The 114080-nt window shown below is 54.3% G+C and carries 110 protein-coding genes, 4 tRNA genes, 2 rRNA genes and 1 other RNA gene (1 of these 117 running past the window's edge); 68 read left to right on the forward strand and 49 right to left on the reverse strand.

What is annotated here, in order from left to right:
- Positions 1-4: 4 nt before the first annotated feature.
- The 3 genes from rrf (IB226_RS14515) (at position 5) to rrf (IB226_RS14525) (ending at position 363) form a co-directional block, all read left to right on the forward strand.
- A 5S ribosomal RNA gene (rrf, locus tag IB226_RS14515) occupies positions 5-120 on the forward strand.
- Between the two features lie 15 nt (positions 121-135).
- Positions 136-211 (forward strand) — tRNA-Thr (locus tag IB226_RS14520).
- Between the two features lie 36 nt (positions 212-247).
- Positions 248-363: ribosomal RNA gene (gene rrf / locus IB226_RS14525) — 5S ribosomal RNA — on the forward strand.
- A gap of 156 nt (positions 364-519) precedes the next feature.
- Here the strand turns inward: rrf (IB226_RS14525) and IB226_RS14530 are convergent.
- The 15 genes from IB226_RS14530 to msrP all read right to left on the reverse strand — a co-directional run bounded on the left by IB226_RS14530 (position 520) and on the right by msrP (position 14589).
- Complete coding sequence (locus IB226_RS14530; protein WP_192236093.1) at positions 520-1281, reverse strand: amino acid ABC transporter ATP-binding protein; 762 nt, start codon at positions 1279-1281, stop codon at positions 520-522.
- Positions 1282-1289: 8 nt separating this feature from the next.
- Positions 1290-2390 (reverse strand): amino acid ABC transporter permease, encoded by a 1101-nt coding sequence (locus tag IB226_RS14535; RefSeq protein WP_061720212.1) that lies wholly within the window; start codon positions 2388-2390, stop codon positions 1290-1292.
- A 15-nt stretch (positions 2391-2405) separates the two neighbouring features.
- Positions 2406-3584 carry an amino acid ABC transporter permease gene (locus tag IB226_RS14540; RefSeq protein ID WP_110867453.1) on the reverse strand — a complete coding sequence of 393 codons (1179 nt, stop codon included), beginning with the start codon at positions 3582-3584 and terminating at the stop codon, positions 2406-2408.
- A gap of 66 nt (positions 3585-3650) precedes the next feature.
- Positions 3651-4676: an amino acid ABC transporter substrate-binding protein gene (locus IB226_RS14545; RefSeq protein ID WP_101762828.1), complete on the reverse strand. Its 1026-nt coding sequence runs from the start codon at positions 4674-4676 to the stop codon at positions 3651-3653.
- Positions 4677-5218: 542 nt separating this feature from the next.
- Positions 5219-5515 (reverse strand): DNA-binding transcriptional regulator Fis, encoded by a 297-nt coding sequence (fis, locus tag IB226_RS14550; RefSeq protein WP_007891954.1) that lies wholly within the window; start codon positions 5513-5515, stop codon positions 5219-5221.
- 24 nt (positions 5516-5539) lie between these two features.
- A complete protein-coding gene (gene dusB / locus IB226_RS14555) occupies positions 5540-6505 on the reverse strand; it encodes a tRNA dihydrouridine synthase DusB (protein WP_101762829.1) in 966 nt (321 codons plus the stop codon).
- A 364-nt stretch (positions 6506-6869) separates the two neighbouring features.
- On the reverse strand, positions 6870-7559 hold the full coding sequence (locus IB226_RS14560; protein WP_192236094.1) for a carbonic anhydrase: 690 nt from the start codon (positions 7557-7559) through the stop codon (positions 6870-6872).
- 241 nt (positions 7560-7800) lie between these two features.
- Complete coding sequence (gene prmA, locus IB226_RS14565; RefSeq protein ID WP_110867451.1) at positions 7801-8682, reverse strand: 50S ribosomal protein L11 methyltransferase; 882 nt, start codon at positions 8680-8682, stop codon at positions 7801-7803.
- 11 nt (positions 8683-8693) lie between these two features.
- Complete coding sequence (panF, locus tag IB226_RS14570) at positions 8694-10139, reverse strand: sodium/pantothenate symporter (RefSeq protein ID WP_192236096.1); 1446 nt, start codon at positions 10137-10139, stop codon at positions 8694-8696.
- Positions 10129-10371, reverse strand: coding sequence for a YhdT family protein (locus tag IB226_RS14575; RefSeq protein ID WP_192236098.1), 243 nt, complete (start codon positions 10369-10371; stop codon positions 10129-10131). Before IB226_RS14575 ends, panF begins: the two co-directional genes overlap by 11 nt.
- Before the next feature lie 72 nt (positions 10372-10443).
- Positions 10444-11793, reverse strand: a complete 1350-nt coding sequence (gene accC, locus IB226_RS14580; protein WP_008101999.1) for an acetyl-CoA carboxylase biotin carboxylase subunit — start codon at positions 11791-11793, stop codon at positions 10444-10446.
- An 11-nt stretch (positions 11794-11804) separates the two neighbouring features.
- Positions 11805-12275, reverse strand: a complete 471-nt coding sequence (gene accB / locus IB226_RS14585) for an acetyl-CoA carboxylase biotin carboxyl carrier protein (RefSeq protein WP_101762834.1) — start codon at positions 12273-12275, stop codon at positions 11805-11807.
- 21 nt (positions 12276-12296) lie between these two features.
- Positions 12297-12749, reverse strand: coding sequence for a type II 3-dehydroquinate dehydratase (gene aroQ / locus IB226_RS14590; RefSeq protein WP_101762835.1), 453 nt, complete (start codon positions 12747-12749; stop codon positions 12297-12299).
- 232 nt (positions 12750-12981) lie between these two features.
- Positions 12982-13584 (reverse strand): protein-methionine-sulfoxide reductase heme-binding subunit MsrQ, encoded by a 603-nt coding sequence (gene msrQ / locus IB226_RS14595; RefSeq protein ID WP_101762836.1) that lies wholly within the window; start codon positions 13582-13584, stop codon positions 12982-12984.
- Positions 13585-14589 carry a protein-methionine-sulfoxide reductase catalytic subunit MsrP gene (msrP, locus tag IB226_RS14600; RefSeq protein ID WP_101762837.1) on the reverse strand — a complete coding sequence of 335 codons (1005 nt, stop codon included), beginning with the start codon at positions 14587-14589 and terminating at the stop codon, positions 13585-13587.
- A 324-nt stretch (positions 14590-14913) separates the two neighbouring features.
- Between msrP and csrD the strand changes: the two genes are divergently transcribed.
- The 8 genes from csrD (at position 14914) to tldD (ending at position 27326) form a co-directional block, all read left to right on the forward strand.
- On the forward strand, positions 14914-16860 hold the full coding sequence (csrD, locus tag IB226_RS14605; RefSeq protein WP_137386621.1) for an RNase E specificity factor CsrD: 1947 nt from the start codon (positions 14914-14916) through the stop codon (positions 16858-16860).
- 310 nt (positions 16861-17170) lie between these two features.
- Positions 17171-18214, forward strand: coding sequence for a rod shape-determining protein MreB (mreB, locus tag IB226_RS14610; protein ID WP_007891976.1), 1044 nt, complete (start codon positions 17171-17173; stop codon positions 18212-18214).
- 156 nt (positions 18215-18370) lie between these two features.
- On the forward strand, positions 18371-19405 hold the full coding sequence (mreC, locus tag IB226_RS14615; protein ID WP_008101989.1) for a rod shape-determining protein MreC: 1035 nt from the start codon (positions 18371-18373) through the stop codon (positions 19403-19405).
- Positions 19402-19890, forward strand: coding sequence for a rod shape-determining protein MreD (mreD, locus tag IB226_RS14620; protein ID WP_101762839.1), 489 nt, complete (start codon positions 19402-19404; stop codon positions 19888-19890). Before mreC ends, mreD begins: the two co-directional genes overlap by 4 nt.
- An 8-nt stretch (positions 19891-19898) precedes the next feature.
- Positions 19899-20492 carry a nucleoside triphosphate pyrophosphatase gene (locus IB226_RS14625; RefSeq protein ID WP_101762840.1) on the forward strand — a complete coding sequence of 198 codons (594 nt, stop codon included), beginning with the start codon at positions 19899-19901 and terminating at the stop codon, positions 20490-20492.
- Positions 20482-21951, forward strand: coding sequence for a ribonuclease G (gene rng / locus IB226_RS14630; RefSeq protein ID WP_101762841.1), 1470 nt, complete (start codon positions 20482-20484; stop codon positions 21949-21951). The genes IB226_RS14625 and rng overlap by 11 nt, the downstream gene beginning before the upstream one ends.
- 46 nt (positions 21952-21997) lie before the next feature.
- Positions 21998-25816, forward strand: coding sequence for an AsmA2 domain-containing protein YhdP (gene yhdP, locus IB226_RS14635; RefSeq protein WP_192236100.1), 3819 nt, complete (start codon positions 21998-22000; stop codon positions 25814-25816).
- A 64-nt stretch (positions 25817-25880) separates the two neighbouring features.
- On the forward strand, positions 25881-27326 hold the full coding sequence (tldD, locus tag IB226_RS14640) for a metalloprotease TldD (protein WP_192236102.1): 1446 nt from the start codon (positions 25881-25883) through the stop codon (positions 27324-27326).
- 41 nt (positions 27327-27367) lie between these two features.
- Here tldD and aaeR read toward each other — a convergent pair whose 3' ends face one another.
- A complete protein-coding gene (aaeR, locus tag IB226_RS14645) occupies positions 27368-28285 on the reverse strand; it encodes an HTH-type transcriptional activator AaeR (protein ID WP_101762846.1) in 918 nt (305 codons plus the stop codon).
- A 258-nt stretch (positions 28286-28543) separates the two neighbouring features.
- On the opposite strand from aaeR, the gene aaeX reads away from it, so the two are divergent.
- The 5 genes from aaeX to IB226_RS14670 all read left to right on the forward strand — a co-directional run bounded on the left by aaeX (position 28544) and on the right by IB226_RS14670 (position 33512).
- Positions 28544-28747, forward strand: coding sequence for a p-hydroxybenzoic acid efflux pump operon protein AaeX (gene aaeX, locus IB226_RS14650; RefSeq protein WP_021508145.1), 204 nt, complete (start codon positions 28544-28546; stop codon positions 28745-28747).
- Positions 28748-28757: 10 nt separating this feature from the next.
- Positions 28758-29687: a p-hydroxybenzoic acid efflux pump subunit AaeA gene (gene aaeA, locus IB226_RS14655; protein WP_192236104.1), complete on the forward strand. Its 930-nt coding sequence runs from the start codon at positions 28758-28760 to the stop codon at positions 29685-29687.
- Between the two features lie 11 nt (positions 29688-29698).
- Positions 29699-31651 carry a p-hydroxybenzoic acid efflux pump subunit AaeB gene (aaeB, locus tag IB226_RS14660; protein WP_192236105.1) on the forward strand — a complete coding sequence of 651 codons (1953 nt, stop codon included), beginning with the start codon at positions 29699-29701 and terminating at the stop codon, positions 31649-31651.
- A 111-nt stretch (positions 31652-31762) separates the two neighbouring features.
- On the forward strand, positions 31763-33217 hold the full coding sequence (locus IB226_RS14665) for an NAD-dependent succinate-semialdehyde dehydrogenase (RefSeq protein WP_192236107.1): 1455 nt from the start codon (positions 31763-31765) through the stop codon (positions 33215-33217).
- A gap of 25 nt (positions 33218-33242) precedes the next feature.
- Positions 33243-33512, forward strand: a complete 270-nt coding sequence (locus IB226_RS14670; RefSeq protein ID WP_192236529.1) for a hypothetical protein — start codon at positions 33243-33245, stop codon at positions 33510-33512.
- A gap of 50 nt (positions 33513-33562) precedes the next feature.
- Here IB226_RS14670 and yhcN (IB226_RS14675) read toward each other — a convergent pair whose 3' ends face one another.
- From yhcN (IB226_RS14675) to argR, 4 genes are all read right to left on the reverse strand, one after another.
- On the reverse strand, positions 33563-33829 hold the full coding sequence (yhcN, locus tag IB226_RS14675) for a peroxide/acid stress response protein YhcN (protein ID WP_008101968.1): 267 nt from the start codon (positions 33827-33829) through the stop codon (positions 33563-33565).
- Between the two features lie 100 nt (positions 33830-33929).
- Positions 33930-34196, reverse strand: a complete 267-nt coding sequence (locus tag IB226_RS14680) for a YdgH/BhsA/McbA-like domain containing protein (RefSeq protein WP_007891990.1) — start codon at positions 34194-34196, stop codon at positions 33930-33932.
- A gap of 90 nt (positions 34197-34286) precedes the next feature.
- A complete protein-coding gene (gene yhcN / locus IB226_RS14685) occupies positions 34287-34550 on the reverse strand; it encodes a peroxide/acid stress response protein YhcN (RefSeq protein WP_101762851.1) in 264 nt (87 codons plus the stop codon).
- 489 nt (positions 34551-35039) lie between these two features.
- Positions 35040-35510 carry a transcriptional regulator ArgR gene (gene argR / locus IB226_RS14690; protein ID WP_008101964.1) on the reverse strand — a complete coding sequence of 157 codons (471 nt, stop codon included), beginning with the start codon at positions 35508-35510 and terminating at the stop codon, positions 35040-35042.
- 424 nt (positions 35511-35934) lie between these two features.
- Here argR and mdh point away from each other — a divergent pair, with 424 nt between their 5' ends.
- Complete coding sequence (gene mdh / locus IB226_RS14695; protein ID WP_097095873.1) at positions 35935-36870, forward strand: malate dehydrogenase; 936 nt, start codon at positions 35935-35937, stop codon at positions 36868-36870.
- A 52-nt stretch (positions 36871-36922) separates the two neighbouring features.
- On the opposite strand, the gene mscM is transcribed toward mdh, so the two are convergent.
- The 3 genes from mscM to rsgA form a co-directional block, all read right to left on the reverse strand.
- Positions 36923-40258, reverse strand: coding sequence for a miniconductance mechanosensitive channel MscM (gene mscM / locus IB226_RS14700; RefSeq protein WP_192236109.1), 3336 nt, complete (start codon positions 40256-40258; stop codon positions 36923-36925).
- A gap of 15 nt (positions 40259-40273) precedes the next feature.
- Positions 40274-41170 (reverse strand): archaetidylserine decarboxylase, encoded by an 897-nt coding sequence (gene asd, locus IB226_RS14705; protein WP_101762854.1) that lies wholly within the window; start codon positions 41168-41170, stop codon positions 40274-40276.
- 93 nt (positions 41171-41263) lie between these two features.
- Positions 41264-42307, reverse strand: coding sequence for a small ribosomal subunit biogenesis GTPase RsgA (gene rsgA, locus IB226_RS14710; RefSeq protein WP_101762855.1), 1044 nt, complete (start codon positions 42305-42307; stop codon positions 41264-41266).
- Between the two features lie 103 nt (positions 42308-42410).
- On the opposite strand from rsgA, the gene orn reads away from it, so the two are divergent.
- The 4 genes from orn to IB226_RS14730 all read left to right on the forward strand — a co-directional run bounded on the left by orn (position 42411) and on the right by IB226_RS14730 (position 43711).
- Complete coding sequence (gene orn / locus IB226_RS14715; RefSeq protein ID WP_192236111.1) at positions 42411-42959, forward strand: oligoribonuclease; 549 nt, start codon at positions 42411-42413, stop codon at positions 42957-42959.
- Between the two features lie 299 nt (positions 42960-43258).
- Positions 43259-43334: transfer RNA gene (locus IB226_RS14720), tRNA-Gly, on the forward strand.
- Positions 43335-43362: 28 nt separating this feature from the next.
- Positions 43363-43438: transfer RNA gene (locus IB226_RS14725), tRNA-Gly, on the forward strand.
- Positions 43439-43635: 197 nt separating this feature from the next.
- Positions 43636-43711 (forward strand) — tRNA-Gly (locus IB226_RS14730).
- 435 nt (positions 43712-44146) lie between these two features.
- Here IB226_RS14730 and queG read toward each other — a convergent pair.
- Complete coding sequence (gene queG, locus IB226_RS14735) at positions 44147-45286, reverse strand: tRNA epoxyqueuosine(34) reductase QueG (RefSeq protein WP_192236113.1); 1140 nt, start codon at positions 45284-45286, stop codon at positions 44147-44149.
- Between queG and nnr the strand changes: the two genes are divergently transcribed.
- The 15 genes from nnr to IB226_RS14810 all read left to right on the forward strand — a co-directional run bounded on the left by nnr (position 45285) and on the right by IB226_RS14810 (position 63419).
- Positions 45285-46802, forward strand: coding sequence for a bifunctional ADP-dependent NAD(P)H-hydrate dehydratase/NAD(P)H-hydrate epimerase (nnr, locus tag IB226_RS14740; protein WP_192236115.1), 1518 nt, complete (start codon positions 45285-45287; stop codon positions 46800-46802). The genes queG and nnr overlap by 2 nt on opposite strands.
- A gap of 3 nt (positions 46803-46805) precedes the next feature.
- Positions 46806-47282 (forward strand): tRNA (adenosine(37)-N6)-threonylcarbamoyltransferase complex ATPase subunit type 1 TsaE, encoded by a 477-nt coding sequence (tsaE, locus tag IB226_RS14745; protein WP_192236117.1) that lies wholly within the window; start codon positions 46806-46808, stop codon positions 47280-47282.
- The gene (amiB, locus tag IB226_RS14750) at positions 47279-48937 is read left to right on the forward strand and encodes an N-acetylmuramoyl-L-alanine amidase AmiB (protein WP_192236119.1); all 1659 of its coding nucleotides are present in this window, start codon (positions 47279-47281) and stop codon (positions 48935-48937) included. Before tsaE ends, amiB begins: the two co-directional genes overlap by 4 nt.
- Before the next feature lie 43 nt (positions 48938-48980).
- Complete coding sequence (gene mutL, locus IB226_RS14755) at positions 48981-50834, forward strand: DNA mismatch repair endonuclease MutL (RefSeq protein WP_192236121.1); 1854 nt, start codon at positions 48981-48983, stop codon at positions 50832-50834.
- The gene (gene miaA / locus IB226_RS14760) at positions 50827-51768 is read left to right on the forward strand and encodes a tRNA (adenosine(37)-N6)-dimethylallyltransferase MiaA (protein WP_110867436.1); all 942 of its coding nucleotides are present in this window, start codon (positions 50827-50829) and stop codon (positions 51766-51768) included. Before mutL ends, miaA begins: the two co-directional genes overlap by 8 nt.
- A gap of 110 nt (positions 51769-51878) precedes the next feature.
- Positions 51879-52196 (forward strand): RNA chaperone Hfq, encoded by a 318-nt coding sequence (gene hfq, locus IB226_RS14765; RefSeq protein ID WP_101762863.1) that lies wholly within the window; start codon positions 51879-51881, stop codon positions 52194-52196.
- 80 nt (positions 52197-52276) lie between these two features.
- Positions 52277-53557, forward strand: a complete 1281-nt coding sequence (gene hflX / locus IB226_RS14770; protein WP_007892011.1) for a ribosome rescue GTPase HflX — start codon at positions 52277-52279, stop codon at positions 53555-53557.
- Positions 53558-53784: 227 nt separating this feature from the next.
- Entirely contained in the window at positions 53785-55020 is a 1236-nt protein-coding gene (hflK, locus tag IB226_RS14775) for an FtsH protease activity modulator HflK (protein ID WP_101762864.1), read from the forward strand.
- A gap of 3 nt (positions 55021-55023) precedes the next feature.
- The gene (hflC, locus tag IB226_RS14780) at positions 55024-56028 is read left to right on the forward strand and encodes a protease modulator HflC (RefSeq protein WP_101762865.1); all 1005 of its coding nucleotides are present in this window, start codon (positions 55024-55026) and stop codon (positions 56026-56028) included.
- A 57-nt stretch (positions 56029-56085) separates the two neighbouring features.
- Positions 56086-56283: a DUF2065 family protein gene (locus IB226_RS14785; RefSeq protein WP_192236123.1), complete on the forward strand. Its 198-nt coding sequence runs from the start codon at positions 56086-56088 to the stop codon at positions 56281-56283.
- Between the two features lie 180 nt (positions 56284-56463).
- Complete coding sequence (locus IB226_RS14790; RefSeq protein WP_008103611.1) at positions 56464-57762, forward strand: adenylosuccinate synthase; 1299 nt, start codon at positions 56464-56466, stop codon at positions 57760-57762.
- Between the two features lie 191 nt (positions 57763-57953).
- Complete coding sequence (nsrR, locus tag IB226_RS14795; protein ID WP_008103609.1) at positions 57954-58397, forward strand: nitric oxide-sensing transcriptional repressor NsrR; 444 nt, start codon at positions 57954-57956, stop codon at positions 58395-58397.
- A 16-nt stretch (positions 58398-58413) separates the two neighbouring features.
- Complete coding sequence (gene rnr, locus IB226_RS14800; protein ID WP_192236125.1) at positions 58414-60864, forward strand: ribonuclease R; 2451 nt, start codon at positions 58414-58416, stop codon at positions 60862-60864.
- A 108-nt stretch (positions 60865-60972) separates the two neighbouring features.
- On the forward strand, positions 60973-61707 hold the full coding sequence (gene rlmB, locus IB226_RS14805) for a 23S rRNA (guanosine(2251)-2'-O)-methyltransferase RlmB (protein ID WP_192236127.1): 735 nt from the start codon (positions 60973-60975) through the stop codon (positions 61705-61707).
- Positions 61708-61790: 83 nt separating this feature from the next.
- Positions 61791-63419: an isovaleryl-CoA dehydrogenase gene (locus tag IB226_RS14810; protein WP_192236129.1), complete on the forward strand. Its 1629-nt coding sequence runs from the start codon at positions 61791-61793 to the stop codon at positions 63417-63419.
- On the opposite strand, the gene bsmA is transcribed toward IB226_RS14810, so the two are convergent.
- Complete coding sequence (bsmA, locus tag IB226_RS14815) at positions 63393-63719, reverse strand: biofilm peroxide resistance protein BsmA (protein ID WP_192236131.1); 327 nt, start codon at positions 63717-63719, stop codon at positions 63393-63395. The two genes, IB226_RS14810 and bsmA, sit on opposite strands and share 27 nt — an antisense overlap.
- Before the next feature lie 54 nt (positions 63720-63773).
- Positions 63774-65705, reverse strand: coding sequence for a methyl-accepting chemotaxis protein (locus tag IB226_RS14820; protein ID WP_192236133.1), 1932 nt, complete (start codon positions 65703-65705; stop codon positions 63774-63776).
- Between the two features lie 158 nt (positions 65706-65863).
- On the opposite strand from IB226_RS14820, the gene yjfP reads away from it, so the two are divergent.
- The gene (gene yjfP / locus IB226_RS14825) at positions 65864-66613 is read left to right on the forward strand and encodes an esterase (RefSeq protein ID WP_110867431.1); all 750 of its coding nucleotides are present in this window, start codon (positions 65864-65866) and stop codon (positions 66611-66613) included.
- 46 nt (positions 66614-66659) lie between these two features.
- Here the strand turns inward: yjfP and IB226_RS14830 are convergent, their stop codons facing one another.
- Entirely contained in the window at positions 66660-66869 is a 210-nt protein-coding gene (locus IB226_RS14830) for a hypothetical protein (RefSeq protein WP_101762873.1), read from the reverse strand.
- 386 nt (positions 66870-67255) lie between these two features.
- Here IB226_RS14830 and rpsF point away from each other — a divergent pair, with 386 nt between their 5' ends.
- Genes rpsF through rplI form a run of 4 tightly spaced genes read left to right on the forward strand, consistent with a single transcriptional unit; the run spans position 67256 to position 68696 of the window.
- Positions 67256-67651 carry a 30S ribosomal protein S6 gene (rpsF, locus tag IB226_RS14835; RefSeq protein ID WP_101762874.1) on the forward strand — a complete coding sequence of 132 codons (396 nt, stop codon included), beginning with the start codon at positions 67256-67258 and terminating at the stop codon, positions 67649-67651.
- Between the two features lie 6 nt (positions 67652-67657).
- The gene (gene priB, locus IB226_RS14840) at positions 67658-67975 is read left to right on the forward strand and encodes a primosomal replication protein N (protein WP_007892027.1); all 318 of its coding nucleotides are present in this window, start codon (positions 67658-67660) and stop codon (positions 67973-67975) included.
- A 4-nt stretch (positions 67976-67979) separates the two neighbouring features.
- Entirely contained in the window at positions 67980-68207 is a 228-nt protein-coding gene (gene rpsR / locus IB226_RS14845) for a 30S ribosomal protein S18 (RefSeq protein WP_002210155.1), read from the forward strand.
- 39 nt (positions 68208-68246) lie between these two features.
- Positions 68247-68696 (forward strand): 50S ribosomal protein L9, encoded by a 450-nt coding sequence (gene rplI, locus IB226_RS14850; protein WP_008103594.1) that lies wholly within the window; start codon positions 68247-68249, stop codon positions 68694-68696.
- A gap of 56 nt (positions 68697-68752) precedes the next feature.
- Here rplI and IB226_RS14855 read toward each other — a convergent pair whose 3' ends face one another.
- Positions 68753-69406: a LysM-like peptidoglycan-binding domain-containing protein gene (locus IB226_RS14855; protein ID WP_192236135.1), complete on the reverse strand. Its 654-nt coding sequence runs from the start codon at positions 69404-69406 to the stop codon at positions 68753-68755.
- A 216-nt stretch (positions 69407-69622) separates the two neighbouring features.
- Here IB226_RS14855 and fklB point away from each other — a divergent pair, with 216 nt between their 5' ends.
- From fklB to IB226_RS14870, 3 genes are all read left to right on the forward strand, one after another.
- On the forward strand, positions 69623-70243 hold the full coding sequence (gene fklB / locus IB226_RS14860) for an FKBP-type peptidyl-prolyl cis-trans isomerase (protein ID WP_008103590.1): 621 nt from the start codon (positions 69623-69625) through the stop codon (positions 70241-70243).
- 128 nt (positions 70244-70371) lie between these two features.
- Positions 70372-70620 (forward strand): type II toxin-antitoxin system Phd/YefM family antitoxin, encoded by a 249-nt coding sequence (locus IB226_RS14865; RefSeq protein WP_101762875.1) that lies wholly within the window; start codon positions 70372-70374, stop codon positions 70618-70620.
- Positions 70621-70926 carry a type II toxin-antitoxin system RelE/ParE family toxin gene (locus IB226_RS14870; protein WP_101762876.1) on the forward strand — a complete coding sequence of 102 codons (306 nt, stop codon included), beginning with the start codon at positions 70621-70623 and terminating at the stop codon, positions 70924-70926.
- A 3-nt stretch (positions 70927-70929) separates the two neighbouring features.
- On the opposite strand, the gene IB226_RS14875 is transcribed toward IB226_RS14870, so the two are convergent.
- Positions 70930-72876, reverse strand: a complete 1947-nt coding sequence (locus IB226_RS14875) for a bifunctional 2',3'-cyclic-nucleotide 2'-phosphodiesterase/3'-nucleotidase (RefSeq protein ID WP_192236137.1) — start codon at positions 72874-72876, stop codon at positions 70930-70932.
- Between the two features lie 293 nt (positions 72877-73169).
- Here IB226_RS14875 and cysQ point away from each other — a divergent pair, with 293 nt between their 5' ends.
- On the forward strand, positions 73170-73916 hold the full coding sequence (gene cysQ / locus IB226_RS14880) for a 3'(2'),5'-bisphosphate nucleotidase CysQ (protein ID WP_192236139.1): 747 nt from the start codon (positions 73170-73172) through the stop codon (positions 73914-73916).
- 36 nt (positions 73917-73952) lie between these two features.
- On the opposite strand, the gene IB226_RS14885 is transcribed toward cysQ, so the two are convergent.
- On the reverse strand, positions 73953-74516 hold the full coding sequence (locus IB226_RS14885) for a YtfJ family protein (RefSeq protein ID WP_192236141.1): 564 nt from the start codon (positions 74514-74516) through the stop codon (positions 73953-73955).
- A gap of 313 nt (positions 74517-74829) precedes the next feature.
- On the opposite strand from IB226_RS14885, the gene IB226_RS14890 reads away from it, so the two are divergent.
- On the forward strand, positions 74830-75036 hold the full coding sequence (locus IB226_RS14890) for a DUF1107 domain-containing protein (RefSeq protein WP_007892150.1): 207 nt from the start codon (positions 74830-74832) through the stop codon (positions 75034-75036).
- Positions 75037-75100: 64 nt separating this feature from the next.
- Here IB226_RS14890 and IB226_RS14895 read toward each other — a convergent pair whose 3' ends face one another.
- Complete coding sequence (locus tag IB226_RS14895) at positions 75101-76450, reverse strand: hemolysin family protein (RefSeq protein WP_101762880.1); 1350 nt, start codon at positions 76448-76450, stop codon at positions 75101-75103.
- Between the two features lie 451 nt (positions 76451-76901).
- Here IB226_RS14895 and IB226_RS14900 point away from each other — a divergent pair, with 451 nt between their 5' ends.
- From IB226_RS14900 to IB226_RS14910, 3 genes are read left to right on the forward strand one after another with little or no spacing between them, the layout of a single operon-like run.
- Positions 76902-78641, forward strand: a complete 1740-nt coding sequence (locus IB226_RS14900) for an autotransporter assembly complex family protein (protein WP_192236143.1) — start codon at positions 76902-76904, stop codon at positions 78639-78641.
- Positions 78638-82408, forward strand: a complete 3771-nt coding sequence (locus IB226_RS14905; RefSeq protein ID WP_192236145.1) for a translocation/assembly module TamB domain-containing protein — start codon at positions 78638-78640, stop codon at positions 82406-82408. Before IB226_RS14900 ends, IB226_RS14905 begins: the two co-directional genes overlap by 4 nt.
- Before the next feature lie 2 nt (positions 82409-82410).
- The gene (locus IB226_RS14910; RefSeq protein ID WP_101762883.1) at positions 82411-82764 is read left to right on the forward strand and encodes a gamma-glutamylcyclotransferase; all 354 of its coding nucleotides are present in this window, start codon (positions 82411-82413) and stop codon (positions 82762-82764) included.
- Between the two features lie 53 nt (positions 82765-82817).
- Here the strand turns inward: IB226_RS14910 and ppa are convergent, their stop codons facing one another.
- The 3 genes from ppa to IB226_RS14925 all read right to left on the reverse strand — a co-directional run bounded on the left by ppa (position 82818) and on the right by IB226_RS14925 (position 84382).
- Complete coding sequence (gene ppa, locus IB226_RS14915; protein ID WP_192236147.1) at positions 82818-83348, reverse strand: inorganic diphosphatase; 531 nt, start codon at positions 83346-83348, stop codon at positions 82818-82820.
- 100 nt (positions 83349-83448) lie between these two features.
- On the reverse strand, positions 83449-83898 hold the full coding sequence (locus tag IB226_RS14920) for a DUF441 domain-containing protein (RefSeq protein WP_007892168.1): 450 nt from the start codon (positions 83896-83898) through the stop codon (positions 83449-83451).
- Between the two features lie 70 nt (positions 83899-83968).
- Complete coding sequence (locus IB226_RS14925; protein ID WP_101762885.1) at positions 83969-84382, reverse strand: lysozyme inhibitor LprI family protein; 414 nt, start codon at positions 84380-84382, stop codon at positions 83969-83971.
- 169 nt (positions 84383-84551) lie between these two features.
- Here IB226_RS14925 and IB226_RS14930 point away from each other — a divergent pair, with 169 nt between their 5' ends.
- Positions 84552-86114, forward strand: a complete 1563-nt coding sequence (locus tag IB226_RS14930; protein ID WP_192236149.1) for a methyl-accepting chemotaxis protein — start codon at positions 84552-84554, stop codon at positions 86112-86114.
- 258 nt (positions 86115-86372) lie between these two features.
- Entirely contained in the window at positions 86373-88505 is a 2133-nt protein-coding gene (locus tag IB226_RS14935; protein ID WP_192236151.1) for a Z1 domain-containing protein, read from the forward strand.
- 31 nt (positions 88506-88536) lie between these two features.
- Here the strand turns inward: IB226_RS14935 and IB226_RS14940 are convergent, their stop codons facing one another.
- The 3 genes from IB226_RS14940 to fbp form a co-directional block, all read right to left on the reverse strand.
- Positions 88537-89667 carry a DNA cytosine methyltransferase gene (locus IB226_RS14940; RefSeq protein ID WP_192236153.1) on the reverse strand — a complete coding sequence of 377 codons (1131 nt, stop codon included), beginning with the start codon at positions 89665-89667 and terminating at the stop codon, positions 88537-88539.
- Between the two features lie 92 nt (positions 89668-89759).
- A complete protein-coding gene (locus IB226_RS14945) occupies positions 89760-90008 on the reverse strand; it encodes a hypothetical protein (RefSeq protein ID WP_225608322.1) in 249 nt (82 codons plus the stop codon).
- 395 nt (positions 90009-90403) lie between these two features.
- Positions 90404-91411 carry a class 1 fructose-bisphosphatase gene (gene fbp, locus IB226_RS14950; RefSeq protein ID WP_008103565.1) on the reverse strand — a complete coding sequence of 336 codons (1008 nt, stop codon included), beginning with the start codon at positions 91409-91411 and terminating at the stop codon, positions 90404-90406.
- 166 nt (positions 91412-91577) lie between these two features.
- Here fbp and mpl point away from each other — a divergent pair, with 166 nt between their 5' ends.
- Positions 91578-92933, forward strand: coding sequence for a UDP-N-acetylmuramate:L-alanyl-gamma-D-glutamyl-meso-diaminopimelate ligase (gene mpl, locus IB226_RS14955; RefSeq protein WP_101762887.1), 1356 nt, complete (start codon positions 91578-91580; stop codon positions 92931-92933).
- A gap of 128 nt (positions 92934-93061) precedes the next feature.
- Here the strand turns inward: mpl and yjgA are convergent, their stop codons facing one another.
- Positions 93062-93604, reverse strand: a complete 543-nt coding sequence (gene yjgA, locus IB226_RS14960) for a ribosome biogenesis factor YjgA (protein WP_101762888.1) — start codon at positions 93602-93604, stop codon at positions 93062-93064.
- A 115-nt stretch (positions 93605-93719) separates the two neighbouring features.
- Between yjgA and pmbA the strand changes: the two genes are divergently transcribed.
- The 11 genes from pmbA to IB226_RS15015 all read left to right on the forward strand — a co-directional run bounded on the left by pmbA (position 93720) and on the right by IB226_RS15015 (position 103262).
- Complete coding sequence (pmbA, locus tag IB226_RS14965) at positions 93720-95060, forward strand: metalloprotease PmbA (RefSeq protein WP_192236155.1); 1341 nt, start codon at positions 93720-93722, stop codon at positions 95058-95060.
- Positions 95061-95132: 72 nt separating this feature from the next.
- Positions 95133-95522 carry a cytochrome b562 gene (gene cybC, locus IB226_RS14970; RefSeq protein ID WP_061720170.1) on the forward strand — a complete coding sequence of 130 codons (390 nt, stop codon included), beginning with the start codon at positions 95133-95135 and terminating at the stop codon, positions 95520-95522.
- Between the two features lie 253 nt (positions 95523-95775).
- Positions 95776-96114, forward strand: a complete 339-nt coding sequence (locus IB226_RS14975) for a glycine dehydrogenase (protein ID WP_007892186.1) — start codon at positions 95776-95778, stop codon at positions 96112-96114.
- A gap of 17 nt (positions 96115-96131) precedes the next feature.
- Positions 96132-96488, forward strand: coding sequence for an SFCGS family glycine-rich protein (locus IB226_RS14980; protein WP_008103553.1), 357 nt, complete (start codon positions 96132-96134; stop codon positions 96486-96488).
- A gap of 2 nt (positions 96489-96490) precedes the next feature.
- Positions 96491-96787, forward strand: coding sequence for a DUF4312 family protein (locus IB226_RS14985; protein WP_137386587.1), 297 nt, complete (start codon positions 96491-96493; stop codon positions 96785-96787).
- 27 nt (positions 96788-96814) lie between these two features.
- Positions 96815-97591, forward strand: coding sequence for a DUF4311 domain-containing protein (locus tag IB226_RS14990; protein WP_101762892.1), 777 nt, complete (start codon positions 96815-96817; stop codon positions 97589-97591).
- 12 nt (positions 97592-97603) lie between these two features.
- Positions 97604-98251, forward strand: coding sequence for a DUF4310 family protein (locus tag IB226_RS14995; protein ID WP_064738408.1), 648 nt, complete (start codon positions 97604-97606; stop codon positions 98249-98251).
- Between the two features lie 103 nt (positions 98252-98354).
- On the forward strand, positions 98355-99488 hold the full coding sequence (locus tag IB226_RS15000; RefSeq protein WP_192236157.1) for an amidohydrolase/deacetylase family metallohydrolase: 1134 nt from the start codon (positions 98355-98357) through the stop codon (positions 99486-99488).
- Entirely contained in the window at positions 99472-100593 is a 1122-nt protein-coding gene (locus IB226_RS15005) for a DgaE family pyridoxal phosphate-dependent ammonia lyase (protein ID WP_101762894.1), read from the forward strand. The genes IB226_RS15000 and IB226_RS15005 overlap by 17 nt, the downstream gene beginning before the upstream one ends.
- Entirely contained in the window at positions 100590-101327 is a 738-nt protein-coding gene (locus IB226_RS15010) for a KDGP aldolase family protein (protein WP_192236158.1), read from the forward strand. The genes IB226_RS15005 and IB226_RS15010 overlap by 4 nt, the downstream gene beginning before the upstream one ends.
- A gap of 24 nt (positions 101328-101351) precedes the next feature.
- Positions 101352-103262: a PRD domain-containing protein gene (locus IB226_RS15015; protein ID WP_192236160.1), complete on the forward strand. Its 1911-nt coding sequence runs from the start codon at positions 101352-101354 to the stop codon at positions 103260-103262.
- A 137-nt stretch (positions 103263-103399) separates the two neighbouring features.
- Here the strand turns inward: IB226_RS15015 and IB226_RS15020 are convergent, their stop codons facing one another.
- Positions 103400-104299: a LysR family transcriptional regulator gene (locus IB226_RS15020; RefSeq protein WP_101762897.1), complete on the reverse strand. Its 900-nt coding sequence runs from the start codon at positions 104297-104299 to the stop codon at positions 103400-103402.
- A 129-nt stretch (positions 104300-104428) separates the two neighbouring features.
- Here IB226_RS15020 and IB226_RS15025 point away from each other — a divergent pair, with 129 nt between their 5' ends.
- A complete protein-coding gene (locus IB226_RS15025; RefSeq protein WP_192236162.1) occupies positions 104429-105130 on the forward strand; it encodes a pirin family protein in 702 nt (233 codons plus the stop codon).
- A 54-nt stretch (positions 105131-105184) separates the two neighbouring features.
- Here IB226_RS15025 and dolP read toward each other — a convergent pair whose 3' ends face one another.
- The 4 genes from dolP to IB226_RS15045 are packed head-to-tail and all read right to left on the reverse strand — an operon-like array spanning position 105185 to position 108745.
- The gene (dolP, locus tag IB226_RS15030) at positions 105185-105757 is read right to left on the reverse strand and encodes a division/outer membrane stress-associated lipid-binding lipoprotein (RefSeq protein ID WP_101762899.1); all 573 of its coding nucleotides are present in this window, start codon (positions 105755-105757) and stop codon (positions 105185-105187) included.
- A gap of 14 nt (positions 105758-105771) precedes the next feature.
- The gene (diaA, locus tag IB226_RS15035; protein WP_007890352.1) at positions 105772-106359 is read right to left on the reverse strand and encodes a DnaA initiator-associating protein DiaA; all 588 of its coding nucleotides are present in this window, start codon (positions 106357-106359) and stop codon (positions 105772-105774) included.
- A gap of 14 nt (positions 106360-106373) precedes the next feature.
- Positions 106374-106769, reverse strand: a complete 396-nt coding sequence (locus tag IB226_RS15040; RefSeq protein WP_008103534.1) for a YraN family protein — start codon at positions 106767-106769, stop codon at positions 106374-106376.
- Positions 106727-108745, reverse strand: coding sequence for a penicillin-binding protein activator (locus IB226_RS15045; protein WP_192236164.1), 2019 nt, complete (start codon positions 108743-108745; stop codon positions 106727-106729). The genes IB226_RS15040 and IB226_RS15045 overlap by 43 nt, the downstream gene beginning before the upstream one ends.
- A 62-nt stretch (positions 108746-108807) precedes the next feature.
- Between IB226_RS15045 and rsmI the strand changes: the two genes are divergently transcribed.
- The 4 genes from rsmI to mdtI all read left to right on the forward strand — a co-directional run bounded on the left by rsmI (position 108808) and on the right by mdtI (position 111277).
- The gene (gene rsmI / locus IB226_RS15050; RefSeq protein ID WP_192236166.1) at positions 108808-109671 is read left to right on the forward strand and encodes a 16S rRNA (cytidine(1402)-2'-O)-methyltransferase; all 864 of its coding nucleotides are present in this window, start codon (positions 108808-108810) and stop codon (positions 109669-109671) included.
- Positions 109672-109704: 33 nt separating this feature from the next.
- Positions 109705-110083: RNase P RNA component class A (gene rnpB, locus IB226_RS15055), an RNA gene on the forward strand.
- A 527-nt stretch (positions 110084-110610) separates the two neighbouring features.
- Positions 110611-110961: a multidrug/spermidine efflux SMR transporter subunit MdtJ gene (gene mdtJ, locus IB226_RS15060; RefSeq protein ID WP_101762902.1), complete on the forward strand. Its 351-nt coding sequence runs from the start codon at positions 110611-110613 to the stop codon at positions 110959-110961.
- A complete protein-coding gene (gene mdtI, locus IB226_RS15065) occupies positions 110948-111277 on the forward strand; it encodes a multidrug/spermidine efflux SMR transporter subunit MdtI (RefSeq protein ID WP_101762903.1) in 330 nt (109 codons plus the stop codon). The genes mdtJ and mdtI overlap by 14 nt, the downstream gene beginning before the upstream one ends.
- Positions 111278-111311: 34 nt before the next feature.
- Here mdtI and IB226_RS15070 read toward each other — a convergent pair whose 3' ends face one another.
- The 6 genes from IB226_RS15070 to IB226_RS15095 form a co-directional block, all read right to left on the reverse strand.
- A complete protein-coding gene (locus tag IB226_RS15070; protein WP_192236168.1) occupies positions 111312-112286 on the reverse strand; it encodes a glutathione S-transferase family protein in 975 nt (324 codons plus the stop codon).
- Between the two features lie 80 nt (positions 112287-112366).
- Positions 112367-112777: a DoxX family protein gene (locus tag IB226_RS15075; protein ID WP_008103518.1), complete on the reverse strand. Its 411-nt coding sequence runs from the start codon at positions 112775-112777 to the stop codon at positions 112367-112369.
- A 207-nt stretch (positions 112778-112984) separates the two neighbouring features.
- Positions 112985-113269, reverse strand: coding sequence for a YqjK-like family protein (locus IB226_RS15080; RefSeq protein ID WP_008103516.1), 285 nt, complete (start codon positions 113267-113269; stop codon positions 112985-112987).
- Positions 113266-113664 (reverse strand): phage holin family protein, encoded by a 399-nt coding sequence (locus tag IB226_RS15085; protein ID WP_192236531.1) that lies wholly within the window; start codon positions 113662-113664, stop codon positions 113266-113268. Before IB226_RS15085 ends, IB226_RS15080 begins: the two co-directional genes overlap by 4 nt.
- 2 nt (positions 113665-113666) lie before the next feature.
- Positions 113667-113972: a YqjD family protein gene (locus tag IB226_RS15090; protein ID WP_192236170.1), complete on the reverse strand. Its 306-nt coding sequence runs from the start codon at positions 113970-113972 to the stop codon at positions 113667-113669.
- A 35-nt stretch (positions 113973-114007) separates the two neighbouring features.
- A protein-coding gene (locus IB226_RS15095; protein ID WP_146001298.1) for a DUF1090 domain-containing protein crosses the window boundary here: on the reverse strand, positions 114008-114080 show its end. Its footprint extends 299 nt past the window's final position; 73 of the gene's 372 nt are visible here — the last part of the coding sequence; its start codon lies off the right edge, out of view — the gene reads right to left on this strand; its stop codon occupies positions 114008-114010.

The raw sequence follows: 114080 nt of genomic DNA on the forward strand, positions 1-114080 counted from the left end.
TTTGCCTGGCGGCTTTAGCGCGGTGGTCCCACCTGACCCCATGCCGAACTCAGAAGTGAAACGCCGTAGCGCCGATGGTAGTGTGGGGCCTCCCCATGCGAGAGTAGGGAACTGCCAGGCATCAAATTAAAGTGTGCTGATATGGCTCAGTTGGTAGAGCGCACCCTTGGTAAGGGTGAGGTCCCCAGTTCGACTCTGGGTATCAGCACCAGTTTTAAAGCGTGAGTTCGGTAAATTACAGAATTTGCCTGGCGGCTTTAGCGCGGTGGTCCCACCTGACCCCATGCCGAACTCAGAAGTGAAATGCCGTAGCGCCGATGGTAGTGTGGGGTCTCCCCATGCGAGAGTAGGGAACTGCCAGGCATCAAACACAGAAGCCCTGAACGAAAGTTCAGGGCTTTTTTGTATGCATCAGAAACCTTCAGCTGTCACTCACAAACCTAACCCAATTCAAATTGCAGTTATAAAAAAAGCCCCTGCTTTTCAGCAGAGGCGTTTCTTAATCTTACTCACTGGATATCAATGAATAACCTGTGACAGAAACGCACGTGTACGTTCTGATTTCGGATTGGCAAAGAACTCCTGAGGCGGGGCTTCTTCGACAATTTCACCCCGATCCATGAAGATCACACGATCCGCCACCGTACGCGCAAATCCCATCTCATGGGTAACGCACAACATGGTCATGCCATCTTCTGCCAGGCCAATCATCGTATCGAGTACTTCTTTAACCATCTCGGGATCGAGCGCGGAGGTTGGTTCATCAAACAGCATAATTTTCGGCTTCATACAGAGTGAACGGGCAATCGCCACACGCTGCTGCTGACCACCTGAAAGCTGGCCAGGAAACTTATGCGCATGCTCAGCAATGCGTACACGCTGAAGGTAATGCATGGCCAGCTCTTCTGCTTCTTTCTTCGGCATTTTGCGTACCCAAATCGGTGCCAGCGTACAGTTTTGCAAAACGGTAAGATGCGGGAAAAGATTAAAGTGCTGGAAAACCATGCCGACTTCGGTTCGAACTCGTTCAATATTACGCACATCGTGATTGAGATGGATGCCATCCACCATGATGCGTCCTTGTTGATGTTCTTCGAGGTGATTGATACAACGAATAGTGGTCGATTTACCCGAACCGGACGGTCCGCACAGTACGATACGTTCGCGTGGTTTTACTTTTAAATTGATGTCTTTCAATACATGGAACTGACCGTACCATTTGTTAACGTTTTCGAGTGTAATCATCATGGCATCAGCCGCATTAGTCATAGTTTGTGTCATGTTAAACCTCAGTGCGATGCACGCCCGGTGTGAAAACGCTTCTCCAGATACTGGCTATAGCGCGACATGCTAAAACAGAAAATCCAGTAAACCATGGCAGCAAATACATAGCCTTCCGTCGACATACCCAACCAGGTTGGGTCAACGGTGGCTTGCTGCACGCTACTGAAGAGATCGAATAAGCCGATGATGATCACCAGGCTGGTATCTTTAAACAGCGCAATGATGGTATTCACCAGGCCGGGAATGGTCATCTTGAGCGCCTGCGGTAAAATCACCAGCATCTGGGTTTTCCAGTAGCCCAGCGACAGAGATTCAGCGGCTTCGTATTGGCCTTTTGGTAGCGCCTGCAAACCGCCGCGCACCACTTCCGCGACATACGCAGACTGGAACAAAATCACGCCAACCAACGCACGTACCAGTTTGTCGATGGTAGTACCTTCCGCCATAAACAGTGGCAGCATCACCGACGACATAAACAGCACGGTGATCAGCGGTACACCACGCCAGAACTCAATGAAGATGATCGAAAGTGTACGCACCACCGGCATTTCAGAGCGGCGTCCCAGCGCCAGTAAAATCCCCAACGGCAGCGCGCCGGCAATCCCCACTGAAGCGATGATCAGCGTTAATGTCAGGCCGCCCCACTGGCGAGTCTCTACGCGCTCTAAACCGAAATAACCACCGTACATCAGGAACCAAACCACAATCGGATAGACCACCGCCCAACAAGCGATGTAGCGACCGCGACGCGGCATTGATTTGATGAACATCGGAATAATCGAGAGCAAGCCGATGACCAGCGACAGGTTGATGCGCCAGCGCAGTTCATGCGGATAGAGCCCATACATAAACTGGCCAAAGCGTGCATGGATAAACACCCAACATGCGCCTTCTTTGGTACAGTCTGCGCGCGTCTCACCAATCCAGTTAGCCTGAAATACCAGCCAGTTCAGTGCCGGAGGAATCACGTTCCAGATAAGCCAGATGCTGAACAACGTCAGCAATGTATTCAGCCAGCTGGAGAACAGATTTTTGCGTGCCCAGAGCCAAGCCTTGCTAAGTGGATTGGTCGGAATCGGCGGTGTTTCATGTGTAGTAACAGACATAATGATCCCGTTCTCTTAACGCTCAACCAGCGCAATTTTGCGATTGTAGAGGTTCATCAGCAGTGAAATGATCAGGCTGATAATCAGGTAAACCGCCATGGTAATCGCGATGGTTTCTATCGCCTGACCGGTTTGGTTCAGCACGGTACCGGCAAACAGCGAAACCATATCTGGATAGCCGATAGCGGCCGCCAGCGATGAGTTTTTCACGATGTTGAGGTACTGGCTGGTGAGTGGCGGGATAATCACACGCATTGCCTGCGGAATGATCACCTGACGCATGGTCACTGGATTAGGTAAACCGAGCGAACGTGCGGCTTCGCTTTGACCGTGTGGCACCGACTGAATACCGGAACGAATCACTTCGGCGATGAACGATGAGGTATAAACCGACAGCGCGAGAGTCAACGCGGCGAGCTCAGGGATCATCACGAAACCGCCACGGAAGTTAAATCCACGCAGTTCCGGCACATCCCAATGCATGGCAACGCCAAACAAGGTATGAGCAATCAGCGGCAGCAGAATCAGCAACCCAACCGCAGCCGGCCAGGTGCGACGCAGTTGGCCGGTTTTTAACTGATGCTTACGGTTGTAGCGGAACAGCGCCATGCAACCCAGCACCGCTAACGCCAGCGCGATCAGGAATGGCCATGTGCCAGGTGCGTACTCGGGCCACGGAATATACAAACCGCGATTGCTGACGAATGCCAAATCAAAAGCGTTGAGTGCCTGACGCGGGCCGGGCAGGTTACGCAGTACCGCGAAGTACCAGAAAAAGATCTGTAGCAGCGGAGGGATATTACGGAAGGTCTCGATATAAATGGTTGAAAGCTTGCGCAGCAGCCAGTTCTCAGACAAGCGAGCCAGGCCCACGGCAAAGCCAAGGATCGAAGCGAAAACAATACAGAGCGCGGAAACCAGCAGGGTATTGGTCAACCCCACCATAAACACGCGCGCATAGGTGTCGCCTTCGGTGTAATCGATCAGGTGCTGGACGATGCCGAAGCCGGCACTGCGATCCAGAAACCCGAATCCGGAAGTGATGCCACGATTGGCCAGATTGATTACGGTGTTGTGGATTAAATATCCCACCACAGCAAGCACGGCAACAATCGCGACGATCTGGTAAAGCCAGGCGCGAACCGTAGGATTACCGAACGAAAAATCCCTTTTTACGGTTGGGCGTTGCGACATGTTAAAACCTCAGTGAAGATTACGCGTGGGCACCGCAGGATGCGGTGCCCGACTGGCAGAATGGAATTAACGAACTGGCGGAGCGTACTGGATGCCGCCCGCATTCCACAGCGCATTCTGGCCGCGCTTAATTTTCAGTGCGCTGTCTTTACCGACGTTACGGTCGAACACTTCCTGATAGTTACCCACTTGTTTGATGATGTTGTAAGCCCACTTGTTATCGAGCTTCAGGTCTTTACCGAAGTCACCTTCCGCGCCCAGCAGATGTGCCATATCCGGCGTAGTCGGTTTCGCTACCATGTCATCGACATTTTTAGAGCTGATACCCATCTCTTCCGCGTTCAGCATGGCATACAGCGACCATTTGACGATGGTGAACCAATCGTCATCACCGCGACGTACCACGGGCCCCAGCGGCTCTTTCGAGATCACTTCTGGCAGTACAATGAACTCGTCTGGCTTGCCAAGTTTGATACGCAGCGCATACAGCTGAGATTGGTCAGACGCGAGGGTGTCGCAACGGCCGCTGTCGAGCGCTTTAGCGGATTCGTCAGAGCGGTCGAAGGTCACGGGGGTGTACTGCATTTTATGGGTTTTGAAGTAGTCAGCCACGTTCAGCTCGGTATCAGTACCGGCCTGAATACACACGGTGGCGCCATCCAACTCTTTAGCACTTTTCAGACCGGCTTTCTGGTGCGTCAGGAAGCCGATACCGTCGTAATAGTTCACGCCTGCAAACAGGAAGCCCATGCCGCCATCGCGTGATGAGGTCCATGTGGTGTTACGAGATAAGATGTCTACTTCGCCAGACTGCAGCGCGGTGAAGCGTTCTTTCGCGGTCAGCGGGGTGTATTTCACTTTAGTTGCGTCGCCAAATACTGCGGCAGCGGCTGCACGGCATACATCCACGTCAATACCGGTGAATTTGCCGTTAGAGTCAGCATAAGAGAAGCCAGGCAGGCCGTCACTGATGCCGCACTGTATAAAACCTTTCTTCTTAATGGCATCCAGCGTGGTGCCAGCGTGCGCTTGTTGAGCAACGGCTAACAGCGAGGCTGCAGCGACCAGAGTGGAAAGCATCATCTTTTTCATAAAGCATCCTGTGTGGCGATATCGTGTGTTGTTATGTTTGCGCGCACTTTAATGTGCGCTGTTTTCTGTCTGTGGTGGTTAGCCATCCACAACTCTGCAAACCTGATGCCAGGTTTGCAGAATCCTGAATTCTCTGGAAAGATCTTTTAATAAACTGAAGCACTCAGAAGATTCTGGCTAATATGGCGCACCAAAAGGCAGCATGACGAGACGACACGATCACAAATAGTGCAAAAAGTTTCACTATATGGAAGCAGTGTGAGCTAACGCTCAGGAGTGGATGTATGAGTTTGCACGCTTACGGCCGAAGCGGTTGAGGATCACAGAGAAAGCGGGCTGAAGGGTGATGAAAGGATAAGTGAGCGCGTAATAAAGTGAGGGGAAATGCGTTGCTAAGAGGGATAGGATATCACTGCTGCAATTGCAACTATCGTTACCATTATCGCGCCAATTGTTTCATGCGTTTTTAACCTCAGGAAATTACCGGCAGCAGAAACAAAAACGCCAGCCGCAAGGCTGGCGTTATCGCAGCAACGAACAGATTAGTTCATGCCGTATTTTTTCAGCTTCTTACGCAGGGTACCGCGGTTGATACCCATCATCAGAGCTGCACGGGTCTGGTTGCCACGGGTGTACTGCATCACCATGTCCAACAGAGGCTGCTCGACTTCTGCCAATACCAGCTCATACAGATCACTCACATCCTGACCGTTCAGTTGAGCAAAATAGTTCTTCAGTGACTGTTTAACCGAATCACGCAGTGGCTTTTGGGTCACCTGATCCTGAGAGTTAACGGTAGAAACGGTGAGTACGTCAGAATTTACGCGTTGTTCGAACATAGTTCTTTCAGCTCTTTATTTCGTTTACGCAAGATTTTCGAAGTATGCCTCCAACGCCTCCAGCTGTTCGCTGGCATCCTCTATGGCGTTGAATGTGCGCCGAAACTGGTCATCAGGAGCACTTTCCTGCAAATACCAGGAAACGTGTTTTCGGGCAATACGGTATCCTTTGCGCTGACCGTAAAAGTCGTGCAGCTCCCGTATATGTCCAATCAGCATTTGCTTCACTTCAGCCAGCGGCTTCGGTGCCAGCAGCTCCCCTGTGTCCAGATAATGCTGGATTTCCCGGAAGATCCACGGTCTTCCCTGAGCGGCACGGCCAACCATAAGAGCATCGGCTCCGGTATAGTCGAGCACCGCTCTGGCTTTATGCGGGTCAGTAATGTCGCCATTCGCAATAATCGGAATGGAAACGCTCTGCTTAACTGTCCGAATGCTGTCGTATTCAGCAAATCCCTCAAACAAACAGGCGCGCGTGCGGCCATGAATGGTGAGAGCCTGAATGCCACAGCGTTCAGCCAATTGGGCAATCTCTACACAATTACGATTTTCTTTGTCCCAGCCGGTACGAATTTTCAGCGTAACCGGTACATCCACTGCATTAACCACCGCGGTGAGAATCGACTCCACCAGTTGCGGATGTTGCAGCAGCGCTGAACCTGCCATCTTACGATTCACTTTTTTGGCCGGGCAGCCCATGTTGATATCGATAATCTGCGCGCCAGACGCCACATTAATGCGCGCGGCAGCAGCCATCTCATCAGGATCGCAACCGGCAATTTGCACGGCGCGGATACCAGGCTCGTCACTATGCACCATGCGCAAACGGGATTTGTCACTGGCCCAAACTTCCGGGTTCGACGACAGCATCTCGGAGACAGTCATACCGGCGCCGTTCTCGTAACACAGGGTGCGAAATGGCTTATCGGATACTCCGGCCATAGGCGCAGCAATGAGTCGATTACGTAGCTGATGTTGTCCAATGCGCATGAAAAAAGAAGTGACCCTAACTGTTCGCAAGGCGGCGTATATTACGCATTTTTTAAAGAAGATGAAAGGCCAAACTTTGAACAATTCGCTCTCACAGAGCACGGAAATAGCGTTATCCAGTAAGGGATGAGTTATTAATCTTTATAATTCATGAGATTAAAAAAATATGCTGAAATTGTGTACAAAAATTTTTCTCAAAACATGACCGAAATCACAACATAAAAACCGCTTCTTCCAGTAATTAGCGAAAGAAATGACGCCATTATGATTATTAATTGAACTACTTAGTCACGTAGGGTTAGCGTCACTCCCCAGAAACCTACGTCGTGGAGGAGTGACAGATATAACCTCAGACATCAGGCTACTATTCAATAACCACGCGACCATTCAGCGGCTGTACTGGGCGACTGTTGCCATGCTCACCTAACCGTTTGGCGAACGTTTTAAGCTGTTCAGTTGATGCCGAAACAGTTTGCTTCATCACTAACCAGCGCACACCTTCAGTACAAGGTGGCGTCGTCAACGAACCGCTAAAGCGATAGTAGTTCTTTTGACCCGGAATCAAAGCGCTGAGATTGAGTGGCTGTTGCAGCGCCGCCTCTTTGTTAACTTCAGGTGGCAGTTCACGCAGGATCTCCGCCAGCGCAGGGTTTTCCGCCCCGGCTTCAAACATCACGCCAACCACCGCCAGATGTCCCTCTTCGCTGGCATGGACGAAATGCGCGGCCAGCGGAAAGCGTTTGCCATCAATCAGATTTTCGCTCGGCGTATGGAAGTGGAACTGACGCAGCGTATAAGCTTCGCCATCCAGCGCCAGCGCATCGCCATCTTTGACGTTGATCTGGATGGTGTGACCGTTATTGATGATGGATTTTTGTTTAGCTTGATAGCTCAACGTTAGCGGCGGCAATTGTCCATTCACCACCTTGCGGATATCGACAGGCGACTGGTTCACACCGCTTTTACAGGTGTGATAATCGGCGTGCAGATTGCCCCATTCATCCGGCGCTTCATAAGACCAGTTTGAGCTGTGAGCGTGCGCATACGATGCCATGCTTGTCAGCAGAGCGAATAAACAAAGTTTCTTTTTCATCATCCATTACTTTCAGCGATTTATCGAAGTGAAATGCCATCAAAGGCATTGCCAGCAGGGATAGCGCTATCGCCTGGAGCAGGATTGTAATGACTGAAATGTAAAGAAACGGCAAGGGATGAGAAGGGCTGGCGCTTTGAGACGGGTCTCAGAAAAATAGTACGGCTTGCCAGTCAGTTAGCCCGACTGGCAAGCGGGCAGGTTAGCGGCGTACGCCGGTGATGCGGCACCACTCTTCTTTCTCTGCAACCGCGTCGAGCTCAAAACGCTCGGCGTAGGCTTCGCACACGCTTTCAGCCTGGCTCGCTAACACGCCGGACAATCCAAGATGACCGCCGGCTTTCGGCAGCACGCTAATCAGCGGTGCCAGCTCACGCAGCGGACCCGCGAGGATGTTGGCGACCACCACGTCAGCCTGCAAGTTTTCCGGCTGCTGGTGGGGCAGATAGAGCGCCAGACGCTCAGAGACGCCATTACGCTCGGCGTTATCACGGCTGGCCTGAATCGCCTGCGGATCGATATCAATGCCGATCGCCTGCGCCGCGCCCAATTTCAGTGCAGCGATAGCGAGAATGCCGGAGCCACAGCCAAAGTCGATCACCGTTTTGCCCTGCAGATCCAGGCCATCAAGCCAGGTCAAACACATCGATGTGGTAGGATGCGTGCCGGTACCAAAGGCGAGGCCCGGATCCAGCATCACATTGACGGCATTTGGATCCGGCACATCGCGCCAGCTTGGGCAGATCCACAGACGCTCACCGAAACGCATCGGGTGGAAGTTATCCATCCATTCGCGCTCCCAGTCTTTATCTTCGATCTGCTCGATCTTATGGCGAAACGCGGATCCCAGCAGCGGATGCTGGCTTAACTCGGCCACCACATCGCTCATCTCGGTTTCAGCGTCGAACAGGCCGATGACATCGGTATCGCCCCACAGCAGCGTTTCGCCCGGCAGCGGCTCGTACACTGGATTGTCGTGCGTGTCCTGAAAAGTGACCGACACCGCGCCAACCTCCATCAGCGCATCGCTCAGGGTTTCGGCGTTTTCGCCGGTGCTGTTAATTTTGATTTGAATCCAAGGCATAGCGTTTCTCTTTATTCCAGTGCCGCGGCATGCTTTGCAGGCGTGCGGCCAAACAGATTGCCCACCAGGAAGGCCAGCAGGCTTAAGGTCAATGACGGAACGATCGGGTGGAAGCCCCACCACTCAATATTCAGGCTGGCAAGCAGCGTATAGCATCCCGCGCCGACCAGCATGCCGCTGATCGCACCGGTGGAGTTGGCGCGCTCCCAGTACAAACCCAGCACCAGCGGCCACAGAAATACCGCTTCAAGTCCACCAAATGCCAGCAGATTCAGCCAGATAATCATATCGGGCGGATTCCACGCTGCCAGCAATAGCAGCACACCGAGCACAAAAGTGATGGTGCCTGACAACATGCGCAGGCGCGCTTCATTTTCACTGTGCTGCGGAGCAATACGCAGGTAAAGATCTTTGATCAGCGTAGCGGAGGATTGCAGCAGCTGCGCGTTAATGGTCGACATAATGGCCGCCATCGGCGCCGCAAGAAATACGCCCGCCGCCATGGGCGGTAACACGGTAATCATCAGCGTAGGAATCACGCGATCGGGGATGGTGAGATCGGGCAAAATTACGCGTCCCAGCGCACCGGCCAGATGCATACCAAGCATCAGGATCACCACTACAATGGTGCCGAGCACAATACCACGATGCATGGCTTTGCTGTCTTTATAGGAAATACAGCGCACCGCGGTGTGGGGCAGGCCAATCACCCCGAAACACACCAGCACGGCAAACGAGCTGAGGAAGGTTGGGTTGATGACATTGCCCACGCCTTCCGGTGAGGTCAGCTGCGGATCGATATCATGCAGTTTGGTCACTGCGGAGGCTAATCCGCCAGCGTGGTGAATCACTGCAAACAGCAGCAGGAAGGTGCCGATCAGCATTACCAAACCTTGCATCGCATCGTTCAGCACGCTGGCGCGGAAGCCACCGAAAGCGGTGTAGAGCGCGATGGTGCCGCCGAAGATCAGCAGGCCGGTGTCATAAGGAATGCCGGCCGCTGTTTCCAGCAGGCGCGCACCGCCAATGAACTGCACGGTCATTGCGCCGATAAACGCCACCAACAAACTGATGCTGGAGAGCCAAATAAGCAGCGTGCTGCCGTAGCGGCCATACAACATGTCGTTGAGCGTCACGGCGTTGTAGCGACGCGCCAGAATGGCGAATTTCTTGCCTAACACGCCAAGCGAAAGCCAGACGGCAGGCACCTGAATCATCGCCAGCAGCACCCAGCCAAGGCCATATTTATAGGCTGCGCCGGGGCCGCCAATGAACGAGCTGGCGCTGATATATGTGGTGGTGATGGTCATGGCCAGCACAAAGCCGCCCATCGAACGGCTGCCGAGGAAGTATTCGCTCAGGAAGTTGCCCTGACGCTGCTTGCGCATGGCAAACACCGACAGCGCGGCGATCAGCACCAGATAGGCCAACAGCGGAAGAATGATTTCAGAGTCCATCGTTATCCTCCAGCGACATGTCGCGGAACAGCACGCGCACCATCAGCCAGCACAACACAATAAACAGCAGCGGGGCGAACAGACACGAAAGCTCGAACCACCTTGGTAAGCCAAACAAGCCGATCTCATTGCCGCCCAGCCAGGCAGAAAGTCCCCAAACGGTAAGGTAGGCCAGCGTCAGATAAAGTGACCAGCGCGCCTCTTTGTTCGCTTGTAAAAAACGCCAATCCATTATGTAACCTCAAAGGCGACAAAAATGAAAAAGGCCGGAGTTAACCGGCCTCTGCTTTGCTCTGCGCTGCAATTACTTCTCTTGCAGGCCGAGTTTTTTCTCCAGATAGTGGATATTGGTGCCACCCTGCTGGAAGTTTTCGTCGGACATGATTTTCATCTGCAGCTCAATGTTGGTCTTGATGCCGTCGATGATCAGTTCCGCCAGCGCATTCTTCATGCGCGAGATTGCCACGTCACGGTTTTCACCGTAGGTAATCAGCTTACCAATCATGGAATCGTAGTACGGTGGCACACTGTAACCGGCATAGATATGCGATTCCCAACGTACACCAAAGCCGCCCGGCGCGTGGAAACGGGTGATCTTGCCTGGGCTTGGCAGGAAGGTGTTGGGATCTTCGGCGTTGATACGGCATTCAACCGCATGACCGCGAATCACCACGTCTTCCTGTTTGATCGACAGCGGCTGACCAGCAGCAATACGCAGCTGCTCTTTGATCAGATCGACGCCGGTGATCATCTCAGTCACCGGATGCTCCACCTGAATACGGGTGTTCATCTCGATGAAGTAGAACTCACCGTTTTCGTACAGGAACTCGAAGGTACCTGCACCGCGATAGCCGATATCGATACAGGCTTTAGAGCAGCGCTCACCGATGTAGCGACGCAGTTCCGGCGTGATGCCTGGCGCTGGCGCTTCTTCGACGACTTTCTGGTGACGACGCTGCATTGAGCAGTCACGTTCCGCCAGATAGATCGCGTTACCCTGGCCGTCGGCCAGCACCTGAATTTCGATGTGGCGTGGATTCTCGAGGTACTTCTCCATGTAAACCATGTCGTTGTTGAAAGCCGCTTTGGCTTCCGCTTTCGTCATGTTAATGGATTGCTCAAGATCCTTGTCGCTGCGCACTACGCGCATACCGCGACCGCCGCCGCCGCCGGAGGCTTTGATGATCACCGGATAACCGATGCGCTTAGCGAAGGCACGGTTTTTTTCCATGTCGTCGGTCAGCGAGCCATCAGAACCTGGCACGGTGGGCACGCCCGCTTTCTTCATGGCGGTGATGGCAGACACTTTGTCGCCCATCAGGCGAATGGTGTCGGCTTTCGGGCCAATGAAGATAAAGCCTGAACGCTCAACCTGCTCGGCGAAATCGGCGTTCTCAGAGAGGAAGCCGTAACCCGGGTGGATCGCGACCGCGCCGGTAATTTCAGCGGCGGAGATCAGTGCCGGGATGTTCAGGTAGCTTTTGACTGAAGGTGGCGGGCCGATGCAGACGGTTTCGTCTGCCAGCAGCACGTGCTTCAGGTCACGGTCCGCGGTGGAGTGCACGGCAACAGTCTTAATGCCCAGCTCTTTGCAGGCACGCAGAATGCGCAGCGCGATCTCACCACGGTTAGCAATGACAATTTTATCCAGCATGCTTCGCCTCGTTATTCGATGATGACCAGCGGCTCGTCAAATTCAACCGGTTGGCCGCTTTCGACCAGAATCGCCTTCACAACGCCGGATTTGTCGGCTTCGATCTGGTTCATCATTTTCATCGCTTCAACGATGCACAGGGTGTCGCCGGCATTCACTTTCTGGCCAACTTCAACGAAAGCTTTCGCGTCTGGGCTTGGCGTGCGATAGAAAGTGCCGACCATTGGTGAACGCACGATGTGGCCACTGATTTCTGGTTTAGCGGCTTCTGCTGCAACCGGTGCGGCAGGCGCCACCGCGGTAGACAGCGCAGGCTGCTGCTGCATCATTGGCGCAGCATAAGCCTGCTGCATCATTGGGTAGCCGGCATTTGCAGGTGAACGGCTGATACGAACGGACTCTTCGCCCTCGGAGATTTCCAGCTCGGAGATGCCAGACTCTTCAACCAGTTCGATCAGTTTCTTAATTTTACGAATATCCATGAGTGTGGTTCCGTACTCTGTTTAATTGGAATGTGACAGGCGTTTTACTGCCGTTTGTAAAGCCCACGCGTATCCATCAGCGCCAAGTCCACAGATGACGCCGGCAGATACATCGGAAAGATAGGAGTGATGTCGGAACGGTTCGCGTGCATGCACGTTCGAGAGATGCACCTCAATAAAAGGAATGCTAACCGCCAACAGGGCATCACGCAGTGCAACGCTGGTATGCGTGAACGCAGCAGGATTGATGATGATGTAGTCCACGTTGCCGCGGGCTTCGTGAATACGGTCAATCAACTGAAACTCTGCGTTCGATTGCAAATGACTCAATTTCACATGGTGCTGATCGGCCTGTTGCGTCAGATCGCCGACGATTTGCGCCAGCGTAGTGTGACCATACTTATCAGGCTCGCGCGTTCCCAGTAGATTCAGGTTGGGACCGTTCAAAAGCAGTATGTGAAATTTGTGCGCCATCTTGCTGCTATCTCCTGCAATCAGTAAGGCATCGCGTAAAATACCGCGACATCTCGCGTTTGTCACCCTTGCGGATGAAAAACCAGACTTCGCTTGCAATAAAGCCGGGCATTATATCCGTTTCGTCGACATTCGCAGCAAAATACTGGTCTTATCTGCGAAGTTGATCGAATGCGGCCCGAAGGCCACACTTTTTAACAGATCTCGCGGGAGGAACACAACCGTGCGGGGATTATCTGGGGAGAAGTTTACGCAACTTATTGTAACGCCACGCTAACAGCGCAATGGCCAGCACGGCGTAGATCACCGGCTGAGGGGAGAGCACTTTCACTGACCAGATATAGTGTATCGGCACGAGGATCGCGACCAGATAGACGCCGTTATGCAGCGTTTGCCAGCGACGACCCAGTTTGCGCTGCATGCGCTGGAATGAGGTGATGGCGAGGGCGAAGAGAATAATCCAGCTGATCATCCCCAGTAACAAATAAGGACGCGAAACCAGCTCGCTGCCGAGTAAACGCAGATGATCGTAGCCAAGTTCCAGCAGGTAGTAGCTGGTAAGGTGCAAACTGGCCCAGGCGAAACACCACACGCCGAGCAGGCGGCGAGTGCGAATCAGCAGCGGCTGTTTCAGGTAGCGTGTCAGCGGGCTGACCAGCAGCGTGGCGAGCAGCAACTTAAGCGCCATTCTGCCGGTAAAATGCTGGATATCTTTGGCCGGATCAGCGCTCAGCCAGCCCTGACTCGCTGCCATAAACAGATACACAAACGGCAGAAAAGCCGCCAGATGCAGCACGACTTTCAACGCAGTGATGTGACGTAAAGAGAGGCGCACTCAATAGTTCTCCCGTAAATCCAGGCCGCGATACAGCGACGCCACCTCTTTCGCGTAGCCGTTGAACAGCAGCGTAGGTTGGCGATCAACCTTCAGAATGCCGCCCGCACCGATAAAGCGCTCGGTTGCCTGCGACCAGCGCGGATGATTCACATGCGGGTTCACATTGGCGTAGAAACCATACTCATTGGCGGCGATCTGGCTCCAGGTCGTTGGCGGGCGATCGTGCGTCAGCGTAATCTTCACAATCGATTTAATCCCTTTAAAGCCATATTTCCACGGCACCGTCAGGCGAATCGGTGCGCCATTCTGCGGCGGCAGCGCTTTGCCATACACGCCGGTACTCAGCAGCGTCAGCGGATGCATCGCTTCATCAAGCCGCAAGCCTTCCACATAGGGATAATCCAGCCCGCCGCCGATAAAGCGATCTTTCTGACCCGGCATTTGGTCAGGTGCGTACAGCGTTTCAAACGCCACAAAGCGCGCATTGCTGGTGGGTTCAGCCAGTTTGAGCAGCTTGTTGAGTTCAAAACCGACCCACGGAATTACCATCGACCAGGCTTCGACACAGCGCATGCGGTAGATGCGCTGCTCCATGGCAAAACGCTTGAAGATGTCATCCATATCCAGCGTGATCGGTTTGGCAACTTCGCCTTCGATACGCAGCTTCCACGGATCGGTTTTCAGCGTGCCAGCGTTGGCAGCAGGATCGGCTTTATCAAGGCCAAATTCATAGAAGTTGTTATAACCTGACACCTTATCAAACGGCGTGAGCGGCAAATCGGCTTGCCATTCAGCCGGTTTAGTAAAATCTAAATCACGGCCAGCGGGCGCGGGCGGACGATCATTGCCTTTAAACCAGCTCAGCACATCGGCTTGCGCGGTGCCGGGTAAACTGGCTGCTGCTGCGCCTAATCCCAACGCTTTCAGCACCTGACGGCGGCGCATATTAAAGACGCTTTCTGGCGTGACGTCGGCTTCTGTGAGCAAGTGCTTCAGGTTCATGACGTTCTCCTGTGAATAGTAAATTATGACCAGCATGCTCAACTTCAGTGTCAGGCGCGAACTTGCGGGGAAAAATGTGAAATTTCCTGGCGCATCGCCCTCTTTGAGAATAGGACGAAAAAGCCCATAGCAAAGTCAGGCCATCACGGTTTAACGCTATACTCGCGCCGTAGCGCTTATCATGCTGTGTTATGTGCGATTTTGATGCCAGTCTGGCGCTGAATCACACCTTGATTTGTGCTATTTTGCTCAGGTTTGCGCCAGGGGTAAGCGTGGCGCCGACGGATTAACACCGTTCATAACCGCAGTGATGCAGGCACAGGGATGCGATTAACAACTAAATTTTCTGCGTTTATTACCTTATTAAGTTTACTGGCGATGATATTGATGCTGGTGGGCTGCGCTTTTAGTTTTATCTGGCTATCGCAGCAGCGCGTGGAAACGCGGATGCAAACGCTGGCGACTGAAGTGGATAAAGCACTGGCTTCACAATCGCCGCAGGAAATCACGCAGTGGCTGACGCGCATGATGCCGGTGGTCAATGCCGAACAGGTGCAACTGCTGAACGGCGATACGTTAGTGTTCAGTTTAGCCCGCCATGAAAATCCGATGTTAGAAGATGAGCCTAATCGCTTTGTGCAGTTCGATTTGCCCCTGACGCATTCGCCGGGCCTCGAACTGCGCGTGGTGGTGCTGGATCCGGCCAAAACGCTGTTTCGCTCCTTTACCGGCACTTATACGCTGGTGGTCCTGTTTACGGTCGTCGCGATCATGTGCGTGCTGCTGGTCATGACCAACCGTTGGCTCAAGCGGCGCTGGCAGGATATGGAACAGTTAGAAGCGCGCGCCGATCGCATTCTGACCGGTGAACGTCATTCGCAGGGTGACCATGCGGCGGAATGGCCGCCGAAAGCCAGTCGCGCCATCGATGCGCTTCTGGGCGATTTGCAGGAAGCGGGCGAGCAGCGTTTACGCATCGATACCTTAATTCGCACCTTTGCGGCGCAGGATCCGCGTACCGGCCTGAACAATCGTTTGTTCTTTGATAACCAATTGGCGACGTTGCTGGAAGATCAGGAAGATGTCGGCACGCACGGCGTGGTGATGATGGTGCGTCTGCCGGACCTCGATATGCTGCACGAAACCCTCGGCCCAACTCTGGTGGAAGAGTATCTGTTTGATTTGATTAATATGCTGTCGACCTTTGTGCTGCGCTATCCGGGCGCGCTGCTGGCGCGATATTTCCGCAGTGACTTCGCCGTCTTGCTGCCGCATCGCACTTTAAAAGAAGCCAACAGCATTGCCGATCAACTGATTAATGCCGTCGATTCACTGCCGCCGATGCGCATGGTCGATCGTGATGATTTGATCCACATCGGAATCAGCGCGTGGCGCAGCGGTCAGAGCGTGTCGCAGGTGATGGAAAATGTGGAGATGGCTACGCGGCGTGCGGCATTGCAGGGCGGTAATAGCTGGTCGGTTGGCGAAGGCAATACGCTGGATATGGGGCGCGGCAGTGTGCGCTGGCGGACCTTGCTGGAGAACACGCTCAATCGTGGTGGCCCGCGTCTATACCAAAAGCCGGCGGTGTTGCTGGATGGAAAAGTCCATCATCGTGAATTACTGACACGTGTGTTTGATGGCGACAAAGAAGTGGTGTCGGCTGAATTTATGCCGCTGGTATTGCAGCTGGGTATGACTGACAGCTGGGATCGTCAACTGGTGACGCGCATCGCGGCGCTCTCGGAGGTGTGGCCGGACGAAACTCTGGCACTTCCCGTGAATATTGATTCGCTGTTGCAGCGGCCTTTTCAGCGCTGGCTGCAAAAACTGCTGCTTCAGTGCAGCAAATCGCAAAGAAAACGTTTTTTATTTGAACTTGCTGAGGCCGACGTTTGTCAACACATCAGCCGTTTAGTGCCGGTTTTTCACATGTTAACCGCATTTGGCTGTCGCATTGCGGTGGATCAGGCCGGTTTGACGGTGGTGAGCAGCGCTTATATCAAACAATTCCCGATAGAAGTGATTAAACTTGCGCCGGGTTTGGTACGCAATATTGAACGACGCACCGAGAACCAGCTGTTTGTGCAAAGCTTGCTGGAAGTGTGTAAGTCATCACCAACTCAAGTTTTCGCCGCGGGTGTGCGAACACGCGCGGAGTGGCAAACGCTGTCGGGATTAGGTGTTTCGGGCGGGCAGGGCGATTTCTTTGCGCCCTCGTTGCCGGTCAACAGTAATGTAAAGAAACACTCGCAACGTTATCGAATTTAGACCTTCAGCGCGCGAAGTGCAGGCTGATGGCTGTTTTTATCGCTTATTAGTGCCGGAGCGCGCGATGCTGGCGGCTGGAAATGTTAGATTTTATGTCGAAATTCGCCGGCTAGCGCCGGGGCAATTTAGGTTAAAACGGCGTGTTAACGCCATTTAACTGCGGCAAAAGACCCTACGATCAGGCCAAAAAAGTATTCAGCGTATTTTTTCACCGAAGCCGAACGTTTTTGCGCCTTGTAGCGGCTTCGCGTGGTTGGTAAAGTAGGCGGATTTTATTTTCCGCCCCCAGCTTGCAGGATTATCCCTTAGTATGTTTAAAAAATTTCGTGGCATGTTTTCCAATGACTTGTCCATTGACTTGGGTACCGCGAATACCCTGATTTACGTGAAAGGACAAGGCATCGTGTTAAACGAGCCTTCTGTGGTTGCCATTCGTCAGGATCGTGCCGGCTCCCCAAAGAGCGTAGCGGCTGTCGGTCATGACGCTAAGCAGATGCTGGGCCGTACGCCGGGCAACATCGCTGCTATCCGTCCTATGAAAGATGGCGTTATCGCCGACTTCTTCGTTACCGAAAAAATGCTGCAGCACTTCATTAAGCAAGTGCATAGCAATAGCTTTATGCGTCCAAGCCCGCGTGTGCTGGTCTGCGTACCGGTGGGTGCGACCCAGGTTGAGCGTCGCGCCATCCGTGAATCTGCACAGGGTGCAGGCGCACGCGAAGTGTTCCTGATTGAAGAGCCAATGGCGGCGGCGATTGGTGCAGGTCTGCCGGTTTCTGAAGCAACCGGTTCTATGGTGGTGGATATCGGTGGTGGTACCACTGAAGTAGCAGTGATCTCGCTGAACGGCGTGGTTTACTCCTCTTCTGTGCGTATTGGTGGTGACCGCTTCGATGAAGCTATCATTAATTATGTTCGCCGCAACTACGGTTCACTGATTGGTGAAGCGACTGCAGAGCGTATCAAGCATGGTATCGGTTCTGCTTATCCGGGCGATGAAGTACACGAGATTGAAGTTCGCGGCCGTAACCTGGCAGAAGGTGTGCCACGTGGCTTTACCCTGAACTCGAACGAGATTCTTGAAGCGCTGCAGGAACCGCTGACCGGCATCGTGAGCGCGGTGATGGTTGCACTGGAACAGTGCCCGCCAGAGCTGGCCTCTGACATCTCCGAGCGCGGTATGGTGCTGACCGGAGGTGGCGCATTGCTGCGTAACCTCGATCGCCTGCTGATGGAAGAGACCGGTATTCCGGTAGTCGTGGCAGAAGATCCGCTGACCTGCGTAGCACGCGGCGGTGGTAAAGCGTTGGAAATGATCGACATGCATGGCGGCGATTTGTTCAGCGAGGAGTAATTCCTCAACGGCTGAGGCCCTGGTCAAATTGCGCAGGGAATAGCGCCTATGCTGACGCTGCTGCTGCAACGCACGACGGCGAAATGCGTCCAGCCCTGAGGCGTTGGTGATTTAGGCTAACGCTTCTTCCCTGATGTCGAGGAACACGCAGAATTTATGAAGCCGATTTTTAGCAGGGGACCTTCCCTGCAGTTGCGCCTCTTTCTGGCAGTCATTGTGGCTATCGCGATTATTATCGCCGATAGCCGCGTGAGCTCCTTTTCCCAGATCCGCAACTACCTGGACACATCGGTCAGTCCATTTTATTTTTTGGCCAACGGGCCAAGACAACTTCTTGATGGCGTTTCCGAAACCCTGGCGTCACGTCAGCAATTGGAACTGGAAAATAAAGCACTGCGCCGTGAGCTCTTCCTGAAAAACAGTGACTTGCTGATGCTGGGGCAATATAAGCAGGAAAACGCGCGTCTGCGCGAACTGCTTGGCTCGCCGCTGCGCCAGGATGAGCACAAGATGGTGACGCAGGTGATCTCCACCGGCACCGATCCTTATACCGATCAGGTGGTTATCGACAAAGGCAGCGTAAACGGCGTTTACGAAGGCCAGCCGGTGATCAGTGATAAAGGTGTAGTCGGTCAGGTGGTCGCGGTCGGTCAGGTGACCAGTCGCGTACTGCTGATTTGCGACGCGTCGCATGCGTTGCCGATTCAGGTGCTGCGTAATGATATTCGTGTTATAGCCGCCGGTAATGGCTGCAGCGAAGATCTGCAGCTGGAGCATCTACCGGGCAACACCGATATTCGCGTGGGCGATGTGTTAGTCACGTCTGGCCTGGGCGGCCGCTTCCCGGAAGGTTATCCGGTTGGCGTGGTCTCTTCGGTGAAAGTCGATACGCAGCGCGCTTACACGGTGATTCAGGCGCGTCCAGCCGCTGGCTTGCAGCGATTGCGCTATCTGCTGCTGCTGTGGGGCGCGGATCGCAACGGCGTCGCACCGATGGCACCGGACGAAGTGCACCGCGTGGCCAACGAACGTTTAATGCAGATGATGCCGCAGGTGCTGCCGCCAGCAGGCGAAATGGGCCCACCGGCACCGGATACTTTGCAGTCTTCGCAGCAAATGGGGCCACCGCAACCCGCTAACAGCAGTCGTTCGCAAGGGAATTCTGCGAACACACGCGGAGGCCAGCCTTGAGTCGATATCGCAGCCAGGGCCGATGGGTTATCTGGCTGTCCTTTCTGATTGCCCTCATCCTGCAAATCATGCCGTGGCCGGAACAGATCTATATGTTCCGGCCATCATGGCTGTTGCTGATCCTCATTTATTGGGTGCTGGCGCTGCCGCATCGGGTGAATGTTGGCACCGGTTTTTGTCTTGGTGCCATTATGGATCTGGTGGCGGGTTCAACGCTGGGCGTGCGCGCATTAGCCTTTAGCATCATCGCGTATCTGGTGGCCTTTAAATTTCAGTTATTCCGAAACTTAGCGTTGTGGCAGCAGGCATTAATGGTTATGGTGCTGTCCCTTGCGGTGGATGTGATTGTTTTCTGGGCAGAATTCCTGGTGATCAACGTCTCTTTCCGCCCGGAAATCTTCTGGAGTAGCGTGGTCGACGGCGTCCTGTGGCCCTGGCTATTCTTATTGATGAGAAAGATTCGCCGTCAATTCGCTGTTCAGTAAGGAATACTATGATAAGCCTGTACCTCGCATCCGGTTCACCGCGTCGACGTGAGCTGTTAACGCAGCTTGGTCTGCAATTTGAACGCCTGATTACCCACGTAGAAGAGCAGCGTCAGCCTGAAGAAGCGGCTGACGCTTACGTGCGTCGTCTGGCGTCAGATAAGGCGCGCGCGGGCGTCGCGGTGGCACCGCAGGATCTGCCGGTGCTGGGTGCTGATACCATCGTGGTACTGAACGGTGAAGTACTGGAAAAACCGCAGGATGCCGCGCACGCCGCCGCGATGCTGAGCAAGCTGTCGGGACAAACTCATCAGGTGATGACTGCGGTGGCGCTGGCCGATACGCAGCGTGAGCTGGATTGTCTGGTGACCACGGACGTGACCTTCCGCACGATGACGGCGGAGGAAATTTCGCACTATATTGCCAGTGGCGAGCCGATGGATAAAGCCGGCGCGTACGGAATTCAGGGCCTTGGCGGCAATTTTGTCCGCAAGATTAATGGAAGTTATCACGCCGTGGTGGGATTGCCGCTGGTTGAGACCGGTGAGCTGCTGAGTCATTTTCAGTCACTGCGGGCGTTAAGGGGACAAGATGACGGCTGAACTGCTGGTAAATGTGACACCTTCGGAAACCCGTGTTGCCTACATTGATGGCGGCATTCTGCAGGAAATCCACATTGAGCGTGAAGCACGACGTGGCATCGTGGGCAACATCTATAAAGGACGCGTCAGTCGCGTCTTACCTGGCATGCAGGCGGCCTTTGTCGATATCGGCATGGAAAAAGCCGCCTTTCTGCACGCTTCCGACATCATGCCGCACACCGAGTGCGTAGCGGGTGATGAGAAGAAAAATTTTGTAGTGCGCGACATTGGCGAGCTGGTGCGTCCCGGCCAGGATCTGATGGTGCAGGTGGTGAAAGATCCGCTGGGCACCAAAGGTGCGCGCCTCACCACCGACATTACCTTGCCCTCGCGCTATCTGGTGTTTATGCCTGGCGCGTCACATGTCGGCGTCTCGCAGCGTATTGAGAGCGAAGCCGAGCGCGAACGACTGAAAACGGTGGTTGCTGCGCACTGTGACGATCTCGGCGGCTTTATTATTCGTACCGCTGCGGAAGGCATTGGTTCAGAAGAGTTGTCGCAGGATGCCGCTTTCCTGAAACGTTTGTGGACCAAAGTCAGCGAGCGTAAAAAGCGTAATCAGACGCGCTGCCTGCTGTACGGTGAGCTGGCGTTAGCGCAGCGCGTACTGCGAGATTTCGCCGGTGCCGCGCTGGATCGCATTCGCGTGGACTCACGTTTGACCTGCGATTTGCTGGTGGAATTCACCAGCGAATATATTCCGGAAATGGCCAGCAAGCTGGAGCTTTACAGCGGCAAACAGCCGATTTTTGATCTGTTCGACGTTGAGAACGAAATCCAGCGTTCGCTGGAGCGTAAGGTCGAGCTAAAATCCGGCGGCTATCTGATTATCGATCAAACCGAAGCCATGACCACGGTGGATATCAACACCGGCGCGTTTGTCGGACACCGCAATCTCGACGAGACCATCTTCAACACCAATATTGAAGCGACGCAAGCGATCGCGCGTCAGCTGCGACTGCGCAACCTCGGCGGCATCATCATTATCGATTTCATCGACATGAGTAACGACGAGCATCGCCGCCGCGTACTGCATTCGCTGGAGAGCGCGCTGAGCAAAGATCGGGTGAAAACCGGCATCAATGGTTTCTCGGCGCTCGGTTTGGTGGAGATGACGCGTAAACGCACGCGTGAAAGTATTGAACATGTGCTGTGCGCCGATTGCCCGGTGTGTAAAGGGCGCGGCACCTTGAAAACGGTGGAAACCGTCTGCTATGAGATCATGCGTGAAATTGTGCGCGTGCATCACGCCTACGATTCCGACCGTTTCCTGGTGTACGTTTCCCCGGCGGTGGGCGACGCGTTAAAGGGCGAAGAGTCACACGCGCTGGCGGAAGTGGAGATCTTCGTCGGTAAACAGGTCAAAGTTCATGTTGAACCGCTCTATACCCAAGAGCAGTTTGATGTCGTCATGATGTGATTTTGAGGTTGAGTTCCGCAAGCCAACGGACAGCAAGGAGAGGTGTGTGAGGCGGTTGCCGAGGATTTTGTTACTGCTGCTCGCCGCAATCATCGTAATTGTGGCGCTGCTGGTCAGCGGGTTGCGCCTCGTGATGCCGCACCTCAACAGTTATCGCAGTGATATTCTGCAGACGATTTCACGCGTCAGCGGCGTCACGGTGACGGCCAGCGAACTGCAGGGCAAATGGGAGAATTTTGGCCCGACGCTGCAGATGCGCAATCTCAACGTCGCGATGCAGGAAGATGGGCAACTGACCATCGGCCGCGTCAATCTGGCGCTCAACGTGTGGCAATCGCTGCTGCACTGGCGCTGGCAATTCCGCGATCTCACCTTCTGGCAGCTGCATCTCGAAACCAATCATCCGCTGTTCACCAGCGACGAACAGAAGAACAGCTTCAAACCGGCGCAAATCAACGATCTGTTTTTGCGTCAGTTCGACCACTTCGATCTGCGCGACAGCAGCATCCGTTTTCTGACGCCGTCCGGCCAGCATGCTGAACTGGCGATTCCGCGCCTTACCTGGCTGAACGAAAATACCCGTCACCGCGCCGAGGGCGAAGTGAGCCTCTCCAGTTTTACCGGCCAGCATGGCGTGGTGCAGGTGCGACTTGATCTCAACGACAGCAACGGCTTACTCAGCGATGGCCGCATTTGGATGCAGGCCGATGATGTGGATGTGCGACCGTGGATTGGTCCGTGGCTGCGTGATAACACCAGCCTTGAAAGCGCGCGCTTCAGTCTGGCCGCGTGGGCAAATTTGCGTGATGGCGATCTTTACGCCGGTGATTTGCTGTTGAGCAAAGGTGGCGCGCGCTGGCGCGGCGAGCAGGGCGATCATCAATTAGAGGTTGATGGCTTAACCGCGCACTTGTCGCGCTACCAGAATGGCTGGAGCCTTTCGGTACCGCAAACCCGCTTGAGAACGGATGGCATCGCATGGGCGCCAGGACATTTTTCCCTGCTGTGGAAGCCGGAAGATAAGCAGATGCTCGGCGCCAACAGTGCGTCGGAGATGCGCGTGCGTGCCACGCAGCTGGATTTAGAACGTCTGGCGCCCATCGTTCCGCTGTTTGCACCGCTTTCCCCAACCTTGCTGGATAACTGGCGTGCGCTGCAGCCGCGCGGCCACATTGATGCGCTGGCGCTGGATATCCCGCTGCAGCAGCCTGAGCAAACGCGTTTGCAGGTGAAATGGCGCGATCTCGCCTGGCAACAGTGGGAATTACTGCCGGGTATCAGCAATCTCAGCGGGAGCGCCAGCGGTAGCTTAAACAACGGCTTGCTGGATGTGGCGATGGGCCAGGCGGAAGTACCGTACGGCGATATGTTCCCGGCTCCGCTGCAGATTAAACAGATCACTGGCCAGCTCAACTGGCTGCGCGATGCTAACGGCTTAACGCTGGATGGACATCAGCTGGATGTGCAGGCCCGTTCGCTGTGGGCACGCGGCGATTTCCGCTACCAGCAGAATTTGGGTAGCGCGCCGCGCCTCGATATTCTCGCCGGAATTCGCGTTACCGATGCTGGCGATGCGTGGCGTTATTTCCCGCAGCAGCTGATGGGTCACGATCTTACTCACTATCTCAGTGACGCGATTAAAGGTGGGCAGGTGGATAACGCCACGCTGCTGTTTGCTGGCGATCCCTCGCTGTTCCCGTTCAAACACAATGACGGCATGTTTGAAGTTTGGGTTCCGCTGCGCAATGCCACCTTCCAGTTCCAGCCAGGCTGGCCTGCGCTGGAAAACCTCGACATCAATCTCGATTTCCTCAACAACGGTTTGTGGATGAAAGCCGATAAAACCCGGCTCGGCGAGGTTGATGCGCGCAATGTCAGCGCGGTGATTCCGGATTACCTGAAAGAGAAGTTGATCATCGATGGTGACATCAGCGGCGAAGGCAAAAAAATCGCTGACTATTTCGAGCAAACGCCGCTGAAACCGACGCTCGGCGCGGCGCTGCAGGAGCTACAGATTGGCGGCAATGTGCGCGGCACGTTGAATCTTGATATTCCACTGGATGGCGAGCAGGTGCACGCCAGCGGCAATGTGGTGCTGAACAACAACAGCCTGCATATCAAGCCGTTAAATACCACGCTAAACAATCTCACCGGCCGCTTCCGTTACAACAACGGCAATCTGGAGAGTGAAGAGCTGCAGGCCAACTGGTTCGGGCAGCCAACCGGCGTGAGTTTCAGCACGAAAGAGAATCCCAACGATTTTGGCGTGAACGTCAAACTGCTGGGCGATTGGCAGCCAGGTAAACTCAAGGTGCTGCCGGATGCCATCACGCGCCAGTTAGACGGTTCTTTACCGTGGCAGGGCAATGTGGATATCACGCTGCCGCATAAAGGTGGCGCAACCTACAAAGTTGCACTGCAAGGCGAGGGCAAAGCAGTAAGCAGTCACTTACCTGCACCGCTGGATAAAGCGGCTGGTGAAGCGATGCCGATTACCATCAACGCGGATGGCGATCTGAAAGGCTTTACCTTGAGCGGCAGCGTGCGCGAGCGCCATCGTTTCAATAGCCGCTGGATTCTGGAGCCGCAGCTGCGCGTTGATCGCGGGATCTGGCTGAATGATGCGAAAAGCACACCGAAGCTGCCGGAAAAGCGCGGCATGGAGCTGAATCTCCCGCCGCTGAACGGCGAAGCCTGGATGGGGATGATGGCTGGCGCGGGCAGTGCGCGTAACGCTCAGGGCGAGCCGGAAGTGGGCGGCGCGGCGCTGCCGGGCGACTTTATTCTGCGCACACCGGCGCTGACGCTTGGTGGTCAGCAATGGCACGACGTTAACGCTACCGTTACGCAGGGGCCAGCCGGCAATACCCACTTGCAGCTGGAGAGCCGTGAAGCACGTGGCAGTTTGCAGACGGCGCAGCGCTCTCCGTGGCAGATCAACCTGAGCTATCTTTACTACAATCCTGAATGGGCTGAGAAAAGCGATGGAAAATCATCGCCGTTTGGCGGCAACAGCAGCAACATCAACTTCAGCAGCTGGCCAGCGTTGCAGCTCAACTGTGATGAGTGCTGGATTCGCGGGCAGAAGTTTGGCCATATGCAGGCGAAGTTACAGCCGCAAGGCGATACGTTAGCACTCACTAACGCCTCGATTGATTCTGGCAGCTCAAAATTAAATGTGGCGGGGGAATGGGTGAATAAACCCGGCGATCAGCGCACTTCGCTGAAGGGCAGCCTGAGCGGCGACAACATCAATGATGCGGCTAACTGGTTTGGCATGAATACGCCGCTGCGCGATGCACCGTTTAAACTCGATTACGATCTGCACTGGCGTTCTGCGCCGTGGCAGCCATCGGAAGAGACGCTAAGCGGTACGCTGAAAACCCACTTTGGCAAAGGTGAGATCGCCGATGTGAATACCGGTCGCGCCGGGCAGTTACTGCGCCTGTTTAGCTTTGATGCCTTGCTACGCAAGATGCGCTTCGATTTCAGCGACACTTTTAGTGACGGTTTCTATTTCGATTCGATCAATGGCACCGCGTGGATTGAAAACGGTGTGATGCGTACCGATAACCTGCTGGTGGATGGCCTGGAAGCGGATATCGCCATGAAGGGCAACATCGATTTGGTGAAGCGTCAGATCGACATGGAAGCGGTGGTCGCCCCGGAAATCTCCGCGTCGGTTGGCGTCGCCACTGCATTCGTCATCAATCCGGTGGTCGGTGCTGCGGTCTTCGCCGCCAGCAAAGTGCTGGGACCGCTGTGGAATAAGATTTCACTGTTGCGTTACCACATCAGCGGACCGCTGGATAAGCCGGAAATCAATGAAGTACTGCGCAAACCGCGTGAAGACGAGAAGAAGTGAATTTGACGCCGTCGGGTAATTGCCGCAGGCTATGACTATCCGAGCACATAATGAGTGAGAAACGATGACTCTGAATCTGGTAAGTGAGCAGTTGCTAACTGCGAACAGCATTAATCAGCAGGACCTTTATTCCCTGTTAGGGCAGCTTTCAGAACGTCGTCTGGATTATGCCGATCTCTATTTCCAGTCCAGTTTCCACGAATCCTGGGTGCTGGAAGACAAAATTATTAAAGATGGTTCCTACCATATCGATCAGGGCGTGGGCGTCCGCGCCGTGAGCGGTGAGAAAACCGGTTTCGCCTACGCTGACCAGATTTCCCTGAATGCACTGCGTCAGTCGTCTGAAGCGGCGCGCAGCATCGTGCGTGAACAAGGCAACGGCAAAGCGCATACCTTATCGGCGGTGCTGAACCGTTCGTTGTATGCGCCCGTTAATCCGCTGGATAGCCTGACGCGCGAAGACAAAATTGCCCTGCTGCACCGTGTTGATAAAGTGGCGCGTGCTGCCGATCCACGTGTGCAGGAAGTGAATGCCAGTCTGAGCGGTGTTTACGAACAGGTGCTGGTCGCCGCAACTGACGGCACGCTGGCCGCAGATATTCGTCCGCTGGTGCGTCTTTCCATCAGCGTGCAGGTGGAAGATCAGGGTAAACGCGAACGTGGCTCAAGCGGCGGCGGCGCGCGTACCGGTTATGAATTCTTCCTCGCTGATGAGAGCGGTGATGTGCGTGCCGATGCCTGGGCGCGCGAAGCGGTGCGCATGGCGCTGGTCAATCTCTCCGCCGTGGCGGCACCCGCTGGCATGTTGCCGGTGGTGCTGGGCGCAGGTTGGCCGGGTGTGCTGCTGCACGAAGCAGTTGGACACGGTCTGGAAGGTGACTTCAACCGTCGTGCGACATCGGTATTCAGCGGCAAAATGGGCCAGCTGGTGGCTTCAGAGCTGTGTACCGTGGTTGACGATGGCACCATTGAAGGTCTGCGCGGTTCGCTGGCGGTCGATGATGAAGGCGTGCCGGGCCAGTACAACATGCTGATCGAAAATGGCGTGCTGAAAGGCTACATGCAGGACAAGCTGAATGCGCGCCTGATGGGCGTCAACCCAACTGGCAATGGTCGCCGTGAATCTTACGCGCACCTGCCAATGCCGCGCATGACCAATACTTACATGCTGGCAGGCAAATCGACGCCGCAAGATATCATCGAAAGCGTGGAGTTCGGCATTTACGCGCCAAACTTCGGCGGCGGCCAGGTTGATATTACGTCCGGCAAGTTCGTGTTCTCCACCTCAGAAGCTTATCTGATCGAGAACGGCAAAGTAACGACGCCCGTAAAAGGCGCCACGCTGATTGGCTCCGGCATCGAAGCGATGCAGCAGATCTCGATGGTCGGCAACGATCTGGCGCTGGATAAAGGCGTCGGCGTATGCGGTAAAGAGGGACAAAGCGTGCCGGTTGGCGTGGGTCAGCCAACGCTGAAGCTGGATAAAATCACCGTAGGTGGTACCGCCTAACGTTGTCAGGTCGCCATGTATGGCGACCTGAACATCTGCCCTCAACCTTTCCGATGCTGCTGATACTGCTGCGCTACCTGCCTGAAATACTCGGTCAGATAATCAATGCACACCTGCACTTTCAGCGGCAGCTTGTCTTTCTCAGTATAGAGCGCATAGACCGGGCGCGGCTCCGAGTGATATTGCGGGAACAGAATATCGATCTCCCCCGCATTGATCTCATCAATCACCCACATCAACGGCACATAGGCGATACCGCAACCTGCTTTCAGCCAGCGTATCAGCGTCTGCGAATCGTTGGTGACGAAACGGCCTTGCGGCGTAAGGCGGGTAACCAATCCTTCCGGCGCAACCAGTTCAAAAGTGTTATCCGGCCGCACGCTATATTCCAGCCACGAAAAATTATCGATCTCGCTGGGTTTTTCCGGCGTGCCATGCTGCGCCAGATAGCTCTTCGCCGCGCACACCACCATCGGCATTGCACCCAGCCGACGCGAGAACAAGTTCGAATCCTGCAGCGCGCCCACGCGCACCACCAAATCCAAACCGTTGGCAATCAAATCGGGAGCAGGAATGCCCGTCACCAGATTGACGCCCAAACCCGGATATTCGCGTAACATTTCGCTGGTCATCGCTGATAACACATTCTGCGCCATCGTCGATGAGCAGCCGATCCGTAGAATACCGATCGGCGTGTTGTTAAAGGCGTACAGCTGCTCGTGTACCTGCGACGCCTCCGCCAGCATGCGGCGACAGCCCTGAAAATAGATCTTTCCGGCCTCAGTCAAGCCAATGCTGCGCGTGCTGCGATTAAGCAATTTAACCTGTAACTCATCTTCCAGTTTGGCGACAATCTGGCTGATAGACGAAACGCTAAGCTGTAGCTGGCGCGCCGCGGCGGTAAATGAACCCAATTCAACCACTTTGGCGAAAATGGACATGCTTTTAAGTCGATCCATTGTTTACTCTGGCTAAAAAGTGATTTAGCTCACAATATGTAGAAAACGTATAGTCAAGCGCGTTACTATACGCGCGCTGGGTCTCTTCACTGCACCTGAACACGGCTGTGTTAGCCCGATGATACGCTATGATTAGCTCAACGCGGCCTGAATGTTGCCATCAGTTTATCCGTCATCCCCTGATCGTAAACCCAACGTGCTATACGGCACGTGGGCAGGTATCGGTGCAATCCGGTAAGGTCGAACTAAGGATCCGAAATGAGTGTGCTTCCGGTATTTGTCGTATTCGGGCTGAGTTTTCCGCCCATCTTCATTGAACTACTGGTTTCACTGGCGCTGTTCTGGCTGGTGAAACGCGTGCTAACGCCTAGCGGGATCTACGATCTGGTTTGGCATCCGGCACTGTTTAACACTGCGCTGTATTGCTGCGTGTTTTACCTTGTATCCCGTTTATTCGTCTGAGGTTTTTTAAGTGAAAGCGCTAATAAGAAAAATCGCGCGATACGCGATTACACTCCTGCTGGTTGTCATCGCCATCGTGATCATCTTCCGCGCCTGGGTGTTCTACACCGAATCACCGTGGACGCGTGATGCCAAATTCTCTGCCGATGTGGTGGCGATCTCGCCTGACGTCACCGGCATCATCACTGACGTGCCGGTGCACGACAACCAGCTGGTGAAAAAAGGCGACACGCTGTTTGTGGTTGACCGTCCGCGCTACCAAAAAGCGCTGGACGAAGCCCAGGCGGATGTCGAGTATTACCAGGCGTTAGTGAGTGAAAAACGCCGTGAAGCCAGTCGCCGCAATCAGTTGGGTACCAGCGCCATGTCGCGTGAAGCGATTGAGCAATCCAATAACGATCTGCAAACCACCGAGCATCAGCTGGCGAAGTCTGTGGCCACGCGCGACCTGGCGGTGATCGACCTCGATCGCACCACTATCAAAGCGCCATCTGACGGCTGGGTCACCAACCTCAATGTCTATCAGGGCGAATTCATCACGCGCGGCTCGGTAGCCGTGGCGCTGGTGCAACAGCACTCCTTCTATGTGCTGGCCTATATGGAAGAGACCAAGCTGGATGGCGTGCGTCCGGGCTTCCGCGCGCAAATCACGCCGTTGGGGAGCAACGCGGTACTGCGCGGCACCGTTGACAGCATCGCGGCGGGCGTAACCAACAGCAGCAGCACCAGCGACAGCAAAGGCATGGCAACCATCGACTCGAATCTGGAGTGGGTGCGTCTGGCGCAGCGTGTGCCGGTGCGTATTCGTCTCGACGAGCAACCGGGCAACCGCTTCCCGGCGGGGACCACGGCGACGGTGGTGATCACCGGTGCGCAGGATCGCAAAACCAAAGTCTCGCCGCTGGCACAGTTGTTCAATCGCCTGCGTGAGTTTGGTTAAGCGAGGGCGATATGATTGAGTTTTTGCGTTTCCCGGTGAAGCTCACCTTCGCGCTGGTTGCGGCGTTGATGATTGGCTTTCACTTCAATCTGGAAACGCCGCGTTGGGCGGTGATGACCGCCGGCATCGTGGCCGGTGGTACCGCCTTTGCTGCGGGGGGCGATCCCTATTCTGGCGCGCTGCGCTATCGCGGCATTCTGCGCATCATCGGTACTTTTATTGGCTGTATCGCCGCGCTCACCATCATGATTGCCACGGTGCGCGCGCCGGTGGTGATGCTGCTGCTGTGCTGTATGTGGGCCGGCATGTGCGTGTGGCTCTCTTCGCTGATCAAAGTCGAAAACTCCTATGCGTTGGGCCTTGCCGGTTACACCGCGCTGATCATCGTGGTGACGGCGGATGCCAGCGGCGGCTTAACGCTGGCTCCGCAGTACGCGGTTGAGCGCTGCAGTGAAATCGTCATCGGTATTCTGTGTGCCATCCTCGCCGACATGTTGTTCTCGCCGCGTTCGATCAAAAAAGTGATTGAGCAGGAAGTGGATGCGCTGCTGGTGGCGCACTACAAATTGCTGCAGCTGTGCGTCGCGCATGAAGACAAAGAGGAAGTGGATAAAGCCTGGAGCGCGTTAGTGCGTCGCACCACGGCACTCAACGGCATGCGCGGCCAGCTGATGATGGAATCCTCACGCTGGAAAAACTCCAGCCGCCGCCTGCAAATGCTCAACACCTTATCGCTGACGCTGATCACGCAGGCCGCCGAAACTTTCCTGATTCAAAACTCGCGTCCGGAATACATTCCACCGCACTATCGTTTGCTGATCGAAAAAGAGGTCAACAGCGTCAACGATGTGCATAAGCGCATGAAGGTGATGCGTCGCCTGATTGGCGTGAGCAGCAAAACCGTGCCGGTGACGCTGGCGAGTTGGGTCGGCGCGGCCACTGAATATCTGCTGCTGATTAACGGCATTAAAAGTAATAGCCGCATCACCACGCTGGAAGAGAGCATTCTGCAGCGTGAGGTAGTGATTCAGGCGCGCTCTGCGGAAACCCATCACGCGATGATCAACGGTATACGTACATTCGTCGCCACCGCGCTGGGATCGCTGTTCTGGCTGTATACCGGCTGGACATCAGGCAGCGGCTGCATGGTGATGCTGGCGGTGATTACCGCGCTGGCGATGCGTATGCCGAGTCCGCTGATGATGGCGAAAGACTTCCTTTACGGCATGACGGTTGCGGTGCCGCTCGGCGCGCTCTACTTCATCTTTATTCTGCCCGCGACCCAGCAAAGTGCGCTGCTGTTGTGTATCGCCATCGGCGCGCTGGGTTTTATCGGCGGCATCTTCGTGCAGCGTCGTCAGTTGGGTACGCTGGGGGCGTTGATTGGTACCATCAACGTGCTGGTGCTGGATAACCCGATGAAGTTCGAGTTCAACGTATTCCTCGATAACGTGTTGGGCCAGGTGATTGGCTGCTTTGTAGCGATGATGGTGATTCTGCTGATTCGCGATAAATCCAAAGAGCGTACCGGACGTAAACTGCTGAATCGCTTTATGTATGCCGCAGTTGCTGCGCTGACCACTAATCAGGCGCGTCGTCGTGAAAACCACTTGCCGGCGCTGTATCAGCAATTGTTTTTGTTGCTCAACCTGTTCCCCGGCGATATCGATAAATACCGTATCGCGCTGACGCTGATTATCGGCCATCAACGCCTGCGCAATGCCGAAGTGCCGGTGAATGCAGAGTTATCGGCCTATCACCGCCAGCTGCGCTACACCGCCGATCGCATTATCTCCGCGACCAGCGATGATAAGCGGCGCTATTACTTCGAGCGGCTGCTGAAGGAGCTGGATGTGTATCAGGAGAAGCTGCAGCACTATGCTGCGCCTGATAACGTCACCGAGCCGGTGAAACGGCTGGCACTGATGCTGGATAAGTATCAGAACACCTTAATACAAATCTGAAACTGGCCGCTGCAACCTGCAGCGGCCTTTTAGATCCCACGCTGACACAAAAACCTCTGATATTGGCATCTATACTTTCCTGACAGGACGCAAACTGACAGGAGAAAACCGATGTCCACTTCCCTGCAACAACACGAATTATTCAAGACCGGCTATTTTGCTGATGGTCAATGGCATAACGCCAGCGCCACCTTTGAGGTGACCAATCCTGCCACCGGCGAAGTTATCGCTAACGTGGCGAAAGCCGGCCAGCAAGAAACCGAACAGGCGATTGCCGCCGCGCAGCGTGCGTTTCCCGCCTGGCGCGATAAAACCGCCAAGGCGCGTGCCGAAATCCTCTATCGCTGGTATCAGCTGATCATCGAGAATAAAAGATGGCTCGGCCAGTTGATGACGGCCGAGCAGGGTAAACCGCTTAAAGAAGCCGAAGGTGAAGTGGAATACGCCGCCAGCTTTATTCAGTGGTTTGCCGAGCAGGCGAAACGCGCCAACGGTGAAATCATCCCGCCGGCTAAACCAGGCTCGCGCATTCTGGCGACGCGGGAACCAATTGGTGTGGTCGCGGCGATCACGCCGTGGAATTTCCCAATGGCGATGCTGACGCGCAAACTTGGCCCCGCATTGGCCGCGGGCTGTACCGGCATCATCAAACCCGCTAACAACACACCGCTGAGCGCCTTCGCGTTGCTGGCGCTGGCGCAGAAAGCCGGTGTGCCTGATGGTGTACTCAATGCGGTGGCGGGCGATACGCATGCCATCAGCGACGCGATTATGGCCAGCAAGGCGGTGCGCAAAATCTCCTTTACCGGTTCCACCGCGGTGGGCAAAACGCTGATGCGTAATGCGGCTGAGACCATGAAAAAAGTCTCGATGGAGTTAGGCGGCAACGCGCCCTATATCGTGTTTGATGATGCCGATATTGATGCGGCGGTGCAGGGCGCGATTGCCAACAAATTCCGCAACGCCGGACAGGTATGCGTCAGCGTCAACCGCTTCTATGTGCACAACGCGGTGTACGATCGCTTCGTTAATCAATTGGCCGATGCGGTGGGCAAACTAAAAGTCGGAAATGGCGTGGAAGAAGGGGTGATCGTTGGCCCGCTGATTGAGCCGTCCGCGCTGGAGAAAGTGGAGGAGCACGTCAAAGATGCATTGAGTAAAGGCGGCAAATTGCTGGTCGGCGGCGAACGTCATCCTCTTGGCGGCAACTTCTGGCAACCAACGGTGATTGGCGAAGCGCATGAAGAGATGAAGCTGGCGCAGGAAGAGACGTTTGGTCCGGTTGCGGCCTGCTTCCGCTTTGACGATGAAGCCGAGGTGATTGCGCGCGCTAACAATACCGAATTTGGCCTGGCGGCTTACTTCTACACGCAGAATCTGCAACGGGTGTTCCGCGTCTCAGCGGCGCTGGAAGCGGGCATGATCGGCATTAACGAATGCGCGGTATCCACTGAGCTGGCACCGTTTGGCGGCGTGAAAGAGTCTGGACTGGGACGCGAAGGATCGGTGTTGGGGATGGAAGAGTATCTGGAAGTTAAAGCGTTGCACCTCGGCGGACTCAGCTAGCCGCAACAACCAAGAGGGCGTCATGATGAGAACCGAGCGTTTCGATTTCGACGAGATTGTCGATCAAGCCCATTTTTATCGACAGTTTAGCGATCGTTTTGCGTTAGCCGATCTCGCCATCAACGATCTTGACGATCTTTGGAATGCGATTGTCGGTGAGCAACTGCCGTTGCCGCTGGAGATTGAATTTGTAAATCTGGGGAAAGGGCAGAAACGCCGGTATGGCGCATTAATCCTGCTATTTGATGAAGCAGAAGAGGAGCTGGAAGGCCAGCTCCGCTTCAATATAAAGTAAAAAGGGCCCCGGCGAGCGGGGCCAAAGGGTTCGTCTTAATTGACGAGGAATTACTTATACAGCTCAGCTGTCACGTGGTAGCTGTCGCCGGTTTTCGCTTCAATCACTTTGTAAGCGCTGGCACCTTGCTCATCCGCTTTCTGAGAAAGCTCGGCACGATAGTCCATTGGCGAACCGCCGGTTCCGCTGATTGAAATGGTGCTGCCGGTAGGTTGCAGATTCTGCGCCTGTTGTTCGGTGACCAGTTGTGCTGCAGAAGCACCAAAGGCGAACAGGGAAAGCAGAGTAGCAGTTGCGATGGTTGTTTTGATTTTCATAATTTTCTCCTCGTTTAATCAACAACCTGCGGCAGAAAAGGGGTGGCGGGTCGTCGATCTATTGCCTGCGCCATCAAGGCACCGGACGTTCAATTAGTGATTATTTGTACAGTTCAGCAGTTACGTGGAAAGTATCGCCACGGTTGCTTTCGATGATGCGGTAATGGCTGGCACCCTGCGCATCGGCTTTCTGTGACAGTTCCTGACGCACGTTGGTTTGGTCGCCGTCAACACCGCTCACGCTGATGGTTTGGTTCAGAGATTGCAGCTGTTCAGCTTGTTGGTTTGAAACCAGGCTGGCGGCACTCGCGCCAAAAGAAAGAACAGAAGCCAGGCCCAGTACTGCGATAGCTAATTTGGTTTTCATGATTCACTCTCCTGAAATGGGGGCCGGCAACCTGAGAGGCAAGAGCGTCTCAAACGGGTCGCCGTTCACATTGCTTTTTAAGTCAATAACTTATTTGTACAGCTCAGCGGTTGCGTGGTAGCTGTCACCGGTATTCGCCTCAACCACGCGATAGGCTTTAGCACCTTGCTGGTCGGCTTTATCGTTTAACTGCTGACGGATATCCATTGGAGAACCGCCCACGCCGCTGACGCTGATGGTGCCCGCAGGTTGCAGATTCGCTGCCTGTTCGGCATTAATAGAATCTGCTGCAAAAGCACCAAATGACAGGGCAGAGAGAACACTTAAAGTCGCGATAGTAGTTTTAACGTTCATGATAATTTTCCTCGTCGTCTATTTTTATCTTTTTCTTTCGTGTGATTTGCATCACGAAAACAAGTATAGATCTAATCACCCATGAAATTAATACCGAGCTAATAATGTTTGGTTGTAATTCTTTATCCTTATGGCACTTTTTTAGAACCTGAAGTTATAAAAAACGCCTGGATCTTAACCATAGGTGGTTATTTCACCGTAAAAACAATGATCTACATCAAATTATCTTTTAGTGCGAAAGATCGTGGTTGATCTCGCTGGCTGATACAGATAGAGAAGGGAAAGACACTGAGCACAATGTGTAAAGCAGCGTAAAATAGCGCATAAGGTTAAACGGGCATAAAGGTCGTACCAATGATAGCGGCTGAAAAGAACCGACAGGCATATGGATAACTTATTATTTACAAAGGGATTTGTAACAGAATGGTTATAAATGAAGCGCAAAGGGCAAGATAACCGGCAGAGGAACTGCCGGTATGCAGCAGGGTTTTATAGCTCTTGTTCGAATAAAACCAGGATCGCGTCGTACAGCTGTTTTACCGAGAAGGTGCGCGCGGGGGTAATAAAAATGGTGTCATCACCGGCAATGGTGCCGAGAATGCCTTCCGCTTTGCCCAGCGAATCCAGCAGGCGCGCAATCAGCTGCGCCGCGCCCGGACTGGTGTGAATCACCACTAACGCATCGTTGTAATCGATATCCAGCACCAGATTCTTCAGCGGGCTGGTGGTGGTGGGCACGCCGAGTTCAGCAGGCAGGCAGTAAACCATCTCCATCTTGGCGTTGCGCGTGCGCACCGCGCCAAACTTGGTCAGCATGCGAGAAACTTTGGACTGATTAATATTCTCGAAGCCGTCTTCCTGCAGCGCCTGCACGATTTCGCCCTGGGAGCTGAATTTCTCTTCCTTCAATAAGGCTTTAAACGCCTTAATCAAGTCGTCTTGTTTCGATGGGTTTCGCATAAGCTACCAATTAAAAAGGGGTTGCAGAGGGCAACAGGCCCACGGCAGATAAATTATTATGCATTTAGATGAATTTTTATGCAATAAGTCTGGTAAGAGAATCGCGGTAATGACCTGCGGGGCGGGCATCATAACAGAATATGATGTTGCACCAAAATCGCGGGTGGACGCGCAAAGCGAAGGTTGCAAAGTTGTTATATTATTGAAGTGGTAACAACAATATCGATGATCATTGCCGTCCATTGTCTTCTGGCTGCGAATGAATCATTCAGGCGACTTCTGAAGTGGAGATGTCTCGGGAGCCGATTGCGGCGTAGTGTTTAGTGCGCGACAGGTTTAGTCGCTATCGCCTGAGAAGTTGATTAAACTCGTAACCTGATGGATTTTCGGCATATCTCTGCCCCACCTTAATAAGGAGTTCAGGATGAAAGTTGCCGTTCTCGGTGCCGCTGGTGGTATTGGCCAGGCGCTCGCACTGCTGCTCAAAACGCAATTACCCGCAGGCTCAGCTCTCTCACTTTACGATATCGCCCCGGTAACGCCCGGTGTGGCGGTCGATCTCAGTCATATCCCAACGGCAGTCACCGTGGAAGGGTTTAGCGGTGAAGATGCTACACCTGCGCTGCATGGTGCTGATGTGGTGCTGATCTCCGCGGGTGTGGCACGTAAGCCGGGCATGGATCGCGCCGACCTGTTTAACGTCAACGCCGGTATCGTGCGTAACCTGATCGAACAGGTTGCCAGTACCGCGCCAAAAGCGCTGATTGGCGTCATCACCAATCCGGTGAATACCACGGTGGCGATTGCGGCCGAAGTGCTGAAAAAAGCCGGCGTGTATGACAAGAATCGCCTGTTTGGCGTTTCCACCCTCGATATCATCCGTGCCAATACCTTTGTCGCGGCGCTAAAAGGCAAGCAGCCTAACGAGATTGAAGTGCCGGTGGTGGGCGGGCATTCTGGCGTAACGATTCTGCCGCTGCTGTCGCAGGTGAAAGGCGTGAGCTTCAGCGAGCAGGAAGTGGCGGATCTCACCAAACGTATTCAGAACGCGGGCACCGAAGTGGTGGAAGCCAAAGCCGGTGGCGGATCGGCGACGCTGTCGATGGGACAGGCAGCGGCCCGTTTTGGCCTGTCATTGATTCGTGCCCTGCAAGGCGAAGCCAACGTGGTGGAGTGCGCGTATGTGGAAGGCGATGGCGAATATGCCCGCTTCTTCTCGCAGCCGCTGCTGCTGGGCAAAAACGGCATCGTTGAACGCCGTCCGCTGGGCACGCTGAGTGCCTTTGAACAGCAGGCGCTAAACGGCATGCTGGAAACGCTGAAGAAAGATATCGCGCAGGGCGAAGAGTTTGTGAAGTGATAAACTCCGAGCGGCAATAAAAAACGCCCGGCATCTGCCGGGCGTTTTGTTTTTATAATCCGCCAGATTTGAAGGTCTTATTGGCGGGCGCACCGTTAGTCGCGGGGTTTTGCTTTCCTAACGTCTCCATGCGCACCTGGAACGGCGGGAACGGCATCTCAATGCCGTGCTCCTCAAAGCCGCGCAGAATCAGCTGATGCAGTTCATGGCGCAGCGGCATACGATGCCCCATCTCCGCCGCATGCACGCGCAGTTCAAACAGCTGAATACCTTGCTGCAGATCGACCAGGAACACATCCGGCGCTGGCATATCTAGCACGTAGGTGCAGCGATCGGCTGCCTGCTTAAGAATGTTGGTCACTTCATCACTGTTGACTCTGGCGGGCGCTGGAATCGTCAGCACCACACGCGTCACTGAATCCGACAGCGACCAGTTCACGAACTGCTCAGTAATGAAAGCCTTGTTCGGCACGATGATCTCTTTGCGGTCCCAATCGGTGATGGTGGTGGCACGCGTGTTGATGCGCGTGATGCTGCCAGTCAGGTCGCGAATGGTCACGGTATCGCCAATACGGATCGGTTTCTCAAACAGGATAATCAGGCCGGAGATAAAGTTAGCGAAAATCTCCTGCATCCCGAAGCCCAAACCCAGACCCAACGCCGCAACCAGCCACTGCAGCTTCGACCACTCAATGCCCATCATTGAGAAGCCAATCAAGCCGCCAATCAGCATCAAAGCATACTTGGTCAAAGTGGTAATGGCGTAGCCGGTGCCCGGCGCCAAACTGAGATGCTGCAACAGCGCCAGTTCCAGCAACGCGGGCATGTTACGCACCAGCTGCGTGGTGATGATCAGCACCAGAATCGCAATCAACACCGCACCCAGCGTAATCGCCTGCACGCTGTCCACACCCTGAATGGTGGTGCTGGCATTCCACAGCGGAATGTTATCAAGGAAGCTAAACGCCGAGTGGATTTCTGACCACAGTACAATCACCGAAACCAGCGCAATCAGCGTCAGGATGGAACGCACCAGACGCAGCGACTGTGCGCTGATCTCGTCGAGATCAATGCTTGGCTCATCGATTTCAATGGTGTCAGCATTCGCTGGCGTTGATTGCTCTTTCTCTTCTTCACTGCGCGCGCGGTTGGCCAGCATATCGGCACGACGCTGACGTGCACGGTCAAAGGCGATGCGGCGGCGCTGAATCAGCATCCAGCGGCGGATGATGTGATACACCACCAGCAGGAAGAACCAGATGCCCACCGAGGTTTCCAGACGCGCCAGCAGCGCCTGCGCGGTGGCGAGATAACCGATGCAGGAGGCGAGGGCAGCCACCAGCGGCAGGGCAATCATCAGGTTCCACAAAATGCGGTTTACGAAGTTATCGCCGTTGCCCTCTTTATCCAGATAGAGCGGAATACCGGCGCGTTTCAGGCTAACGGTAACGATACTCAGCGCGCCACAAATCAGGATGAAGCACACGCGTCCCAGCGTGCCGGAGAATTGCGGATCGTCGAGATTGGCAAAGGCGATCAGCAGCATGATCAGCGGCACAATCAACCCCACCGACAGCGAGTAATAGCGCATGGCACGCGCCACGCGCGCTTGCGGCCAGCGGAAATGCACCACAAACAAGCCATCGGGACGTGCAAACGCGGCGCTGATCATAAAGGCCCACAGCAGCGGCAGCGTGGCGGTGATGCCATCGCCAATCGCCACGGCGAACGGATAAGGCCAGGCATGCTGTAAACCGTAACCGAGCGCGGCCCACAATACCGGCAGCGGCACCGCCACCAGAATCGACCAAAATACCGTGCGCAGCGTCAGGCTGAAGCGATCCTGCGTCACTTTGCCGACGCGGCTGGCGGAGCGCTCCATAAAGGCGTTGTAGTGACGACGTGAGCTGATGCTGAAGCCAACCAGCAGAATCGCACCAATTATCGGCAACACGGTTTCGCGATTGGTAAACATCATCGCCAGCGCTTTGCCGAGCTGGCCGGCGGTATCCAGCGACAACAGACGCTTGAGATCCTGCGCCATCTCCACCGGGAAATTCAGGCCGATGGTATTAACGTCAGCGGTCCAGAACAGATAGCGATGCGTCGCATCTTTAACTTCGGCTAAGGCATCCTGCAGCTGCGTATTGGAAACTTTGAGCTTAGTGATTTCCAGAATCAGCGTATCGCAACCGGAAATCAGTGAGTTCAGCAGTTCGCGCTGGGTTTTGAGTTGCGCTTCGAGGATGCGCACCTGATCGCTGCTGAACGGCGTGCCGTCATCCTGTTTGGCTTTGCGCAGTTCCTGCTGGCGCTCCAGCAGATCCTCATAATGCAGACGCTGCACCCGCAGCTGGCCCATTTCGCTGTCAATCTGCTGAGATTTCGGCATCTCTGGCAGACGGGCAACCTGCGCACGCAAGGCTTCGCCCAACAGATTGGACGCCCCCAGCCATTGCGACTGCTCACGCAGCGTGCTCAGCGCCTGACGCACCTGCAAGGTCTGATTGGTGGCCAGACGCTGCTGCGAAGCGACTAAATCCATGCGCTGCGCTTGTTGATTAAGGTCGGCGGAGAGTTCGCGGTTAACGCGGAACTGATCGCTGATCGAACTCGGCAGATCGCCGCTGTTTTCCGCCAGCTGCTCGGTGCGCTCAAGCGCCAGTTCAGCTTCGCGCTGGCGCTGATTGTTGAGCTGATTGCGCAGCGCCTGCAGATAGTTATCCAGTTGAGTCGCTTTGCGCTGATGCACCTCAGCGCGCATACGTGCCAGTTCCTGACGGTTATTCGCCGAAAGCTGCGCCAGCTCTAACTCGTCCACGCGCGCTTTGTTGGCGGCGTTTTCCGCCTGACGCGCGTAAATCTGCGCCTGCGCCAGCGGCGTAGTCGCCGTCGAAGCGCTCTGCGCGCGACGATCGCTTTCGGTCATCGCCCGGCGTGCATCGGTTTGCTGCTGCGGCAGCTGCGACAGTGAATCGCTGATCTCGCGCGCGCGATCCTGCTCCTGCTGCGCCTGACGGCCTTCCTCCAGCAGCTGGCTGCTAACCTGCAACAGCTCCTGATCCAGCTCGGCGCTGCTCATATTGCTGCGCACCGCCTTGCTGCTGTCCGTCAGCGTGGCGATCTGCTGACGTAATTCGCGCGCCAGCCGCGGGAAATCATCAATCACCTGCTGATACTGCTTCGCGCGCTCCAGCGACTCATCGCGCTCGTTGAGGAAATTGATCGCCGAATCGAGCGCCTGCACCTGCTCGGTTTGCGCGGGTGAGGTTTTCGCCGATTTAGCCGCATCCAGTTCCTGCTTTAGCTGGCTGGATTGCGGAACGGTGGCTGCAAATACAGAACTGCTGAGCACAAGGCTCAGCAGCAAGGAGAGGAAAACACGCACGGGAGAGATTCCGGGTTATTTGCTAAGTGAGACGCTGTCGCCAGGCTGAGGCAGGGCGATGGCCAGCGGCTGACCGAGGCGGGTTTTGCTTTCGGCTTCAAGGCTTTCTGCCAGCTTCACGCGATTCGGCGCGAACAGGTTGATCACCGTTGAACCCAACTTGAAGCGACCCATTTCCTGGCCTTTCAACAGCACCACCGCACCATCATGATCGGCAGACGGATAGCGCCAGCGTTTAATCACACCTTCGCGCGGTGGCGTAATGGTGCCCGCCCACACGGTTTCGATGCTACCCACAATGGTGGCACCGACAAGGATCTGCACCATCGGGCCATGATCGGTATCGAATACGCAGATCACGCGCTCGTTACGCGCAAACAGATTCGGAATGTTACGTGCGGTCAGCGGGTTGACGGAGTAGAGATCGCCCGGCACATAGATCATTTCGCGCAGGATGCCGTTACACGGCATATGCACGCGGTGATAATCGCGCGGGGCGAGATAAGTGGTAACAAACTCGCCGTCATGAAACTGATCCGCCAGATCGTCGTTACCGGCCAGCAGCGCCTGCAGGCTGTAAGTGTGGCCTTTGGCCTGGAAGATCTGATCGCCGGCAATGCGGCCCAGCTGGCTGATCGCGCCATCGGCGGGCAGCGCCAGTAAAGAGGCATCAGTATCGATCGGACGCGCGCCCTCTTTTAACGGGCGCACGAAGAAATCATTGAAGGTGCGGTAGCTGCCGGTATGTGGCTTGCTGGCTTCCGCCATATCCACTTTGTAGTACCAGACAAATAGGTCGATGACCGCTTTAGTGAGCCAGCCACCACGGCGGCTGGCACCCCAACCGGCGAGCTCGGTGAGCCCTTTTTTAGGCAAAATATGATTCAGGCCGAGTTTAAAACGATCAAACACCGTTGCCTCCTGGCTTAATTACGTGTCGTTAACAAAAAAGGGGGCGGATTGTAGCAGCGCCCCAGCGCGTTGGCGAATGTGCCGTTGTACTGCTTAATCTGCGTCGGAGGAAAAGTTTTTACGCGTCTTTACCTGCGCCATACTTTCCAGAATTCGGTGGTAGTTATCGAAGCGGGAGATATCAATCTTGCCCTCTTCTACCGCTTCGCGAATGGCACAGCCAGGATCGGTATCGTGCTTACAGTCGCGGAAACGGCAACCGCCAAGGAATTCACGGAATTCGACAAAGCCGCGCGTCACTTGTTCTGGCTCCAGATGCCATAAACCAAACTCACGTACGCCCGGTGAATCGATCACATCGCCGCCCGCCGGGAAGTGGTAGAGGCGTGACGCGGTGGTGGTGTGCTGACCTAATCCAGAAACGTTCGACACATCGTTGGTCAGAATTTCAGCTGCTACCTCCAGGCCAAGCAGGTTATTCAGCAGGCTCGATTTACCCACGCCAGATTGGCCGGCAAAGATGCTGACACGGCCGGTTAAGGCGCTTTCCAGTTCAACCAGGCCATCTTTGGCGTGGCTGGAAACCATCAAGACGCGATAACCAATGTTGCGATAGATCTCCATCTGCTCATCAACAAACGCGCGGCCTTCGGCATCTAAAAGGTCGGTTTTGTTGAGCACCAGCAGCGGTTCCACGCCAAGGGTTTCGCTGGCGACCAGGTAACGATCGATGATGTTGAGTGACAGCTCTGGCAGGATCGCCGAAACGATAATGATCTGATCGATGTTGGCGGCGATCGGTTTCACGCCGTCATAGAAGTCTGGGCGCGTAAGCACCGTCTTACGTTCGTGTACCGCTTCGACGATCCCTTTGCCGCCGCCAATGGCAGCGCGCCATAAAACGCGATCGCCAGTGACCAGCGAGCGAATGGTGCGGCGGATATTACAGCGATGCACAACGCCTTCGCTATCTTCCACGTCTGCGTGCATGCCGAAACGGCTGATCACCACGCCATCAGCCGCTTCTCCAAACAGACTATCATCCGGCTCCGGCTTATCGCTCCGTTGCTGCAGACGACGCTGATGGTTGGCGCTTACGCGACGTTGTTGACCTTTCGACAGTTTGTTTTTACTCACGCATCCTCTCACGGCTTTCGCCAGGTTTCGCCCTGCTGGGCAAAACGTCTATGATACACCTGAAATGAGTTTAATGACGACTTTGGCAACAGGCGGGAAACGCATGACAGCTGGAAATGAAAACAACCTGATTTGGATCGACCTCGAAATGACCGGATTGGATCCGGAACGCGATCGCATTATTGAGATCGCTACCATCGTGACCGATGCCAACCTTAACATCCTGGCAGAAGGCCCGGTGTTCGCGGTGCATCAATCTGACGATCAGTTGGCGTTGATGGATGAATGGAACGTGCGCACGCACACCAATAGCGGATTGGTGGCGCGCGTCAAAGCCAGCGAGCACGATGACCGTGCGGCGGAACTGGCCACCATCGAGTTCCTGAAACAGTGGGTGCCGGCGAACACCTCTCCGATTTGCGGCAACAGTATTGGTCAGGATCGTCGCTTCCTGTTTAAGTACATGCCTGAACTGGAAGCCTATTTCCACTATCGCTATCTTGATGTCAGCACGCTGAAAGAGCTGGCGCGCCGCTGGAAACCAGATATCTTGCCAGGTTTTAAAAAGTCCGGTAGCCATCAGGCGCTGGATGATATTCGCGAGTCCGTCGCCGAGTTGGCGTACTATCGCGAGCACTTCCTGCAGCTTTAACCGCCGCGGGTGCGCAGGAAATCATCAGGTTGTCGATAAAAGCAGCGAACGCGCGGAAAGCGCAAAATTTTGCTTTTAGACTCTTGCGACTGAAAGGATTTCTCGTATAATGCGCACCCCGTACCGGTGAAGAATTTCATGCGGAACGGAGAAGTAAAGTAGTACGACGAAGTTCAGAATCGAGTAGTTGAGTTGGGTACAAGGCGGCAACTGAGCGAATATCTGGGAGCTTACTTCAGTAAGTGACCTGATTGAGTGAAGGCAGCCAACGCAGTAACCAACACAAATACGATGATTATGCGGGAATAGCTCAGTTGGTAGAGCACGACCTTGCCAAGGTCGGGGTCGCGAGTTCGAGTCTCGTTTCCCGCTCCAAACTTTCGTTGAGTAGTAAACCTCTAATGCGGGAATAGCTCAGTTGGTAGAGCACGACCTTGCCAAGGTCGGGGTCGCGAGTTCGAGTCTCGTTTCCCGCTCCAGAGTTTGTAGTAAACCATCCAAATCACGGATTTAGTCGTTAGCGTGATTGTTGTGACAAAAATACGAAGAGTCAGAATCGAGTATTTTAGTTTGCAACAAGGCGGCAACTGAACGAATCCCTGGGAGCTTACATGAGTAAGTGACCTGGGTGAGTGAAGGCAGCCAACGCAGTAGCAGACTAAAATACGAAGATTATGCGGGAATAGCTCAGTTGGTAGAGCACGACCTTGCCAAGGTCGGGGTCGCGAGTTCGAGTCTCGTTTCCCGCTCCAGATTTTCATATTCACTAATGTTATTTGCCCTTAGGCGCAATCAGAATTAAAACTGCTGCAGATCTTTTTTGATCGCATGCGACACCGTTTTTTTCTGGAAATTTTGCACGCCTCGCTAGCAGCGATAATGCTTGTTGTCTGATGCAGTTATCTTACAGGTTATCCACAATGCGCCTGCAAGCTTCTGACGGCGTTTTCCCCGTTGTTTAAAACTGTTTTGAACAGAGTTATCCACAAGCTCTGGACAAACCCCTGCGCGCTAAATACGACGTGAATATTTACAATAATCGCTTAATTGATTGATTTGTAAGTGGTTATAACTATTTCAGACTGTGATCTTGCCCTTAAGACGAAATTACGATCTCCGTCACGATTCAGTGGGATAATTTTATTCACAGCATGTGGAAAAGCGTTTTATCCTGTGCGACTGCTCAATCACGCATCACGTTGCAGGCCTTTTTCGACCGCGCGCACCAGTCGCTGTTTCTTCGCTGGCTGCACTTCTACCGCTTGCGCCGCGCGTTTCTGCAACTGCTGTGCAATCGCCCATTCAATATGCTCATCAAGCAGGGGATGTTCGCCGCTGCGCAATGCTAATGCCGCCATATTTTCTTCTGCCCAGGGCGCATTGCCCAATGCCACCGCAATATTTCGCAACCAGCGCAAATGCCCAATACGCCGAATCGCTGAACCTTCGGTGATGCGCAGAAATTTGGCTTCATCCCATTTGAACAGATCGGTGAGCGGCGGCGCATGCAGCACCGCGCGCGGCGAGAAATCATCTTCATCGGTTAACTGGCCGTAACGATTCCACGGGCAGATCAGCTGGCAATCATCGCAGCCATAAATTCGATTACCAATCAGCGGACGGAACTCTTCAGGAATTGCGCCTTCCAACTCGATGGTGAGATAGGAGATGCAGCGACGCGCATCGACCACGTAAGGTTCGACGATAGCGGAAGTGGGGCAGATAGTGATACAGGCGACACAGCGTCCACACTGCTCTTCCTGGGGCTGATCGACCGGTAACGGCAGATCAATCAGCAGTTCGCCAAGGAAGAACCACGAACCCGCTTCACGGTTGAGGATCAGCGAATGTTTGCCGGTCCAGCCTAAACCGGCTTTAGCGGCAATCGGGCGTTCCAGAATCGGTGCGGAATCGACGAACGGACGAAAATTGAGTTCGCCACAGTGCGCCTGGATCATTTCTCCGAGCTTTTTCAGTCGATTGCGCAATACTTTGTGATAGTCGCGGCCCAGCGCATAACGGCTTACATAGCCCAGCTGCGGATTTTTTAAGGTGCTGGCAAAGGCGGCTTTAGCTGGAAGGTAATTCATGCGTACGCTAATCACGCGCAGCGTGCCAGGCAGCAGCTCATGCGGCCGCGCACGCATCATGCCGTGGCGCGCCATCCAATCCATCTCGCCATGATATTGCTTATCCAGCCACGCCTGCAGTTTGGGCTCTTCGGCGCTCAGATCGGTATCGCAAATACCGACCTGTTGGAAGCCGAGGTCGCGTCCCCACTGTTTAATTTGTTCAGCGAGCTGTTGAAGATCGAGAGGATATGACATGAGAAACCAGGCAATTGAAGCAAACGCGCGCAGTTTAACACACTCTGTCTGGCCTGCGCAGGCGATGGCGCAACTGGAACGCGATGCCGCCGATAGCCTGGGCTTAACGCTGTTTGAGCTGATGCAACGTGCGGGCCAGGCCAGCTATGAATTAGGCCGCCAGCTGTGGCCGCAGGCGCAGCATTGGTTGATCCTGTGCGGGCACGGCAACAATGGCGGCGATGGTTATGTGGTGGCGCGACTGGCGCAGGCAGCAGGATTGAACGTGACGCTGCTGGCGTGTGCGGGCAGTAAAGCTCTGCCAGAAGAAGCGCAGCAGGCGCAAGACGCATGGCTGGCGGCGGGCGGTGTGATTCACGCGGCGGATGCGCCCTGGCCGGAGCAGGTTGAGGTGATTGTCGATGCGCTGCTCGGCACCGGCCTGAATCGCGCGTCCGCCGATCCCTACGATCGCCTGATCACACTCATCAACGCGCATGCCGCACCGGTGCTGGCGATCGATATTCCCTCTGGTTTGCTGGCGGCTAATGGCACGGCGCCGGGCGAAACGGTCATCGCCGATCACACGCTAAGCATGATTACGCTGAAACCCGGCCAACTGACCGGCAAGGCGCGCGATTACGTTGGCGTTCTGCACAACCATGAGTTGGGCTTGTCGGCATATCTTGCCGCTGAGCAGGCACCGATTTCACGCTATGACGCCGGGGATTTAACGCGCTGGCTGAAACCACGTCGCGCTACTTCACATAAAGGTGATCAGGGGCGGCTATTGGTGGTCGGCGGTGACAGCGGCACGGCGGGCGCGATTCGCATGACCGGTGAAGCCGCCCTGCGAACCGGCGCCGGACTTGTGCGCGTGCTGACACATGAAGATAATATTGGCCCGATTCTCACCGCGCGACCGGAGTTAATGGTTGATGCGCTGAGCGATGAACGGCTGGATCAGGCGCTGGAGTGGGCGGATGTGATCGCCGTTGGACCGGGGCTCGGCCAGCGCGATTGGGCTCAGAAGGCACTGAAAAAGATCGCGGTCAGTGAAAAGCCGATGCTTTGGGATGCGGATGCGCTTAACCTGCTGGCAATCAAGCAGGATAACCGTCAGAATCGCATCATTACGCCGCATCCCGGCGAAGCTGCGCGCTTGCTGGGGGTGAAAACCAGCGAGATTGAGAGTGACCGCTTACACGCTGCGCGCGCCTTGGCGAAACGCTACGGCGGCGTGGTGGTTCTGAAAGGCGCGGGCACGGTGATTGCCAGCGCGGCGGGTGACATCGCCATTGCCGATGTGGGCAACGCGGGCATGGCGTCTGGCGGCATGGGCGATGTGCTGAGCGGGATTATTGCCGCTCTGCTCGGCCAGAAACTGACATTACTTGATGCAGCCTGCGCAGGCTGTGTCGCGCATGGGGCAACAGCCGATGCCGTCGCGCGTCAGCGCGGTACTCGCGGCATGTTAGCCACTGATTTGTTCGAGCTGCTGTGGCAGTTTGTTAATCCAGAGATGATCCAACAATAAAGCATGAAGACCTGTGTTATCCCTTTGCCCGATGAGGCGGCAACCCTGAATCTGGGTGCGCAATTGGCGCGCGTCTGCAACAGCGCGCTGGTGATCTATCTTTATGGCGATTTGGGTGCCGGTAAGACCACCTTTAGCCGTGGTTTTCTGCAGGCGCTCGGCCATCAAGGCAATGTAAAAAGCCCAACGTATACGCTGGTCGAGCCCTACGAGCTCGGCTCTCGCACGCTATACCATTTCGATCTCTATCGTCTTGCCGATCCCGAAGAGTTGGAGTTCATGGGCATCCGCGACTATTTCACCGGCGATGCGCTCTGTCTGGTGGAGTGGCCGCAGCAGGGCACCGGCGTGCTGCCTGAGCCCGATTTAGCGCTGACGTTGCGCTACGTGGATGCGGCGCGTGAAGCCGAAATAAGCGCGATTTCCGCCACGGGCGAAGCGCTGTTAACCCAATTCCAGCAAGGCAGGGATCCGGCATGATGTCACGGATGAAAATCATTGTACTGGGCTTGCTGTGCCTGTTTTCTGCCTCGGCGTTGTCTGCCACGTTATCGGATATCAAAGTCGAAAATGGCGATAGCCAGGCTACCGTCACGCTGAGCTTTAACGGTCAGCCCGTATATGGCTTTTTTCCGCTGCACAATCCCAATCGTGTGGTGCTGGATATTCGTCAAAGCGGCGCGATTAAAGGTTTGCCGCTCAATTTTAGTGGCGAAAATATTGTGCAGCGCATTCGCCATAGCCAGCCGAAGGATAAGCAAAGCCTGCGTTTGGTGTTCGAACTGACGCAGCCCGCGCAGACGCGCGCCAGCACGCAGCGCGATGGCAATAATTATCGCGTGGTGTTCACCATTCGTGGGACGCAGCCAGCGAAGCGCCCGGCCGCAGCCGCGCCTGTTACCACCGCGCGTGAAAGCCAGCCGAGCAGCAGCAGCCAGGGCAATCCGTTCAACGCCAATCAGGTGACAGCGGTGACCAGCAGCAATACCACCGTGCGTCCCGGCAACTCGGTTAGTCGCAACGATGTGGTAATTGTGGCGATTGATGCCGGGCACGGCGGTCAGGATCCCGGCGCATCTGGCCAGCACGGTTTGCACGAGAAAAATGTCACCATCTCAATTGCGCGTAAGTTGAAAGCGCTGATGGATCAGGATCCGATGTTCAAACCGGTGCTGACGCGTAACGGCGACTATTTCATCTCGGTAATGGGCCGCTCAGAAGTGGCGCGTAAAGAGAACGCGAACCTGCTGGTATCCATTCACGCCGACGCCGCGCCAAATCACTCAGCCACCGGCGCATCGGTTTGGGTGCTGTCTAACCGCCGCGCCAATAACGAAATGGCGAACTGGCTGGAACAGAAAGAGAAACAATCTGAGCTGCTGGGCGGCGCAGGGGATCTGCTGGCGAACAGCCAGGCCGATCCCTATCTTAGCCAGGCAGTGCTGGATTTGCAGTTTGGTCATTCACAGCGTGTAGGTTATGACGTCGCCGTCAAAGTCCTGCAGCAGTTGCGCGGTATTACGCCGCTGCATAAGCGTCTGCCGGAACATGCCAGCCTTGGCGTTTTACGTTCCCCGGATATTCCCTCTTTACTGGTCGAAACCGGCTTTATTAGTAATGCCGCGGAGGAGCGGCTGCTTGGCAGCAGCGCGTATCAGGAGAAGATTGCTCAGTCGATTTATAAAGGCCTGCGCAATTATTTCCTTACGCATCCGCTGCAATCGATCCCAAAGGAGGAAAACCGGCCGCTGGACAGCGCACCAGCGGTTAGCGTCGCCAGCAACCCGGCGACCGGCACGGTGCAATATACCGGCGCAACGCAGCGTCATACCGTCACGCGTGGCGAAACGTTGTCGGGCATCGCGGCAAAATATGGCGTGAGCATGGCGACGTTACGTGAGATGAATAGCCTGAAGCGCGATGTGGTTTGGGTGGGACAGCGCCTGAAGGTGCCCGCGAAATCCAGCGTCAGCGTGGCGGCGAGTCGTCCAACCCGGCATAAAGTGGTGCGCGGTGATTCCCTCACGGCGATTGCCGCGCACTATGGCGTGAGCTCAAAAGCCATCATGCAGGCGAATAATATGAAGTCGAGCAATGTGATGCTGGGGCAAAACTTAAAAATTCCGCAATCCTGATTGTTGGCTCCCCGTGAGCCAACCAGCCAGAAGGATCACCACCATGCCAATACAGATTTTACCGCCGCAGCTGGCGAACCAGATTGCCGCAGGCGAAGTGGTTGAGCGCCCGGCGTCGGTCGTAAAAGAGCTGGTGGAAAACAGCCTTGATGCCGGTGCCACGCGCATTGACGTCGATATTGAGAAAGGTGGCGCGAAGCTCATCCGCATTCGCGACAACGGCTGCGGTATCGCCAAAGCCGAGCTTGCAATGGCATTGGCGCGGCATGCGACCAGCAAAATTGCTTCGCTTGATGACCTTGAGGCGATCATGAGCCTCGGCTTTCGTGGCGAAGCGCTCGCTAGTATCAGTTCCGTTTCTCGTTTAACGCTGACTTCACGCACCGCCGACCAAAGCGAAGCCTGGCAAGCCTACGCGGAAGGGCGCGACATGGATGTGAAGGTGAAACCGGCTGCGCATCCGGTAGGTACCTCGCTGGAAGTGCTCGACCTGTTCTATAACACGCCCGCTCGCCGCAAATTCATGCGCACTGAAAAGACCGAGTTTACCCATATCGATGAGGTGATTCGTCGTATTGCGCTGGCACGCTTTGATGTCGCTATTTCGCTTAGCCACAACGGTAAGTTAATGCGTCAGTATCGCGCGGTCAGTGAAGATGCGCAGCGGGAGCGGCGTTTAGGGGCCATTTGCGGCACCACGTTTATGCAGCACGCTTTACGCATTGAGTGGCAGCACGATGATTTAGCGCTGCGCGGTTGGGTCGCCGATCCTCACGGTTCGCGCCAGGTTACCGATCTGCAATATTGCTACGTCAACGGACGCATGATGCGCGACAAGCTCATCAATCACGCGATTCGTCAGGCTTATCAAACGCAGCTTGGTGACGATCAGCAGCCAGCTTACGTGCTCTATCTGGAGATCGACCCGCATCAGGTGGATGTCAACGTCCATCCGGCTAAGCACGAGGTGCGTTTTCATCAGTCGCGTCTGGTACATGATTTTATCTGGCAAGGCGTGATGAGTGCGCTGCAAGCCAGCCGCGCGCCGGAATTGCCCATCGCCCACGCCGAAGAACCTGCGCCGAAGTGGCAGCCAGAAAACCGTCAGGCGGCAGGCGCGAACCACTTTGCACAACCCAGCAACACGCCACGCAGCGGCGGGGCTTCTGCGGCCGCGAATGCGAATTGGCAGAATAAAGAGCCGGTTTATAGTGCGCGTGAAGGTAATGCCTATAAGCAGTTGATGAAAACGCCGATGGTAGAAACGCCGCGCGCTGCGCCAGTTCCTGCCGCGGCTCCGGTGCGTTTGCCGGAAAAGCGTGAAGCGCCGCTGGCCGCTCATGCGCAAAGTTTTGGCCGCGTGTTAAGCGTTTTGCAGGATCGTTATGCGCTGCTGGAACGTGGTAGCGCATTGCAATTGTTATCGCTGGCCGTGGCGGCGCGCTGGCTAAAACAGGCCCAGCTTGAACCAGGGGAAGAGGGTTTAAAACCGCAGCCGCTGCTGATCCCGGTGCGCCTGAAAATTGCTGCGCCCGAGCTGGCCGCCATCGCCGATCATGCCGCGCTGCTGAGCCAGATGGGCATTGATTTACAACGAGAAGGGCAACACGTGACGTTGCGCGCGGTGCCTTTACCGTTACGAACACAAAATTTACAAATCTTGATTCCAGAACTGTTAGGCTACCTGGCCCGGCAGCAAGAGGTTTCTGCATCCACGTTGGCCCAATGGCTGGCGCGTCGAGATGATGCAGAAGACGCTCACTGGAATCACTCGCAGGCGATTGCACTGCTGGCAGAGCTGGAAAGGCTTTGTCCGCAACTGCTGAAGTCGCCGCCTTCAGGTCTGTTACAGACCATTGAGATTGAGAGCGCGCTAAACGCGTTGAAGCATGAGTGAACTAAACCAGGCTAGCCGGCCAAAGGCAATTTTTTTGATGGGGCCTACCGCCTCCGGTAAGACGGCATTAGCGATTTCGCTGCGTCAGCAACTTCCGGTGGAACTTATTAGCGTTGACTCTGCCTTAATCTATCGCGGGATGGATATTGGCACGGCGAAACCGTCGGCAGAAGAGTTAGCACTGGCGCCCCATCGTTTGCTGGACATTCGCGATCCGGCGGAAGCGTATTCCGCCGCAGAATTTCGTCGCGATGCGTTGGCAGAAATGGCGGATATCACCCGGAAGGGGAAGATTCCGTTGCTTGTTGGTGGAACCATGCTCTACTTCAAGGCGTTACTTGAAGGATTGTCGCCGTTGCCCTCGGCCGATCCCGAGGTGCGTCAGCGAATAGAGCAAATGGCGGCGGAGAAAGGGTGGGAAGCCCTGCACCGTCAGCTGTGTGAAATCGATCCGGTCGCCGGTAGTCGTATTCATCCGAATGATCCGCAGAGACTTTCGCGAGCACTGGAAGTTTTTTTTATTTCGGGTAAAACTTTAACGGAACTGACAAAAACCTCCGGCGAAGCGTTACCCTACGACGTGTACCAGTTTGCTATCGCACCTGCGAGTCGTGAACTGATACATCAACGCATTGCGTTGCGTTACGACCAGATGCTAGCGTCAGGATTTGAAGCGGAGGCTCGTGCACTGTTTGCGCGAGGTGATTTGCATACGGACATGCCTTCCATTCGCTGTGTAGGTTATCGCCAGATGTGGTCTTATTTGTCAGGTGAAATCGATTACGACGAAATGGTTTATCGGGGAATTTGCGCCACTCGGCAGCTCGCTAAACGCCAGATGACCTGGTTACGTGGCTGGCCTGAAGTACACTGGTTAAACAGTGATGAGCCAGAGTTAGCGCGTAATGCGGTGCTTAAGGTAGTTAGTGCGTAGCAGGGATGATTGTGTACAATTGGTCCGTTATCGTGCGCAAATTTTTACGCAGTTTTTCTGAACCACGGTTCTTAAAGCAACAAACAACAAGCATATAAGGAAAAGATAGAATGGCTAAGGGGCAATCTTTACAAGACCCGTTTTTGAACGCATTGCGTCGTGAACGTGTACCGGTTTCGATCTATTTGGTGAATGGTATTAAGCTGCAAGGGCAAATTGAATCCTTTGATCAGTTCGTCATTCTGTTAAAAAACACGGTCAGCCAGATGGTGTATAAACACGCCATCTCTACAGTGGTTCCTTCTCGTCCAGTGTCGCACCATAGCAATAACGCGGGCGGCAGCGGTGGTAGCAGCAACTATCATCACAGCGGAAGCAATCAAAGCGCTCAGTCGCAGCCACAACAAGACGGCGATAACGCAGAATAATTTTGCGCTGCCGTAAAGCCAGGGCTGGAGAACGAGCACGTTTTCCTGTCCTGGTTATTTTATTTTAGCGAGGTTATAGCTTGTTTGACCGTTATGATGCCGGTGAGCAGGCCGTACTGGTACACATCTGGTTCTCCCAAGACAAAGAGCTGGAAGATTTGCAGGAGTTTGAAACTCTTGTCTCTTCTGCGGGCGTTGAAGCGCTGCAAGTCATTACGGGCAGCCGTAAAGCGCCACATCCCAAATATTTTGTCGGTGAAGGAAAGGCAGTTGAAATTGCCGATGCGGTAAAAGCGAGTGGAGCATCGGTCGTTTTATTCGATCATGCCTTAACTCCTGCTCAGGAACGTAATCTTGAACGGCTGTGCGAATGTCGCGTAATCGATCGCACCGGCTTAATTCTCGATATATTCGCCCAGCGCGCCCGCACCCATGAGGGTAAATTGCAGGTCGAGCTGGCACAACTACGCCATTTAGCAACCCGTTTGGTTCGCGGATGGACACACCTTGAACGCCAGAAAGGCGGTATCGGTTTACGTGGTCCGGGTGAAACTCAGCTGGAAACGGACCGACGCTTGCTGCGTGGCCGTATCAGTCAGATTCTCTCCCGTCTTGAACGCGTCGAAAAACAGCGCGATCAGGGCAGACAAGCGCGTGCCAAAGCTGACGTGCCAACCGTTTCGCTGGTGGGTTACACCAACGCCGGTAAATCCACTCTGTTCAACGCGATTACCTCTGCGGATGTGTACGTAGCGGATCAACTGTTCGCGACACTTGATCCGACATTGCGTCGTTTGAATGTGGCGGATGTAGGTGAAGTGGTTTTAGCAGACACCGTTGGTTTTATCCGTCATTTGCCGCACGACTTAGTCGCGGCGTTTAAAGCCACGCTGCAGGAAACGCGTCAGGCGACATTGCTGCTGCATGTGATTGACGCCGCCGATTTGCGTGTGAATGACAACATTGATGCAGTAAATGAAGTTCTGGAAGAGATTGAAGCTGACGAAATTCCGGCGCTGTTGATCATGAACAAAATCGATATGCTTGAGGACTTTGTGCCGCGTATCGATCGCAACGAAGAGAACCAGCCGATTCGTGTGTGGTTATCTGCACAGAGCGGCGTGGGTCTGCCGTTGCTGTGGCAGGCGCTCTCTGAGCGTTTAGCCGGTGAAATCGCGCAGTACGATTTACGTCTGCCGCCGGAAGCGGGCCGTTTGCGCAGTCGTTTTTATCAGTTGCATGCTATAGAAAAAGAATGGAATGAAGATGATGGCTGTGTGAGTTTGCACGTGCGTATGCCGATAGTTGATTGGCGTCGTCTGTGTAAACAAGAGCCGTCGCTAGCCAGTTATATTGTTTGAAATTGCCCAAACGCCTTTACTCAATATCTTTTAGATTGTCGTCATTATCGTTGCAGGCCGTATGTGCAGGATTCACCCGAATATTTCGGATTCCAGCAAGGCGGCAACTGAGTGAATCCCCAGGAGCTTACATCAGTAAGTGACTGGAGTGAACGAAGGCAGCCAACGAAGCTGCAATCCGAAAGATGAAGGGTAAAAAACGTAAATACAATAAATGGAGTAGAAACATGGCGTGGAATCAGCCCGGAAATAACGGACAGGACCGCGACCCGTGGGGAAGCAGCAATAATCAAGGCGGCAACTCTGGGGGAAATAAAGGAGGTCGCGATCAGGGACCACCTGATCTGGATGATATCTTCCGAAAGTTGAGTAAAAAACTCGGCGGACTGGGCGGTGGCAAACAGAATGACAATGGCCAGCGCAGCGGCGGTAGCGGTGGCAAAGTGGTTGGCATTGTTGCCGTAGCGGCAGTCGTTATCTGGGCGGCTAGCGGTTTCTACACTATCAAAGAAGCGGAACGTGGCGTCGTCACGCGCTTTGGCAAATTTAGCCATCTGGTTGAGCCAGGCCTCAACTGGAAACCGACTTTCGTCGATCAGGTTCGCGCCGTTAACGTAGAAGCCGTACGTGAACTGGCGGCGTCTGGCGTGATGTTGACGTCGGATGAAAACGTAGTGCGCGTTGAGATGAACGTGCAGTACCGCGTGACCGATCCTGAGCGTTATCTGTATGCCGTGACCAGTGCCGATGACAGCCTGCGTCAGGCCACCGACAGCGCCTTGCGTGGCGTGATTGGTCGCTCAACCATGGACCGCATCCTGACGGAAGGTCGTACCGTGGTACGTAGCGAAACTCAGCGTGAGCTTGACGAGACTATCCGTCCGTACAACATGGGTATTACCCTGCTGGACGTAAACTTCCAGGCGGCGCGCCCACCAGAAGAAGTAAAAGCCGCGTTTGATGATGCGATTGCCGCACGTGAAAACCGTGAACAATACGTCCGTGAAGCTGAAGCTTATTCGAACGAAGTTCAGCCGCGTGCTAATGGTCAGGCGCAACGTATCCTCGAAGAGGGGCGTGCTTACAAAGAACGTACGGTGTTAGAAGCGCAAGGTGAAGTGGCGCGTTTTGCTCGCTTGCTGCCTGAATATAAAGCTGCACCAGAAATCACGAAAGAGCGTCTCTATATTGAAACCATGGAACGTGTGCTGAGTCATACCCGCAAGGTATTGATCAGCGATCGTGGTAATAATTTGACAGTCCTGCCATTGGATCAACTGATGCGCGGTGGTCAGGCATCTGGCCAGGGCGGTCAGAAAATGACGAATTTAATGAAGTCTCCTTCGTCGTCCGATAGTAATGCGAGCCGTGGAGATTCTTCATCTTACAGTCCAGACAGCATCATGGATCAGCGTCGCGCCAATGCGCTGCGCAACGATACCCAGCGCCAGGGGAGGGAGTAATCGATGCGTAAGCCAATCATCGCCGTAATTATTGTAGTGCTGGTGGTGCTTTACGCGTCACTGTTCGTGGTGCAGGAAGGCCAACGCGGCATCGTGCTGCGCTTTGGTAAGGTTCTGCGTGATGACGAAAACAAACCGCTGGTGTACGCACCGGGTCTGCATTTCAAAATTCCGTTTATCGAAACCATGAAATCACTTGATGCGCGCATTCAGACCATGGATAACCAGGCTGACCGCTTTGTTACCAAAGAGAAGAAAGACCTGATCGTTGATTCTTACATCAAGTGGCGCATCAGTGACTTCAGCCGTTACTACCTGGCAACCGGTGGTGGCGACGTTTCTCAGGCAGAAGTGCTGCTGAAACGTAAGTTCAGTGACCGTCTGCGTTCTGAAATGGGTCGTCTGGATGTGAAAGACATCGTGACTGATTCACGTGGCCGTTTAACCACCGACGTGCGTGATGCCCTGAACACCGGCAGCGCTGGCAATGATGATGACGTTCAGACGCCAGCCGCGGATGATGCGATTGCGAGTGCGGCAGCACGTGTAGAACGTGAAACCAACAGCAGTGAGCCGGCACCAAACCCGAACAGCATGGCTGCGTTAGGTATTGAAGTTGTCGACGTGCGCATCAAGCAGATCAACCTGCCGACTGAAGTGTCTGACGCGATCTACAACCGTATGCGCGCCGAGCGTGAAGCGGTAGCGCGTAGTCAGCGTTCACAAGGTCAGGAAGAGGCAGAGAAACTGCGTGCACAGGCCGATTATCAGGTTACGCGCACGCTGGCAGAAGCACAGCGTGAAGCGCTGATTTCGCGCGGTGAAGGTGATGGTGAAGCGGCAAAACTGTTTGCTGATGCCTTCAGCCAGGATCCGGATTTCTATGCCTTTATCCGCAGCCTGCGCGCCTATGAGAATAGCTTCTCAGACAACCAGGATGTGCTGGTGCTGAGCCCGGATAGCGATTTCTTCCGCTATATGAAAGCGCCCTCTAACGCCACGCGTTAAGAACTGATATAAAGTCCAGGCCGACAATGTTGTCGGCCTTTTTTTTGGGAAAAAATCATGAATTCAACCATCTGGATGGCGCTGGCTTTGGTTTTGGTGCTGGAAGGACTTGGACCGATGTTAATGCCACGCGTGTGGCGGCGGATGATTATGGCGATGACGCAGTTGCCCGATCGTCTCTTACATCGTTTTGGTGGCGGTTTAGTGGTGGCCGGCGTGGTGATTTACGCCATGATCAGCATGCATGCGCGTTAATCAGCCTGAATTTATGTGAGGCCGCCCGACTCAATTGTGTCTGTTGGCCGCTGTTCCCCCAACATGTTGTGAGCTGCGCAAAACTCAGGCAAAAAACAGCGCAATCGTATGCTAAAAGTGCTGAAAGAGTAAAAGTCAGGTGGTAGAATCCATTTTTAAGCAATCGGTGATTTTGAAAAAATGGGTAAGAACGTCGTCGTACTGGGCACCCAATGGGGTGACGAAGGTAAAGGTAAGATCGTAGACCTTCTGACAGAGCGCGCGAATTACGTCGTGCGTTACCAAGGTGGCCATAATGCAGGCCACACACTTGTCATCAACGGTGAAAAAACCGTCCTCCACTTAATTCCATCTGGCATCCTGCGTGAAAACGTCACCAGCATCATTGGTAACGGCGTTGTCCTGTCGCCTGAAGCGCTGATGAAAGAGATGAAAGGTTTGGAAGAGCGCGGTGTGCCGGTACGTGAACGTCTGTTGATCTCTGAAGCCTGCCCATTGATTCTGCAGTACCACGTAGCAATGGACGTGGCGCGCGAAAAAGCGCGTGGCGCTAAAGCTATCGGCACCACCGGTCGCGGTATCGGTCCTGCCTATGAAGATAAAGTGGCACGTCGCGGTCTGCGCGTGAGCGATCTCTTCAACAAAGAAACCTTTGCGGTGAAGCTGAAAGAGATCGTCGATTTCTACAACTTCCAGCTGGTTAACTATTACAAAACCGATGCAGTTGACTACGAAAAAGTGCTGAGTGATACGCTGGCGGTGGCCGATATCATTACCAGCATGGTGGTTGATGTGTCTGATCTGCTGGACGGCGCGCGCAAGCGTGGCGACCTGATCATGTTTGAAGGTGCGCAGGGTACGCTGCTGGATATCGACCACGGTACCTATCCATACGTGACCTCATCAAACACCACCGCAGGTGGCGTAGCGACGGGTTCAGGTATTGGTCCACGCTATGTTGATTACGTGCTGGGTATCGTAAAAGCCTACTCAACGCGCGTTGGTGCCGGTCCATTCCCGACCGAACTGTTCGATGAAACCGGCGAGTTCCTGTGTGCTCAAGGTAACGAGTTCGGCGCGACCACCGGTCGTCGTCGTCGTACCGGCTGGCTGGATGCGGTTGCCGTTCGCCGTGCCGTACAGATCAACTCCCTGTCAGGTTTCTGCATGACCAAACTGGACGTGCTGGATGGCCTGAAAGAAGTGAAAATCTGTGTGGCTTATCGCATGCCAGATGGCCGCGAAATGACCACCACGCCGCTGGCAGCTGAAGGCTGGGAAGGCATTGAGCCGATTTACGAAACCATGCCAGGCTGGAGCGAGACCACATTCGGCGTTAAGACGCTGGAAGGTTTGCCGCAAGCTGCACGTGACTACATCAAACGTGTAGAAGAAGTGACCGGTGTGCCGATTGATATTATTTCTACCGGCCCAGACCGCAGTGAGACCATGATTCTGCGCGACCCGTTCGACGCATAATCTCCTCAGGCCGGACTCTGTCCGGCCTTTGTATTTCTAATCTTTGACTCCACTCACTCTATTTTTTCTTGCAAATATCGATACTTGCCGGAAAAAAACGCACCGGCCACCACGCTCTGGTTTATCATCATATTTAAACATCACGCCGACCGGCGCATAACCATAACGTTCGATGATTCACTGAGGTATATGTGCAGCTAACAAGTTTTACCGATTATGGTCTGCGTGCCTTGATTTACATGGCGACGTTACCGGAAGGTAAGCAGACCAACATTACCGAAGTCACCGATACCTACGGGGTGTCGCGTAACCATATGGTTAAAATCATCAATCAACTTAGCCGGGCTGGCTTTGTCGCCGCAACACGCGGTAAAAACGGCGGAATTCGTTTAGGCATGGACCCGGAAAAAATCGTCATTGGCGATGTGGTGCGAAGAATGGAGCCATTGCAGCTCGTGAACTGCGACGAGTGTGTGATCACGCCAGCCTGTCGTTTGCGTAAAGCATTGCACGATGCGGTCCAGCTATTCCTCAAGGAACTGGACAAGTATACGCTGGCCGATTTGGTCAAAGATAACGATTCGCTGTACCAACTTTTATTGTCCGAACCGCCGGTGGCAATCCAAATTAAATGACATCGGAGGAACCGTAATGTCAAAAGATCCTTATCAGGATAGAGAAGCTGAAAAATACGAAAACCCAATTCCAAGCCGCGAATTTATTCTGGCACTGCTGGAAAAACGCGAAAAGCCGACCAGCCGCGATGACATCGCGCAGGAATTGAATATCACCAGCGAAGAGCAGTTGGAAGCGCTGCGTCGTCGTCTGCGCGCCATGGAGCGCGATGGCCAGCTGGTGTTTACTCGCCGTCAATGTTACGCCCTGCCAGAACGTCTTGATCTGCTTCGCGGTAAAGTGATTGGCCATCGCGATGGCTATGGCTTCCTGCGCGTAGAAGGTCAGAAAGATGATTTCTATCTCTCTGCTGAGCAGATGAAATTCTGCCTGCACGGCGACGTGATTCTGGCGCAGCCAGGCAGCGCCGATCGTAAAGGTCGTCGTGAAGCGCGCGTGGTGCGCGTGCTTGAGCCACGTAACAGCCAGATCGTCGGCCGCTACTTTACCGATGCAGGTACTGGTTTTGTGGTGCCGGATGACAGCCGCCTGAGTTTCGACATCCTGATCCCGCAAGAAGAAACGCTTAACGCGCGTATGGGTTCAGTGGTGGTGGTTGAAATCACCCAACGTGCGACGCGTCGCACCAAAGCGATCGGCAAAGTGACCGAGCTGCTGGGCGACGATATGGGCACCAGCCTTGCGGTCGATATGGCGGTGCGCACCCATGAAATCCCGCACACATGGCCGGAAGAAGTTGAGAAGCAGATCGCTAAGCTGAAAGAAGAAGTACCGGAAGAAGCGAAGCTGGGACGTGTTGATTTACGTAAGTTGCCGCTGGTCACCATTGATGGTGAAGATGCACGTGACTTTGATGATGCGGTTTTCTGCGAGAAGAAACGCGGCGGCGGCTGGCGTTTATGGGTGGCCATTGCCGACGTCAGCTATTACGTACGTCCGGGCACGCCGCTGGACGATGAAGCGCATCAGCGCGGCACCTCGGTCTATTTCCCGTCGCAGGTTATCCCGATGCTGCCGGAGATTCTCTCCAACGGCTTGTGCTCGCTGAATCCGCAGGTTGATCGTTTGTGCATGGTGTGTGAGATGACCATCTCCTCCAGCGGCAAACTTACCGGTTTCAAACACTATGAAGCGGTGATGAATTCCCATGCGCGACTGACCTACAACAAAGTGTGGAACATTCTGCAAGGTGATGCCGATCTGCGTGAACAATACGCGGCTCAGGTTCCTCATCTGCACGAGTTGCACAACATGTATCAGGTGCTGGAAACCGCGCGCGAGCAGCGTGGCGGCATTTCGTTTGAGACCGATGAACCCAAGTTCATCTTCAACGCCGAGCGTCGCATTGAGCGCGTTGAGCGCACGTCACGCAATGATGCGCATAAGCTGATTGAAGAGTGTATGATTCTCGCCAATATCGCCTCAGCGCGTTTTGTTGAGAAAAATGAAGAGCCTGCGCTGTTCCGCGATCACGATCGTCCAAGCGAAGACAGCATCAAAAGCTTCCGTACCGTATTGAACGAGCTGGGCTTAAGCCTGCCGGGTGGCACTAAGCCACACCCGACCGATTATGCCGCCTTGCTGAAGCAAGTGGCCGATCGGCCAGACGCAGAAATGCTGCAAACCATGCTGCTGCGTTCGATGAAACAGGCGGTTTACGATCCTGAAAACCGGGGTCACTTCGGCCTGGCGCTGGCGTCGTACGCGCACTTCACCTCGCCGATTCGCCGCTATCCGGATTTGCTGCTGCATCGCGCCATCAAATATCTGCTGGCAAAAGAGCGCGGCGAAGTGGATGGCATCACCACGCCGACCGGCGGCTATCACTACGACATGCAGCAGATGCTGCAGCTGGGCCAACACTGCTCACTGACCGAGCGCCGTGCTGATGAAGCCACGCGCGATGTTGCCGATTGGCTGAAGTGTGACTTCATGCAGGATCAGGTCGGCAACGTGTTCAACGGCGTGATCTCCAGCGTGACCGGCTTTGGTTTCTTCGTACGTCTTAACGAACTGTTTATCGATGGTTTGGTGCACGTCTCCTCGCTGGATAACGACTATTATCGCTTCGATGCGGTGGGTCAGCGTCTGATTGGTGAATCCGGCGGCCGTACTTATCGTCTGGGCGATGCGGTGGAAGTGCGGGTTGAAGCCGTGCATATGGACGAGCGTAAAATCGACTTCGCGCTGATCTCCAGCAAGCGTGTACCGCGCGGCGAAGGCAAAACCGAACGTGAGCGTGAGAAACGCGGTGGCAAACCGCCAGCCAAGCGTCGTCGTGATGCCGGCAAGAAGGGCACTTTCGAACCTGATTCAGCGTTCCGCAGCGAGAAGAAAAAGCCTGCGGTTGCTGAAAAACCGGCTAAAACCGAGAAAAAAGGCAAAAAAGTCTCCGAGAAAACCCGTAAAATCGCCGCCGCCACCAAGTCTAAGCGCGCGTCGAAGAAGCAGCCTGACGAAGCCTGATAGTTTGGTCGCCTTGCAGGGCGACCTGACGAAACCGTTGTAGGGTGCGCGTTCCTGCGCACCTGAATCTCCGAATTCAACGATCTAAATCCAACCTTGAGCAAAGTAATGAGTGAAATAATTTTTGGTATTCATAGCGTGCAGGCGCTGCTGGAGCGTGATCCTCAGCGTTTTCAGGAAGTCTTTATCCTTAAAGGCCGCGACGATCGTCGCCTGCAGCCGCTGATCCTCGCACTGGAAGCTCAGGGAATCCCGGTGCAGGTGGCGAACCGTCAATGGCTCGATAGCCAGGTTGAAGGCGGCGTGCATCAGGGCATCTTGGCGCGCGTGAAGCCAGGCAAGCAGTATCAGGAGGGTGATTTACCGGATCTGCTGCAGAGCCTTGAGAAGCCGTTCCTGCTGGTGCTGGATGGTGTTACCGATCCGCATAACCTCGGTGCTTGCCTGCGTAGCGCGGATGCCGCGGGCGTGCATGCGGTCATCGTGCCAAAAGACCGTGCAGCACCGTTGAATGCCACCGCGAAGAAAGTGGCCAGCGGCGCAGCGGAAAACGTGCCGTTGATTCGCGTCACCAACCTGGCGCGCACCTTGCGCTTGCTGCAGGAATACCACGTCTGGGTGGTGGGCACCGCAGGCGAAGCCGATCACACCGTTTATCAAAGCAAAATGACCGGCCCAATGGCGCTGGTAATGGGCGCGGAAGGTGAAGGCATGCGTCGTTTAACGCGTGAGCATTGCGATGAGCTGATCAGCATCCCAATGGCAGGCAGCGTCTCGTCACTCAACGTGTCAGTTGCCACCGGCGTATGCTTGTTCGAAGCCGTTCGTCAGCGTCAGGCGTGATCCCCACCGCAAAAAATTTTCCAGGCCAGGCATAACTGCACATCCTCTTCATACTTGAAAAATGAGTATGAGGAGGACGTTATATGATTTGGACCACTCACACCGTATTCAATCAGCCCCAACCGCTCAGCAACAGCAACCTATTCTCGCGTGATATCGCCCTGTGCGAGGCCGTTGCACGCGAAGGTGCCAGCTGGGATCGCGAATGGCTGGCTTCCGTCGGCTTGCAACTCGGCAGCGCCGAATCCCTTGAACTAGGCCGCTTAGCTAACGTCGAAGCGCCGGAACTGTTGCGCTACAACGCGCGCGGCGAACGCCTTGACGAAGTGCGTTTTCATCCCGCCTGGCATCTGCTGATGCAGGGATTATGCGCCAGTCGGCTTCACAATCTCAGCTGGCAGCCCGACGTTCAGCCACAGGCGATGGTGGCGCGTGCCGCACGATTCATCCTGCATGCCCAAGTGGAAGCCGGCTCGCTCTGTCCGGTGACGATGACGCACGCCGCCATTCCGCTGCTGCAGAATCATCTGCCTGAACCCTACGCTGACTGGCGCGAAGCGCTGCTCAGCGATCGTTACGATGCGCATCATCTGCCTGGCAACAAGAAACGCGGTCTGTTGATTGGCATGGGCATGACGGAAAAACAGGGCGGCACCGATGTGTTGAGCAACACCACACGCGCCGAACCGCTCGGCGTGCGCGGGCCGGGCGAAGCGTATCGCATCACCGGCCATAAATGGTTTTTCTCGGTCCCGCAAAGCGATGCGCATCTGATTCTGGCGCAAACGTCACAGGGATTGAGTTGCTTCTTCCTGCCACGCTTGCTGCCGGACGGCACGCGCAACGCCATTCGCATCGAACGCCTTAAAGACAAGCTCGGCAATCGCTCCAACGCCAGCGCTGAAGTGGAATTTCAGGATGCTATCGGCTGGCTGATGGGCGAAGAGGGCGAAGGTGTACGGCTGATCCTCAAAATGGGCGGCATGACGCGCTTCGACTGCGCGCTGGGCAGTCACGGACAGATGCGCCGTGCGCTGTCGATTGCCGTGCATCATGCGCAGCAGCGTCAGGTGATGGGCAAGAACCTTATCGATCAACCGTTGATGCGCGCGGTGCTGGCGCAACAGGCACTACAGCTGGAAGGGCAAACCGCACTGCTGCTGCGGCTGGCGCGCGCCTGGTCAACACCGGTCAGCGAACATGAGCGCTTATACGCACGTCTGTTCACACCCGCCGCCAAATTTGTGATCTGCCAGGCGGGCATGCCTTTTGTGGCAGAAGCGATGGAAGTGTTGGGCGGCATTGGCTATTGCGAAGAGAGCGAGCTGCCGCGTCTTTATCGTGAGATGCCAGTGAATAGTATCTGGGAAGGCGCCGGCAATGTGATGTGCCTGGATGTCCTGCGGGTGCTCGGTCGTCACGCCGAGGTGATGACCATGCTGCACGATGAGTTTGAGGCGGTGAAGGGTAGTAATCGTCACTTTGATCGCCGCTGGCGGCAATTACGCTTGCAGCTCGCCAACCCGCGTGAAGGGCAGGCGCGAGAAATCACGCGCGAGTTACTGCAGCTGGCAAGTGCCGCGATTCTGCTGAAAGTGGCAGAGCCGCCGCTGGCCGATGGCTGGTGTCAGCAGCAGCTTGATCTGCGCGGCACACGGGCATTAAGCGACGATCTCTGCTCGCGCTTACTGTTGCGCTGCAGCGCCGGTTGACGGCGCGCCATACAGAATGGCAGTGGCGTACCAGAAGCTGGGAAGGGTGGTTTCATCCAGCATCAGAATTTGATAGTAAACCGCGCCCGCCTGGTTGGCTTTCGCGGCAATAGCGCGCTGCGCATCATCCGGCGAGCCGCGTGTGGTGGTGGTGATAGTGCCGAGCTTCGGCAGGCCAATACTCTGCGCGCGTGAAATCTCCTGCGCGTGCTGCGTGGGCGGCGGCGGAGCTTGTGGCGTGGTGGTGAAAGCGGCGCAGCCGCTGAGCAGCAGCGTTAAGGCCAAATAGAGAGTACGCATAGCAACTCCTGAAGCAGGAAGATGGCTCAAGTGTAAGCCATCTTCCTGTGGCTTTTAGTCCTTCAGATGAAAAATGCTCACCAGCTGCGTCAGATGATGCCCTTTCTTACTCAGATGATTGGCGGTGGTTTCTGACTGGTTAATCATATCGCTGCTTTGATGCGTGGCCTGGCTGATGTGATTCATCGCCAGATTCACCTGACCAATGCCCGCCGCCTGTTCCTGCGCGGCAATATTGATCTCACCCATCAGCGTTTTAACCTGTTCGATGTGATTGACGATATGGCTCATCGCATCGCGTGTCTGCTCGGATAACGTATGGCCGGCCGCCACTTTATCGATGGAGCTGGCAATCAACCCATCAATCTCTTTGGCTGCCGTAGCACTTCGCTGTGCCAGCGCGCGCACTTCCGCCGCGACCACCGCAAAGCCTTTACCGTGTTCACCGGCGCGAGCGGCTTCAACCGCGGCATTAAGCGCCAGAATGTTGGTCTGGAAGGCGATCGACTCAATCACATGGGTGATATCGGCGATGCTCTGCGACGCCACGCGAATCTCCGACATGGTTTCCACCGAACGTGCCACGGTGCTGCCGCCGTGATTCACGGTATTAGCCGCTTCACCGACCAGCGCCATCGCCTGCCGCACGTTGGCAGCGGTTTGTGCCACGGTGGCGCCAAACTGCTCCATGCTGGCCGAGGTTTCCTCCACGCTGCTGGCCTGACGGCCAATCTGCTCGCTGATGCTGGAGCTGCTGGCGGCGATGGTATCGGTGCCGCTGCTGATTTCCCGCGCCGCCGAACGTACCTGACTGACGACTTTCTCCAGTCCATCGCCAATGCCGTTGATCGCGCTGACCAGCTGACCAATCTCATCACGACGTGAAGAGTCGAGATGTGCCTGCAGATTACCAGCGGCGTACTGTTCTGCCAGATGGATCACCTGCTGCAGCGGACGCGTGATGGCGCGGCGGCTGTACCACATAAAGCCAATGGCAAACGCGATCACCAGCGCCAGGCCAATCGCCATAAACAGGTTACGGCTGTGCGTGATTGGCGCCAGCAGGCTGGCACGGCTCACTTCACCGGCGATGATCCAGTTCCAGCCCGGCAGCTGCTGCCACGCCAGCAGTTTGGTTTCGCCATCCAGCTCAACCGTCACCAATCCCTTCGGCTGGCTAAGCATTTGCTGCTGCGTGGCGTTATCCCAGCGCGGCAGTTTGCCTTCAGCGTGACGATCAAACAGATATTGGCCCTGGCTGCTGCCCGGCGTCCCATTCAACACCGAGAAGGTGCCGCTGTCACCAAGATGGCGCGCCAGCACTTTGTCACGCATCAGCGCGTACTGCGCGTCGATCTGTACCCCGACGAACAGAATAGCGATCACCGCGCCGCTACTATCCTGCACCGGCTGATACTGCGTGATGTAACGATGGCCGAACAGCGTCGCCAGTCCGCGATAGACCGTGCCCTGATTGACGCTGCGCCAGGCGGCGCTGCTGCGATCCAGTTTGGTGCCCACCGCGCGGCTGCCATCCTCTTTTTTCAGCGAGGTGGCGATGCGGATGTAATCTTCGCCGTCACGCACGAAGATGGTGGATACCGCACCAGTACGATCGAGAAAATCATCTACCGCGATCTGATCGAGGTTGAGGGTTTTCAATCCCGCTCGCAGCGTTGGCGTGCTGAATTCACCTACCTGCACACGTTCGCTGTCGTCACGACTAAAACGTTTTGGCAGGAAGCTTTGGAACAGTTTGGTGTAATTTGCCACCTCTTCCGACAGCGTGGCGTTGAACATGGTGGCCATTTCATTAATGCCTTGCACCTGATTCTGCATATCATCGGTTGCCAGCTGCTCCAGCTGACGTGCCGCGTTATGGCTCAGGGTCAAGGTCAGCGTAAATAGCACAATTGCCACGCTCAAAGACGTCAATACAGACAGCTTGATTCCGAGACCCATGGCGCTGAGAGAAAGACGCTTCATAAAGTACCTTTTGAGATTATTGAAGGGGTACAAGATCAACGGCAAAGTGGGCTAAATGTTTAGGGCAGAAATTATTCAAACTTAATGTGAAGTGGCTCGCATTTTGTCAGGCAGCACTTACACTGAGTCCAGTGATAATCATTCTCAATGGAGACGGTATGATCGAGTTGGCAACGGAGAATCTGGCAGGCATTGAATGTATCCACGCATCACCGGCCGGGCAGCGCCAGGCGCGCTTGCCGACGGTGTTGTTCTATCACGGTTTTACCTCATCGAAAGAGGTTTACAGCTACTTTGCCGTGGCGCTGGCGCAGGCTGGTTTCCGCGTGATCATGCCCGATGCGGACATGCACGGCGCACGTTACAACGGCGATACCGACGCGCGGATGACCCACTTCTGGGAGATCCTTAAACAGAACATCGATGAAGTGCCGTTGCTGGAAAAGGCGCTGCGCGATAACGACTGGATTGCGGATGAACGTTTTGCCGTGGCGGGCGCCTCGATGGGCGGCATGACCGCGCTGGGCGCGATGGCACGCTATCCACAGATTCACAGCGTGGCGTGTTTGATGGGTTCCGGCTATTTCATGCAGCTGAGTCATACGCTGTTTCCGCCGCTGGTGGCGCGCACGCCAGAGCAGAAAGAGGCTTTTGCCGCGCGTTTAGCACCCCTGGCGCCTTATGATCCCAGCGAACAGCTGGAGAAACTGGCGAATCGACCTTTGCTGTTGTGGCACGGCGAAGCGGATGAAGTGGTGCCCTTTGCTGAAACGGCGCGTTTGCAGAAAGCCTTAGGCGAGGCAGAACTCGATCACCATGTGACCACGCTATCTGAAAAAAACATCGGCCATAAAATCACGCCTGCGGCCCTGACGGCGCTGGTCAGTTTCTTTAAACATCATTTATAAAAATGCGGGTTGGCGTGATTGGCGCCAGCCCGTTTAGGTTGCCGGACTAAAGTTGTGATGACAACCGTTCGGCGGCGCTGGTATTGGCACTGACTGGGTTACTGCTTGCAGGCGCATCCAGCCGATTGACGTAGACATAGCCTGATGCCGCGTTGCTGCTGTGACTTCTCATCTGCTGCGCGAAGTCAGCGGAGCTGGCAAGAGCGGGTGTAGACAGGAAGAGACCCAGTAAAGTGGCGAAAATGATCGTTTTCATTATCGACTCCTCACTCCAGGGATTGCACTCTCAGACGCGGCGAAAAGCGTAATTCGTTGCGCCTGTAAACAGTGTAGTTCTTAACCAATTTGCCGCCAGATCGTCCCTATGAACGCCTTCTTCAGAGAATTTGATAAAACGCTATCTAACTCACTGATGCATCTCACTTAGCACAAAAAGCCGCATCAGCTGGCACGATAGTCGCCAGTTGATGAATTGTGCGCTTGAGTTTCCGCAAGGACGCCAGTATGATTACGCGTCAATTTTTCAGCTGCATTCAGAGGTGTGTTTCATTTTTTAAATGATTCGCAACCTATAACGTTCCTTGCTTCCGTGGGCCGCAGCTGACCCTGACAGGAGGCTGAATAATCCGTAAGGAGCTATCGATGCGTCATTACGAAATCGTATTTATGGTCCACCCTGACCAGAGCGAACAGGTTCCAGGTATGATCGAGCGTTACACTGGTGCTATCACCGGTGCACAGGGCACGATTCACCGTCTGGAAGACTGGGGCCGCCGTCAGCTGGCTTACCCAATCAACAAACTGCACAAAGCTCACTATGTTCTGATGAACGTAGAAGCGCCGCAGGAAGTGATTGACGAGCTGGAAACTAACTTCCGCTTCAACGACGCCGTTATCCGCAGCATGGTTATGCGCGTTAAGCACGCGGTAACTGAAGCATCTCCGATGGTTAAAGCTAAAGACGAGCGTCGTGATCGCCGCGAAGACTTTGCTAACGAATCGGCTGATGACTCAGATGCTGGGGATTCTGAAGAGTAATCCGACATGACGGCAAATCGGCTGCGCCTGTCTGGCACTGTGTGCAAGACGCCGGTTCGAAAAGTCAGTCCGTCAGGGATTCCTCATTGCCAGTTCGTGCTTGAGCATCGTTCTGTGCAAGAGGAAGCCGGTTTCCACCGGCAAGCCTGGTGTCAAATGCCGGTGATTATCAGCGGCAGCACCCATCAGGTGATTACTCAACATATAACGGTCGGCACGCAACTCACTCTCGAAGGCTTTATTAGCTGCCATCAGGCACGCAATGGTCAGAGCAGAATGGTGTTACATGCCGAGCAGATTGATTTGATAGATTCTGGAGACTAGCCAAATGGCACGTTATTTCCGTCGTCGCAAGTTCTGCCGTTTCACCGCGGAAGGCGTTGTAGAGATTGATTACAAAGATATCGCTACACTGAAAAACTACATTACCGAAAGCGGTAAAATTGTCCCGAGCCGTATTACCGGTACTCGTGCAAAATACCAGCGCCAGCTCGCTCGTTGCATCAAGCGCGCTCGCTACCTGTCCCTGCTTCCGTACACTGATCGTCATCAGTAATCGGTAGTTGTCCATTAACGACTTTAAGAGGATAAGGTAATGCAAGTTATTCTGCTTGATAAAGTAGCAAACCTGGGCAGCCTGGGTGATCAGGTTAACGTTAAAGCGGGCTACGCTCGTAACTTCCTGGTTCCACAGGGTAAAGCTGTTCCTGCTACCAAGAAAAACGTTGAGTTCTTCGAAACACGTCGCGCTGAACTGGAAGCCAAACTGGCTGACGTTCTGGCTGCTGCTAACGCACGTGCAGAGAAAATCAACGCACTGGGCAACGTAACCATCGCGTCTAAATCAGGCGACGCTGGTAAGCTGTTCGGTTCCATCGGTACCCGTGACATCGCTGATGCAGTAACTGCAGCTGGCGTTGAAGTGGCTAAAAGCGAAGTTCGTCTTCCAGAAGGCGTACTGCGCACCACCGGTGAGCACGAAGTTGACTTCCAGATCCATAGCGAAGTCTTCGCTAAACTGGTTGTGAATGTAGTTGCTGAGTAAGTTCACTCAGTAATGCGAAAACGCCGGCCATGTGCCGGCGTTTTTGTTTCTGCGTTTTACTGAGCGCGGATAAAGCTGCCATCTGGCTGGCGCGTAAACAGCACCGGACCGTTGCTGCCATCCACCGTTAAACCGGTCACCATGCCTTGCGCGTTCTGACGAATCTTCACCTGCTGACCATTCTGTAACGCACTCAGCGGCTGCCCATCACCTTCGACTCGCGCCATGGCAAACACATCGTTCACCGGTAAATTATTGTCGCGGAACAGCTGCGCCAGCGTCTGGCCTGATGCCACATTATAGGTGCGCCACTCGCCCTGCGAATCGGTTTTCGCCGGCGTGTTCTGCTGTTGATTATTATCGTAAATTTCCGCCTGCATCGGCACTTCTTTAGCGCCAGTGTCCGCCGGACGCTCAACCGGATATTGCGGCGTGCTGCTCGGCCAGAGAAACGCCAGCAGCAGCACCAGCAGGGCAATGACGATGCCGCGACGATGAAAAGCGGGTAGCGGATCCATCCAGCGCACATCATCCAGCAAATGCCAGACGCGCTGTAGTGCGGCGGGAACGCGGGAAGGGTGATCGGAAGCCATTCGTGAATCCTCCTCGCTGGCGGCCTTGCGCGGAATGCGTGGCAGCCAACGTTGCAACCAAGGTAATAAAGTACGCGGTGCGCGCGTCCTGCGACGTCGTGGGGCGATCTGGCCCATGTATTCTCTCTTGTTCCGACGGTGGCGGGTGAAAACCTCGCCACAGCTATAGTATGAGCAATGCTGACAGGAAGTGCCTGGCAGCATTGAAAAATTTGACCGCTGTATTGTTTCCGTTTCGCCGGGAAATGTCATCTGCGGCGCGTGAGATTTTACGCCAGCCGCCCGCGCTGGTATGCTGCCGGTTCTATTTTTCTCCGGGATTAAGGAATCAAGATGACGACCCCTTCATTCGACAGCGTCGAATCACAAGCAAGTTACGGTATCGGTTTACAGGTAGGCCAGCAGCTGCAAGAGTCTGGACTGCAGGGTCTGCAGCCAGAAGCACTGCTCGCCGGCCTGCGCGACGCGCTGGAAGGGAACTCACCGGCCGTCCCGGTTGACGTGGTACATCGCGCACTGCGTGAAGTGCACGAGCGCGCTGAAGGCGTGCGTCGTGAGCGTGTAGAAGCGATGGCGGCTGAAGGTCAGACTTTCCTTGAGCAGAACGCACAACGCGAAGGCGTAAGCAGCACCGAAACCGGTCTGCAGTTCAGCGTCATCACGCAGGGCGAAGGTCCAATTCCTTCACGTCAGGATCGTGTGCGCGTGCATTACACCGGCAAACTGATCGATGGCACGGTATTCGACAGCTCAGTCGCGCGTGGCGAACCCGCAGAATTCCCGGTTAGCGGCGTAATCGCCGGTTGGATCGAAGCGCTGACGCTGATGCCGGTCGGTTCGAAGTGGGAACTGGCGATTCCACACAACCTCGCTTACGGCGAACGCGGTGCTGGCGCCTCCATCCCGCCATTCAGCACCCTGATCTTCGAAGTTGAACTGCTGGAAATTCTGTAAGTCGCCAAGTTGATTCTCAAAACCGGCACACGATCGTGCCGGTTTTTTTATATCTGTAGAACAAGCTGGTTTTAAATTAATCAGCGTATATAATGTGCGAATCGAACGATTCACACGAAAGGTGCGGTATGCATTCACTTTCCGCCAACGAAGCCAAAACCCAATTTGGCGATATGCTGCTGAAAGCGCAGCGTGAGCCGGTCCAGATTAGCCGTAATGGAAAGCCGGTAGCAGTGGTCATCTCCGCTGAGGAGTATCAGGCGATAGAGGCCATGAAGCAGCAATTTTTGCAGGAAAAAATTGCCCGAGCCAGAAATGATATTGCCAACGGACAACTGACCGATGGTGAAACCTTTTTCGACCAACTGCTGGATTAAATGGCTAATTATCAGCTTACGGATGAAGCGCGACAGGATCTTGTCGATATTCGCCGGTTCACTATGCAGAACTGGGGTGATGCGCAATCAAAAATCTATTTAAGGCGTTTGCAGGAGACGTTACGCACGCTGGCAGAAATGCCGGCATTGGGAAAAAGCAGAGCGCTGGATGTTGCAGAAGGTGTGCTCAGCTTTCCCTATGTTAGCCACATGGTTTATTACCAGCCAGGCCAGAAAGGCATTATTATTTTGGCGGTATTACATCAGAGCAGGGTGCCAGCTACGCATCTGGCAACCCGCTTATAACAACTATTTCTTCTGCAAATCCATCTGCCACAACGCAAAACCTATCTCATCGCTGCCCACCGCTTTCATCGGGTAATCGGCGTGCCGCTCGATAAACTTCGTTGCTTTCGCGCCGGGCGCGGTCTCAAAACGGATATCCAGCAGCGTGTTGCTGTTAATCGGCGCTAAACGCCAGTTGTGATCGGCCTGCGGTTTCACTTCGCCATGCGCTTTGGTTTCGCTGCTGATATAAGCGGCAACCACCGAGCGGTTCTCATCCGGCGACGCGAAGGCAACATACTTATCGCCGGTGCCGGCAAACTTGCCGCCATAAGCGCGATAGTTATTGGTGGCGACCAGGAAACTGGCCTGAGGATCAATAGGTTTGCCTTGCCAGCTAAGATCCTTAATGCGCGAAGCCCCCTTGTTGATCAGCGAGCACTCTGTGTCATAGCGCGCCGGCTGCGTGACATCGATTTGATACTGCACGCCATCGATCACATCGAAGTTATAGGTACGGAAATCCCAGTTAATCAGCGCTTGCGGTTTGCTACTGTGCGGATCGATTTGATTAAACTGCGCGGCTGAACACTCCAGCCACTCTTTCACCTGTGCACCGCTGACTTTCATCACCACCAGCGTATTGGGGTAGAGATAGAGATCGGCGGCGTTACGGAAAGTGAGGTTACCTTTCTCCACTTCGACATAGCTGGCGGGATCGTTTTTGCGGCCGCCAGCTTTAAACGGCGCGGCGGCGGAGAGCACCGGCAAGCGGCCAAGATCAGGATCGCCCTGAATAAAGTGCTCGACGTAAGCGCGCTGCGCGTTGTTAACGATCTGCACCGTGGGATCGTCCTGCACCAGCGACAAGTAGCTGTACATCACGTCGGCGGATTTACCGATCGGTTTGGCAACAAAATCGCGCGTGGCGCGGTGATCCTGCTCCAGCACTTTCACCAGATCGGCATCTTCGGCAGCCAGCGATTTTTTCGCCGCGCTGTCATAAATTGGACGTGCCTCGGCTTTGCCCTGCGCAACCTGCCATTTGCCGCCCTCGTTATTCAGCACCAGATCGACCACACCCAGATGATCGCCCCACATACCGGGCATCACCGCCGGAATACCGTTAAGTGTGCCCTGGGCGATATCAGCGCCTTTAATTGCCGCAAACTCTTTGCTCGGGAAGACCGCGTGAGCGTGACCGAACATGATGGCGTTGATGCCAGCAACCTGGCTGAGGTAATAGACCGAATTTTCGGCCATGGCATGATAGGGTTCACTGCTCAAACCGGAGTGCGGAATAGCGATGATTATTTCAGCACCTTTTGCGCGCATTTCCGGCACATAGCGCTTCGCTGTTTCAGTGATGTCATCAACCCGCACTTTTCCCTGCAGATTGTTGCGATCCCAAACCATAATCTGCGGGGGAACGAAGCCGATGTAACCAATTTTCAGCGTATGCGGCTTACCGTCACGGTCTGTAACGGTGGTTTCCTTGATTAAGTAGGGCGTAAACAGCGGTTTTCCGCTCTTTTCATCGATAATGTTGGCGTTGACGTAAGGGAAACGCGCGCCGGCCAGCGCTTTTTGCAGATAAGGTAAACCGTAATTGAACTCATGATTACCGAGGTTTCCGACGGCGTAATCCAGCGTATTCATCGCTTTATATACCGGATGAACTTCGCCCGGTTTTAGCCCTTTCGCCGCCATATAATCGCCCAGCGGACTGCCCTGAATGATATCGCCGTTATCGACCAGCACGCTGTTCTTCGCTTGCGCGCGGGCCTGCTGAATTAAGGTGGCGGTGCGTACCAGGCCAAATTTCTCCGTCGGCGTATCTTTGTAATAATCGAAATCCATCATATTGCTGTGCAGATCGGTGGTTTCCAGAATGCGCAGATCCACCGTAGCAGCCTGTACCGTGGCGGCAGTTATACAGAGTGCCAATAACGACATGCTCGCTTTGAACATCGCTTGCTCCTTGTTCGGTCCAATGGGCCTCTCAAAATAATGTAAAACCATGACGAATTATCATTTCAATTTGTGATGAAGCTCGGACTTTCATCCAATATCTCCCGCCGGGCCGCGCTAAAAGCGCATTCAGCATCCCGCCATAGCCGCCGATGATGAACTATGGTATTGATATTCAAATAGATTGCCGTAGCAGACAGCACAGTCGCAGGCTGTTGAATGACAACTGCTAAAATAAGGACAGATTGGCAGTTGGTGTCTGACAGGCAGAATCAGCGGAAAAGAGGTAAAGAATGTTAGATAAAATTTGTCAGCTGGCGCGTGATGCGGGCGATGCCATTATGCAGGTATATAACGGCGCAGAGCCGGTTGACGTGACCCGTAAGTCGGATGATTCTCCCGTTACCGCGGCCGATCTCGCGGCGCATCGCGTGATTGTGCAAGGTCTGACGGCGCTTTCGCCGGGGGTGCCGGTGCTATCTGAAGAGGATCCCCCGAGCTGGGACGTGCGTCAGCACTGGCAGAAATACTGGCTGGTCGATCCGCTCGATGGCACCAAAGAGTTCATCAAGCGCAACGGCGAGTTTACGGTCAACATTGCGCTGATCGAAAATGGCAAACCGGTATTGGGCGTGGTGTATGCGCCCGTGCTGGGCGTGATGTACTCGGCGGCTGAGGGTAAAGCCTGGAAAGAAGAGAACGGCCAGCAGACGCAAATTCATGCGCGTGAAGCGCGTCCACCGTTAGTGGTGGTTAGCCGTTCGCATTTTGAGAGCGATACCGAGTTGCAGGAGTATTTGCACCAGCTCGGCGAGCATCAAACCACCGCGATTGGTTCATCGCTGAAGTTCTGTCTGGTAGCTGACGGCAGCGCGCAACTCTATCCGCGCTTCGGGCCCACTAACATCTGGGATACCGGCGCAGGCCATGCGGTGGCGATTGCCGCCGGTGCGCATGTCCACGATTGGCAGGGCAAAACCCTCGATTACACCCCACGCGAATCGTTCCTCAATCCCGGTTTCCGCGTTTCGCTGTTTTAAAGATTTTATCGGGTCGCCATTGACGGCGACCACCACTTACTTCTGCAACAACTCATGAATTAACTTCATCGCCTGCTGCACTTCGTCCTGCGTCAGCGGACCATCTTTGACGTAGCGCACATGTGCGGTGTTATCCAGCACCACAATCGCGGATCCGCCTTTCTCCAACTGCCAGGCCTGACGCGCGCTGCCGTTGCTATCGACGATAAACTGCGACCATGGAAACTGCTGCTTGTTGCTCTCAAGGCTGCTGCGCACGAACATGCCGGTGCCCGGAATCGCATCGTCGGTATTGACGATAGTGGTGGTTTGATAACGATCGTGCGGCAGATGCGCAGCTTTGATGGCTTCAATTAACGCCGCATTCTGCTCTTTAGCAGAAGAGCGCCCGGCAATATGCAGGATAACGCGAACTTTTCCGCTTAGCTGCGCGCTATTCCAGGATTTGTAGCTAAACTTATCTTCATCTTGTTGATAAAACAGCTCTCCTTTGTCGTTAACGCCAACGGCTGGCACGCGTTCACCCAGTTTGAAGGCATGTGCCGCAGCCAGGCCCGGCAGCAAGAGTGCCAGTGCTATCACAGTGTGTCTCAAACGCATTTATTACTCTCCTTGGTGATCCGACCAGTTGTTCATGTTCCTGCAATATTAGGCGTGGATGATGCGTCTGTCGCAATGAGTTAACAGGTTTGCAACCTATGCCACAATTCCATAATGAGTGAAGGTTTATACTGGGTTTAGTGAGGCTGATAACAGAGTATTCTGTAATGATGTGTCAATTCAGTAAATAATTCACCTTTTCGGAACACGGCTAAGAAAGGATGCTCTATAGTTATGCCTCATTTGCGCTTCACGGGTTCGTACCAAATTTGGTGACGACGGAGCGTATTAAACATTTTAGGAGTTAAACAGCATGAAGATCTTCCAGCGCTATAATCCGCTGCAAATTGCGAAATATGTCAAAACGCTATTTAGAGGAAGGTTGTACATCAAGGACGTGGGCGCGTTCGAGTTTGATAAGGGCAAAGTGATGTTGCCGCGTGTCAAAGATAAACAGCATCTCAGCGTGATGTCAGAAATCAATCGCCAGGTGCTGCGGCTGCAAGCCGAGTACAACTAAGTAAGCATAAGAAAGGGCGCCGATGGCGCCCTCAGTTTTTAGTGCGGTTGTTGGCTTGTCGCCATCAATTGCGATCCTGGGACGACTCAGATTCATCCACCGTATTTTTGTTCACATTCAGCACCGGCGGGCGTTCATCAATACGCGTAACCAGCAGCTGGTCGATACGGTAGCTATCAATATCCACCACTTCAAACTTGTAGCCGGAAAACTTCACAAAGTCGGTACGCTTCGGAATCTTGCGCAGCATGTACATCATGAAGCCGCCGATGGTTTCATAATTGCCAGACTGCGGGAAATCATCGATATCCAGCACGCGCATCACGTCATCAATTGGCGTGCCGCCTTCGACCAGCCATGAGTTCTCATCGCGCGCGACAATCTGCTCTTCCTGACCTTGACCCACCAAATCGCCCATCAACGTGGTCATCACATCATTCAGCGTAATGATGCCCACCACCAGTGCGTATTCGTTCATGATCACCGCGAAGTCTTCACCAGCGGTTTTGAAGCTTTCCAACGCTTCAGAAAGCGTCAGCGTATCCGGCACAATCAGCGCTGAACGAATCTGTACGCCGCTGTTCAGCGTCAGGCTTTGATTGCCGAGTACACGCAGCAGCAGCTCTTTGGAATCGACATAGCCGACGATGTGGTCGATATCGCCATCGCAGACGATGAATTTCGAGTGCGGATGCTGGGCGATTTTGGTTTTCAGCGTGGTTTCATCTTCGTGCAAATCGAACCACACCACGTTCTCGCGCGAGGTCATTGATGACGGCACGGTACGCGATTCCAGCTCAAACACGTTCTCAATCAGCTCATGTTCCTGCTTACGCAGCACACCCGCCAGCGCACCGGCTTCCACCACCGCATAGATATCGTCGGAGGTGATGTCGTCTTTACGCACCATCGGCAGTTTGAACAGACGGAAGAAGACGTTCGCCAGGCCGTTGAACAGCCACACCAGCGGACGCAGCACCACCAGGCAGAAGCGCATCGGGTTGATGATGCGCAGCGCTACGGCTTCCGGTGCAATCATGCCGACGCGTTTTGGCGTCAGGTCAGCAAACAGAATGAACAGGCTGGTCACGATGGTGAAGGAGCAGATAAAACTGAGCTGTTCAGCCAATTCGGGTGCCATGATGCGGCTGAATAAGCTATTAAAGGCGGGCGAAAACGCCGCATCGCCGACGATACCGCCGAGGATCGCCACGGCATTCAGGCCAATCTGCACTACGGTGAAGAACATGCCAGGTTGTTCCTGCATCTTCAGCACGCGCTGGGCATTGATATTGCCTTCGTCAGCCAGCAGCTTCAGTTTGATCTTACGGGCGGCGGCCAGCGAGATCTCCGAAAGGGAGAAAAATGAACTGATGACGATCAGTAAAAGAATGACAAGTAAGCTATCGAGCATAAAAGGTCCGTTGGGTTAATCACTTGTCATTTTTGGCCTGGGCAGCGCGGGAATGGGCGTACATCCGGTACTTGCCAGTCAAACAGGCTATCCGTGCCAAAAATGTCTGCGCCATTTCGACAAGATAAGGTTAACGTCGGGGCAGAAAGGGTGCAGGCGAGGCCTGCTGGTCGCTGATTATAGCAGCAGCGCTTATCATGCCGCTATAGGCGCGCATCAGGGGGTCGGATTAATCTGAGTGAACGTCATTCGCGAGATTAAGAATCGCCTTGGTTGTTGTATCGTTTAGCACATTTACCCACAATAGGTCACAATTTGGCTTAGTCGCTGAATTTGCGCCAGTGGGGGGAAAAGAGCGGCTATGCTGATGGGTACACGCGCGCTGGTGATACCCTTCCAGAGAATAAACGCCCCTGCGGAATAGGGGCCGGCATTATTAACAGGAGTACGTGTGCCACGATTTCATATTTATTGTTTGGCCAGCCTGTTGCTTGCTGCACCTGCCGTTGAGGCAGCCAAAGTGCGCTTGCAGCTGGACGGTCTTAGCGGGGATTTGCAAAAGAACGTCAGGGCACGCTTGTCCACCATCGGCAGTGACGAGGTGTCGAACGACGGCCGTTTCCGCGCGCGCGTTGCGGAAGCGATCAAAGAAGGCCTGCGGGCGCTGGGTTATTACGAACCGGAGATCGATTTTGAATCGCGCCCGGCACCGCCGCAAGGTGGTCGTCCGGTATTGATCGCACACGTTAAGCCCGGCGAACCGGTCAAGATCGGCGGCAGCACCATTGTGATCGAAGGTGAAGCCCGCACCGACAAGGATTATCAAGCCTGGGTCAAACAGGGCACGCCGAAAGTCGGCACCCAGCTGAATCACGGCGCCTATGACAAATTTAAAAACGGCTTCTCCAGCCTGGCATTGCGTAATGGTTACTTCGACGGTGACTTTAAGCAAAGCCAGCTTGGCGTTTCGGTTGAACGGCGCGAAGCCTTCTGGGACATCAATTACGATAGCGGCCCGCGCTACCGTTTCGGTGATGTCGGTTTCCAGGGCTCGCAAATCGACGAAGCCTATCTGCAAAATCTGGTGCCGTTCAAAAAGGGCGATTACTACAGCTCGCGCGATCTGGCCGAACTTAACCGCCGCTTGTCGGCGACCGGCTGGTTCAACTCGGTGGTGGTCGCGCCTGAGTTTGATAAAGGCCGTCAAAGCAAAGTGCTGCCGCTGAATGCGGTGGTATCGCCACGCGTGGAGAACACCATTGAAACCGGCGTCGGTTACTCCACCGATGTCGGGCCGCGCATTAAAGGCACGTGGAAAAAACCGTGGATTAACAGCAGCGGCCACAGCCTGGCCGCCAGCGCCTACGTTTCTGCGCCGGAGCAGCAGCTCGATCTCAGCTACAAAGTCCCGCTGCTGAAAAGTCCGCTGGAGCAGTATTACACCTTCTCCGGCGGTGTGAAGCGTACCGATCTCAATGACACCAAAGCCGATACCACCACGCTGGCGATGTCGCGAAACTGGGACAGCAGCAGCGGCTGGCAGAAGGCAATCAACCTGCGCTGGAGCCTCGATCACTTTACCCAGGCCAGCGTGACCAACACCACTATGCTGCTCTATCCGGGCGTTAGCCTGAACCGCACCCGTTCGCGCGGCGGTCTGATGCCGACGTGGGGCGATTCGCAGCGCTACTCGGTGGACGTGTCGGATACCACATGGGGTTCGGACGTTGATTTCGTCATCATGCAGGCGCAAAACGTCTGGATTCGCACGCTCGCCGATAAGCATCGCTTTGTGGCGCGCGGCAATGTGGGGTGGATCGAAACCAACGACTTCGACAAAGTGCCGCCGGATCTGCGCTTCTTCGCCGGTGGCGATCGCAGTATTCGCGGCTACAAATACAAAGACGTATCGCCACGTGATGATAACGGCAAGCTGACCGGCGCCTCGAAAATGGCCACCGGCTCACTTGAATATCAATACAACGTGACCGGCAAATGGTGGGGCGCGGTGTTTGTCGATTCCGGTGAAGCGGTCAACGACATCAAGCAGAGCAACCTGAAAACCGGCGCAGGCTTCGGCGTGCGCTGGTCTTCTCCGGTCGGGCCGATCAAGTTTGATATCGCGCGGCCGATTGGCGACGACAAGGAGCATGGATTGCAATTTTATGTAGGATTGGGGCCTGAACTATGAAGCTGTGGAAAAAGGTCCTGATTGGCACCGGTATTTTTCTGGTACTGCTGTTGGGCAGCATCGCGTTTCTGGTGGGCACCACGCCGGGTTTGCATCTGCTGCTGAAAGGCGCCGATCGCTGGGTGCCAGGTTTGTCGATCAAACAGGTGGAAGGTGGCTGGCGCGATCTAACGCTAAGCGGCGTGAAGTATGAAATGCCGGGCGTCAGTGTGGATGCCGGACGTTTCCACCTGGCGCTGAATCTCAACTGCCTGCTGCATTCGTCGGTGTGTGTCAATGACATCGCGCTGCAGGATGTCAGCGTGGTGGTCGATAGCAAAAAAATGGCACCGGCCAGCGCACCGCCGCCGGAAGAGGAGGGCGGCAGCACCAATCTCAACGCGCCTTATCCCATCACGCTCAGCAAAGTCGGCCTGCATAACATCAACGTAAAAGTGGATGACACCGCAATTTCCCTGCTCGACTTCACCAGCGGCCTGCAGTGGCAGGATCGCGCACTGACGCTGACGCCAACCCATATCCAAAGCCTGCTGATCGCGCTGCCGAAAGCGGCCAAAGTGGTGGATGAGCAGGTGGTGCAGCCAAAAGTGCAGCAGCCGCAGCCGGATGAACAGCCGCTGGGCGAAACGCTGCAGGCGATGTTCGCTAAGCCGCTATTACCAGAGATGCCGGACTTCCAGCTGCCGCTGGATATCACCGTGCAGGAACTGTTGGGCGAACAGCTGCGCATCACCGGCGATACCGACATCTCAATCACGCGTCTGCTGTTAAAAGCCAAAACCGCCGATCGTCATCTCCAGCTGGAAACCTTTGATGTCGATTCGCCGCAAGGGCAGGTGAACGCCAGCGGTGAAGCAATGTTGGCCGATAACTGGCCGGTGAATTTTGCGCTGAACGGCACGCTCAATCTCGACCCAATTAAGGGCGAGAAGATCAAAATGAACCTTGCAGGCGCGATGCGTGACGAGCTGAAGCTCGGGCTGAATCTTTCCGGTCCGGTGCGTGCGCAGCTGGATGCGACCACGCAGCCTGCGGTCGCTGGTTTGCCGCTGGCGCTAAAACTCACCAGCCCGCAGCTGCGCTGGCCGCTCACCGGCGCGGTGCAGTATCAGGCGGATAATCTCGATTATCAGTTCAAAGGCAAAGCCACCGATTACGTGATGTCGCTGCGCACTGCGGTGAAAGGCGAAGGCGTGCCGCCTGCCACCATTGCGCTGGACGGCAAAGGCAACGAGCAGCAGTTCAATCTTGATAAGCTGCGCGTGACGGCGCTGCAGGGCAATATCGATCTGACGGCGCTGGTGGACTGGAGCAAAGCCATCAGCTGGCGCAGCGAATTGACGCTTTCAGGCATCAACACCGCCAAACAGTATCCGGATTGGCCAGCGAAGCTGGAGGGCAAAATTGCCACGCGCGGCAGCTTGTACGGCGGAACCTGGCAGCTCAGCGTGCCGCAGCTGGAGCTGAAAGGAAACGTTAAGCAGAACGCGGTGAGCGCCAAAGGTACGTTGACCGGCAACAGCTACAACCAGTGGAAAGTGCCCGTCCTTAACATTGCGCTGGGTCGCAACCATCTGGACGTGAAGGGCGAGCTGGGCGACACGCTCAATCTCGATGCCAGCATTGATGCGCCAAAGCTGGATAACGCGCTGCCGGGCCTGGGCGGCGTCGCCAAAGGCACCATCAAAGCACGCGGCACCTTACAAGCGCCGCAGCTGCTGGCCGATCTCACGGCTACTGGTTTGCGCTGGCAGCAGCTGCAGATCCGTCGTGTGGCGTTGCAGGGCGATGTGAAATCCAGCGATCAGATCGCCGGTAAGCTGCAACTGCGCGTGGAACAATTGCAGCAGGATGCGCTGAAAGTGAACCTGTTAACGCTGAACGCTGACGGCAACGAAAAGCAGCATCAGCTGAAGCTCGAGGTACAGGGCGAACCGGTTGCCGGTCAGCTGGCGCTGAACGGCAGCTTTGATCGCAAAACCCAGCGCTGGCAGGGCAATCTCAACAACACGCGTTTCGACACGCCGGTAGGCGAATGGCGACTGACGCGGGCGATGGCGATTGATTACCTCAACAGCAAGCAGACCGCCACCATTGGGCCGCACTGCTGGCAGAACCCGAACGCGCAGCTGTGCGTACCGGAACCGATTGAAGCCGGTGCCAGCGGACATGCGCATGTGGTGCTCAATCGCTTCGATTTGGCGATGATCAAACCGTTCCTCACCGATGCCACCAAACTGAACGGCGTGTTCAGTGGTGATGCGCGCGTTAACTGGACCGCCGACGGCGCGCTGCCAACCGGCACCTTAGCGCTGAAAGGCAGCGGCGTGAAAGTGGAGCAAGACGTGCAGGGCAACAGTTTGCCTATCGCCTTCGACACGCTGAACCTGAATGCGGCGCTGCGTAACGGTCGCGCACAGCTTGATTGGTTGATCCATATCGTCAACAACGGCCAACTGAGCGGCAATGTGCAGATCGCCGATCCTGAGAATCGGCGTCAGCTGTCGGGCAACATCGGCATCAGCAATATTTCGCTGGCGATGCTGAATCCGGCGCTGATGCAGGGCGAGAAGATTAAAGGCAACCTGAACAGCAACCTGCGCCTTGGCGGCACGTTGCAGCAGCCGCAGGTGTTTGGTCAGTTGGGGCTGAGCGATGTGGATGTCGACGGCAGCTTTATGCCGGTCGATCTCACCGCCGCCAACCTTAACATGGTGTTCAACGGCATGAGCTCAACGCTCAACGGCATGATTCAGACGGCGCAGGGCAATCTTAACCTGAGCGGCAACGCCGACTGGAGCCAGCTGGATAACTGGCGCGCGCGCGTGGCGGCGCAAGGTAGCCGTATCCGCGTTACCGTGCCGCCAATGGTGCGCATGGATGTCTCGCCGGATCTGGTGTTTGCAGCCACGCCGGCCGCGTTCAGCCTTGACGGCAAAGTGGATATTCCGTGGGCGCGCATTACCGTGCAGGAAGTGCCGGAAAGCGCCACCGGCGTCTCCTCTGATGAAGTGATGCTGGATCAAAATCTCAAGCCGATTCAGCCGAAAACGGCGGCGATTCCGATCAACAGCAATCTGGTGATCCACGTCGGTAATGATGTTCGGCTCTCGGCATTTGGCCTAAAAGCTAAGCTGAATGGCGATCTCAAACTGGTGCAGGATAAAAACGGCCTCGGCTTGAATGGCCAGATCAACATCCCATCCGGCCGCTTCCACGCTTATGGTCAGGATCTGCTGGTACGTAAAGGTGAGTTGCAATTCGCCGGACCGCCGGACCAGCCTTACGTCAATCTCGAAGCGATCCGTAATCCTGAGGCCACTGAAGACGATGTCACCGCCGGATTACGGGTAACCGGGCTGGCGGATGAGCCGAAAGTGGAAGTGTTCTCCGATCCGGCGATGTCACAGCAGGAAGCGCTTTCTTACCTGTTACGTGGTCAGGGACTCAACAGCGATGGCGACAGCAACGCATTAACTTCCGCGCTGGTGGGATTGGGGGTTGCGCAAAGTGGTCAGGTTGTGGGTAAAATCGGCGAGACCTTCGGTGTCAGTAATCTCGCGGTTGATACCGCTGGCGTAGGCGATAGCCAGCAGGTGCAGGTGAGTGGTTACGTGTTGCCGGGTCTACAAGTAAAATACGGTGTTGGCATATTTGATTCACTGGCGACCTTAACCTTGCGTTATCGCCTGATGCCCAAACTCTATTTAGAAGCCGTGTCGGGTCTCGATCAGGCACTGGATCTGCTCTATCAGTTTGAGTTTTAGCAATGCGAATAATTGTCTATGGCAGTTTACGGCGCAAACAGGGAAACAGTCATTGGATGACGAATGCGCAGTGGCTCGGCGACCATCAGATTGTGGGGTTTGATCTCTACAATCTGGGTCACTATCCGGGCGTGGTGGAAGGAGAAGGCAGCGTTTATTGCGAGGTGTATCGCATTGACGCCAGCACGCTCGGCGAACTTGATGCCTTGCGCACCAAAAATGGCGAATACAAACGCCAGCTTATTCAGACGCCTTACGGCAGTGCCTGGCTGTATGTCTATCAGCGTTCAGTCGCGGGTCGCACGCATATCGCGAGCGGTGACTGGTTAAGGCGAGATGGCGAAACAGAGGCATAAATAAAAACACCGTCCATTGGACGGTGTTTTTTTATGCGTGGCAGAAAAGAATCTTAATTCTTCTGCGCGCGCTCGTAAGAGGCGATGATTTCAGCTTTGGCCGCTTCTGCGTTGTCCCAGCCATCAACCTTCACCCATTTGCCTTTTTCCAGATCTTTGTAGTGCTCGAAGAAGTGGGTGATCTGCGCTTTCAGCAGTTCTGGCAGGTCGTTCACATCTTTGATGTGATCGTACTCTTTGCTCAGCTTGGTGTGCGGCACCGCAACCAGTTTGGCATCTTCGCCAGACTCGTCGGTCATTTTCAGCACGCCGACGGGACGGCAGCGGATCACTGAGCCCGGTACCAGCGGATAAGGGGTTGGCACCAGCACGTCAACCGGGTCACCATCCAGAGACAGGGTGTGGTTGATGTAGCCGTAGTTGCACGGATAGAACATGGCGGTAGACATGAAACGGTCTACAAACAGGGCGCCAGACTCTTTGTCGACTTCATATTTGATCGGATCGGCGTTAGCCGGGATCTCAATGACAACGTAGATATCTTCTGGCAACTCTTTACCTGCAGGCACCTGGTTCAAACTCATCTGGCTTTCCTTCATTAGTCATATGTTGAGTGACGGCTATTATAGCCAACTGACTCTGAAAGTATGCCCCCTTTTTGGCGTTTCGGAATGCTCCAACCCGCTACTTCGCCGTGACAAACAGCGAGACGATCCCCGCCGCAATCAGTGGTCCAACCGGCACACCACGGAAGAAGGCCACGCCAATCACCGTACCAATCAACAGTCCACCAATCACCGACGGCTGCACGCTCATAAAGTTCACACCGCGTCCGCCGAGCCAGGCGACAAAAATGCCCACCACAATGGCCACAATCGATTGCCAGTTAGCGAACGATTTCAACAGTGAAGAAGCCGGCAGCGTACCGCTTGCCAGCGGCGCCATCACCGCAACGGTGAGGATGATGATGCCAATCTGAATGCCCTGTTTTTCCACATAGGGAAAGAATTGCGACAGCGGAGTGAGCTTGATCGCCAGCAGGATCAGAATCGAGATGGTAACGGCGCTGTTATGAACGAAATAGCTGAGGACGGCGAGGCAAACAAGAATGATGGTGGAGGCATAAGCAGCCATGGTTTCTCCCTGCAGATTAATGGGTGCGCTGGCCGATGCCAGCGCTAAGCGTATTAAACGCTTACATTAATCAACAATCGTCGGGGTTGGCGCAACTGCCTTTGTTAATTGATTGCAACATCAGCGCCTGATTACGCACCAGACTGACGCCCTGCGCACCAACTGACAGCGCGGCCATCGTGCCCTGGCTGCTAACAAAATAGCTGCGGCTGGCATCCAGCCAGCTGTCGCGATAGGTCAGCCACGCGCGCTGGGCGCTGCGCAATTTGTCTTTAGGCGCGCCGGTTAATTTTTTCATCGCTTGGGTGTACTGCGCGTTCATCTCTTTATCCCAGGCTTTATTGGCGGTGCCGTAGCATTGAGACATACCGGCGGTGCTGGATTCCTTATTCAGACACTGATCGAGCTGCTGATCGATAGGGTTTTGTTGCGCCGCCGCAAAACCACTGACCAACAAACACGCCATCGGGAGCCATTTTTTCATCGTTTCATTCCTTAAATTTTGCGGGGGCAGAGTTCAGTAAAAGTGAAGTCTGGATGATCGTCAGCCAGTTGACCATCAACAATGGATAAAGTTTCCGCGATCAACTGCCGATAATCTTTCCGTTTTAGGGCCAGCGGATTTCTGCCTTTTCTTGCAAACGGGGATAATCATGTTCAAACAGCTATCAATTCGTACTGCATTACTCACGCTTTTGGCTTTTATGACGCTGCTGCTGCTGGCAGTCAGCGCGATGGGCATCTCTGCCATCAACGCAGGCAATCAATCACTGGATGCCATTAACCGCATTCAGGGAATTGAACTGAACAGTTTGTACCAAAGCAACGCCGATCTCATGCGCGCGCGTGGCAGCGCCGCATTGGCCGTGCGCAAAATCGAAATCGGATTACTGGAGGACGGCGCCAGCGTCACCAAACAAGCTGAGGAGGATGTCACCAGTTCCCAGCGTCATCTGAAAGCCTTTATTGATGCCGGAACGGTAACGGCTCAGGGTAAAATCCTCGCCGATGCTGTGGCTACTTCGTTCGCTGCCTATCATAAGGGCGCCATCGTGCCGATGATGGATGCGTTACAAAAGCAGTATACAGACGAATATTACCAGGTTTTGGAAGGCAACCTCTCAACGCTGGCAAGCAACTACGCGAAAGCCGTGCATGATTTTGCCGTTTATGCTGATGAAGTCTCAGCTACACGTCTGGCGCAAGCTGCACACAATGAGTGGCAGATGAAAATCATGATTGGCGTGGCGATGGCGTTGACGCTACTGCTGATCGTCATTGCCTGGCAACTGCTGCGTCGTCTGCTGCTGCGTCCACTCGATGGCGCGATTCTGCATCTGGAGCAAATTGCGGCCGGCGATTTATCCCAGCCGCTGCCCGCAGCCGGAAAGAGTGAATTAGGCCGTCTCAATCAGGCGCTGGCGAATATGCAGCTGGCGCTCAGCAGTTCGGTCAGTCAGGTGCGCGAAGCCAGCTTGCAGATTGACGTGGGAAGCCGCGAGTTAGCGGCGGGCACCGTGCATCTCTCGCAGCGTACCGAAGAGTCCGCCGCTTCGCTGGAGCAAACCGCGGCCAGCATGGAACAGCTCACCGCCACCGTGCGTCTCAATGCCAGCAACGCCAAAGAGGCCAATCAGCTCGCCAGCAATGTCTCCGACAGTGCCGATCGCGGTGCCGAAGTGGTCGGCTACGTGATGGAGAAGATGCAGGAGATCACCCATAGCGCCAATCGCATTGGCGACATCCTCAGCGTGATTGATGGCATTGCCTTCCAGACCAACATCCTGGCACTGAACGCTGCGGTTGAAGCCGCGCGTGCCGGTGAACAAGGGCGCGGTTTTGCTGTGGTCGCTAATGAAGTGCGCACGTTGGCTGGTCGCAGCGCCACCGCCGCCAAAGAGATCCGCGAGCTCATCGCAGAATCGCAGACGCGGGTGCAAGAGGGCAGCGATATGGCCACGCGCGCTGGCGAAACCATGGATGAGATCTCCAGTGAAGTGATGCGCGTGACTACGCTGATGAAAGAGATCTCCATTGCTTCGGAAGAACAAAGTCGCGGTATCGAGCAGGTAAATCAGGCGGTGACGCAGATGGATGAAGCCGCGCAGCAGAACGCCGCGTTAGTCGAAGAAGCCAGCGCTGCCACCCAATCGCTGGAAGCGCAGTCGCAGCAGTTGCAGGATTCGATGGCGCAATTCCGCGTTATTTCAAATTAAAATACAATGACGGCTTTAATGCCGTCATTGCTATCTCGCACAAGCATCAATAAAGCATTGGCATTATTGATTTAATTAGTAGGCTATATCATAAGGCTGTCTAGTGATTTTGCGGCTATCTCAAAATACCATTTTAAATATTCAATTGATTTATATGGTTTTTTTGTTGTTTGCGATGGTTGCATTCATAAGTTGTCTTCATGTTATTAATGTTTTATTGTAAGCGTTCCGTTAAGAAATAGCACAGCAGAGGTTTAAATGGAGTTTTTCTCATATTTAGAAGAAAATAAAGGTTATGATGCGGATTTGAAGTTGTGTATTTTTAATATTGTTAAACAGCTTGAAGATATTAAAACATCGAGAAGTAATCCTGGTGTATTACTAGGTAAAATTCAATCTGGTAAAACTAGGGGGTTTTTAGGAGTAATTGCAAGAGCATTTGACGTTGGTTACGACATTGCTCTAGTGCTAACTAAAGGGACTAAAACACTGGCTAAGCAAACAGTAAGTAGAATAAACCATGATTTTAGTAATTTTATCGAAGATGATTATATTTCAATATACGATATCATGGAGTTGCCGGAGAAATTACATAAGCCAGAGTTAAAAAGAAAAATAATTATCGTTGCTAAAAAAGAATCTAATAATTTAGATAGAGTAATCGATTTTTTTGAAAATTTAGAATATCCTGATCTTAAAAACAAAAAGGTTTTGTTGATTGATGATGAGGCCGACTTAGCAAGCATTAGGTTTGTAAAAAAGAATAAGAAATCAGATAATAATGAAACTGTTCAAGGGAAAATTGCTGAGAAAATGGATTTTTTACGTGACCTTGTCGATAGCATGAGGTTTCTTCAAGTAACAGCAACTCCATACTCACTATATCTTCAGCCAGAAAGCTATTCAAATCCATTTAAGTTCCTCCCGAAAAAACCGGCTTTCACCGAGTTACTTCCTATCCATGACAGATATGTAGGAGGGGATGATTATTTTGGTGATTTTACAAATAATGATCCACGTAAGGGGTTGTATATTGAGGTTCCAGCTGATGAGATAGAGTACCTTCGACATAAAGAAGATGTAAATTTACTAGATCAAGATGTAATTGAGAATAAGGGGTTAGACTCTTTAAAAAAAGCTGTTTCAAGTTTTTTAATTGCTGTTGTAATAAGGCGGTGGCAGCAAAAGCAAGAAAGTGTTAAACAAAAAAAATATGCGATGATAATTCATAATGACACACAAAGAAAATCGCATAATAAGCAATGGGAAATTGTTGATTCGATCCGTCAATCTTTAGAGGTGATGGTAAAGGCGAATAACAGATTACTGAGATCGTTGTTCGATAACTATTTCACAGATATACAAAAAACTGTTCATGACAATAATGACCCATGCCCTTCTCAAGATGATGCCTTTATACTGTTTTCTCGTTTAATTAGTGATGGGGAAATAAATGTTCAAAAAGTCAACTCTGACGTTGAACTTGCATCTATTCTGGATCCTACAACAGCAGAACTTAAGCTTAGAACCGAAGCAAATATATTTATTGGGGGGAGCTTATTAGATAGGGGCATAACCATTCCTAACCTTTTGGCATTTTATTATGGAAGAAACCCAAAAAATATGCAGGCAGATACTGTGCTTCAACACTCTCGAATGTATGGTGCACGTGACCGAAGCGACTTATCTGTAACAAGGTTTTATACTTCATTGGCTGTTTTTAATAGGTTAAAACACATTCATCAGTTTGATTCTGCGCTCCGTAGGGCATTTTTAAATAAAGATTCAGACAGTGGTGTAATATTTATTCAAAGTGATGCATCAAAAGGTGTTGTTCCATGCTCTCCTACTAAGGTAAGTGTTAGTCGTGTAATGACATTGAATTCTGGTGGCTACTATCTCCCATCTGGATTTGACCTTTCTACAATTAGCAATCTCGAAAGTACATTGAGAAAAATCAGTGAACTAATAATGCCATTACATTCAAATAATTTAAGCCTTGATGTTATGGTAGATAAATGTCATGTAATCGAGATAATTAAATTAATCAAAAAAACTTTGCAGTTAAGCCAAAATGAAGATTTTTATTGGGATGCAATGATAGGTCTAATTGATTATTACTGTAAAGCTCAAGGGAACGATGAAACTCATGTTATCGTCGAACTTAATCGAAAAATCACTAAAGAAAAATCCGGAGATAAGTCTGGTAAATCCATTGTTGGAGGTAGAACTATTAGGGAATTATTAGCTCAGAAAAGAGATCTACCAGCAATCGTCTTTCTAAAACAAGATGGGACAAAAGCTAACGGGTGGAATTCAGATACATATTTTTGGTGGCCAGTGTTAATTGCACCTACTAATTCTGATCCATGTGTTTATTCATTACCGTAATAAAAAAAGGGATGCTAGAGCATCCCTAGTTTTAAACACACATTTCAAAATTTAATCTATGCTTTAAAGCTCTTCGAATCTTTGATTTTTCATTTTTAGGTAATTCAATGAAAAATTTATCACTTTTCAATTTTTTTATAATATCGTTACTTACATTATCAATCAAAATATGGTCTACCTGCTTGAGACTGTAAATTATATTATTTATTTTTTTGTGTTGGAAATTATGCTCTTTTGCAAGCCACTCTCTAAAAAGATCGAATTTTTCACGCTGTAATTTACTTTCATGTGTGAGAATACAATTTGCAATATGTTTAGCTAGTAAAATAGGTACGGCATTTGCAATCATTGTATTTTGCGCAGTATTTGTTCCAGAAAAAATAAAATTGTCAGGAAACGTTTGGATTAACGCTCGTTCTTTTATATTTAATGCTCTTGCTTCTGATATTGGCCCTGCATCATCAGAATGTGCAGTATATCCTGGAGGTACATTCCTAACAGTTGCTCTAACGGTTGGTGCCGGCTCGTCTAAAGAGAAAATACCTTTTCTTCCCCAATTTCTTGGATGGCGATAATAAAATTCGATGCCAATTTTTTTACCAGCATACTCTCTTAATGTTAATCTTTTTTGAGATTTTTTTTCATTAAGAAGAGAGACCAGAAAATTAGGAGTTTCACCAATTCTGCCAATTGCAAAAAATCTTTTTCGGTTTTGTGGAACACCAAAGTGAGCTGCGTTCAAAACTATCTCAGTAATTCCATATCCTGATTTTTCGAGGATTTTTTTACTATTATCCCATGTTTTACTTTTTTGGGCACCGGGAACATTTTCGAAAACAAACCAATTCGGTTTTATAATTGATATTATTCTAGCAAAATTTAAAGTAAGCAATGCGCGAGAACCTTCAACTCTGGCTCCAGCAATTGAAAACTCCTGGCAAGGAGGGCCACCTATAATTATTGATGGAGAATAAGAATTCAATTCTTGAATAGCTTTATCTACATAATTTAGATCGATATCTAATACAGGGTGACTAAAATTATCTTCATAAACCTTTCTGGCTGGAGCCCAATTTTCAACAGCGGCCATAATATTAAATCCGGCAGTCGCGAAGCCTAAGCTCATTCCACCGCAACCAGAAAATAAATCAATTGTATCCATATAAACCCCAAATCAACAATGTCAAATTGTATCATTCAAAAATAAACGTAGTCAACAAGGCCAAGATAAATGGTTTATTAGGATTTTAAATATCATGAAATTTCCCATGGCATGTCGGTTCTTTTATTAACAGCTTTAAGTTTATTGTTATCACGTAAAGACTGTGCTGCCCATCTTAAATCGTACTGCCAAGTATAAAGCATATCACCAGACTCTCTTAAATGCCCTTCATAGTTATCCCATACATACTTAGCTACATCTCTTGGCCAACCGATCCCATTCATTGAATTAAGTGCTTCAATAATCCATTCTTTCATAATTTCTCTGGTGACCATTACCATATAATCTATCCTTATAATTAACTCTTTAAAATAGCGCTTTATCCCATATTAAAAAATTTTTTAAATAGTTTTTGCTATAATGAAAATTCATAGTGATTAATGTAGCTTCTTTAATTTTCTCTAATTTAAAAATATTTAACTGACCGGTTTTATGCTTCTGTTTTTTAGAGTGATGATTTAAATTTAATATATTGTTAATCTTAAATATTTTTCAATTTATTCTTATTTTAAGTGCCAGTCCTTTTTTTTTAGTTTTTAACTAAAAACATCATTTTAATTGATTTTTTAGCTATAAATAAATGGAGGTTTCTATAAAAATAACTACGTTGTTGGTTTTATATCATTGCTATTTTATAGAAAAACCCGCATTGCGGGTTTCTCTAAGCTAAAACAACTTAGGCTGAATGGTCGTCCGGATATTCACGGATGAAGCGTTCAACGTCGCCTACCATTGCGTCGTTGCCACAGAAGAACGGGCAGCGCTGATGCAGCGTTTCTGGCTGGATGTCGAGGATGCGATTGGCACCATCGCTGGCTTTACCGCCCGCTTGCTCCGCCAGGAAGGCCATTGGGTTGCATTCGTACAGCAGACGCAGCTTGCCTTTCGGGTGGCTGGCGGTGCTTGGATAGAGATAGATGCCGCCTTTCAGCAGGTTACGGTGGAAATCGGCCACCAGTGAACCAATGTAGCGCGAGGTATACGGGCGCTTGGTGGCGATATCTTCTTCCTGACAGAACTTCAGGTATTTCTTCACACCCTGCGGGAAGCGAATGTAGTTACCTTCGTTGATCGAGTAGGTGTAACCCTTCTCCGGGAAGGTCATGCGCTCGTGGCTCAGGCAGAATACGCCGAGCGACGGATCGTAAGTAAACGCATGCACGCCCACGCCGGTGGTGTAAACCATCATGGTCGAAGAACCGTAAACCACGTAACCCGCGGCAACCTGCTTGTTGCCCGGCTGCATGAAGTCGGCTTCGGTGATTGGCGTGCCCGGCTCGCTGATGCGATGGTAGATAGAGAAAATGGTGCCGACGGAAACGTTAACGTCGATGTTTGAAGAACCGTCCAGCGGATCCATTAATACAACGTATTTGCCATTCTCAGAGCCTTCAAAGATGACGAACTCGTCTTCTTCTTCCGACGCGATACCGGCCACCACGCCGCGTGCTTTCAGGGCGGCTTTCAGCTTTTCGTTGGCAAACAGATCAAGCTTCATCTGCTGCTCACCCTGCACGTTTTCCACGCCGCTGGCACCCAGAATATCCACCAGACCCGCTTTGTTGATGTCGCGGTGGATAATTTTAGCGCCAAGCTTAATGGAAGAAATCAGCGCCGTCAGTTCACCTGTGGCGTGTGGAAAGTCGTGTTGCTTCTCGACGATGAATTCGCCTAACGTTTTCATAACACATTCCCTGCATCTACGATGGAGTGGCAGCAGCTGTAACAAGCTACCAACGTATGAGCGCAGTTTAGCCGATTGAACTTTAAAAACCATAGTCCTAATCCGTTTCTTCCCTCTCAACTCGGCGTTACACTGTGCGCCGAACTTTTGAGTAATGGATCTCTTTATGCGTATTCACATCCTCGGGATTTGTGGCACTTTCATGGGCGGACTGGCGATGCTGGCGCGCTCGCTGGGACACGAAGTGACCGGCTCAGACGCCAATGTCTATCCGCCGATGAGCACGTTGCTGGAACAGCAAGGCATTGAATTGACTGAAGGTTACGATGCCAGCCAGCTCGATCCGCAACCGGATCTGGTGATCATTGGTAACGCGATGACGCGCGGCAATCCTTGTGTCGAAGCGGTACTGGAACGCAACATTCCTTACCTCTCCGGCCCGCAATGGCTGCACGATTTTGTCCTGCGCGATCGTTGGGTGCTGGCGGTGGCGGGAACCCACGGCAAAACCACCACAGCCGGCATGGCAGCGTGGATTCTCGAGGCCTGCGGCCTGGAACCGGGCTTTATCATCGGTGGTGTGCCAGGAAACTTCGAGGTTTCGGCAAAATTAGGAAAAAGTCCATTCTTCGTCATCGAAGCGGATGAGTACGACAGCGCGTTCTTCGACAAGCGTTCCAAGTTTGTGCATTACTGCCCGCGCACGCTGATCCTCAACAACCTCGAATTCGATCACGCGGATATCTTTGACGATCTGCGCGCCATCCAGAAGCAGTTCCATCATTTGATCCGTATCGTGCCGGGCCAGGGTAAGATCCTGCTGCCGGAGCACGACAACAACATCAAGCAAGTGATGGCGATGGGCTGCTGGAGCGAGCAGGAAACGGTGGGCGATAACGGTCACTGGCAGGCGAAAAAGTTGACGCCGGACTCTTCACATTGGGAGATCTGGCTCGACGGCGAGAAAGTCGGCGAAGTGAACTGGGCGCTGGTGGGCGAGCACAACATGCACAATGGCCTGATGGCGATTGCAGCGGCGCGTCATGTTGGGGTGAAACCGGGAGATGCCGGTGAAGCGCTGAGCAGCTTCATTAATGCGCGTCGTCGTCTCGAACTGCGCGGTGAAGTGAACGCCATCAAGGTGTACGACGATTTCGCTCACCATCCTACCGCGATTCTCGCCACGCTGGCGGCGCTGCGCAGCAAAGTGGGCGGCACCGCACGCATTCTGGCGGTGCTGGAGCCGCGCTCAAATACCATGAAGATGGGGGTGAGCAAGAACGAGTTAGCGCCATCGCTGGGCCGCGCAGACGAAGTGTTCCTGTTCCAGCCGCACCATATTCCGTGGCAGGTTTCCGATGTCGCTGAGGCGTGCATTCAACCAGCGCAGTGGAGCGCGGATATCGATACGTTGGTGGAAATGGTGGCGAAGAAAGCCCAGCCAGGCGATTCGATCCTGGTGATGAGTAACGGCGGATTTGGTGGTATTCACCAGAAACTGCTGGAGCGGTTAGGGCGGTGATGGCGCGGGTTTTCCCCTCACCCTGGCCCTCTCCCGCAAGCGGGCGAGGGAATGTTTAGGTGGAGCTCGGTCAGCCCCTTCTCCCGCTTGCGGGAGAAGGTTGGGATGAGGGGAAAATCGCAGAAAACTTACGCTTCTGCCAACTCGCGTAGATACTGGAAAATCAGGCGGGCAGATTTTGGCGGCTTATTCGCGGCTTTCTCTTTCTGCGCGTTACGGATCATGCTGCGCAGTTGCTGACGATCGGCGTGCGGATAGAGGTTAAACACTTCAGCGACCGCGTCATCACCTTGCTCGATCAAACGATCGCGCAAAATCTCCAGCTTATGGAACAGCGCAACCTGCTGGTTGTGGCGGTTCTTCAGCTTATCCAGTGCCTGGCGAATCGGATCTTCATCGCGTGAACGCAACATCTTACCGATCAGCTGCAGCTGACGGCGACGGCCTTCTTTCTTGATGCGCTGCGCCAGTTCAATCGCGTCGCGCAGTTGTTCGTCGAGTGGGATCTTGTCGAGGGAATTTTTCCCCAGCTCAACCAGCTCGGCACCCAGGCGTTTTAGCTCTTCGGCATCGCGTTTAATTTCGCTTTTGCTGACCCAGATAATCTCTTCATCTTCTTCGTCATTATTATCCGGCACATCGTCGAGCCAGTCTTCGGGCTGCTTGGTCATCTCTTGGCTCCCAAAAAAAAGAGGCTAATCCTACCAGTTTATCGGGCGACTGCGAAATTGTTCTCTGAGTCTGATAGACTCAAACAATTCATACTTAAGATTAGACGGCAGGTCGATGAACGTATCTACTCAGGTTGCAGAACAACGTAAAGTGTTGGAACAGGCTGTCGCGCAGGCGTTGGAACTGGCTAAAGCCAGCACCGATGGCGCTGAAGTGGCGGTCACGAAAACCACCGGCATCGGCGTCAGTACCCGCTATGGCGAAGTGGAAAACGTCGAATTCAACAGCGATGGTGCGCTCGGCATCACCGTCTACCATCAAAACCGTAAAGGCAGCGCTTCCTCCACCGATCTCAGCCCGGATGCGATCAAACGCACCGTGCAGGCGGCGATCGACATTGCGCGCTACACCTCGGTGGATCCATTTGGCGCACCGGCCGATCCCGATCTGCTGGCGTTTGACGCGCCGGATCTCGATCTCTACCATCCGTGGGAGATCGATGCCGATCGCGCTATCGAACTGGCCGCTCAGGCGGAACAAGCGTCGTTGCAGGCGGACAAGCGCATCACCAACACCGAAGGCGGCAGCTTCAACAGCCACGTTGGTATCAAAGTCTTTGGTAACAGCCACGGCATGTTGCAGAGCTACTGCTCCAGCCGCCATTCGCTCTCCAGCTGTGTGATTGCCGAGCAGGACGGCAATATGGAGCGCGATTACGCATATACCATTGGCCGCGCTTTTGACGATCTGAAAAGCCCGGAATGGGTTGGCGCCGAGTGCGCACGCCGCACGCTGTCGCGTCTGGCACCGCGCAAGCTTTCGACCATGAAAGCGCCGGTGATCTTCGCGCCAGAAGTGGCGACCGGTTTGTTTGGTCATCTGGTGGGCATGATCAGCGGCAGCAGCGTGTACCGCAAATCGACCTTCCTGCTTGATTCGCTCGGTAAGCAGATTCTGCCCGAGTGGCTGACCATTGAAGAGCATCCGCACCTGCTGAAAGGCCTGGCATCCACGCCGTTCGACAGCGAAGGCGTGCGCACCCAATCGCGTGACATCATTAAAGATGGCGTGCTGCAGAACTGGCTGTTGACCAGCTATTCGGCGCGCAAGCTCGGCTTGCAGAGCACCGGCCACGCAGGCGGCATCCACAACTGGCGTATTGCCGGTCAGGGCCACAGCTTTGACGACCTGCTGAAGCAGATGGGCACCGGTTTAGTGGTAACCGAGATGATGGGCTCCAGCATCAACGGCATGACCGGCGACTATTCACGCGGCGCATCCGGATTCTGGGTGGAAAACGGTGAGATTCAATATCCTGTGAGCGAGATCACAATCGCTGGTAACCTCAAGGAGATGTGGCTCAATATGGTAACCGTCGGTAACGACATTGAAACCCGCAGCAATATACAATGCGGTTCGGTGCTGCTGCCGGAGATGAAAATCGCCGGACAATAAGAGTCATCGCTTTCTGAAAGCAGCCCGCAAGGCTGCTTTTTTTTGGCCCGACAATAATAAAAGGACATACCAATGCGTAATAAGCATGTGATTGCAGTGTTGTCGTTATCGCTGTTGTTCTCCTCGGCTAGCGTGTTTGCAGCCGATTTAGAAAAAGATATGGATGCGCTCAAAGATGGTCTGAGCGTGGTGAAGAAAACCTCTGACGCGCAGGAAATGCATACCGCGTTGGGCAAAATGCGTCAGGCGGCAACGGATGCTAAGCAATCCACGCCGGAAAAACTGGAAGGTCAGGCGGCCGATAGCGCGCAGATCAAGGATTATCACGCCGGTCTGGATTCGCTGATTGCCCAGATCGATGTGGTTGATCAGTTGGCGCAAGCCAACAAGCTGGACGAAGCCAAGGCCGAAGCGAAGAAACTGGAAGATATTCGCAACGCCAACCATAAGAAATTTCGCTGATAACCCGGCCAGCCCCGTGGCTGGCCTTATTCCTCTTTGCTTTCTCTCCGTTTTAATCCGCCTAAATCCATCACTTCTCGCATTTTGTGACCGCTTTCGCACACTTCGTGCGTCCTGAGATCTGGCGCACACTCGCCCGCGGGATTTCCACTTTGAGGTGGAAAAGTTGCGACTCAACAGCCTCAAGGGGAAAGCGTACTTTCTTATCAACGAGAAATATCTGTAATTGTCCGCTGTAAACAGGAGTAACAAGGTGAGGAGTGAAGCTGTCCCGCTGAAACAGAGCACGCCGGAAGCGATCCAGGCGCTGGCGGATAAGGTGTTAAGCCAAATTGCAGCGATCTACGCCGCGCATCACATCGAAGCCAACGCCGTGCAGCAGCAGATGCTGGCTTCGCATGTCCGGGCGATGGCATCGCGCTCTTTAACGGGTGAAGCGCTACCGGAAGTAGAAGCTGAGCTGTTTGAAGATATCTCGCCGGAAACCATGGCGCTGGCGCAGCAGGTGGTGGATCTGTTTGGCAATCTGCCCAAAGAGGAAGCCTGGTTGTTGTCCGTCCATATCGAAGTGGCGAAATCGAACGAAGCATAAATTGCGAGGAATCGAACATGGTAACTGTAGTGATTGGCGATCGTCTGGGTAAAGGTCAGAAAGTAGCAGCGGGCATCGAGAAAGCCGGTGGTCGTGCGGTGGTGGTGCCAGGCGTGGCAGCCGACATGAAGCTGGGCGACGTGATGAAAGCGGAAAACGCCGACTTCGGTATCTCCTTCTGCGGCAGCGGCGGTGCCGGTGCGATTACCGCGCAGAACAAATATGGCTACAAAGCCAAACACGGGATGCGTTCGATTGACGAAGGCGTTACCGCCATCAATGAAGGTGCCACCGTGCTGGGCTTCGGCTTTATGGATAAAGAAGAGCTGGGTGAGCGTCTGGTGCAGGCCTGGACTAAAAAACACGGCAGCTAAGTATGAAACAGCAATACGAGACGCAGGTAACGGTGCAGGGCAAAGGCGACAGTAAAGCAAAAGCCTTTGCCGATGCGCTCAGCAAGGTGCAGCAGCAAGTGCTGCGCACCAGCCAAAAGATTCTGTTGCGCATTGAACCCATAGATGTGCGGGTGCTGCGCGCGCAGGAGAGCGTGCGCAAGGAAAAATTCTTGTTCTTCTTCCTCGCGCGTGAGCGACGGAATTACAGCGTTGAGCTGGACATTACCGTTAGCGTCACTGTGATCGACACCGACAAGGTGGACTTCATAGCGACTTAATAAAAACGACAACAAGGGTACGACGACATGTTTTTAATCATTTTGTTTAAGTCGTTAATCATTGGCGGATTGGTTGGCGTCGGGGTGGGAGCGGGCGCAGCGCGCATGTTCCACGCACCGACCACACAAGGTATGGGCGCGTTCCGTACCTTGGGAGAACTCAATTCCTGTGAAGGCGATCCGGCATCGCACTTCTCCTTTGGTCTCGGCTTCTTCTTTAACGCCTGGGCATCATCCGTGGCAGCGGGTTCCTTCACGCAGGACGTCGATCACCGCATTTTGCCGAACTGGGGCGCGGCGGCACTGATGGTGAAAAACCGCAACGTGGCGGAAACGCTGCACAACCCGAAACGCATGGCGATTGCCTGCGGCATCATCGGCATGATTGTGGTGGCCTTCCTTAACAGCACCGCATCTGCGGTTCCGGCGGCGCTGCAGGTTACCGCAGTAAAAGTGCTGGTGCCGGCGGCTAACCTGCTGGTGAATACCGTGATGCCAGTGATCTTCTGGCTGGCAGCGATTGATGCCGGTAAGAAATCTGGCTTCTGGGCCACCATTTTTGGCGGTCTGGCTCAGCTGATCATGGGTAACGCCGTACCGGGTTTGGTGCTGGGCATCCTGATCGGTAAGGGTGTGGAAGAGAGCGGCTGGAACAAAGTCACCAAGGTGATGATGTTTGCCATCGTGCTGCTGTTTGCCTTGAGCGGCTTCTTCCGCGGTTTCGATCTGAAACTGCTGCAATCCTTCCAGCTGGGTATTCCGGGCTGGCTGGATATGATCCACAACAGCGTCAGCGGCAAATAAGGAGCCATCAGCATGAACGAGAACGAAAACAAAGGGTTCTGGTACGCCGACTGGTCTTTCCCGATTTTTGTTGGCCTGCTCTCTTCCGGCGTATTTGCCGGTACGCACATGTATTACCTGTACGGCATTGGTGCTTTTAACGAAGTGGCGTTTGTCTCGATGCTGCGCTCCGGTATGGAAACCGGCGTGTATGGCGCAGTGGCGGCGTTTGGTGCCAGCTTCCTGTTTGCACGCATTATCGAAGGCTCGCTGGTGGGGATTCTCGATATTGGCGGCGCGATCCAGACCGGCGTCGGCCTCGGCGTGCCTGCGCTGCTGCTCGGTGCCGGCATTGTGTTCCCGGTCGCCAACTTTGCCGCATCGCTGGCTACGGGTTTGGTGGTGGGCTTAGCGATAGGTTATCTGATCATCCTGGCGCGTAAGTTCACCATCAACCAGAGCGACTCAACCTACGGCGCAGACGTGATGATGGGCGCGGGTAACGCATCGGGCCGTTTCCTCGGGCCGCTGATTATCCTGTCGGCCATGGCGGCGTCGATTCCCATCGGTCTCGGTTCGCTGGTGGGCGCGCTGCTGTTCTACCTGTGGAATAAGCCTATTACCGGCGGCGCGATTTTGGGCGCGATGGTGTTGGGTGCGATGTTCCCAATCTCACTCTGATACTGATGTGCGGCCATATGGCTGCACATATCCGTAGCGGCGCCATTTATTGCGCGATAAATCGCGCCGCTACGAAATGAGCGTTTGTACGTGAGGAGTAAGCATGTTTGATCTGATTCTGCGCCGCGCACGTCTGTGTGACGAACTGCTGGTGGATATTGCCATCCAGCACGGCAAAATTGCCGCCGTCGGCGAGGTGAGTGGTCCGGCACAGCAGGAGCGCGATCTCGCCGGACGTTACTATGTCAGCGCTGGCTGGATTGATAGCCACGTGCACTGTTATCCCCAATCCCCAATTTATCACGACGATGCCGACACCATTGGCATGGCGCAAGGCGTCACCACGGTGGTGGATGCCGGCAGCACCGGCGCTGACGACATCGACGACTTTTATCAGCTCACGCGTTCGGCTACCACCGAAGTACGCGCGCTGATCAACATTTCACGCACCGGCATTGTGACGCAAAACGAGCTGGCCGATATGGCGCAGATTGATGGCGATGCGGTGGTGCAGGCGGTGAAACGCCGTCCCGACTTTATCGTTGGCCTGAAAGCGCGCATGAGCAGCAGCGTGGTGGGCGAGAACGGCATTCAGCCGCTGGTGCGGGCCAAGGCGATTCAGCAGGCAGCCGGAAACTTGCCGCTGATGGTGCACATTGGCAACAATCCGCCAGTGCTGGAAGAGATCGCCGATCTGCTGACCTCCGGCGACATCATTACCCACTGCTTTAACGGCAAGCCGAACCGTATCTTGTCACCGCAGGGTGAATTGAAAGCAGCGGTGAAAAATGCCATCGCGCGCGGCGTGAAGCTGGATATCGGCCACGGCGGCGCCAGCTTCAGTTTTGAGGTGGCGCGTCAGGCGATTGCGCAGGGCATTCTGCCCGACACCATCAGCTCCGACATTTACTGTCGTAACCGCATCAACGGCCCGGTGCATAGCCTGGCGCACGTGATGTCGAAATTCTTTAGCATTGGCATGACTCTGCCGCAAATCGTCGAGTGCGTCACCGTTAATGCCGCTGCTGGCCTGCGTCTGGCGGGCAAAGGGCGCTTGACCGCCGGTTATGACGCCGACCTGACCATTTTTACCGTCAAAGAGGAAGCCTGCCCGTTCGTTGATGCTGAAGGCGAACGGGTATTAGGTGAACAACATATTCTGCCGCTGGCCGTGGTTATCGCCGGTCACTGGCATCTGACTGATGAAGGGAAAGCGAATCATGTCTTCGATCTATGAAAAATATGACCTGAAACAGGTCATCAACGCCTCGGGACGCATGACCATTCTCGGCGTCTCCACGCCGTCTGCGGATGTGGTGGATACCGTCAGCTACGGTCTGAATCACTACTTCGAGATGAAAGATCTGGTCAACAAGACCGGCGCTTACATCGCCAAACTGCTGGACGTGGAGAGCGCGGTGGTGGTGTCGTGCGCCTCGGCGGGCATTGCGCAGAGCGTGGCGGCGGTGATTGTTAAAGATAACGACTGGCTGCTGGAGAACCTGCACGCCGCGCCGCTCAGCGTGCCGCACGATATCGTGGTGCCAAAAGGACACAACGTGAACTTCGGCGCGCCGGTTGGCACGATGGTGGCGCTGGGCGGCGGGCGTTTGATCGAAGCCGGTTACAGCAATGAATGTTCGCCAGAGCAGTTGGCGGCGGCAATCACGCCGACCACGGCGGCGCTGATGTACATCAAATCGCACCACTGCGTGCAGAAAAGCCATCTTAGCGTGGAGCAGGCAGCGGTAGTGGCGCGCAAGCACGGCATTCCACTGATCGTTGATGCGGCAGCGGAAGAAGATTTGCAGTGCTACTACCAAATGGGCGCGGATCTGGTGATTTACAGCGGCGCCAAGGCGATTGAAGGGCCGACCAGCGGCTTAGTGATTGGTCGCACGCAATACGTTGAGTGGGTGAAGCGCCAGAGCAACGGCATTGGCCGCGCGATGAAAGTCGGCAAAGAGGGCATTCTCGGGCTGACGCAGGCGATTGAAAACTATCTGGTGCAGCCAAAAACCACCGGCGCCGAGATGGTGGCCAACATGACGCCGTTTATCGACAACCTCAACACGCTGAACGGCGTCACCGCCCGCGTGGTGTGGGATGCCGCCGGACGCGATATTGCGCGTGCCGAGATCAAGTTTGATGAAGCGGTCACCGGCTGGCCGACTGGCGAACTGGTGCAGGCGCTGAAAACTGGCGACATCGCGATCTATTTCCGTGGCTACAAAGCCAACGAAGGCATTATCGAAGCCGATGTGCGCAGCGTTAGCGCCGATCAGCTGCACATCATCTTTAGCGCTATTCAGGCGTTGATCAGCGGAGGAAAACGCGCATGAGTCTGAACCCAAATTTCTATCAGGATCGCCTGTGCCTTAACGTGCTGGCCGGTTCGAAGCAGAACGCCAAAGCGATCTGGCAGGCGGCTGAAGGTCATGTGCTGGTGGGCGTGCTATCAAAAAACTACGCCAGCAATGAAGCGGCGATTGCCGATATGCGCGAGTATGCGGCGCTGATCGACAATGCGTTATCCGTGGGTTTGGGCGCGGGCGATCCAAACCAGTCAGCGATGGTGAGTGAGATCTCGGCGGTGCTGCAACCGCAGCACGTCAATCAGGTCTTCACCGGCGTGGCGACCAGCCGTGCGCTGCTCGGCCAGAATCAAACCGTGGTGAATGGTTTGATTTCACCGACCGGCACGCCGGGCCTGGTGAAAATCTCCACCGGACCGCGCAGCTCGAAGAACGCCGACGCGATTGTACCGATCGACAGCGCCATCGCCATGTTGCAGGACATGGGCGGCAGCTCGGTGAAATACTTTCCGATGGGCGGCCTGAAAGCGGTAAATGAGTATCGCGCGGTGGCGGAAGCCTGCGCGCGTCACGACTTCTGGCTGGAACCCACCGGCGGTATCGATCTCAATAACTTCGAAGAGATTGTGCGTATTGCGCTCGATGCGGGCGTCAGCAAAGTGATCCCGCACGTTTACAGTTCGATTATCGATAGCGCAAGCGGCGACACGCGCATTGACGATGTGCGTCAGCTTCTGGCAACGTGCAAGAAACTGCTGTAACAAATGAGTAACAGGTGAGGCTCCGTGAGATTTCCCAATCAGCGTCTGACTCAGCTTTTCGCTGCGCTGCAAAATGAAACGCTGCCGCAGGATGAGCTGGCACGTCGCTTTTCCGTTTCAACGCGCACGGTGCGCACCGATATCACCGCGCTGAATGCGCTGCTGGAACAGCATGGCGCGCAGTTTGTGTTGGCGCGCGGCGCGGGATATCAACTCAAAATTGACGATGCGGCGCGCTTTGGCCGCTTACAGCAAGAGAGCGCGACGCCACTGCGCGTGCCGCGTACCTCACAGGAGCGCGTGCGCTATCTGCTGACGCGCTTTCTGACTGCGGCGTATTCGATCAAGCTGGAAGATCTGTCCGAAGAGTGGTTTGTCAGCCGCGCCACGCTGCAAAGCGATATGGCAGAAGTGCGCGAATGGCTGGGCCGCTATCACCTTAATATCGAAACCAAACCGCATTACGGCATGAAGCTGTTTGGCAGCGAGGCGGCGATCCGCACCTGCTTAACCGACCTGCTGTGGCAGATCGATCAGGAGACGCCGGACAGCCCGCTGCTGACGGTGGAAGCGCTGCACAGCGGCATTCTGGCGCAGCTCGAACCTTTGCTGCAACAGTGCTTCGCCCAGCACGCCATTCGCCTCAGCGATGAAGGCGATCGCTATCTGCAAATCTACTGCGCGGTGGCGGTACGACGCATCAGCGAAGGTTTCCCCCTCAACGATCCTGGTGCGGAAGATGTGGGCGAGGAAGTGCGCGAAGCGGCGAACGACCTGATAAACCTGATGCGTCCGCTGGTCGGCAAACCGATTTCACAGGCGGAAGAGAACTGGCTGCGGGTCAACATCGCCGCACGCCAGATTCAGGCGCTGGCACCGAGCACCATTAACGCTGACGACGCCGATGCGCTGGTCGATTACCTACTGAATTACATCAACACCCATTACAACTATCGGCTGCAGCATGATGAGCAGCTGCGCGCCGATCTGCTCACCCATATCAAAACCATGATCACGCGGGTGCGCTACCAAATCCATATCCCCAATCCGCTGCTGAGCAACATCAAACAGCACTATCCAATGGCCTACGATGTGACGCTGGCGGCGGTCACCAGCTGGGGTAAATACACCCCTTACACTATCAGTGAGAACGAGATCGGTTTTCTGGTGCTGCACATTGGTGTTGGGCTGGAGAGGCATTACGACGTCGGCTATCAGCGCCATCCACAGGTGCTGCTGGTGTGCGACAGCGGCAACTCCACGCTGCGCATGATTGAGGCGCTGCTGCTGCGCAAATACCCGCAATTGGTGGTGACGGCGCGGCTGTCACAGCGCGACTATGAACTGCGCGAGCATATCGATGAAGACTTCGTGATCTCCACCGCGCGGCTCAGCGAAAAGAATAAGCCGATTGCGGTGATGTCGCCATTCCCAACCGAGTTCCAGCTGGAGCAGCTCGGCAAGCTGGTGCTGGTGGATCGCACGCGCCCGTACATGCTGGAGAAGTACTTCGACGCGCAGCACTTTATGGTGCTGGATAAGCCGATGGCGCAGTCAGAGTTGTTCCGCCTGCTGTGCGATCAGCTGGAGAGCGAAGGTTTTGTCGATGCGGATTTCTATCCTTCGGTTGAGGAGCGCGAAGCGATTGTCAGCACCCTGCTCGGCGAAGGCATCGCGCTGCCGCATTCACTCGGCTTGCTGGCGCAGAAAACCGTGGTCTACACGGTGCTGGCGCCGCATGGCGTGAGCTGGGGCGAGGAGACGGCGTCGGTGATTTTCCTGCTGGCGATCAGCAAGAGTGAATACGAAGAGGCGATGGCGATTTACGATCTGTTCGTCACCTTCCTGCGCGAAAGGGCGATGACGCGGCTGCGTGATTGCGCGGATTTTGTCAGTTTTAAAGCGGTGGCGATCGATTGTTTGAGTCGGCTGTAAGGGTTGTGCGTGCTGTCCCCCATCCCGGCCTTCCCCCGCAAGCGGGGGAAGGAGATGCAGCTTCATCACTAACATGTGGCAGCATCTTCCTCCCCCATTTATGGGGGAGGACCGAGGAGGGGGAAACCCCGCACAATCTACCCGCGCTTCGCCAGCAACCTCGGAATCTCACGCAAACACCAGGCTTTGGCTTCGCCCATGCTGTCGCGGCGCCACGCCATAATAATGTCCACTTCGCGCGTATACTCGGCGCTCACCACGCGTAAACGACCTTCGGCGATATCCTGCTCCACCATCGGATACGGCATGGTCGCCACACCCAAACCGGCCAGCAGCGCGCGGCGTTTATCATCCATGCTGCTTACCGTCAGACGCTGCTGCTTATCCAGCAACTGCACCGTCAACACCGGGCGCTCGCGCGCGGTGTCCGCCACCGCGATACCGCGATACTTCACGCGCGTCACTTCTGACAGCGGCTCAGCTTCCTGATGAATTGGATGATCCGGGCTGGCAACGTAGACGCTCATCGTGCTGTACAGCTTGCGGGTGTTGATTTCGGTTGAGGCGCGGAAGTGCATATCCGGGGCAATCACGATATCGGCGCGGCCCTGTTCCAGCCTTTCCCAGGCACCGGCTAATACTTCCGTGATGAGAGAAATTTGCGTATTGGCTTTTTCTGACAGCTTCTCAACCAGCGGGAATAAACGCTCGGAAGGCACCAGCGCCTCGGCAACAATGGTGAGATGCGTTTCCCAACCGCGCGCCAGCGCTTCGGCATCGGTGGTGAGCTTGTCGGCGGCTTCCAGCAGCACGCGGCCCCGTTCCAGCAGCATGCGGCCCACGTTGGTGAACTTGGTGCGGTGGCCGGAACGGTCAAACAGCACCACATCCAGCTCCTCTTCCAGCTTCTGCATGGTGTAACTCAGCGCGGAAGGGACGCGACCCAGTTCATCGGCCGCAGCGGCAAAGCTGCCACGACGGTCAATAGCATCCATCACACGTAAAGCTTCAAGGGTTAACGCGCGGTCTTTTGCCATGCCGATTCTCTGTCAGTAAATTTGAACATGCCAGGCAGATTAACTGGCTTACAATCCGGCGTCCAGACTTTTACCATAATCCCATCAAGCCTGCGGTCGGTTCTCACCGCAGCGCGTCGGAGGATTATCATGATGACAACCCGCTGCGCGTCCGCATGTGGCCAGGCCGATTTCGGTTGGTTGCAGGCGCGCTACAGCTTCTCATTTGGCCACTATTTCGATCCAAAATTAATGGGCTACGCGTCGCTGCGCGTACTCAACCAGGAAATTCTGGCACCGGGCGCCGCATTCCAGCCGCGCAGTTATCCGCAGGTCGATGTGCTGAATCTGGTGCTGCAAGGTGAAGCCGAGTATCGCGACAGCGAAGGCAATCATCTGGTGGCGCGTGAAGGCGAGGCGATGCTGCTCTCTGCGCGTCAGGGCGTGAATTACAGTGAAATTAACATCAGCAAAGATCGCCCGTTAACCCGCATGCAACTGTGGCTGGCGGCCTGTCCGGAACGTGAAAACCCGCTGTTGCAGAAGCTTGACCTGCCGCAACAAACCAGCGTACTGATCGCCTCGCCCGATGGCGCGCAGGGCAGCCTGCAGATGCGCCAGCAGGTTTGGGTGCATCAGGTGACGCTAGCGCCGGGCGAGCAGTACACGGTGAAATTGCACGGACCGCGCGCTTACCTGCAATCGATCCATGGTTCGCTGGATGTGCAGGCCAGCAGCGCCAACCAGCAGCCGCTAGGCTGCGGCGACGGCGCGTTTCTCAGCGATGAGAACCAGATTAGCCTGCAGGCCAGAACGCCGCTGCGCGCGCTGGTGATTGACCTTCCCGCCTAACCCTCACGCACAAAAAAGGGCGACCGAAGTCGCCCTGATGCTTTGCTTTAATGCTTATTTGAGAATGGTGAAGGCCGTAGTCACGTGCTTCACGCCGCTCACCCGGCTGGCAACATCGGCCGCCGCCTTCGCTTCTTCTGCAGTAACCAGTCCCAACAGGAACACTTCACCGTTTTCGGTGGTCACTTTGACGTTGGAGGATTTCACCTGATCGCTGCCCAGCAGCTGCGAGCGGATTTTGGTGGTGATCCAGGTATCCGATGACGAGGTGCCGAGGCTGACTTTCTGTCCATTACGGATTTCGTTATACACCTCGGTGGCTCCATCAACGCCCATGGCGATCTGTTTGGCACGGCTTGCCAGATCCGGGGTTGGCGACTGGCCGGTTAGCAGTACTTTGCCCTGATAAGCGGTGACAACCACGCGCGCCTGGTTTTTGATCTGTTCATCTTTTGCCAGTGCGTTCGAGACGCGCAGCTCCAGCGTACCGTCATCGACCTGCGTGCCCACGGTGCGCGGATCAGTGGCGGTTTTGGTGGCGACGGCAGCGCCGCCGGCAACCACGGCAACACAACCTTGCAGCAGCATGGCGGTTAAGAGAATGGCGACAGCGTTCAATGCTTTCATTTGAGCTCCTTCAGTCATTCCTGGTGTGGGAATAAAGTGTTATCAATCAAATCGCACAGGCAGTTCAGCGTCAGCATATGCATTTCCTGAATGCGCGCACTGCGATGTGATGGAATGCGAATTTCCACATCATGCGGACCGAGCAGGCCCGCCAGCTCACCGCCGTCGTGGCCGGTTAACGCAACGATGGTCATATCGCGGGTAACCGCAGCTTCAACCGCTTTGACGATATCGCGGGTGTTGCCACGGGTGGAAATGGCCAGCAGCACATCACCAGCCTGACCAAGCGCTCGAACCTGCTTGGCGTAGATTTCATCGTGCAGACGATCGTTACCAATCGCCGTCAGCATCACATTATCAGCGCTCAGCGCCAGCGCAGGCAGGCTAGGGCGCTCTGTCTCGAAACGGTTAATCATGCTGGCGGCAAAATGCTGGGCATTCGCCGACGACGCACCGTTACCGCAGCTAAGGATTTTGTTACCGTTCAGCAGCGACTGCACCAGCGTCATCGCGGCGCGGGAAATCGCATCGGGCAGCGCTTCGGCTGCGGCGATTTGGGTCTGAATACTTTCGGTAAAACACGCTTTAATTCTGTCCTGCACAAGACCACCTGGTTCTATCCATCGGCATTAAAGGCATCGGGCAGCCACTCCAGCTCACGCCCGGTAATGGCAATGATGTCAAAACGGCAATTCACCGTATCAAAACTGCCGCCACGCGCCAGCAACCAGAGCGCGGCGGCACGCAGCAGCTTTTGTTGTTTCTGGCGCGTTACGCTGGCGGCGGCACCGCCGTAGCGCGCATCGCGTCGATAGCGCACTTCAACAAATACCCAGCAATCGGCGTCGCGCATAATCAGGTCAATTTCCCCGCTGCGACAGCGTACATTGCTGGCAAACCACTGCAGCCCGGCGCGCTCCAGATAGCGACGCGCCAGTTGTTCCTGCTCAGCGCCAATGCGCTGGCGGTTTACTGCACCGGAACGATCTGTCCCTGACGATACTGGTTCCATGCCAACTTCCTGTTGATCACGCAATCCGTGTCGGCGTTCAGCTTGCCGGTGTTGCCATCAATGGCAAAGCCAGGCACCTGACGCATCTGGTTAAAGTTATTCGCCAGCGTCCAGGCATCAATGCCCATCGCGTAGAGGCGAACCAGCGAATAATCGTTGTTGAACGACTTCGCCGCCTGCTGCATTAAGCCCGGATTGCTACCGGACAGCAGCGGAATATCGCTGAACTGCAGGCCATCCATCTCCAGACGGAAGTCCGGGCCTGCACCCGCCTGCGCACTGCGTGAGCTGGCGTACAGCGCGGTGTTGTTGCGGCTGCTGGTGCGCATCGCAATCATCGGCTTGATCAGCTGCAGCTCATCCTGGCTGGCGACGATGTACACCGCATCCACGCTACCGCTGCTGGCATCGGCCGTTGGCACCGGTGCGCTGGTTTGCGGTGCAGGAATCGTCAGGCCAGCAATCGCCACGCTCTGCGAGTGCGCGGGCTCAACGTTGAGCGGCGTGCCGCTTAACGCGATACCCGCACCGCTGTTGATCCCTTGCTTGAGTTCGCCGACGCCGCCAAAACGCTGCTGCAGTACGGTTGAGCCACCCAGCGTTTGCCACTCTTGCGCGAACGCTTTGCTGATACGGTCGCCATAACTGCTGCGCGGCACCAGCAATAATGGCTGGCGTTTGCCTTGCTCGTAGATATGGTGCGCGGCATCGCGTGCTTCGTCTTCAGGAGAAAGCGCAAAGTAACAAATATTCGGATGGTTCTGGATCTGTTCTGGCTCGTTCAGGGCCAACACGTTAAGCGGCGTGTTGCTATTGGCAACGGTTTCGACGTCATTTTTTAGAAGCGGGCCGACCACCAGCGTGGCGCCATCTTGCTGCGCCTGCTGCATCACCTGCGCAATCGGCTGGCTACTGGTGTCATACACTTTCACCTGCGCATTGCTGTTGCCCTGTGCGGCGGCGGGTTGTGCGGCTGGCTGTGACTGCTCGGTTTGCGGCGGTGTGTTACCTGCAACGGCGGGGCTGACCACGCTATTGGCGTCCGCTGGCGGCTGAGCGCTGGCATCGGCTGTATTAGTCTCAGGAGCGGCTTGCGGTGCCGGTGCATTGAGCACGCCATTGCGCGCATCGGTGAAGCCTTTCTGAATCGCATTGGCAAACACCTGCGCCTGGCCGTTAAGCGGCAGCAGCAGCGCGATGGTATTGGTCGACGCTTTGGTGAAGTTCTGCACCTGGCTGAGCTGGGTTGGCAGTGTCTTCGCGCCTGGGTTCTGCGGATAACGCGTCTGCCAGTCCTGAATCGCCGCTTTCAACATTTGTGGGTCCTGGCTGTTTGCGCGCCAGGTATTCAGCAGATCGAGCCAGCCCTGCAGGGTATTTTCATCAGCATTGATCACCAGGCTGTTGATCTGATCCTGGGTCATCTGCGTCAGCGCTTGCCAGGTTGCATCGATATTGCTTTGGTGATCGGCACCTTTCAGCAGCGGCTCCTGCGCAATATAGGCACGTAGCAGCGAGAGTGAAGGGCGATTCTGTGCCGCCGCGATTTGCAGCGCGTAGTAACGCACCTGCTGGTCCTGCGACAGGCCGCCGCTTTTCACCTGGCCCAGCAACTGTTGCGCACCGGTGTAATCCTGCTGCCCAATCTGCATCTGCGCGCGCAGCAGCAGCAGTTCTTGCTGTTGCACATCGCTTAACTGCTGCGGCAATTGATTGAGCTGATTCGCCGCCTGCGGATACTTTCCTTCCTTCAACAGGGCACGGATGGCAAGTAATTGCCAGTCGGTCTTGCTATCATCGCTGCTTTGCTGCACCTGCTGCAGATAATAGTCAGACCGGCCAGTCGCAGGACCCTGAATATTGACGTTAGAGGTTTGTTGCGGTCCCTGACCACTACAGGCGGCTAAAATCAGCCCAGCGAGAAGAACAGGTACTAAGCGTCCTGCTTTATGACGTACGACTTTTGAAGGAAGCATACTGTATCCAGTGATGTTTTTTTCAAGATGCTCAATATTAAATCGGCAATTCGGATGAAACAATGAAACAACTCGATCGGGCAGAGATTTCTGCCAGCACGCTCTATATCGTTCCTACCCCGATCGGTAACCTGGGTGATATCACTCAACGAGCGTTGACGGTGCTCTCAAGCGTCGATCTAGTCGCAGCGGAAGATACACGTCATACCGGGCTGTTGCTACAACATTTCGCCATCAATGCGCGACTCTTCGCACTTCACGACCACAACGAACAGCAGAAAGCTGAGGTGCTATTAGCTAAGCTGCAAGAGGGCCAGAGCATCGCGCTGGTCTCCGATGCCGGCACGCCGTTAATCAACGATCCCGGCTACCATTTAGTACGTCGCTGCCGTGAGGCTGGTGTGCGCGTGGTGCCGTTGCCAGGTGCTTGTGCGGCGATTACAGCATTAAGCGCGGCGGGGTTACCGTCCGATCGTTTCTGTTACGAAGGGTTTCTACCGGCCAAAAGCAAAGGACGTTGCGATGTGCTGCGCGCGCTGGGTGAAGAGCCGCGTACGCTGATTTTCTACGAATCGACCCATCGCCTGATCGATAGCCTGCAGGATATGGTCAGCGTGTGGGGCGGCGAGCGCTACGTGGTGCTGGCGCGTGAGATCACCAAAACGTGGGAATCTATTCAAGGCGCACCGGTCGGTGAACTGCTGGCGTGGGTGCAGGAAGATGAAAATCGTCGTAAAGGCGAGATGGTGCTGATTGTTGAAGGCCATAAAGCGGATGAAGAAGCGCTGCCAGCGGAGGCGTTGCGCACGCTGGCGCTGCTGCAAAAAGAGCTGCCATTGAAGAGAGCCGCTGCGCTGACGGCGGAAATTCATGGGGTGAAGAAGAACGCGCTTTATAAGTACGCGCTGGAGCAGCAAGAGGCGTGACAAACGCTGGCAGATCGCCTATTATCCCGCGCCGAAGCTGACCAGACAGTCGCCGCTTTGTCGTCGTCCTCTTTCGGGGGGAGACGGGCAAAGGGGAGGAAAGTCCGGGCTCCATAGGGCAGGGTGCCAGGTAACGCCTGGGGGGCGCAAGCCTACGACCAGTGCAACAGAGAGCAAACCGCCGATGGCCCAGTAATGGGATCAGGTAAGGGTGAAAGGGTGCGGTAAGAGCGCACCGCGCGGCTGGCAACAGTTCGTGGCACGGTAAACTCCACCCGGAGCAAGGCCAAATAGGGGTTCACAAGGTACGGCCCGTACTGAACCCGGGTAGGCTGCTTGAGCCAGTGAGCGATTGCTGGCCTAGATGAATGACTGTCCACGACAGAACCCGGCTTATCGGTCAGTTTCGACTTTTTTAAACACAAAACCCGCTTCGGCGGGTTTTGTGTTTTCTGGGGCTGGGTGCGCGCTGGCCCTCATCCTAACCTTCTCCCGCAGGCGGGAGAAGGGACCGATCGAGCGATCTTTCAAACCGCAGCGGCTTATTCCCTCTCCTGTGGGAGAGGGCTAGGGTGAGGGCATCAGTCCAATAACATTAATTAAACGCCTCCACGTAAAGAAATGAAAATCCCTGAAAACATTACTGCCGCTATGCCAGAATAAGCGCGTGTTTAACTACTGAGGACAAATTTAATCCACACTGACGAGAAGCAACAACGTGGATAAGTTGTAATTTTATGGACAAAATGTTTGCGTCAAATAAGGCTCCACTCTCCTCCTCTCTCTCTGAATCAAACTGCTCAAACTGCTCAATCTGCGATCAGCACTGGCGCTTCGCGCTTTAGTTCCGTTCTCTCCTATTCTGACTTTTTAATTTAACTTTGCTAACACGCCTATTTTCGCGTGGGTGGCGTTTATTTCTCGTTCAGGAGAGAAATCATGCTGTATTGGATTTTATTAGCGCTGGCGATCGCCGCGGAAATTATTGGCACCGTCTCAATGAAATGGGCCAGCGTAAACGGTGGCAACGCCGGTTATATTTTTATGCTGGTGATGATCGCACTTTCTTATATCTGTTTATCCTTCGCCATCAAACGTATTGCCCTTGGCGTGGCGTATGCCATGTGGGAAGGCATTGGCATTCTGTTTATTACGCTGTTTAGCGTGCTGTTGTTCGATGAAGCCTTATCCGCCATCAAAGTAGCCGGCCTGCTGACGCTGATCCTCGGCATCGTCCTGATCAAATCCGGCACGCTGAGCCGCAAGGAGCTGCGCCATGGCAACGTTTAACTGGCTGCATATCGCATGGCTGGCGCTGGCCATTGGCCTGGAGATCGTCGCCAATATCTTCCTGAAATACTCCAACGGTTTCCGCCGTCCACTGTTTGGCGTGTTATCGCTGGTGGCGGTGCTGGCGGCGTTCAGTGCGCTGGCGCAGGCGGTTAAAGGCATTGATTTGACGGTCGCCTACGCGTTATGGGGCGGGCTGGGATTGGTCGCCACCGTGGCGGCAGGCTGGATTCTGTTTGGCCAGCGTCTGAGTCGGGTTGGCTGGCTGGGCGTGGGATTGTTGTTGGTCGGTATGGTGCTGATTAAGTTTGCCTAAAGTCCCCTCTCCACGTTGGGAGAGGGTAAGAGCATCAACCCCGGCCGTGTGGCTCATCCCAGTCAAAGGCTGGACCCAGCGAGATCACGCCGCTTGGGTTGATGGTTTTGTGGCTGCAGTAGTAGTGATGGCGAATGTGCGGCAAATTAACCGTGTCAGCGATGCCTGGCATCTGATAGATGTCGCGCAGGAAGCCGCTCAGATTACGGTAATCACTGATGCGGTGACGATCGCACTTAAAGTGGGTTACGTAGACCGGATCGAAGCGCACCAGCGTGGTCCACAAGCGCAAATCGGCTTCGGTAAGTTGGTTGCCAGTGAGATAGCGGTGTTGGCCAAGAATCTGTTCGAGACGCGCTAACGAATGGAACAGCGCCGTTACCGATTCATCGTACGCCGCCTGCGAAGTGGCAAAACCGCTTTTATACACGCCATTGTTGACCGTGTCGTAAACCCAGCTGTTCACTTTATCAATTTTGTCGCGCAGCTCCGCCGGATAATAGTCACCCGCGCGGGCACCTTGCGCATCAAAAGCGCTGTTGAGCATGCGCATGATATCGGCGGATTCATTACTAACGATGGTTTGCTGGGTTTTATCCCACAGCACTGGCACGGTCACACGGCCGGAATAGTGCGCATCGGCGTGCAGATAGATCTGATAAAGAAACTCTTTTTGATACAACGCATCGCCGGTGGCGTCAGGGAAGCTGGCGTCAAAGGTCCAGCCGTTCTCCAGCATCAGCGGATGCACCACCGAAACCGAAATCATCTCCTCCAATCCCTTGAGTTTAAGCATTAATAGCGTGCGATGCGCCCACGGGCAGGCAAGCGAGACGTAAAGATGATAGCGATCACGCTCAGCGGCGAAGCCCGCTTTGCCGGTTGGACCGGCGCTGCCATCGGCGGTAACCCAGTTACGCCAGACGGCTTCTGTGCGCTTGAAGCGGCCACCAGTTGACTTCGTATCGTACCAGGTATCATGCCAGACACCGTCAATCAGCTGTCCCATAAGCCCTCCATAATAAAAAGGGGCGAGGAAAATCCCCGCCCCTGCAATTCAGTATATGTGTTCTCTAACGCTTGTGCTGCTTAGCGTGCGGTCGCTGGCTGAACGCGCTGACGAATCAGTCGGTCAATGCTGTAAGCGCCTGGACCTACCAGACCCAACACCAGGAAGCCACCGGCGATGGAGAGGTTTTTCATGAACATCAGCTGGTTAACACCTTCCGCGAAGTTGCTGTGGAACAGGAACGCGGTCAGCAGAGTAAAGCCAGCGGTGAACAGGGCGGTAAAGCGCGTCAGGAAACCGAACAGAATCGCCAGGCCGCCACCGAACTCCAGCAGAATAACCAGCGGCAGCAGGAAGCCTGGGACGCCCATTGCCTGCATGTATTGTGCGGTACCGGCGTAACCGGTGATTTTGCCCCAGCCTGCGGTGATAAACAGAATGGTCATTAATACGCGTGCTACCAGCAGGCCTGAGTCTTCGAATTTTTTCATCATCTACTCCAACAAGGTTTTTGTTGCAGGTTGTTGGCCTGCGGGTTTTGAATCCCCTTGAACCGGTTGTTTCAGTTCACTGGGCTGATGGAGGGAGATGATAATCGCAGGTTGAAAGAGTTGTAAGCGAGATAAACTGTCAATGTTGTTCAGTAAATTTGAGGAGAGTAAAACCGAATCAATTCGATCCGGTTTTAGAGAGAGAAGCTAGCGGGTATTTAAAGTCGATTTGATCATGCGCCAGGTACTCCAGACGCCGAAACCGCGCTTGGCCCAGCGCAGCAGACGATTGGGGCTGCGAATCGACCAAATGGCCAATGCACTGCTGCCAATCGCCAGATAACGACGCATGCCAATGATGGTTAACCAGCCGCGATCGTACTGCGCGGTGCTGGTCAGCCAGTCGCGGCTGTCGGCGCTGAGGTCAAGCCGCTGCTGCTGCACCTGATTGAGCAGTTCGTGAATGCGTGCTTCACGTTCGCGGCGGCTCATGAGCGATGCTCCTCCAGCAGTTTGCGATCGGTATCCAGCTCTTTACGCGTATGGCGCAACAACGTTGACTGACGTGATTTGTATAACGTCCACAAACCGAAGATGAGCGCCAGAGCAAATAGCACCGCCGTAGTGATGGCAATCGCCATCAGGCGATATTGTGCGTCCACCGCCCAGATGATCAACACCATCAGGCTCATGAGACCGAAAGCGGTAAACAGCATAGTAAGGCCCACCATCATCAGCATCTGAATCAGGTTGGCCTTTTCCTCTTCCAGTTCCACAATTGCCAGTCTGACGCGCGTCTCGACCATGCTAACCAGCGTGGTAACTACCCGTTGACCGATGTTAAAGACCCCTTTGCCGGGGCCGTGGCTTTGCTGACTATCACTCATCATTAACGCCGTGAGATTAAAATGCCGATGAGAATACCTACCGCTGCACCGATACCCACGCCGTGCCACGGATTGTCGCGCACGTATTCGTCCGCTTTTTCCGCTGCTTCACGCGTGGTTTGTGCAATACGTTCGCCGGAATCGCCGAGACGTTCACGGGAGCTTTCAATAGCGCCGCGCGCTTTATGACGCAGTTTATCCAGCTCACCTTTGGATTTATCTGCTGAGCTGCTCAGCACTTCTTCCAGGGTATCAGCCAGATTTTTCAATTCAGCGCGCAGATGTTCAGATGTTGCTTCTTTAGCCATGGAAATCTCCTTTTACAGCATTGAGTTAAGTCCGATTAATAGGGTTCAGCTTCAAGCTTTTTCAGTTCGTGCTGCGCATCGAGCAGCTTACGTTCGCGCTTCTCAATT

The sequence above is a fragment of the Pantoea sp. PNT03 genome, from assembly GCF_014852515.1.
Lineage (GTDB): Bacteria > Pseudomonadota > Gammaproteobacteria > Enterobacterales > Enterobacteriaceae > Pantoea > Pantoea leporis.

Coding starts and splice junctions, on each gene's coding strand:
- IB226_RS14530 (WP_192236093.1), bottom strand. CDS start 1,281: ATGACACAAACTATGACTAATGCGGCTGATGCCATGATGATTACACTC.
- IB226_RS14535 (WP_061720212.1), bottom strand. CDS start 2,390: ATGTCTGTTACTACACATGAAACACCGCCGATTCCGACCAATCCACTT.
- IB226_RS14540 (WP_110867453.1), bottom strand. CDS start 3,584: ATGTCGCAACGCCCAACCGTAAAAAGGGATTTTTCGTTCGGTAATCCT.
- IB226_RS14545 (WP_101762828.1), bottom strand. CDS start 4,676: ATGAAAAAGATGATGCTTTCCACTCTGGTCGCTGCAGCCTCGCTGTTA.
- fis (WP_007891954.1), bottom strand. CDS start 5,515: ATGTTCGAACAACGCGTAAATTCTGACGTACTCACCGTTTCTACCGTT.
- dusB (WP_101762829.1), bottom strand. CDS start 6,505: ATGCGCATTGGACAACATCAGCTACGTAATCGACTCATTGCTGCGCCT.
- IB226_RS14560 (WP_192236094.1), bottom strand. CDS start 7,559: ATGGCATCGTATGCGCACGCTCACAGCTCAAACTGGTCTTATGAAGCG.
- prmA (WP_110867451.1), bottom strand. CDS start 8,682: ATGCCTTGGATTCAAATCAAAATTAACAGCACCGGCGAAAACGCCGAA.
- panF (WP_192236096.1), bottom strand. CDS start 10,139: ATGGACTCTGAAATCATTCTTCCGCTGTTGGCCTATCTGGTGCTGATC.
- IB226_RS14575 (WP_192236098.1), bottom strand. CDS start 10,371: ATGGATTGGCGTTTTTTACAAGCGAACAAAGAGGCGCGCTGGTCACTT.
- accC (WP_008101999.1), bottom strand. CDS start 11,793: ATGCTGGATAAAATTGTCATTGCTAACCGTGGTGAGATCGCGCTGCGC.
- accB (WP_101762834.1), bottom strand. CDS start 12,275: ATGGATATTCGTAAAATTAAGAAACTGATCGAACTGGTTGAAGAGTCT.
- aroQ (WP_101762835.1), bottom strand. CDS start 12,749: ATGGCGCACAAATTTCACATACTGCTTTTGAACGGTCCCAACCTGAAT.
- msrP (WP_101762837.1), bottom strand. CDS start 14,589: ATGAACCTGAAGCACTTGCTCACAGAAGCCGACGTCACGCCAGAAAGC.
- csrD (WP_137386621.1), top strand. CDS start 14,914: ATGCGATTAACAACTAAATTTTCTGCGTTTATTACCTTATTAAGTTTA.
- mreB (WP_007891976.1), top strand. CDS start 17,171: ATGTTTAAAAAATTTCGTGGCATGTTTTCCAATGACTTGTCCATTGAC.
- mreC (WP_008101989.1), top strand. CDS start 18,371: ATGAAGCCGATTTTTAGCAGGGGACCTTCCCTGCAGTTGCGCCTCTTT.
- IB226_RS14625 (WP_101762840.1), top strand. CDS start 19,899: ATGATAAGCCTGTACCTCGCATCCGGTTCACCGCGTCGACGTGAGCTG.
- rng (WP_101762841.1), top strand. CDS start 20,482: ATGACGGCTGAACTGCTGGTAAATGTGACACCTTCGGAAACCCGTGTT.
- tldD (WP_192236102.1), top strand. CDS start 25,881: ATGACTCTGAATCTGGTAAGTGAGCAGTTGCTAACTGCGAACAGCATT.
- aaeR (WP_101762846.1), bottom strand. CDS start 28,285: ATGGATCGACTTAAAAGCATGTCCATTTTCGCCAAAGTGGTTGAATTG.
- aaeX (WP_021508145.1), top strand. CDS start 28,544: ATGAGTGTGCTTCCGGTATTTGTCGTATTCGGGCTGAGTTTTCCGCCC.
- aaeB (WP_192236105.1), top strand. CDS start 29,699: ATGATTGAGTTTTTGCGTTTCCCGGTGAAGCTCACCTTCGCGCTGGTT.
- IB226_RS14665 (WP_192236107.1), top strand. CDS start 31,763: ATGTCCACTTCCCTGCAACAACACGAATTATTCAAGACCGGCTATTTT.
- IB226_RS14670 (WP_192236529.1), top strand. CDS start 33,243: ATGAGAACCGAGCGTTTCGATTTCGACGAGATTGTCGATCAAGCCCAT.
- yhcN (WP_008101968.1), bottom strand. CDS start 33,829: ATGAAAATCAAAACAACCATCGCAACTGCTACTCTGCTTTCCCTGTTC.
- IB226_RS14680 (WP_007891990.1), bottom strand. CDS start 34,196: ATGAAAACCAAATTAGCTATCGCAGTACTGGGCCTGGCTTCTGTTCTT.
- yhcN (WP_101762851.1), bottom strand. CDS start 34,550: ATGAACGTTAAAACTACTATCGCGACTTTAAGTGTTCTCTCTGCCCTG.
- argR (WP_008101964.1), bottom strand. CDS start 35,510: ATGCGAAACCCATCGAAACAAGACGACTTGATTAAGGCGTTTAAAGCC.
- mdh (WP_097095873.1), top strand. CDS start 35,935: ATGAAAGTTGCCGTTCTCGGTGCCGCTGGTGGTATTGGCCAGGCGCTC.
- orn (WP_192236111.1), top strand. CDS start 42,411: ATGACAGCTGGAAATGAAAACAACCTGATTTGGATCGACCTCGAAATG.
- nnr (WP_192236115.1), top strand. CDS start 45,285: ATGAGAAACCAGGCAATTGAAGCAAACGCGCGCAGTTTAACACACTCT.
- queG (WP_192236113.1), bottom strand. CDS start 45,286: ATGTCATATCCTCTCGATCTTCAACAGCTCGCTGAACAAATTAAACAG.
- tsaE (WP_192236117.1), top strand. CDS start 46,806: ATGAAGACCTGTGTTATCCCTTTGCCCGATGAGGCGGCAACCCTGAAT.
- amiB (WP_192236119.1), top strand. CDS start 47,279: ATGATGTCACGGATGAAAATCATTGTACTGGGCTTGCTGTGCCTGTTT.
- mutL (WP_192236121.1), top strand. CDS start 48,981: ATGCCAATACAGATTTTACCGCCGCAGCTGGCGAACCAGATTGCCGCA.
- miaA (WP_110867436.1), top strand. CDS start 50,827: ATGAGTGAACTAAACCAGGCTAGCCGGCCAAAGGCAATTTTTTTGATG.
- hfq (WP_101762863.1), top strand. CDS start 51,879: ATGGCTAAGGGGCAATCTTTACAAGACCCGTTTTTGAACGCATTGCGT.
- hflK (WP_101762864.1), top strand. CDS start 53,785: ATGGCGTGGAATCAGCCCGGAAATAACGGACAGGACCGCGACCCGTGG.
- hflC (WP_101762865.1), top strand. CDS start 55,024: ATGCGTAAGCCAATCATCGCCGTAATTATTGTAGTGCTGGTGGTGCTT.
- IB226_RS14785 (WP_192236123.1), top strand. CDS start 56,086: ATGAATTCAACCATCTGGATGGCGCTGGCTTTGGTTTTGGTGCTGGAA.
- IB226_RS14790 (WP_008103611.1), top strand. CDS start 56,464: ATGGGTAAGAACGTCGTCGTACTGGGCACCCAATGGGGTGACGAAGGT.
- rnr (WP_192236125.1), top strand. CDS start 58,414: ATGTCAAAAGATCCTTATCAGGATAGAGAAGCTGAAAAATACGAAAAC.
- rlmB (WP_192236127.1), top strand. CDS start 60,973: ATGAGTGAAATAATTTTTGGTATTCATAGCGTGCAGGCGCTGCTGGAG.
- IB226_RS14810 (WP_192236129.1), top strand. CDS start 61,791: ATGATTTGGACCACTCACACCGTATTCAATCAGCCCCAACCGCTCAGC.
- bsmA (WP_192236131.1), bottom strand. CDS start 63,719: ATGCGTACTCTCTATTTGGCCTTAACGCTGCTGCTCAGCGGCTGCGCC.
- IB226_RS14820 (WP_192236133.1), bottom strand. CDS start 65,705: ATGAAGCGTCTTTCTCTCAGCGCCATGGGTCTCGGAATCAAGCTGTCT.
- yjfP (WP_110867431.1), top strand. CDS start 65,864: ATGATCGAGTTGGCAACGGAGAATCTGGCAGGCATTGAATGTATCCAC.
- IB226_RS14830 (WP_101762873.1), bottom strand. CDS start 66,869: ATGAAAACGATCATTTTCGCCACTTTACTGGGTCTCTTCCTGTCTACA.
- rpsF (WP_101762874.1), top strand. CDS start 67,256: ATGCGTCATTACGAAATCGTATTTATGGTCCACCCTGACCAGAGCGAA.
- priB (WP_007892027.1), top strand. CDS start 67,658: ATGACGGCAAATCGGCTGCGCCTGTCTGGCACTGTGTGCAAGACGCCG.
- rpsR (WP_002210155.1), top strand. CDS start 67,980: ATGGCACGTTATTTCCGTCGTCGCAAGTTCTGCCGTTTCACCGCGGAA.
- rplI (WP_008103594.1), top strand. CDS start 68,247: ATGCAAGTTATTCTGCTTGATAAAGTAGCAAACCTGGGCAGCCTGGGT.
- IB226_RS14855 (WP_192236135.1), bottom strand. CDS start 69,406: ATGGGCCAGATCGCCCCACGACGTCGCAGGACGCGCGCACCGCGTACT.
- fklB (WP_008103590.1), top strand. CDS start 69,623: ATGACGACCCCTTCATTCGACAGCGTCGAATCACAAGCAAGTTACGGT.
- IB226_RS14865 (WP_101762875.1), top strand. CDS start 70,372: ATGCATTCACTTTCCGCCAACGAAGCCAAAACCCAATTTGGCGATATG.
- IB226_RS14870 (WP_101762876.1), top strand. CDS start 70,621: ATGGCTAATTATCAGCTTACGGATGAAGCGCGACAGGATCTTGTCGAT.
- IB226_RS14875 (WP_192236137.1), bottom strand. CDS start 72,876: ATGTTCAAAGCGAGCATGTCGTTATTGGCACTCTGTATAACTGCCGCC.
- cysQ (WP_192236139.1), top strand. CDS start 73,170: ATGTTAGATAAAATTTGTCAGCTGGCGCGTGATGCGGGCGATGCCATT.
- IB226_RS14885 (WP_192236141.1), bottom strand. CDS start 74,516: ATGCGTTTGAGACACACTGTGATAGCACTGGCACTCTTGCTGCCGGGC.
- IB226_RS14890 (WP_007892150.1), top strand. CDS start 74,830: ATGAAGATCTTCCAGCGCTATAATCCGCTGCAAATTGCGAAATATGTC.
- IB226_RS14895 (WP_101762880.1), bottom strand. CDS start 76,450: ATGCTCGATAGCTTACTTGTCATTCTTTTACTGATCGTCATCAGTTCA.
- IB226_RS14905 (WP_192236145.1), top strand. CDS start 78,638: ATGAAGCTGTGGAAAAAGGTCCTGATTGGCACCGGTATTTTTCTGGTA.
- IB226_RS14910 (WP_101762883.1), top strand. CDS start 82,411: ATGCGAATAATTGTCTATGGCAGTTTACGGCGCAAACAGGGAAACAGT.
- ppa (WP_192236147.1), bottom strand. CDS start 83,348: ATGAGTTTGAACCAGGTGCCTGCAGGTAAAGAGTTGCCAGAAGATATC.
- IB226_RS14920 (WP_007892168.1), bottom strand. CDS start 83,898: ATGGCTGCTTATGCCTCCACCATCATTCTTGTTTGCCTCGCCGTCCTC.
- IB226_RS14925 (WP_101762885.1), bottom strand. CDS start 84,382: ATGAAAAAATGGCTCCCGATGGCGTGTTTGTTGGTCAGTGGTTTTGCG.
- IB226_RS14930 (WP_192236149.1), top strand. CDS start 84,552: ATGTTCAAACAGCTATCAATTCGTACTGCATTACTCACGCTTTTGGCT.
- IB226_RS14935 (WP_192236151.1), top strand. CDS start 86,373: ATGGAGTTTTTCTCATATTTAGAAGAAAATAAAGGTTATGATGCGGAT.
- IB226_RS14940 (WP_192236153.1), bottom strand. CDS start 89,667: ATGGATACAATTGATTTATTTTCTGGTTGCGGTGGAATGAGCTTAGGC.
- IB226_RS14945 (WP_225608322.1), bottom strand. CDS start 90,008: ATGGTAATGGTCACCAGAGAAATTATGAAAGAATGGATTATTGAAGCA.
- fbp (WP_008103565.1), bottom strand. CDS start 91,411: ATGAAAACGTTAGGCGAATTCATCGTCGAGAAGCAACACGACTTTCCA.
- mpl (WP_101762887.1), top strand. CDS start 91,578: ATGCGTATTCACATCCTCGGGATTTGTGGCACTTTCATGGGCGGACTG.
- yjgA (WP_101762888.1), bottom strand. CDS start 93,604: ATGACCAAGCAGCCCGAAGACTGGCTCGACGATGTGCCGGATAATAAT.
- pmbA (WP_192236155.1), top strand. CDS start 93,720: ATGAACGTATCTACTCAGGTTGCAGAACAACGTAAAGTGTTGGAACAG.
- cybC (WP_061720170.1), top strand. CDS start 95,133: ATGCGTAATAAGCATGTGATTGCAGTGTTGTCGTTATCGCTGTTGTTC.
- IB226_RS14980 (WP_008103553.1), top strand. CDS start 96,132: ATGGTAACTGTAGTGATTGGCGATCGTCTGGGTAAAGGTCAGAAAGTA.
- IB226_RS14985 (WP_137386587.1), top strand. CDS start 96,491: ATGAAACAGCAATACGAGACGCAGGTAACGGTGCAGGGCAAAGGCGAC.
- IB226_RS14990 (WP_101762892.1), top strand. CDS start 96,815: ATGTTTTTAATCATTTTGTTTAAGTCGTTAATCATTGGCGGATTGGTT.
- IB226_RS14995 (WP_064738408.1), top strand. CDS start 97,604: ATGAACGAGAACGAAAACAAAGGGTTCTGGTACGCCGACTGGTCTTTC.
- IB226_RS15000 (WP_192236157.1), top strand. CDS start 98,355: ATGTTTGATCTGATTCTGCGCCGCGCACGTCTGTGTGACGAACTGCTG.
- IB226_RS15005 (WP_101762894.1), top strand. CDS start 99,472: ATGTCTTCGATCTATGAAAAATATGACCTGAAACAGGTCATCAACGCC.
- IB226_RS15010 (WP_192236158.1), top strand. CDS start 100,590: ATGAGTCTGAACCCAAATTTCTATCAGGATCGCCTGTGCCTTAACGTG.
- IB226_RS15020 (WP_101762897.1), bottom strand. CDS start 104,299: ATGGCAAAAGACCGCGCGTTAACCCTTGAAGCTTTACGTGTGATGGAT.
- IB226_RS15025 (WP_192236162.1), top strand. CDS start 104,429: ATGATGACAACCCGCTGCGCGTCCGCATGTGGCCAGGCCGATTTCGGT.
- dolP (WP_101762899.1), bottom strand. CDS start 105,757: ATGAAAGCATTGAACGCTGTCGCCATTCTCTTAACCGCCATGCTGCTG.
- IB226_RS15040 (WP_008103534.1), bottom strand. CDS start 106,769: ATGGAACCAGTATCGTCAGGGACAGATCGTTCCGGTGCAGTAAACCGC.
- IB226_RS15045 (WP_192236164.1), bottom strand. CDS start 108,745: ATGCTTCCTTCAAAAGTCGTACGTCATAAAGCAGGACGCTTAGTACCT.
- rsmI (WP_192236166.1), top strand. CDS start 108,808: ATGAAACAACTCGATCGGGCAGAGATTTCTGCCAGCACGCTCTATATC.
- mdtJ (WP_101762902.1), top strand. CDS start 110,611: ATGCTGTATTGGATTTTATTAGCGCTGGCGATCGCCGCGGAAATTATT.
- mdtI (WP_101762903.1), top strand. CDS start 110,948: ATGGCAACGTTTAACTGGCTGCATATCGCATGGCTGGCGCTGGCCATT.
- IB226_RS15070 (WP_192236168.1), bottom strand. CDS start 112,286: ATGGGACAGCTGATTGACGGTGTCTGGCATGATACCTGGTACGATACG.
- IB226_RS15075 (WP_008103518.1), bottom strand. CDS start 112,777: ATGAAAAAATTCGAAGACTCAGGCCTGCTGGTAGCACGCGTATTAATG.
- IB226_RS15080 (WP_008103516.1), bottom strand. CDS start 113,269: ATGAGCCGCCGCGAACGTGAAGCACGCATTCACGAACTGCTCAATCAG.
- IB226_RS15085 (WP_192236531.1), bottom strand. CDS start 113,664: ATGAGTGATAGTCAGCAAAGCCACGGCCCCGGCAAAGGGGTCTTTAAC.
- IB226_RS15090 (WP_192236170.1), bottom strand. CDS start 113,972: ATGGCTAAAGAAGCAACATCTGAACATCTGCGCGCTGAATTGAAAAAT.